The organism is Bradyrhizobium sp. SZCCHNS1050 (genome assembly GCF_032484785.1).
GTDB lineage: Bacteria > Pseudomonadota > Alphaproteobacteria > Rhizobiales > Xanthobacteraceae > Bradyrhizobium.
Window position 1 is genome coordinate 4585464 of the sequence record NZ_JAUETR010000001.1, and the last position, 112942, is coordinate 4698405.

Annotated in this window: 103 protein-coding genes and 2 pseudogenes (2 of these 105 only partly in view); 75 read left to right on the forward strand and 30 right to left on the reverse strand. The window is 66.1% G+C overall.

What is annotated here, in order from left to right:
* Together QX094_RS20705 and QX094_RS20710 are read left to right on the forward strand one after the other, a co-directional pair.
* On the forward strand, nt 1-312 hold the 3' end of the coding sequence (locus tag QX094_RS20705) for an NAD(P)-dependent oxidoreductase (protein WP_316188103.1). The gene continues 660 nt to the left of window position 1, outside the view; only the last 312 of its 972 coding nucleotides appear in the window; the start codon falls outside the window, past its left edge; the stop codon is at nt 310-312.
* Nucleotide 313: 1 nt separating this feature from the next.
* On the forward strand, nt 314-1075 hold the full coding sequence (locus QX094_RS20710; RefSeq protein WP_316171556.1) for an SDR family oxidoreductase: 762 nt from the start codon (nt 314-316) through the stop codon (nt 1073-1075).
* Nucleotide 1076: 1 nt separating this feature from the next.
* Here QX094_RS20710 and QX094_RS20715 read toward each other — a convergent pair whose 3' ends face one another.
* The gene (locus QX094_RS20715; protein ID WP_316167649.1) at nt 1077-1973 is read right to left on the reverse strand and encodes a LysR substrate-binding domain-containing protein; all 897 of its coding nucleotides are present in this window, start codon (nt 1971-1973) and stop codon (nt 1077-1079) included.
* Nucleotides 1974-2183: 210 nt separating this feature from the next.
* On the opposite strand from QX094_RS20715, the gene QX094_RS20720 reads away from it, so the two are divergent.
* From QX094_RS20720 to QX094_RS20745, 6 genes are all read left to right on the forward strand, one after another.
* Complete coding sequence (locus QX094_RS20720) at nt 2184-3599, forward strand: NAD(P)/FAD-dependent oxidoreductase (protein ID WP_316171557.1); 1416 nt, start codon at nt 2184-2186, stop codon at nt 3597-3599.
* A gap of 128 nt (nt 3600-3727) precedes the next feature.
* Nucleotides 3728-5347, forward strand: coding sequence for an ABC transporter substrate-binding protein (locus tag QX094_RS20725; protein WP_316175848.1), 1620 nt, complete (start codon nt 3728-3730; stop codon nt 5345-5347).
* An 18-nt stretch (nt 5348-5365) separates the two neighbouring features.
* Nucleotides 5366-6397, forward strand: a complete 1032-nt coding sequence (locus tag QX094_RS20730) for an ABC transporter permease (protein ID WP_315750318.1) — start codon at nt 5366-5368, stop codon at nt 6395-6397.
* A 5-nt stretch (nt 6398-6402) separates the two neighbouring features.
* Complete coding sequence (locus QX094_RS20735) at nt 6403-7263, forward strand: ABC transporter permease (RefSeq protein ID WP_315827053.1); 861 nt, start codon at nt 6403-6405, stop codon at nt 7261-7263.
* A gap of 46 nt (nt 7264-7309) precedes the next feature.
* On the forward strand, nt 7310-8971 hold the full coding sequence (nikE, locus tag QX094_RS20740; protein WP_315718178.1) for an ABC transporter ATP-binding protein: 1662 nt from the start codon (nt 7310-7312) through the stop codon (nt 8969-8971).
* A 120-nt stretch (nt 8972-9091) separates the two neighbouring features.
* The gene (locus QX094_RS20745) at nt 9092-10507 is read left to right on the forward strand and encodes an FAD-binding oxidoreductase (protein ID WP_315827052.1); all 1416 of its coding nucleotides are present in this window, start codon (nt 9092-9094) and stop codon (nt 10505-10507) included.
* 24 nt (nt 10508-10531) lie between these two features.
* Here QX094_RS20745 and QX094_RS20750 read toward each other — a convergent pair whose 3' ends face one another.
* From QX094_RS20750 to QX094_RS20760, 3 genes are read right to left on the reverse strand one after another with little or no spacing between them, the layout of a single operon-like run.
* Nucleotides 10532-11344, reverse strand: coding sequence for a TonB family protein (locus QX094_RS20750; protein ID WP_315718180.1), 813 nt, complete (start codon nt 11342-11344; stop codon nt 10532-10534).
* Nucleotides 11345-11402: 58 nt separating this feature from the next.
* Nucleotides 11403-12884: a mannitol dehydrogenase family protein gene (locus QX094_RS20755; RefSeq protein WP_315718182.1), complete on the reverse strand. Its 1482-nt coding sequence runs from the start codon at nt 12882-12884 to the stop codon at nt 11403-11405.
* A gap of 14 nt (nt 12885-12898) precedes the next feature.
* On the reverse strand, nt 12899-13909 hold the full coding sequence (locus tag QX094_RS20760; RefSeq protein WP_315827050.1) for a Zn-dependent oxidoreductase: 1011 nt from the start codon (nt 13907-13909) through the stop codon (nt 12899-12901).
* 170 nt (nt 13910-14079) lie between these two features.
* Between QX094_RS20760 and QX094_RS20765 the strand changes: the two genes are divergently transcribed.
* The 21 genes from QX094_RS20765 (at nt 14080) to mmsB (ending at nt 37684) form a co-directional block, all read left to right on the forward strand.
* Nucleotides 14080-15096 (forward strand): TRAP transporter substrate-binding protein, encoded by a 1017-nt coding sequence (locus QX094_RS20765; RefSeq protein ID WP_315750324.1) that lies wholly within the window; start codon nt 14080-14082, stop codon nt 15094-15096.
* Between the two features lie 72 nt (nt 15097-15168).
* Complete coding sequence (locus tag QX094_RS20770; RefSeq protein WP_315718187.1) at nt 15169-17031, forward strand: TRAP transporter large permease subunit; 1863 nt, start codon at nt 15169-15171, stop codon at nt 17029-17031.
* An 18-nt stretch (nt 17032-17049) separates the two neighbouring features.
* Nucleotides 17050-17775, forward strand: a complete 726-nt coding sequence (locus tag QX094_RS20775; protein WP_315718189.1) for a GntR family transcriptional regulator — start codon at nt 17050-17052, stop codon at nt 17773-17775.
* 33 nt (nt 17776-17808) lie between these two features.
* Nucleotides 17809-19005 carry a mannonate dehydratase gene (gene uxuA, locus QX094_RS20780; RefSeq protein WP_316183796.1) on the forward strand — a complete coding sequence of 399 codons (1197 nt, stop codon included), beginning with the start codon at nt 17809-17811 and terminating at the stop codon, nt 19003-19005.
* An 83-nt stretch (nt 19006-19088) separates the two neighbouring features.
* The gene (locus tag QX094_RS20785) at nt 19089-19856 is read left to right on the forward strand and encodes an SDR family oxidoreductase (RefSeq protein WP_316167667.1); all 768 of its coding nucleotides are present in this window, start codon (nt 19089-19091) and stop codon (nt 19854-19856) included.
* A gap of 33 nt (nt 19857-19889) precedes the next feature.
* Nucleotides 19890-20921: an L-idonate 5-dehydrogenase gene (locus QX094_RS20790; RefSeq protein ID WP_315750328.1), complete on the forward strand. Its 1032-nt coding sequence runs from the start codon at nt 19890-19892 to the stop codon at nt 20919-20921.
* Between the two features lie 47 nt (nt 20922-20968).
* Nucleotides 20969-21865, forward strand: coding sequence for a sugar kinase (locus QX094_RS20795; RefSeq protein WP_409977992.1), 897 nt, complete (start codon nt 20969-20971; stop codon nt 21863-21865).
* Complete coding sequence (gene eda / locus QX094_RS20800; protein WP_315718195.1) at nt 21862-22506, forward strand: bifunctional 4-hydroxy-2-oxoglutarate aldolase/2-dehydro-3-deoxy-phosphogluconate aldolase; 645 nt, start codon at nt 21862-21864, stop codon at nt 22504-22506. The genes QX094_RS20795 and eda overlap by 4 nt, the downstream gene beginning before the upstream one ends.
* Before the next feature lie 240 nt (nt 22507-22746).
* On the forward strand, nt 22747-23712 hold the full coding sequence (gene ytfQ, locus QX094_RS20805) for a galactofuranose ABC transporter, galactofuranose-binding protein YtfQ (RefSeq protein WP_316175847.1): 966 nt from the start codon (nt 22747-22749) through the stop codon (nt 23710-23712).
* A gap of 109 nt (nt 23713-23821) precedes the next feature.
* Complete coding sequence (locus tag QX094_RS20810; RefSeq protein WP_316175846.1) at nt 23822-25372, forward strand: sugar ABC transporter ATP-binding protein; 1551 nt, start codon at nt 23822-23824, stop codon at nt 25370-25372.
* Nucleotides 25369-26361, forward strand: a complete 993-nt coding sequence (locus tag QX094_RS20815; RefSeq protein ID WP_315718199.1) for an ABC transporter permease — start codon at nt 25369-25371, stop codon at nt 26359-26361. The genes QX094_RS20810 and QX094_RS20815 overlap by 4 nt, the downstream gene beginning before the upstream one ends.
* Nucleotides 26358-27353, forward strand: a complete 996-nt coding sequence (gene yjfF / locus QX094_RS20820; protein WP_316175845.1) for a galactofuranose ABC transporter, permease protein YjfF — start codon at nt 26358-26360, stop codon at nt 27351-27353. The genes QX094_RS20815 and yjfF overlap by 4 nt, the downstream gene beginning before the upstream one ends.
* The gene (locus tag QX094_RS20825; protein WP_315718201.1) at nt 27350-28093 is read left to right on the forward strand and encodes a FadR/GntR family transcriptional regulator; all 744 of its coding nucleotides are present in this window, start codon (nt 27350-27352) and stop codon (nt 28091-28093) included. The genes yjfF and QX094_RS20825 overlap by 4 nt, the downstream gene beginning before the upstream one ends.
* Nucleotides 28090-29826: an IlvD/Edd family dehydratase gene (locus tag QX094_RS20830; RefSeq protein WP_315718202.1), complete on the forward strand. Its 1737-nt coding sequence runs from the start codon at nt 28090-28092 to the stop codon at nt 29824-29826. Before QX094_RS20825 ends, QX094_RS20830 begins: the two co-directional genes overlap by 4 nt.
* 9 nt (nt 29827-29835) lie before the next feature.
* Nucleotides 29836-30765: a dihydrodipicolinate synthase family protein gene (locus QX094_RS20835; protein ID WP_315827041.1), complete on the forward strand. Its 930-nt coding sequence runs from the start codon at nt 29836-29838 to the stop codon at nt 30763-30765.
* A 2-nt stretch (nt 30766-30767) separates the two neighbouring features.
* Nucleotides 30768-31694, forward strand: a complete 927-nt coding sequence (locus QX094_RS20840; RefSeq protein WP_315827040.1) for a Gfo/Idh/MocA family oxidoreductase — start codon at nt 30768-30770, stop codon at nt 31692-31694.
* Between the two features lie 4 nt (nt 31695-31698).
* Nucleotides 31699-32778, forward strand: a complete 1080-nt coding sequence (locus QX094_RS20845) for an aldose epimerase family protein (RefSeq protein WP_315827039.1) — start codon at nt 31699-31701, stop codon at nt 32776-32778.
* Nucleotides 32778-33659, forward strand: a complete 882-nt coding sequence (locus QX094_RS20850) for an SMP-30/gluconolactonase/LRE family protein (RefSeq protein ID WP_315827137.1) — start codon at nt 32778-32780, stop codon at nt 33657-33659. Before QX094_RS20845 ends, QX094_RS20850 begins: the two co-directional genes overlap by 1 nt.
* 109 nt (nt 33660-33768) lie before the next feature.
* Nucleotides 33769-34839: a multiple monosaccharide ABC transporter substrate-binding protein gene (gene chvE / locus QX094_RS20855; RefSeq protein WP_315827038.1), complete on the forward strand. Its 1071-nt coding sequence runs from the start codon at nt 33769-33771 to the stop codon at nt 34837-34839.
* 82 nt (nt 34840-34921) lie between these two features.
* A complete protein-coding gene (gene mmsA / locus QX094_RS20860; RefSeq protein WP_315750337.1) occupies nt 34922-36472 on the forward strand; it encodes a multiple monosaccharide ABC transporter ATP-binding protein in 1551 nt (516 codons plus the stop codon).
* A gap of 21 nt (nt 36473-36493) precedes the next feature.
* Entirely contained in the window at nt 36494-37684 is a 1191-nt protein-coding gene (gene mmsB, locus QX094_RS20865) for a multiple monosaccharide ABC transporter permease (RefSeq protein ID WP_315750338.1), read from the forward strand.
* Between the two features lie 112 nt (nt 37685-37796).
* Here the strand turns inward: mmsB and QX094_RS20870 are convergent, their stop codons facing one another.
* The 3 genes from QX094_RS20870 to QX094_RS20880 all read right to left on the reverse strand — a co-directional run bounded on the left by QX094_RS20870 (nt 37797) and on the right by QX094_RS20880 (nt 41065).
* Nucleotides 37797-39416, reverse strand: a complete 1620-nt coding sequence (locus tag QX094_RS20870) for a rhodanese-like domain-containing protein (RefSeq protein ID WP_315827037.1) — start codon at nt 39414-39416, stop codon at nt 37797-37799.
* Between the two features lie 449 nt (nt 39417-39865).
* A complete protein-coding gene (locus QX094_RS20875) occupies nt 39866-40384 on the reverse strand; it encodes a hypothetical protein (RefSeq protein ID WP_315718256.1) in 519 nt (172 codons plus the stop codon).
* A 276-nt stretch (nt 40385-40660) separates the two neighbouring features.
* Nucleotides 40661-41065 carry a nuclear transport factor 2 family protein gene (locus tag QX094_RS20880; protein ID WP_315718215.1) on the reverse strand — a complete coding sequence of 135 codons (405 nt, stop codon included), beginning with the start codon at nt 41063-41065 and terminating at the stop codon, nt 40661-40663.
* 136 nt (nt 41066-41201) lie between these two features.
* Here QX094_RS20880 and QX094_RS20885 point away from each other — a divergent pair, with 136 nt between their 5' ends.
* Complete coding sequence (locus QX094_RS20885) at nt 41202-42818, forward strand: flavin monoamine oxidase family protein (protein WP_316171577.1); 1617 nt, start codon at nt 41202-41204, stop codon at nt 42816-42818.
* A gap of 223 nt (nt 42819-43041) precedes the next feature.
* Here the strand turns inward: QX094_RS20885 and QX094_RS20890 are convergent, their stop codons facing one another.
* Nucleotides 43042-44784 (reverse strand): hypothetical protein, encoded by a 1743-nt coding sequence (locus QX094_RS20890; protein ID WP_315827035.1) that lies wholly within the window; start codon nt 44782-44784, stop codon nt 43042-43044.
* Nucleotides 44785-45366: 582 nt separating this feature from the next.
* On the opposite strand from QX094_RS20890, the gene QX094_RS20895 reads away from it, so the two are divergent.
* Nucleotides 45367-46524 (forward strand): PcfJ domain-containing protein, encoded by a 1158-nt coding sequence (locus QX094_RS20895; RefSeq protein WP_315827034.1) that lies wholly within the window; start codon nt 45367-45369, stop codon nt 46522-46524.
* 42 nt (nt 46525-46566) lie between these two features.
* On the opposite strand, the gene QX094_RS20900 is transcribed toward QX094_RS20895, so the two are convergent.
* Nucleotides 46567-47847 carry a gallate dioxygenase gene (locus tag QX094_RS20900; protein ID WP_316188104.1) on the reverse strand — a complete coding sequence of 427 codons (1281 nt, stop codon included), beginning with the start codon at nt 47845-47847 and terminating at the stop codon, nt 46567-46569.
* Between the two features lie 134 nt (nt 47848-47981).
* Between QX094_RS20900 and QX094_RS20905 the strand changes: the two genes are divergently transcribed.
* Nucleotides 47982-48902, forward strand: a complete 921-nt coding sequence (locus QX094_RS20905; RefSeq protein WP_315750345.1) for a LysR family transcriptional regulator — start codon at nt 47982-47984, stop codon at nt 48900-48902.
* A gap of 19 nt (nt 48903-48921) precedes the next feature.
* Here the strand turns inward: QX094_RS20905 and QX094_RS20910 are convergent, their stop codons facing one another.
* From QX094_RS20910 to QX094_RS20925, 4 genes are all read right to left on the reverse strand, one after another.
* Entirely contained in the window at nt 48922-49293 is a 372-nt protein-coding gene (locus tag QX094_RS20910) for a signal transduction histidine kinase (protein WP_315750346.1), read from the reverse strand.
* Nucleotides 49284-50090, reverse strand: a complete 807-nt coding sequence (locus tag QX094_RS20915) for a sensor histidine kinase (protein WP_315718223.1) — start codon at nt 50088-50090, stop codon at nt 49284-49286. The genes QX094_RS20910 and QX094_RS20915 overlap by 10 nt, the downstream gene beginning before the upstream one ends.
* Before the next feature lie 73 nt (nt 50091-50163).
* Complete coding sequence (locus QX094_RS20920; protein WP_315827032.1) at nt 50164-50562, reverse strand: hypothetical protein; 399 nt, start codon at nt 50560-50562, stop codon at nt 50164-50166.
* A gap of 269 nt (nt 50563-50831) precedes the next feature.
* Nucleotides 50832-51140 (reverse strand): hypothetical protein, encoded by a 309-nt coding sequence (locus QX094_RS20925; protein ID WP_315718257.1) that lies wholly within the window; start codon nt 51138-51140, stop codon nt 50832-50834.
* Nucleotides 51141-51407: 267 nt separating this feature from the next.
* Here QX094_RS20925 and QX094_RS20930 point away from each other — a divergent pair, with 267 nt between their 5' ends.
* A complete protein-coding gene (locus QX094_RS20930) occupies nt 51408-52127 on the forward strand; it encodes a class I SAM-dependent methyltransferase (RefSeq protein ID WP_315718225.1) in 720 nt (239 codons plus the stop codon).
* A gap of 39 nt (nt 52128-52166) precedes the next feature.
* Here the strand turns inward: QX094_RS20930 and QX094_RS20935 are convergent, their stop codons facing one another.
* The 4 genes from QX094_RS20935 to QX094_RS20950 form a co-directional block, all read right to left on the reverse strand.
* Nucleotides 52167-52646, reverse strand: a complete 480-nt coding sequence (locus tag QX094_RS20935; protein ID WP_315827031.1) for a VOC family protein — start codon at nt 52644-52646, stop codon at nt 52167-52169.
* 321 nt (nt 52647-52967) lie between these two features.
* Entirely contained in the window at nt 52968-54122 is a 1155-nt protein-coding gene (locus QX094_RS20940; RefSeq protein WP_315718227.1) for a DUF4340 domain-containing protein, read from the reverse strand.
* Entirely contained in the window at nt 54119-57043 is a 2925-nt protein-coding gene (locus QX094_RS20945; RefSeq protein WP_315827030.1) for a Gldg family protein, read from the reverse strand. Before QX094_RS20945 ends, QX094_RS20940 begins: the two co-directional genes overlap by 4 nt.
* A complete protein-coding gene (locus QX094_RS20950; RefSeq protein WP_315827029.1) occupies nt 57036-57989 on the reverse strand; it encodes an ABC transporter ATP-binding protein in 954 nt (317 codons plus the stop codon). The genes QX094_RS20945 and QX094_RS20950 overlap by 8 nt, the downstream gene beginning before the upstream one ends.
* Before the next feature lie 461 nt (nt 57990-58450).
* On the opposite strand from QX094_RS20950, the gene QX094_RS20955 reads away from it, so the two are divergent.
* The 8 genes from QX094_RS20955 to QX094_RS20990 all read left to right on the forward strand — a co-directional run bounded on the left by QX094_RS20955 (nt 58451) and on the right by QX094_RS20990 (nt 63428).
* Nucleotides 58451-58855, forward strand: coding sequence for a hypothetical protein (locus QX094_RS20955; RefSeq protein ID WP_315827028.1), 405 nt, complete (start codon nt 58451-58453; stop codon nt 58853-58855).
* On the forward strand, nt 58852-59448 hold the full coding sequence (locus tag QX094_RS20960) for a TlpA disulfide reductase family protein (protein WP_315827027.1): 597 nt from the start codon (nt 58852-58854) through the stop codon (nt 59446-59448). Before QX094_RS20955 ends, QX094_RS20960 begins: the two co-directional genes overlap by 4 nt.
* A 127-nt stretch (nt 59449-59575) precedes the next feature.
* Nucleotides 59576-59923 carry a DUF2282 domain-containing protein gene (locus QX094_RS20965; RefSeq protein ID WP_315718233.1) on the forward strand — a complete coding sequence of 116 codons (348 nt, stop codon included), beginning with the start codon at nt 59576-59578 and terminating at the stop codon, nt 59921-59923.
* Nucleotides 59924-59978: 55 nt separating this feature from the next.
* Nucleotides 59979-60866, forward strand: a complete 888-nt coding sequence (locus tag QX094_RS20970; RefSeq protein ID WP_315827026.1) for a DUF692 domain-containing protein — start codon at nt 59979-59981, stop codon at nt 60864-60866.
* Nucleotides 60847-61638 (forward strand): DNA-binding domain-containing protein, encoded by a 792-nt coding sequence (locus QX094_RS20975; RefSeq protein WP_315827025.1) that lies wholly within the window; start codon nt 60847-60849, stop codon nt 61636-61638. The genes QX094_RS20970 and QX094_RS20975 overlap by 20 nt, the downstream gene beginning before the upstream one ends.
* Nucleotides 61635-62141, forward strand: coding sequence for a DoxX family protein (locus tag QX094_RS20980; RefSeq protein WP_409999248.1), 507 nt, complete (start codon nt 61635-61637; stop codon nt 62139-62141). The genes QX094_RS20975 and QX094_RS20980 overlap by 4 nt, the downstream gene beginning before the upstream one ends.
* Nucleotides 62131-62763 (forward strand): sigma-70 family RNA polymerase sigma factor, encoded by a 633-nt coding sequence (locus QX094_RS20985; RefSeq protein ID WP_315827024.1) that lies wholly within the window; start codon nt 62131-62133, stop codon nt 62761-62763. Before QX094_RS20980 ends, QX094_RS20985 begins: the two co-directional genes overlap by 11 nt.
* Nucleotides 62760-63428, forward strand: a complete 669-nt coding sequence (locus tag QX094_RS20990) for a DUF1109 domain-containing protein (RefSeq protein ID WP_315718237.1) — start codon at nt 62760-62762, stop codon at nt 63426-63428. Before QX094_RS20985 ends, QX094_RS20990 begins: the two co-directional genes overlap by 4 nt.
* A 573-nt stretch (nt 63429-64001) precedes the next feature.
* Here the strand turns inward: QX094_RS20990 and QX094_RS34595 are convergent.
* Nucleotides 64002-64226 (reverse strand): annotated as a pseudogene (locus tag QX094_RS34595) (DnaJ family domain-containing protein); the annotation flags it as partial.
* 842 nt (nt 64227-65068) lie between these two features.
* Here QX094_RS34595 and QX094_RS20995 point away from each other — a divergent pair.
* The 4 genes from QX094_RS20995 (at nt 65069) to QX094_RS21010 (ending at nt 68781) form a co-directional block, all read left to right on the forward strand.
* On the forward strand, nt 65069-65677 hold the full coding sequence (locus QX094_RS20995) for a nuclear transport factor 2 family protein (RefSeq protein ID WP_315827023.1): 609 nt from the start codon (nt 65069-65071) through the stop codon (nt 65675-65677).
* 307 nt (nt 65678-65984) lie between these two features.
* Nucleotides 65985-67028: an aromatic ring-hydroxylating dioxygenase subunit alpha gene (locus tag QX094_RS21000; RefSeq protein WP_315827022.1), complete on the forward strand. Its 1044-nt coding sequence runs from the start codon at nt 65985-65987 to the stop codon at nt 67026-67028.
* Between the two features lie 6 nt (nt 67029-67034).
* Nucleotides 67035-67790 (forward strand): GntR family transcriptional regulator, encoded by a 756-nt coding sequence (locus QX094_RS21005; RefSeq protein WP_315718241.1) that lies wholly within the window; start codon nt 67035-67037, stop codon nt 67788-67790.
* Between the two features lie 10 nt (nt 67791-67800).
* Nucleotides 67801-68781, forward strand: a complete 981-nt coding sequence (locus QX094_RS21010; protein ID WP_315827021.1) for a PDR/VanB family oxidoreductase — start codon at nt 67801-67803, stop codon at nt 68779-68781.
* A gap of 12 nt (nt 68782-68793) precedes the next feature.
* Here the strand turns inward: QX094_RS21010 and QX094_RS21015 are convergent, their stop codons facing one another.
* Nucleotides 68794-69441: a hypothetical protein gene (locus tag QX094_RS21015; RefSeq protein WP_315827020.1), complete on the reverse strand. Its 648-nt coding sequence runs from the start codon at nt 69439-69441 to the stop codon at nt 68794-68796.
* A gap of 138 nt (nt 69442-69579) precedes the next feature.
* Nucleotides 69580-70614: a cobalamin-independent methionine synthase II family protein gene (locus QX094_RS21020; RefSeq protein WP_315718259.1), complete on the reverse strand. Its 1035-nt coding sequence runs from the start codon at nt 70612-70614 to the stop codon at nt 69580-69582.
* A gap of 173 nt (nt 70615-70787) precedes the next feature.
* Here QX094_RS21020 and QX094_RS21025 point away from each other — a divergent pair, with 173 nt between their 5' ends.
* From QX094_RS21025 to hemC, 3 genes are all read left to right on the forward strand, one after another.
* On the forward strand, nt 70788-71966 hold the full coding sequence (locus tag QX094_RS21025) for an acetate/propionate family kinase (RefSeq protein ID WP_315718246.1): 1179 nt from the start codon (nt 70788-70790) through the stop codon (nt 71964-71966).
* A gap of 97 nt (nt 71967-72063) precedes the next feature.
* The gene (locus QX094_RS21030) at nt 72064-73689 is read left to right on the forward strand and encodes a choline dehydrogenase (RefSeq protein WP_315769937.1); all 1626 of its coding nucleotides are present in this window, start codon (nt 72064-72066) and stop codon (nt 73687-73689) included.
* 15 nt (nt 73690-73704) lie between these two features.
* Nucleotides 73705-74682 carry a hydroxymethylbilane synthase gene (hemC, locus tag QX094_RS21035; protein ID WP_315718248.1) on the forward strand — a complete coding sequence of 326 codons (978 nt, stop codon included), beginning with the start codon at nt 73705-73707 and terminating at the stop codon, nt 74680-74682.
* A 4-nt stretch (nt 74683-74686) separates the two neighbouring features.
* On the opposite strand, the gene hemE is transcribed toward hemC, so the two are convergent.
* Nucleotides 74687-75718: a uroporphyrinogen decarboxylase gene (gene hemE / locus QX094_RS21040; RefSeq protein ID WP_409977991.1), complete on the reverse strand. Its 1032-nt coding sequence runs from the start codon at nt 75716-75718 to the stop codon at nt 74687-74689.
* Nucleotides 75719-75915: 197 nt separating this feature from the next.
* On the opposite strand from hemE, the gene QX094_RS21045 reads away from it, so the two are divergent.
* Nucleotides 75916-76152 (forward strand): hypothetical protein, encoded by a 237-nt coding sequence (locus tag QX094_RS21045; protein WP_315718250.1) that lies wholly within the window; start codon nt 75916-75918, stop codon nt 76150-76152.
* Between the two features lie 170 nt (nt 76153-76322).
* The gene (locus QX094_RS21050; RefSeq protein ID WP_315718251.1) at nt 76323-78233 is read left to right on the forward strand and encodes a diguanylate cyclase; all 1911 of its coding nucleotides are present in this window, start codon (nt 76323-76325) and stop codon (nt 78231-78233) included.
* A 13-nt stretch (nt 78234-78246) separates the two neighbouring features.
* Here QX094_RS21050 and QX094_RS21055 read toward each other — a convergent pair whose 3' ends face one another.
* Both QX094_RS21055 and QX094_RS21060 read right to left on the reverse strand, forming a co-directional pair.
* Nucleotides 78247-78474 carry a SlyX family protein gene (locus tag QX094_RS21055; protein ID WP_315718252.1) on the reverse strand — a complete coding sequence of 76 codons (228 nt, stop codon included), beginning with the start codon at nt 78472-78474 and terminating at the stop codon, nt 78247-78249.
* Complete coding sequence (locus QX094_RS21060; RefSeq protein ID WP_315827019.1) at nt 78461-79240, reverse strand: rhodanese-related sulfurtransferase; 780 nt, start codon at nt 79238-79240, stop codon at nt 78461-78463. The genes QX094_RS21055 and QX094_RS21060 overlap by 14 nt, the downstream gene beginning before the upstream one ends.
* 132 nt (nt 79241-79372) lie before the next feature.
* Here QX094_RS21060 and ggt point away from each other — a divergent pair, with 132 nt between their 5' ends.
* Both ggt and QX094_RS21070 read left to right on the forward strand, forming a co-directional pair.
* A complete protein-coding gene (gene ggt, locus QX094_RS21065; protein WP_315750359.1) occupies nt 79373-80959 on the forward strand; it encodes a gamma-glutamyltransferase in 1587 nt (528 codons plus the stop codon).
* Nucleotides 80960-81846: 887 nt separating this feature from the next.
* A complete protein-coding gene (locus tag QX094_RS21070; RefSeq protein ID WP_409977948.1) occupies nt 81847-82305 on the forward strand; it encodes an FKBP-type peptidyl-prolyl cis-trans isomerase in 459 nt (152 codons plus the stop codon).
* A 262-nt stretch (nt 82306-82567) separates the two neighbouring features.
* On the opposite strand, the gene QX094_RS21075 is transcribed toward QX094_RS21070, so the two are convergent.
* The gene (locus QX094_RS21075) at nt 82568-82783 is read right to left on the reverse strand and encodes a CsbD family protein (RefSeq protein WP_315750360.1); all 216 of its coding nucleotides are present in this window, start codon (nt 82781-82783) and stop codon (nt 82568-82570) included.
* A gap of 148 nt (nt 82784-82931) precedes the next feature.
* Here QX094_RS21075 and QX094_RS21080 point away from each other — a divergent pair, with 148 nt between their 5' ends.
* Nucleotides 82932-83450, forward strand: a complete 519-nt coding sequence (locus QX094_RS21080) for a cupin domain-containing protein (RefSeq protein WP_315717363.1) — start codon at nt 82932-82934, stop codon at nt 83448-83450.
* 173 nt (nt 83451-83623) lie between these two features.
* On the opposite strand, the pseudogene QX094_RS21085 reads toward QX094_RS21080, so the two are convergent.
* From QX094_RS21085 to QX094_RS21100, 4 genes and pseudogenes are all read right to left on the reverse strand, one after another.
* Nucleotides 83624-83725, reverse strand: a pseudogene (locus QX094_RS21085) (GTP-binding protein); the annotation flags it as partial.
* A gap of 434 nt (nt 83726-84159) precedes the next feature.
* Complete coding sequence (locus QX094_RS21090; protein WP_315827018.1) at nt 84160-85389, reverse strand: Tad domain-containing protein; 1230 nt, start codon at nt 85387-85389, stop codon at nt 84160-84162.
* Between the two features lie 465 nt (nt 85390-85854).
* Nucleotides 85855-87021 (reverse strand): hypothetical protein, encoded by a 1167-nt coding sequence (locus QX094_RS21095; protein ID WP_315827017.1) that lies wholly within the window; start codon nt 87019-87021, stop codon nt 85855-85857.
* Entirely contained in the window at nt 87018-87719 is a 702-nt protein-coding gene (locus tag QX094_RS21100; RefSeq protein ID WP_315717360.1) for a FecR domain-containing protein, read from the reverse strand. Before QX094_RS21100 ends, QX094_RS21095 begins: the two co-directional genes overlap by 4 nt.
* Before the next feature lie 139 nt (nt 87720-87858).
* Between QX094_RS21100 and QX094_RS21105 the strand changes: the two genes are divergently transcribed.
* Nucleotides 87859-89187, forward strand: coding sequence for a phospholipid carrier-dependent glycosyltransferase (locus QX094_RS21105; protein ID WP_315827015.1), 1329 nt, complete (start codon nt 87859-87861; stop codon nt 89185-89187).
* Nucleotides 89188-89253: 66 nt separating this feature from the next.
* On the opposite strand, the gene QX094_RS21110 is transcribed toward QX094_RS21105, so the two are convergent.
* A complete protein-coding gene (locus QX094_RS21110; protein WP_315827014.1) occupies nt 89254-89904 on the reverse strand; it encodes an OmpA family protein in 651 nt (216 codons plus the stop codon).
* Nucleotides 89905-90289: 385 nt separating this feature from the next.
* Between QX094_RS21110 and QX094_RS21115 the strand changes: the two genes are divergently transcribed.
* From QX094_RS21115 to QX094_RS21130, 4 genes are all read left to right on the forward strand, one after another.
* A complete protein-coding gene (locus tag QX094_RS21115; RefSeq protein ID WP_315717355.1) occupies nt 90290-90520 on the forward strand; it encodes a hypothetical protein in 231 nt (76 codons plus the stop codon).
* Nucleotides 90521-90594: 74 nt separating this feature from the next.
* Nucleotides 90595-91767, forward strand: a complete 1173-nt coding sequence (locus tag QX094_RS21120; RefSeq protein WP_315750365.1) for a winged helix-turn-helix domain-containing protein — start codon at nt 90595-90597, stop codon at nt 91765-91767.
* A 125-nt stretch (nt 91768-91892) separates the two neighbouring features.
* Nucleotides 91893-92450 carry a TetR/AcrR family transcriptional regulator gene (locus QX094_RS21125; protein WP_315827013.1) on the forward strand — a complete coding sequence of 186 codons (558 nt, stop codon included), beginning with the start codon at nt 91893-91895 and terminating at the stop codon, nt 92448-92450.
* Between the two features lie 48 nt (nt 92451-92498).
* Nucleotides 92499-93461: an alpha/beta hydrolase gene (locus QX094_RS21130; RefSeq protein WP_315827012.1), complete on the forward strand. Its 963-nt coding sequence runs from the start codon at nt 92499-92501 to the stop codon at nt 93459-93461.
* A 36-nt stretch (nt 93462-93497) separates the two neighbouring features.
* Here the strand turns inward: QX094_RS21130 and QX094_RS21135 are convergent, their stop codons facing one another.
* Nucleotides 93498-93932 (reverse strand): DUF2809 domain-containing protein, encoded by a 435-nt coding sequence (locus QX094_RS21135; protein WP_315827011.1) that lies wholly within the window; start codon nt 93930-93932, stop codon nt 93498-93500.
* 128 nt (nt 93933-94060) lie between these two features.
* Between QX094_RS21135 and QX094_RS21140 the strand changes: the two genes are divergently transcribed.
* The 17 genes from QX094_RS21140 to exbB all read left to right on the forward strand — a co-directional run.
* Nucleotides 94061-95392, forward strand: a complete 1332-nt coding sequence (locus QX094_RS21140) for an MFS transporter (protein ID WP_315827010.1) — start codon at nt 94061-94063, stop codon at nt 95390-95392.
* Nucleotides 95393-95617: 225 nt separating this feature from the next.
* Nucleotides 95618-96724: an efflux RND transporter periplasmic adaptor subunit gene (locus QX094_RS21145; RefSeq protein WP_315827009.1), complete on the forward strand. Its 1107-nt coding sequence runs from the start codon at nt 95618-95620 to the stop codon at nt 96722-96724.
* Between the two features lie 266 nt (nt 96725-96990).
* Nucleotides 96991-100131 carry an efflux RND transporter permease subunit gene (locus QX094_RS21150; protein WP_315827008.1) on the forward strand — a complete coding sequence of 1047 codons (3141 nt, stop codon included), beginning with the start codon at nt 96991-96993 and terminating at the stop codon, nt 100129-100131.
* Nucleotides 100132-100152: 21 nt separating this feature from the next.
* Nucleotides 100153-100764: a TetR/AcrR family transcriptional regulator gene (locus QX094_RS21155; protein ID WP_315717347.1), complete on the forward strand. Its 612-nt coding sequence runs from the start codon at nt 100153-100155 to the stop codon at nt 100762-100764.
* Nucleotides 100765-100829: 65 nt separating this feature from the next.
* The gene (locus QX094_RS21160) at nt 100830-101453 is read left to right on the forward strand and encodes a flavin reductase family protein (protein ID WP_315717346.1); all 624 of its coding nucleotides are present in this window, start codon (nt 100830-100832) and stop codon (nt 101451-101453) included.
* 46 nt (nt 101454-101499) lie between these two features.
* Nucleotides 101500-101928, forward strand: a complete 429-nt coding sequence (locus tag QX094_RS21165; RefSeq protein ID WP_315717345.1) for an acyl-CoA thioesterase — start codon at nt 101500-101502, stop codon at nt 101926-101928.
* A 403-nt stretch (nt 101929-102331) separates the two neighbouring features.
* Complete coding sequence (locus tag QX094_RS21170) at nt 102332-102574, forward strand: hypothetical protein (protein WP_315717344.1); 243 nt, start codon at nt 102332-102334, stop codon at nt 102572-102574.
* A 159-nt stretch (nt 102575-102733) separates the two neighbouring features.
* Nucleotides 102734-102925, forward strand: a complete 192-nt coding sequence (locus QX094_RS21175; RefSeq protein ID WP_315717343.1) for a hypothetical protein — start codon at nt 102734-102736, stop codon at nt 102923-102925.
* A gap of 144 nt (nt 102926-103069) precedes the next feature.
* Nucleotides 103070-103903, forward strand: a complete 834-nt coding sequence (locus QX094_RS21180; RefSeq protein ID WP_315717342.1) for a DeoR/GlpR family DNA-binding transcription regulator — start codon at nt 103070-103072, stop codon at nt 103901-103903.
* Nucleotides 103904-104056: 153 nt separating this feature from the next.
* The gene (gene glpD, locus QX094_RS21185) at nt 104057-105610 is read left to right on the forward strand and encodes a glycerol-3-phosphate dehydrogenase (protein ID WP_315717341.1); all 1554 of its coding nucleotides are present in this window, start codon (nt 104057-104059) and stop codon (nt 105608-105610) included.
* The gene (locus QX094_RS21190; RefSeq protein ID WP_315717340.1) at nt 105607-106689 is read left to right on the forward strand and encodes an ABC transporter ATP-binding protein; all 1083 of its coding nucleotides are present in this window, start codon (nt 105607-105609) and stop codon (nt 106687-106689) included. Before glpD ends, QX094_RS21190 begins: the two co-directional genes overlap by 4 nt.
* 12 nt (nt 106690-106701) lie before the next feature.
* Nucleotides 106702-107784, forward strand: a complete 1083-nt coding sequence (locus QX094_RS21195) for an ABC transporter ATP-binding protein (protein ID WP_315717339.1) — start codon at nt 106702-106704, stop codon at nt 107782-107784.
* 3 nt (nt 107785-107787) lie between these two features.
* Nucleotides 107788-108690, forward strand: coding sequence for a sugar ABC transporter permease (locus QX094_RS21200; RefSeq protein WP_315717338.1), 903 nt, complete (start codon nt 107788-107790; stop codon nt 108688-108690).
* On the forward strand, nt 108690-109496 hold the full coding sequence (locus tag QX094_RS21205; protein ID WP_315717337.1) for a carbohydrate ABC transporter permease: 807 nt from the start codon (nt 108690-108692) through the stop codon (nt 109494-109496). Before QX094_RS21200 ends, QX094_RS21205 begins: the two co-directional genes overlap by 1 nt.
* A gap of 187 nt (nt 109497-109683) precedes the next feature.
* Nucleotides 109684-110013 (forward strand): DUF2160 domain-containing protein, encoded by a 330-nt coding sequence (locus QX094_RS21210; RefSeq protein ID WP_315717336.1) that lies wholly within the window; start codon nt 109684-109686, stop codon nt 110011-110013.
* 123 nt (nt 110014-110136) lie between these two features.
* A complete protein-coding gene (locus tag QX094_RS21215; RefSeq protein WP_315717375.1) occupies nt 110137-111879 on the forward strand; it encodes an ABC transporter substrate-binding protein in 1743 nt (580 codons plus the stop codon).
* 336 nt (nt 111880-112215) lie between these two features.
* Nucleotides 112216-112942 carry the 5' portion of a tonB-system energizer ExbB gene (exbB, locus tag QX094_RS21220; protein WP_315717335.1) on the forward strand. It continues 50 nt past the right edge of the window, so 727 of the gene's 777 nt are visible here — the first part of the coding sequence; it begins with the start codon at nt 112216-112218; its stop codon lies off the right edge, out of view.

The window sequence follows — 112942 nt, forward strand, 5'->3', positions numbered from 1 at the left end:
GCGGTCGACGTCGCCGACGCGGTCTGCCGGTTGCTGGAAGCCGAGATGCCGCAGCACACGCTCTACAACATCTCCAGCGTAGCCACGTTTACAGTCGAGGCCTGGGGCCGCGCCTTCGCGCAAGGCCGCCCCGGCTTCGTCTGCCGGCTTGCGGAGCAGGGCGAGACGCCGACGGTGCCGGTGTTCGCGCCGAGCCGCGGCCGGCTGTCGACGACGCGACTGGCCGAGGAGTTCGGCTGGCGCGCGCGCTTCGACTGCGCGGCATCGGCCGAGCATTTCGGCCGCTGGTTCGATCAGTACGGGAGAGACTGAGATGAGGCTCAAGGCGAAGGTCGCGGTCATCACCGGCGGCGGCTCCGGCATCGGCCGCGCCAGCGCCGTCATGTTCGCGCGCGAGGGCGCTTATGTTGCGCTGGTCGACCGCGACGCGGCAGGCGCGGAGGAAACCCTGTTGCTCCTGGCCAAGGCCGGAGGCCAGGGCCGCGTGTATGTCGGCGATGTCGGTGATGCGGATTTTGCAAAGGCGACGGTCGAGAGCGTGGCAGCCGCGCGCGGCCGGCTGGATGTGCTGATGACCGCTGCCGGCTTCTCCTGCGGCGGCACCGTGGTCACGACCGATCCCATGGATTGGGACGCGGTGTTCCGCGCCAATGTCGGCGGCACCTGGCTGTGGGCCAAGGTCGCGGTGCCGATCATGCAGAAGCAGAAGGCCGGGTCGATCATCACCGTGGCATCGCAGCTTGCGGTCGCCGGCGGCAAAGGCAATAGCGCCTATATCGCCGCCAAGGGCGCGATCATCAGCCTGACCCGCACCATGGCGGTCGACTTCGCTACCGACGGCATCCGCGTCAATGCGCTGGCGCCGGGTGCGATCGACACGCCGCTGCTGCGCCGGAGCTTTGCGCGCCACGTCGATCCGGAGCCGGTGCGCGAGGCCTCGCGCCAGCGCCACGCGATGAAGCGCTTTGGCGCGGCCGACGAGGTCGCGGCCGCCGCGCTGTTCCTGGCCAGCGACGAGGCGTCGTTCACGACCGGCATCGTGCTGCCGGTGGATGGCGGCTGGCTCGCGGCGTAGCTCAACGCCTGGCCGTGCCGGACTTCCGATCGCGCCCGCGCAAAATGTCCGCAAGCGCGGCCGCGTTGCGAGACAGCGGCTCGAAGCGAGGCGTCAGGAGATACGCGCGCATCGGAATCTTCGGTGCGAGTGGCCGTGCCGCGAGGTCGGGCCAGGCGCGGCCGCGCAGCACGAATTGGTCGACCACGGCAAGGCCCGCGCCGGCGCGGGCCATGGCGCAGGCGTCGGGCGTGTAGCGCACGATCGTGGTCGGCTCCGGGCCGCCGGCCAGGGCCGACGTGACGATGTGACCATAAGGCGTCTGCGGGCCGAAGCCGACCAGCGGATAGGGCAGCATGTCCTTCGGTCTGATGCTGCGCAGCCTCGTCAGGGCATGGTCGGCCGGCATGATCACGTGCAGCGCGCCCTCCGCGATCGTCTCTACCGCGACTGTCGGCTCGTCGACCGGCAGCACAGTGATGCCGAGGTCGGCGCGGGCTGTGCCGACGCGGCTGACGATCTCCAGCAGGGTCAACGATTCGAACTCGACGCGCAGATCTGGAAAGCGGCCGCGCAGCCGCGCCAGCGCCTCCGGCACCATGCTGTGGGCCGCGCTCGGGCTCGCCACCACGCGGATGGTGCCCGTGCCGCCGGCGCGCAGTTCGTCGGCGAGGTCGTTGATGCGCGCGACGCCGCGATGGACGTGCTCGACCTCGGCGAACAACCGCTTGGCCTCCGGCGTCGGCTGCACCCGGCCGCTGATGCGCTCGAACAGCTTGAGCTTGAGGCCATCCTCGGTATAGGCCAGCAGCCGGCTGATCGCGGGCTGCGACACCGAGAGCAGCCGCGCAGCGCCGCTGATCGAGCCCGTCATCATAATCGCGCGGAACACCTCGATCTGGCGCAGATTGAGCGGCATGCGACCTCTTGTCTCGCTGTGGATGGCTGTCGACTCTAGCCGCCGCTGCCGCCCCATAACAAGCTGTTATGGGCGGCGGACAAATCGGTATGGTCGGTGCCGGACCTGCTTTGCTAAGCTTCGCGTGCCGGGTGACATGACTGATGGAGAGAGCGTGAGCGACAGCGAGCGTTTCGATCGCGATTGCGCGTGTCAATTCCGGTGCCCGGCATGAGCGATGGCCTCGCCGCGCTGACGGCCCAGGTCCGTGGCGATCTTGCCAGGATCGCCCATCCCAGCATGCCATGGCTGACGCCCGTCGTCGGTCCCGATGGCCGGCCTGCGCGCGATGTGCTGATCGTCGGCGGCGGCCAATCGGGTCTTGCCACCGCCTTCGCGCTGCTGCGCTCGCGCGTCAGCAACGTTCTCGTGCTCGACAAGGCCGAGGCAGGCCGCGAAGGACCGTGGCTCAGCTATGCGCGCATGCCGACCCTGCGCAGCCCGAAGGACTTCACCGGACCCGATCTCGACGTCCCCTGTCTGACCTATCAGGCGTGGCACGAGGCGAAGTTTGGCGGCGAGAGCTGGCGCAATCTTGACCTGATCCCGCGCGAATATTGGGCAGACTATCTCGCCTGGTATCGCGAGGTGCTCGACCTTCCAGTGCGCAACGGCTGCGAAGTCGTCGATATCGCACCGGCCGCTGACGGACTGCTGCAGGCGACAGTGCGCAGCAAGGATGGTGAGACGACGATCTATGCCCGCAAGATCGTGCTGGCGACCGGGCAGGAGGGGATGGGCGATTGGAGCATTCCGGAGCCTCTGCGCCATTTGCCCGCAACGCGCTGCGCCCATTCCGGCGCCGAGATCGATTTCGACAGCTTGCGCGGCCGCCGCGTCGCCGTGATCGGGGCCGGTGCCTCGGCGTTCGACAATGCGGCGGCTGCGCTCGAAGCCGGTGCGAACAGCGTCGATCTGCTATGCCGCCGCACGGAAATCCAACTGATCCAACCCTATCGCTGGCTGACGTTCCGTGGTTTCCTGCGGCATTTCTCCGAACTCGACGACGTCTGGCGCTGGCGTTTCATGCGCGCGGTCCTCGAGTTGCGCGAGGGCTTTCCGCAGCACACCTATGATCGCTGCGCCCGTCATGCTGCGTTCCACCTGCATGAGGGCGCGCCTGTGCTGATCGCGTGCGAAACGTCAGAGGGAGTCGTGCTGCGGACACCGCAAGGCGAAGTCACAGTCGATTTCGTGGTCAGCGCGACGGGCATCTCGATGGACTTCGCAAAGCGTCCGGAGCTGCAGCGCTTTGCCGCCAACATCGCGCGTTGGTGCGATCGCTACACGCCCGATGCCGGCGAGCGCAACGACCGGCTTGGCGCCTTTCCCTATCTCGCCGACGACTATGCGCTGTGCGAGCGTGTGGCTGGCCGGACGCCGTGGATCCGCGACGTCCATGTGTTTGCCATTGCCTCGACGATGAGCTTCGGCGCGTCGGGATCTTCCATCAATGCAATGACCACCGCGGTGCCGAAGCTCGTGCATGGGCTGACGCGCGGGCTGTTCAAGGCCGACATCGACAAGCATTGGGCCAACTTCCAGGCCTACGATGTGAAGCAGGCCGAGGTGCGCTGTGGCACGTGATTTGCTGCTGAACTCCCATCTGATGCGCTCCCATCTGATGCACTCCCATCTGATGCGCTTGCGTCGCCGGTGACCGCTGGCAGGCTATTTCAGTCCCGGATTTTGAGACCAATGAGGGAACAAGGGCGATGAGTTTCGAGATGTCCAAACGTTCGTTGTTCGCTGCGACCGCCTTGCTCGCGGTGATGCTGGCTGCGCCATCGGCGCATGCGCAGAGCCGCGCCGAGACTCTGCGCTATGTCACCGGTGCCACCGTCAACACGCTCGATCCGAACATTCCGGGCTCGACGCGCGAGGCCTTCGCGCTGTCGATGTCGAGCTACGACCGGCTGGTGTCGTTCGGTCGCAAGCAGCTCAATGGTAAGTGGGTGTTCGATCTCGACACGATCACCGGCGAGCTCGCTGAATCCTATCAGGTCAGCTCTGACGGTTTGAAGATCACCTTCAAGCTGCGCCCCGACGCCAAGTTCCAGGACGGCTCGCCGGTGACGGCCGAGGACGTCAAATGGTCGCTCGACCGCTGCGTCACCGCGCCAATCCTCGGCAAGGCGCAACTGCTGACGGGCTCGCTGACGTCGGCCGATCAGTTCAAGGTCATTGATCCCCTGACGTTCGAAGTGACCTTGCCGAAGCCGGACAAGCTGGCGCTGCCGAATCTCGCGACCGTCTATCCGATCATCATCAACTCCAAGCTCGCCAAGGCGCATGCGACGGCCGAAGACCCATGGGCGCTGAACTGGACCAAGGAGAACGCGGCCGGCAGCGGTGCCTACATCGTCGAGACCTTCAAGCCCGGCGAGCAGGTGATCGCCAAGCGCAGCGAGGCCTGGAATCGCGGCGCGCCGGACAAGCCGGCGGCGTTCAAGCGCCTGATCATCCAGTCGGTGCCTGAACCGGCGACGCGCGCCAACCTCGTGGAGCGCGGCGACGCCGACCTCGTCATCGACCTGCAGGCGAGCGACGTGCAGTCGCTCGAAGGCAAGGGCAAGCTGAAGGTGATCTCGACGCCGCAATACAACGCGGTGACCTTCATCTCGATGAACAACACCATCCCGCCGTTCGACAACGTCAATGTGCGTCGCGCCATAGCCTACGCGCTGCCCTATGACGACATGTTCAAGGCGGCCTTGTTCGGCCGCGGCGCGCCGCTCTACGGCGCGACGTGGGCCGACGGCAAGCCGCCGAGCGGCGGCTATCCGATCCCGCAGCCGATCAAGCTCGATCTGGAGAAGGCGAGGGCCTATCTGAAGGACGCCGGCATGGCGGACGGCTTCTCCACCACCTTCAGCTTCAATGTCGGCCAGGCGGCGACCGCCGAGCCGATGGCCGCGCTGGTCAAGGAATCGCTCGCCAAGATCGGCATCAAGGTGGACATCCAGAAGCTGCCGGATGCGCAGATGTCGACCGCGATCAACGAGAAGAAGCTGCCGTTCTTCACCGAAGGCATCGTCGCCTGGCTGCCCTCGACCGACTATTTCTATCGCAACTTCTACACGGGCAAGCAGCGCTGGAATTATTCCTCGACTGACAATGCCGAGCTGGAGAAGATCGCGCAGGAGGCGCGCTTTGAGGCCGACAAGGCGAAATATGAGGAGCAGGGCAAGGCGCTCAACGCCATCCATTTCGACCAGATGTTCCAGATCCCGATCTGGCAGGCGGCGCAGGACGCGGTGATGCAGCCGACGGTGGACGGCTACGTCTACCAGTTCACGCGGCAGGTCGATTATCGTAACCTGAGTCGCAAGTAACGGGGACGGCTGATAACCATGGGCACGATCGTCGCAACCTTGGCTCGGGCGGGACGACGCTTCGTCTCGTCGCTGCCGGCGCTGTTCGGGGTCCTGGTCTTCACCTTCCTGCTGATGCGCGTGCTGCCGGGGGATCCGGCCGTGTTCTTTGCCTCCGGCCCCAATGCCGGCCAGGAGGAGATCGAGGTCATCCGCCGGCAGCTCGGGCTCGACAAGCCGCTGCCGAACCAGCTCGCGATCTATCTCTACGACGTCGGCCGCGGCAATCTCGGCCGCTCGATGATGACCGGGCAGGCGGTCGCCAAGGATCTCAAGGAGCGGCTGCCGGCCTCGCTCGAATTGACCCTGACGGCGCTGCTGATCGCGCTGGTGTCGGCGGTGCCGCTCGGCGTGCTGGCTGCGCTGCGGCCGGGCTCGCTGGTCGATCACGGCGTGCGGCTGTTCTGCTCGCTCGGCGTCTGCGTTCCGACCTTCGTCTCCGGTCTGCTGCTGATCTACGTGTTCTATTATCTGCTCGGCCTGGCGCCGGACCCCACGGGCCGCATCGATATCTTCGCCACACTGCCGCCGTCGCGGACCGGCTTCCTGATCATCGACTTCCTGCTCGCCGGCGATGTCGAGGGCTGGTGGGCGGCGGCCCGGCAGCTGATGCTGCCGGCACTGACCATGGCGCTGTTCGTGATCGCGCCGCTGGCGCGCATCACCCGCGCCTCGATGCTGGTGTCGCTCGGCAGCGACTTCGTGCGCACGGCGCGCTCGGTCGGGCTGTCGTGGTGGCGCATCGTCGTGACCTATGCGCTGAGGAACGCGATCCTGCCGGTCATCACCATCGCCGGGATCGTGTTCTCGACCATGCTCGGCGCCAATGTGCTGGTGGAGAAGGTGTTCTCCTGGCCGGGCGTCGCCTCCTACGCGCTCGATGCGCTGCTGGTCTCCGACTACGCGCCGGTGCAGGGCTTCGTGCTGCTGATGGCGACGATCTTCGTGATCGTCAATCTGCTGGTCGATGTGCTCTATGGCATCGCCGATCCCCGGGCGACGGTGGCGTGAGTCACATGAGCATGATCGAGACCTCGTCGACCCTGCGCCACACTGCCTTCGTGCTGCGCGGCAATCCGGTCACCGCTGTCGCGGCTGGCGGTGCGCTGCTGCTGGCGCTGATCGCGATCTTTGCGCCGTGGCTCGCGCCCTATGATCCGGTCGTCTCCGACGTACCGCAGGCGCTGCAGCCGCCGAGCGCGGCGCACTGGTTCGGCACCGACCAGCTCGGTCGCGATGTGCTCAGCCGCCTGATCGTCGCGAGCCGGCTCGACCTCACGATCGCGGTGACGGCGGTTGCTGTGTCCTTCGCGCTCGGCTCGGTGATCGGTGCACTCTGCGGCTATGCCGGCGGCCGGCTCGACAAGGCGGTCGGCCGCTTCGTCGACGTGCTGATGGCGTTCCCGCTGTTCGTGCTGGCGATGGCGATGGTCGCCGCGCTCGGCAATCGGGTCGAGAACATCGTGATCGCGACCGCGATCATCAACCTGCCGTTCTACATCCGCTTCGCCCGCGCCGAGGTGAACATTCGCCGCAACCTCGGCTGGGTCGAGGCCGCGCGGGCCTGCGGCGAGAGCCATGTCGCTGTCGTGCTGCGTTTCCTGCTGCCGAACGTGCTGCCGGCGATGGCGGTGCAGATGTCGCTCAATCTCGGCTGGGCGATCCTCAATGCCGCGGGCCTCTCCTTCATCGGCCTCGGCGTCAAGCCGCCGACGCCGGAATGGGGCATCATGGTCGCCGAGGGCGCCCGCTTCATCTCCACGGGGCGCTGGTGGCTGGTGGCGTTTCCCGGACTTGCGCTGATGAGCGCGGTGCTGTGCTTCAATCTGCTCGGCGACGGCCTGCGCGATATCCTCGATCCCCGGATGCGCACATGACGGGCGAATTGAAGATGATCAGCGTGGCGCATCCGAGGATGAGAACGTGAGCGCACCGCTGCTCGAGGTCGAGAACCTCAAGGTCTCCTTCTCCACCCGCCGTGGTATCGTCGAGGCCGTGCGCGGCGTGTCCCTGTCGCTCGCACCGGGTGAGATGCTTGGCCTCGTCGGCGAGAGCGGCTCCGGCAAATCGGTGACCGGCTTTGCCATCACCCATCTGCTCGACAAGGCCGGCCGCATCACCGGCGGCCGGATCCGCTTCAAGGGCCAGGACATCACCCGCGCCGGCGGCGCCGATCTGCGCAGCCTGCATGGTGCTGCGATGGCGATGATCTTCCAGAACCCGCGCGCGGCCCTCAATCCCATCCGTACCGTCGGCCAGCAGATTGCGGATGCGATCCTCGCGCATAGACGGCTGTCGCGGCAGGAGGCGCAGGCCGAGGCGCTGCAACTCTTGAAGGCCGTGCAGATCCGCGATCCCGAGCGGCGCATGAGCGCCTATCCGCATGAGCTCTCCGGCGGCATGTGCCAGCGGGTGATGATCGCGATCGCGATCTCCTGCAGCCCGCAGCTGCTGATCGCGGACGAGCCGACCACCGGCCTCGACGTCACCACGCAGAAGGTGGTGATGGACCTGCTCGCTCATATCGCCGCCGACCGCGGCATGGCGACGATCCTGATCACGCATGATCTCGGGCTGGCCGCGCGCTACTGCGCGCGCGTCGTGGTGATGGAGCAGGGCAGGCTGGTCGAGGAGGCCGAGCCGCTCACGCTGTTCCATCGGCCGCAGCACCCCTACACCAAACGGCTGGTCGCGGCGTCGCCGACGGCGACCTCGCGCATTGAGGATCTGGTGCCGGACGGCGAGCGCATTCCGTTGGTCGCGGTGACGGAGCTGCCGCCCCCGCCGCACGGCACGCCGCTGCTGCTCGACGTCAGGACTGTCAGCAAGCGTTTCGACGACGGCACCGTGGGCGTCGCGGACTTCTCTATGACCATGCGCGGCGGCGAGAGCGTCGGCCTGGTCGGGGAGAGCGGCTCCGGCAAGAGCACGACGTCGCGCATGATCTGTCGGCTGATCGATGCCAGCGCCGGCGAGATCCTGTTCGACGGCCAGTCGATCGGCCAGATCCCGGCGCGCGACTTCCACCGTTCCGAGCTGCGCAAGGACATCCAGATCGTCTTCCAGGATCCGAACGACAGCCTCAATCCGCGCTACACGGCGTTCGACTGCATCGCCCATCCGCTGCTGCGACTGATGAACATGCGCTCAGGCGACAGACTGCGCCGGCGGGTCGAGGAATGCGCCGAGCGTGTTGGCCTGCCGCGCGAGCTGCTGTCGCGCTTTCCGCATCAGCTCTCTGGCGGGCAGAAGGCGCGCGTCGGAATCGCCCGCGCCATCGCCTGCCGGCCGCGTCTGCTGGTGCTGGACGAGCCGACCGCGGCGCTCGACGTCTCCGTGCAGGCCGTGGTGCTGCAGCTCCTGAACCGGCTTCGGCGCGAGGACAACCTCGCATTTCTGTTCGTCAGCCACGATCTCAATGTCGTGCGCATGATGTGCGACCGCACCATCGTGCTGCGCACAGGCCTCATCATCGAGCAGGGCGAGAGCCGGGCGCTGTTCGCCAATCCGCAGACCGACTACACGCGCGAGCTGGTCGATGCCGTCCCGCATATCGACCCGCCGATGGCGCTGGCACCGGCCTGATCCTCGCCCATAACAATCGATTATGGACGGCGGACAACTTGGTATTGGGGCCGCGATCGGCGGAGCTGTTAGTTTGTGCGCATCGCCATCTCAGGTCATCAAAGGGTTGGATCGCGCGTCATGACGGAGCTGATCGAAAGGCTGCAGAGCGCCGTCGGCGCAGCGCATGTTCTCGTCGCAGCCGAAGATCAGGCGCCATATCTGCGCGACTGGCTGGGCAAGTATCGTGGCGCTGCCATCGCCGTCGTGCGTCCTGCGTCGACGGCAGAGGTCTCCGCGGTCATGGCGGCCTGCGCCGAGGCCCGCGTCGCCGTGGTGCCGCAGGGCGGCCACACGAGCCTGTCCGGCGGCGCGACACCGGATGCGAGCGGCGGGGCGATCGTGCTGTCGCTGGCGCGGATGAACCGCATCCGCGCGCTCGATCCCATCGGCCAGACCATGGTGGTCGATGCCGGCGTCGTGCTGGCGAAGGTGCAGGAGGCCGCCGGCGCGGCCGGCCTGCTGTTTCCACTCAGCCTCGGGTCCGAGGGGAGCTGCACCGTCGGCGGCAATCTCGCGGCCAACGCCGGCGGCGTCGCCGTGCTGCGCTATGGCGTGATGCGCGAGCTCACGCTCGGCCTCGAAGTGGTGCTGCCGGATGGCCGCATCTGGGACGGCCTGCGCGCCTTGCGCAAGGACAACACCGGCTATGCGCTGCGCGATCTCTTCATCGGCTCGGAAGGCACGCTCGGCATCATCACTGGCGCGGTGCTGAAACTGTTTCCGCAGCCGACCGCGCGCGCCACGGCCTTCGTCGCGCTCGCCGATGCGGCCGCCGCGCTGGAGCTGCTGCGGCTGTCACGCGCCCATTGCGGCGATCGCCTGTCGGCGTTCGAGTTCCTGACCGCGGCGACGCTGGAGATGATCCTGCGGCAGATGCCGGACACGCGGCTGCCCTTCGCGGCGCTGCCTGAGGCCGCCGTGCTGATCGAGCTCAGCGACATCGGCGACGAGCGCGCGCTGACCACGCGGTTTGAAACCGCGCTGGGGGAGGCGATGGCGCAGGGCCTCGTCGCCGACGCCGTCGTCGCGCAGGACGGCACGCAGGCGAAGGCATTCTGGCGCGTGCGCGAGAGCGTGTCGGAGGCGCTGGTGCGCGAGGGCAAGGCGTTGAAGCACGACATCGCCGTGCCGGTCGCCGAGATCGCCGATTTCGTCGACGTCATGGACGCGGCGGTCGGCGCGGCGCTGCCCGGCATCCGCCCGATGGTATTCGGCCATCTCGGCGACGGCAATCTGCACTACAATCTGATGCGTCCGCTGGCGATGACCGAGGACGCGTTCTACGCCCACGGCCCGCGCATCACACGCCTCGTGCATGACGAGATCACCCGCCGCCGCGGCTCGATCAGCGCCGAGCACGGCATCGGCCAGCTCCGTACATCCGAGATGCCGCTGTGCAAGCCGCCGCTCGAGCTAGAGCTGATGCAACAGCTCAAGCGCACGCTCGATCCGCATGGGCTGATGAACCCGGGCAAGCTGCTGCCGGGTACGTGAGGCAAACTCTCCACGACGTTCTGGTCAGCAGCCCCGGCAGACGCCGTTGACCTTTCGACGGGTCTCTTCGTCGTTCCAGATTCCCTTGGGAGAGATGACCAGCTCAGCTGTCAGTTTCATCGGCGCCCTGAGCTCTGCCGGGATCTTTGGGAAAGGTTGGACCGACCGGAGCCAAGCGATCGTCTGATCGTCGACGGCTTTCACGCCAAAAGTCTTGGTCATTTTCACGTCGATGAGGTTTCCGTCGCGATCGATCGAAAAGGTGATGATCGAGCGGATCTCGGTGGCGTTCTTGACATCGTCGGACAGGACGAGCGGACCGATCCGCAACTGGTGTTGGACCTCGCTGCGATAGGAGATCTCGGGGCCGGACGTGTCGGAGGTTGGAGGCCATTGCAGCTCTACATGGGCGATGCGCTTCTGCATGCCCAGATTGAACGTCGTCTTGATCTCGAACGGCACGTTCAGGTCGTCCGGGACGGGCGGAAATGGTCGCATGCGCCGCAGCCCTGCGAGAACGTCTGCATCGTCGTCGGCCGAGCCGGAGCTCTGGTCAATCGTCGCGTTCAAGATCTTGCCGTCCCGATCGATCGAAAAGACAACTCCCACGTGAACTGTCTTGGTTCTCAATCGTTCTGGGATCGCCCAGGAATTTGCCATGAGATGCCGGTAGAGCTGACGCTTGAACGCGGCTTCGTCTGCAAGCGCTGCCGCGGATATCGAAATCAGGATCAGGAGACCAAGACCGAAGTATCGCATTGAAGCCCGCTCATTCTTCTGCGGATCAATGTAGCTTGCTCGTTGGTTGGTGTCGTGAGGGATTAAGCGGGCAGACATGGCTCGCTTTCGTCCGTAGATCCTGGTCGACAGTCCGTCTTCGGCGACCAGGTCAGGATCAGCGCGCGGTCCGGCGAGTCTGCGCCACCGTGATCCGAGTTCCTGTCTTCAGCAGGCTTTCCAGCGCGGTTTCCACGGCATCTGTGAAGCGAGGATCGTTCGGCAGCTCGGTGCCGAACACCGATGTGACCGACAACAATGCAGGCGCAAGCCGGCCCGCAACCGGGCCGGCGTCATCCGCCAGGGCCCGCAGTCTGGCCGCCAGCGGGTCGCGCAGCGCGATCGGCTGGCGGTGTTCGTCGGTGCCGTTGACGTAGCGCATCCACCCGGCGACGGCGAGCGCGAGGCGGGTGATCGGCTGGCCGCGGGCGAGCCGGTCGCTGATGGTGCCGAGCAGGCGCTGCGGCAGCTTCTGCGAGCCGTCCATCGCGATCTGCGCTGTCAGATGCTTCAGCGCCGGATTGCGGAAGCGTTGCAGCAGTGCGGCGCGATAGGCTGTCACGTCGAAGCCGCCGAGCGCGGGCAGAGTCGGCGTGACCTCGTCGCACATCATGTCCTCGACGAGCCCGGCGAGGTCGGGCTCGGCCATGGCCGCGGCAACCGTCTCGCAGCCCATGAGATAGCCGAGATAGGCGATGGTGGAGTGCGCGCCGTTGAGCAACCGGAGCTTCATCAGCTCGAACGGCGCGACGTCGCGGACGAACTGGGCGCCGCTCTGGTCCCACGCCGGACGGTCGCCGCCGAAATCGTCCTCGATCACCCATTGACTGAACGGCTCGGTCACGACAGGCCAGGCATCGTCGAGCCCGAGCGCGGCGCCGATCTCAGCGCGGTCGGCATCGGTGGTCGCCGGCACGATGCGGTCGACCATGGTCGAGGGAAAGCGGACCTTGTCCGCGATCCATGCCGCGAGATCGCGGTCGATCAGTTCGGCGAAGGCGATGACGAGGCCGCGCAAGGTATGGCCGTTGGCCGGAAGGTTGTCGCAGGCGAGCACGGCGAAGGGCGGCAGCCCCTGTTGCCGTCGCAGCTGCAAGCCGCCTGTGATGACGCCGAGCGTGCTGCGGGGGTGGCCGACATTGAGGCTGTCGTGACGGATGTCGGGATCGTCGGCGCGCAGCGCGCCGGTCGCCGGATCGTGGCTGTAGCCCTTCTCGGTCACGGTGGTGGAGACGATGCGCACGCGGGGATCGGCGAGGCGCGCGAGCAGGCCCGCGGGATCTTCCGGCGCCACGGCGAGGCCGGTGAGCGCGCCGATGACGCGCCGCTGATGTCCGGCACCGTCGCTCGCCGTCACGCTGTAGAGCCCGCCTTGCGGCGCCAGCGCATCGCGGGTGTCGGGCGAGCGCAGGGAGACGCCGAGGATGCCCCAGCGCGGATCGTCCTTGAGCAACGTGTCGGTATAGAGCGCCTGATGGCCCCGATGAAACGCGCCGAGCCCGAGATGGACGATGCCGGTTGCGACCGCCGCGCGGTCGTAGTCCGGCCTGAGGATGCCGGCGGGCAGGCGGTGGAGCGTTGAGGGGCCGAGGCGGTCCATGGCGTATCGGCTCGTCAGAAGATCAGCTGCACTTTGCAGCATTCGGTCTGGTTGTGCTCGAACGTCTCGAATGCGGCGGCGTAGGCGTCGAGCCCGAAGCGGTGGGTGATCAGACGCTCGGGTTGCAGCGTGCCGCGCGCGAACCAGTCGACGACCTTGGCGAACTTGCCGCTGTTGAGCCTGGAAGCGTGGATCGCGAGCTCCTTGGCGGTCACCTTCTGCTGCACGATGGTCGACGGCTCGGCCGAGAAGCCGAGCAGACCGATGCGTGCCGCAGGCGAGGCGATCTCGATGGCCTCGGCGAGAATGGCGGGATGGCAGGCGGCATCGATGATCAAGGTCGGCGTCACATCGGCCGCGGCGAGGGCCTCGGGCAGGGCGGTGCTGGCGGTGTTGATGACGCGGTCGGCGCCGTTGTGCCGCGCCGCTTCGAGCCGGGCATCGATGCGATCGGTGACGATCAGCTGCTTCACGCCGTAGACGTGCTTGAGCACCTGGATCACGGTCAGGCCGATCGGGCCCGCGCCATAGACCAGCGCCACGTCAGAGGCGAACACGCGGGTGTGGTCGCTGATGTTGGCGGCGATCGAGAACGGCTCGACCAGCGGCGCCTTGTCGTCGTCGACGCTGTCCGGCAGCAGATGCGCGTTGGCCGCCGGCACGCAGGCATATTCGGAAAAGCCGCCGTCGCGGTGGACGCCGAGCACGGCGAGATGGGCGCAGACGTTGGGGCGGCCGACCGAGCAGGGATAGCATTGGCCGCAGGCCACCACGGGATCGACCACCACGCGGGCGCCGAGCCGTGCGCTGACACCGTCGCCGAGCTTGTCGATGCGGCCGAAGAATTCATGGCCGATCACGCGCGGATAGCGCGCGAACGGGTTGCTGCCGTGGAGGATGTGGATGTCGGAGCCGCAGATCCCGGCGCGCTCGACCTTGATGCGGACCTCGCCTGCCGAAGGCTCGGGAACCGGGCGCGTTTCGATCGACAGGCGGCCGGGCCGCTCCACCACGAGGCTCTTCACGCGCTCCTCCATCCTTCTCGCCCATTTCGACCGCGAGCTGCCGTCGTATAGCAATCCCAAGTCTTGGATACAAGTTTTTGATTGAAAGCCTATTTGGTATCCCTTATAGGCTTGGAATACAGGAATGACATACAAAGGCCCCGCAGCGGGCCGGCAGGGGAGGTTTGCCAGTGTCTTTGCCCACATCCATGTCTCGTCGCAGTTTCGTCGGCACCGCGCTCGCGGGAGCCTCGGCCTTGGCGTTCACGCCCGCCCGGGCGCAGTCGGCGAAGTATCGCCTGCGCTACGGCACGGCGTTTCCCGCCACCCATCCCGGCGTCGTCCGGATCATCGAGGCGTCGGAGGTCATCAAGAAGCAGACCAATGGTCTGGTCGACCTGCAGGTCTATCCGAACAGCCAGCTCGGCAGCGAGCCCGACATGTTCTCGCAGGTGCGCAGCGGCGCGCTCGACTTCATGTCGACGTCAGGTGTGAACCAGACGGTGGTGCCGATCGGCGGGATCAATGCGGTGGCGTTCGCGTTCGAGAGTTACGACCAGGTGTGGTCGGCGATGGACGGCGATCTCGGCAACCATGTGCGCGGCGAGTTCGCCAAGGTCGGCCTGCACGTGCTCCCGAAATGCCTCGACAATGGCTATCGCAACATCACCTCCGGCGCCAAGCCGATCGCCTCGCCCGACGATCTCAAGGGCTTCAAGATCCGCGTGCCCGGCAATCCGTTGTGGGTGACGCTGTTCAAGACGCTCGGCGCGGCTCCTACGCCGATCAATTTCGGCGAGCTCTATGCGGCCCTGCAGACCCGCATCGTCGACGGCCAGGAGAATCCGCTGGCGCTGATCCAGAGCGCCAAGCTCTACGAGGTGCAGAAGTACATCGCGCTATCAGGCCATATCTGGGACGGCCACTACATCTTCGCCAATGCAGCGCGCTGGAATGTCATGCCTGCCGACGTCCGCGACGCCATCACCGCGGCGCTGTCGGAGGCCGCCGTCAAGGAGCGCCAGGACATCCAGAGCTTCAACGAGAAGGCGCAGGCGGACATGCAGTCCGCCGGCGTGACCTTCAACAAGGTCGACACCAAGCCGTTCCGCGACGCGCTGCGCACCGCCGGCTTCTACACCGAGTGGAAGACCAAGTTCGGCGCCGAGGCGTGGGGCCTGCTGGAGAAATCGGTCGGCCAGCTCTGAGCGAGCTGCCGTTGCATCCCTGATGCATGTCCGCATGCGCGGACATCAGCAGGATCTTGCGGGGAGGGTGGAATGGCCGTTGACATGACCGCGACGACCTCGGTGCCGTCGCATGGTGCCTTTGCGCGTTTCGATCATCTGCTAGGCCGCGCCGTCGAGGCGCTGGCCGCCGCGATCGTGGTCGCCGAATTGGTCCTGCTCGGTGCGGCCACGGCCGCGCGCTACGTGTTCAATGCTCCGCTGATCTGGTCCGACGAACTCGCCACCGTGCTGTTCGTGTGGCTGGCGATGCTCGGCGCCGTCGTCGCATTGCGACGCGCCGAGCACATGCGGCTCACCGCCTTCGTCCGCAATCTGTCGCCGGCGTGGCGGGCGCGCACCGACGCGCTCGGCCTGATGCTGGTCTGCACCGTGCTGGTCGCGCTGGTGATGCCGTCCTGGCACCACCTCGAAAGCCACCTGATCAGCCAGATGCCCGTGCTCGAGATCAGCGAAGGCTATCGCGAGGCCGCGATGCTGGTCGGCGTGCTGCTGATGCTGCTCACCGCGGTCGACCGGCTGATCCAGCAGGCGAGCCTCATGCAGATCGTCGGCGCTCTGGCCCTGGTGCTCGCCGGTGCAGGGGCGCTCTATGCGGCCGCACCTGTGCTGGAGGATCTCGGCAACTACAATCTGTTCATCTTCTTCTTTGTGCTCGTCGCCAGCGCCATGGTGATCGGCACGCCGATCGCCTTCACCTTCCTGCTCGCCACCGTGGCCTATCTGCATTTCAGCACGACCGTGCCGGTCCTGATCGTTCCTGGCCGGGTCAGCGAGGGCATGTCGCACATGGTGCTGCTGGCGGTGCCGATGTTCGTGCTGCTGGGTGCGCTGATCGAGATCGCCGGGCTGGCGCGGGCGATGATCCTGTTCCTGGTTTCGCTCATCGGCCATCTGCGCGGCGGCCTGCAATATGTGCTGCTCGGCGCGATGTACCTGGTCTCCGGCATCTCCGGCGCCAAGGCGGCCGACATGGCCGCGGTCGCGCCGGCGCTTTTTCCCGAGATGAAGCAGCGCGGCAGCTCGGAAGGCGACCTGGTGTCGCTGCTGTCGGCCTCGGCCGTTATGTCGGAAACGATCCCGCCCTCGATCGTGCTGATCACGGTCGGATCGGTGACGGGCGTGTCGATCGCGGCGCTGTTCACCGGCGGGCTGCTGCCGGCGGTGGTCGGCCTGATCGCACTCTCCGTCGTCGTCTTCCTGCAGACGCGCAAGGAGGACATGAGCGGCGCGCAGCGTTTCGATGCCAAGACGCGGCTGCGGCTGTTTGCGATCTCTATTCCCGGTCTCGGTCTGCCGATCGTGATCCGTTCGGCTGTGGTCGAGGGCGTCGCCACCGCGACCGAGGTCGCGGCGATCGGCGTCATCTACACCGTGCTGGTCGGCATCTTCGTCTATCGCCAGTTCGACTGGAAGCGGGTGTATCCCATCCTGGTCGATACGGCGTCGCTGTCCGGCGCGATCCTGCTGGTGGTGGGGGCTGCGACCGGCATGGCCTGGGCGCTGACCCAGTCCGGCTTCTCGCAGCAGCTCGTGGACCTCATGGTGGCTGTGCCCGGCGGCCGCTGGGGCTTCCTGCTGATTTCGGCGCTCGCCTTCGTCGTGCTCGGCAGCGTGCTCGAGGGCGTGCCGGCGGTGGTGCTGTTCGGGCCGCTGCTGTTCCCGATCGCGCGCATGATGGGCGTGCACGAGGTGCACTACGCCATCATCGCGGTGTTCGCGATGGGTCTCGGCCTGTTCACGCCGCCTTTCGGCGTCGGCTTCTATCTCGCTTGCGCCATCGGCCGCGCCTCGCCGGACGAGGTCATCCGCCACGTCTGGCCGCATCTCGCCGCACTCGTCGTTGCGCTGCTCTTGATCGTGTTCCTGCCATGGATCTCGATCGGCTTCCTGTGAATCGGGTAGACTGCCGTCATGGATGACGATCTGACACCGCTGACACGACTGGACGGCAAGGCCGGCCGGCGGCTCGCCGACCAGGTCTACGAGCGGCTGCTCGAGGACATCGTCTCCGGCGCGCTGCCGCCGGGCACGCCGATGGCCGAACTCGATCTGTGCGAGCGGCTCGGCGTCAGCCGCACGCCGGTGCGCGAGGCGCTGATCAAGCTCGCCGATGTAGACCTCGTGCGCATCTATCCGCAAAGCGGCAGCGTGGTGGCGCCGGTGTCGCGCGAGGCGTTCGGCGAGGCGCAGTTCATCCGCGAGCATCTCGAATGTGCGCTGGTTGCCGAGGCCGTCCGCTACATCGATGCGACGGCGCTGCGCGAGCTGACCGAGCTGATCGACAAGCAGAAGGCGGCGGCGACGCCGGCGGAGTTCTACGTCCATGACGAGGCGTTCCATCAGACGATCGCCCGCACCAGCCGGCATCCCCATGTCTGGCAGGTGATCCGTCAGACCAAGATCCATTTCGACCGCGTCCGCCATCTGACCTTGATCGAGGACGCCGGCCATATTCCGCTCCTGATCGCGCAGCATCAGGAGATCCTGGACGGGCTGGCCGCCTGCAACGAGGCCCAGGCGGTCGCGGCGATGCGCCGGCATCTGCGCGAGGTGTTTCGCCGCGCTGACGGCATCTTTGCCCGGCAGGAGGAGATGTCGCAGGCCGAACCGCGCACGCGGGCACGGCGGCGGCGCTGATCGCGCGCTTGATTCATTCTGGAAGGTGACGACATGGAACAGACGTGGCGCTGGTTCGGACCCGATGATCCCATCACCTTGCCGCAGGTTCGCCAGACCGGCGCGACCGGCATCGTGACGGCGCTGCATCACATTCCCTACGGCGTGGTGTGGAGCACCGATGAGATCATCAGGCGCATCGGCTTGATCGAAGGCGATTCATCGCTGCGGCTGCGCTGGAGCGTGGTCGAGAGCCTGCCGGTCTCCGAGGCCATCAAGCTGGGCGAGGGCGATCTGACGTCCTTGTTCGACAACTACCGCCAGTCGCTGCGCAACCTCGCCGCCTGCGGCGTCACCACCGTCTGCTACAATTTCATGGCGGTGCTGGACTGGACCCGCACCGAGCTCGCCTTCCGCCTGCCGGGCGGCGCCGCCGCGCTCCGCTTCGACATGGATCGCCTGGCGGCGTTCGACTGCTACATCCTGCAGCGGCCCGGCGCCGAGGCGGAATTCTCCTCCGACGTGCTCGACCGCGCCAGGGCCTGGGTGGCGCAGGCCTCCGAAGCCGACAAGGACCGGCTGCTCGCGACCATCATGGCCGGGTTGCCCGGCGCCTATGACCGCTATGACGTGCCCGGCCTGCGCCGCATGCTGGAGAAATATCGCGGCATCGGCCATGCCGAGCTGCGTGCCAACTACGCGCGCTTCCTGCGCGAGGTGGTGCCGGTGGCGGAGGAGTGCGGTGTCAGCCTGTGCGTCCATCCCGACGATCCGCCGCGCGACCTGTTCGGCCTGCCGCGCGTGGTGTCGTCAGCCGAGGATCTGCAGTTCATCGTCGAGGCCGCCCCGTCGAAGGCCAATGGCATCACGTTCTGCACCGGCGCGCTCGGCGCCGGCGGCCACAACAACGTGCCGCGGCTTGCCGAGCGGTTCGCCCCGCACATCCGCTTCGTCCATCTGCGCAACGTCACCAAGATGCTCGACGGCTCGTTCATGGAGGCCGAGCATCTGCGCGGCGATGTCGACATGGTTGCGATCGTGACGACGCTGCTCAAGGAGCAGGCGCGCCGCAAGGCCGAGGGCGATCCGGACTGGCGGATCCCGTTCCGCCCCGATCACGGTCATGAGCTGGTCGACGACATCGGCCGCGGCACGCATCCCGGCTATCCGCTGGTTGGCCGGCTCAAGGGCCTCGCCGAGATCCGCGGGGTGATGACCGCCGTCGCGGCCATTAACCGTCTCCCGGTTTGATCGGCAGGGCCGGATAACGCGCTTGTCAGCGCGCTGTCCGTCAACGAGGATGCCAGCCGGAACGTCGTCCACGAGTTGAACAGATGTCGACCTCGCTCTTCGATCTCTCCGGCAAGACCGCGCTGGTGACCGGCTCCTCCCGCGGCCTCGGCCGCGCTATTGCCGAAGGCCTTGCCAAGGCCGGGGCGCGGCTGGTCATCAACGGCACCGACCCGGCGCGCACGCTGGCGGCGGCGGAAGAATTCCGCGCCGCGGGCCATCAGGCCGAGGCCTGCCCGTTCGACGTGACCGATGAGCAGGCCGTGGTCAGCGCCTTCGCGCGTTTCGATGACCAGGGGATCGCGATCGACATCCTCGTCAACAATGCCGGCATCCAGCACCGCAAGCCGCTGGTCGAGTTCACCACCGACGAGTGGCGCCGCGTCATCGAGACCAACCTCACCAGCGCGTTCGTGATCGGGCGCGAGGCCGCCAAGCGGATGATTCCGCGCAACAGCGGCAAGATCATCAACATCGGCTCGCTCGGCAGCGAGCTGGCAAGGCCGACGATCGGGCCCTACACCACGGCCAAGGGCGGCATCCGCAACCTGACCCGCGCGATGGCCGTCGAATGGGCCGCGCACGGCATCCAGGCCAATGCGATCGGTCCCGGCTACATGCTGACCGACATGAACCAGGCGCTGATGAGCAACCCCGACTTCAACAACTGGCTGATGTCGCGCGTCCCGGCGAAGCGCTGGGGTCGTCCCGACGAACTGGTCGGCACCGCGATCTTCCTGGCCTCCGACGCGTCGACCTATGTCAACGGCCAGACCATCTATGTCGATGGCGGCATGCTGGCGGCGATGTAGGATCGCGGAAGACACGAGACAGGGAGGCCGGCCATGCGTGCGGTCGTCATTCACGCGCCGAAAGATCTGCGCATCGACAGCTTTCCCGATCCGGCGCCGGGACCCGGCGAGGTCCGGGTCAAGATCGAGGCCGGCGGCATCTGCGGCTCGGATCTGCATTACTACCATCATGGCGGCTTCGGCACGGTCCGCATCAAGCAGCCGATGGCGCTGGGTCATGAGATCGCAGGCCACGTCGCCGCGGTCGGTGCCGGCGTGACCGGCCTCGCCGAGGGCACGCGCGTCGCCGTCAATCCGAGCCTGCCGTGCGGCAGATGCGCCTATTGCCGCGAGGGGCGGCGCAACCAGTGCCTGGACATGCGCTTCATGGGCAGCGCGATGCGCGATCCCCACGTGCAGGGCGGCTTCCGCGAGTTCGTCACCGTGGATGCCTCGCAGGCGGTGCCGATCGCGCCGTCGTTGTCGCTGGGAGAGGCCGCGATGGCCGAGCCGCTGTCGGTCTGCCTGCATGCCGCGCACCAGGCCGGTTCGCTGCTCGGCAAGCGCGTGCTGGTGACCGGCTGCGGTCCGATCGGAGCGCTGTCGATCCTGGTCGCGCGTTACGGCGGCGCAGCCGAGATCGTGGCGACCGACGTCGCCGACGCGCCGCTTGCGATGGCGCGCACGCTCGGCGCCAGCCATGCGTTCAATGTCGGGGCGAAGCCGTCGGCGCTCGATCCGTGGCGGAGCGGGAAGGGCACGTTCGACGTGCTGTTCGAGGCCTCCGGCAACCAGGCCGCCCTGCGGGCGGCGCTCGACGTCATGAGGCCCGGCGGCGTGATCGTCCAGCTTGGGCTCGGCGGCGAGATGACCTTGCCGGTCAACACGCTGGTCACGAAGGAGCTGCAATTGCGCGGCACGTTCCGGTTCGACCGCGAATTCGAGCTGGCGCTGCGGCTGATGGGCGAGGGTCTGCTGGACGTCAAGCCGCTGATCTCGGCTGCGCTGCCATTCGAGCAGGCGGTCGCCGCCTTCGAGCTCGCCAGCGATCGAAGCCGGTCGATGAAGGTTCACTTGACGTTTTGATGGATGGATTGACGCCGATGAAAGTCGCTTGCATCGGAGAGTGCATGGTGGAGTTTGCGCAGGAGGACGGCTCGCTGTTCCGGCGCGGCTTCGGCGGCGACACGCTCAACACGGCGCTCTATCTGGCCCGGCTCGGCGTGCCCACCTCCTACGTCACGGCGCTCGGCGATGATCCCTTGAGCGCCATGATGCTGGCGGCCTGGCAGGCCGAGGGCATCGACACCTCGGAGGTGCTGCAGGTCGAGGGCCGCGTGCCCGGCCTGTACATGATCGAGCGCGATGCCCGGGGCGAGCGCAGCTTCCTCTATTGGCGCGACCGCGCGCCGGCGCGCGAGCTGTTCGATCGCGCCGACCGCGACATGCTCGACAGGCTCTCCCGCTTCGACTGGATCTATCTCTCCGGCATCAGCCTCTCGCTCTATGGCGAGACCGGCAAGGCCAAGCTGCGTGAGCTCTTGACGGTGGCGCGCAAGCGCGGCGCGCGTGTGGTCTTCGACGGCAACTACCGGCCGCGCGGCTGGGCCAGCCGCGAGGTGGCGCAGCGCGCGTTCCGCGCGATCCTGCCGCTGGTCGACGTTGCGCTGCCGACGCTCGAGGATGAGCAGATGCTGTTCGGCGATGCCGACGCCTCCGTCAGCCTGCGCCGCTTCAAGGAAGCCGGGGTCGGCGAGGTCGTCGTCAAGCGCGGCGCACGCGGCTGCCTGATCCATGCCGATGGTGTGCTGGTCGACATCGCGCCGCCTGCGGTGCTCAAGCCGATCGACACCACGGCGGCCGGCGATTCCTTCAATGCGGGTTATCTCGCCGCGCGCATCAAGGGCGCGCCGCCCCGCAAGGCGGCGTTGGCCGGCCACCGGCTTGCCGGCGCCGTGATCATGGCGCCGGGAGCCGTGATCCCGGCCACCGCGATGCCGCGGGACATTCTGACGATGAGCGAGGCATGATGAACAATTTGGACAAGCGCACGAAGCTCGATGCGGTGTTCGCTCTGGCGCCGGTGATTCCGGTGATCACGATCGAGGACGCCGCGCATGCCGTGCCGCTTGCGCGCGCGCTCGTTACCGGCGGTCTCCGCGTCATCGAGATCACCTTGCGGACGCAGGCGGGGCTCGATGCCGCACGCGCGATCATTGATGAGGTGCCGGACGCCGTTGTCGGCATCGGCACGGTGCTGACGCCGGCGGACTACGAGCGCGCCGCCGGGCTCGGTGCAGCCTTCGCGATCAGTCCGGGCCTGTCGATCGGCCTGCTCGATGCCGCGAATGCGGGCGAAATGCCGTTCGCGCCGGGCATTCAGACCGCCTCTGATCTCATCGCCTGCGTGACGCGCGGCTATGAGCTGGTGAAGTTCTTTCCTGCGGTGCCGGCCGGTGGGCTCGCCGCGCTGGATGCGCTGGCCGGGCCGTTCCCCAACGTACGGTTCTGCCCGACGGGCGGCATCAATGCCGGCAACGCTGCGCAATGGCTGGCGCATAAGAAGGTCGTTGCGATTGGCGGCTCCTGGGTCGCCCCCGCGGCCGACATCAAGGCCGGGGCCTGGGCTGCGATCGAGCAGCGCGCCCGCGAGGCGACGAAGCTGCGCTGATCTGGCCTGTCCACAACTTAAAATTTTGTTTGTGTCCGACGTTCATCTTCGGCAGCGTAGGCCTCCGTCGGCGCTTGTCATTCTCAAAAAGTATTACAGTCAAATAATATGACTAGTCATCCCGAGTGTTCCGTGGAATAACGGACGTCACCGGCCGTCGAGGCGGGTGAATAGGTGCGTCGGCACCGCTGTTCGCGGCGGCGCATCAAAAAACAGTACCTTTTTGGGAGAGAACGTCTGATGACCCTGAAAGCCCTCTTTGCGGCCTCGGCAACGGCCGCCTTGTTGCTTGCCACGTCTGCTGGCGCCGCTGAGCTGACCGTCGGCTTCTCGCAGATCGGATCGGAGTCCGGTTGGCGCGCCGCCGAGACCTCGGTCTCGAAATCTGAAGCCGCCAAGCGCAAGATCAACCTGAAGATCGCCGACGCCCAGCAGAAGCAGGAGAACCAGATCAAGGCGATCCGCTCCTTCATCGCCCAGGGCGTGGACGCGATCTTCCTCGCGCCGGTCGTGGCCTCCGGCTGGGACGCGGTGCTGAAGGAAGCCAAGGAAGCCAAGATCCCGGTCGTGCTGCTCGACCGCGACATCGATCCCTCCGGCAAGGACCTCTATCTGACCGCCGTCACCTCCGACAGCGTGCACGAGGGCGAGGTGGCAGGCGAGTGGCTCGCCAAGACGGTCGGCGGCAAGGCCTGCAACGTCGTCGAGCTGCAGGGCACGGTCGGCGCCAGCGTCGCCACCAACCGCAAGAAGGGCTTTGACGCCGTCGTCGCCAAGAACGCCAACCTGAAGGTCGTTCGCAGCCAGACCGGCGACTTCACCCGTGCCAAGGGCAAGGAGGTGATGGAAAGCTTCATCAAGGCCGAGAACGGCGGCAAGTCGATCTGCGCGGTCTATGCCCACAACGACGACATGATGGTCGGCGCCATCCAGGCGATGAAGGAAGCCGGGCTCAAGCCGGGCAAGGACATCCTGACCGTCTCGATCGACGCCGTGCCGGACATCTTCAAGGCGATCGCCGCCGGCGAAGCCAACGCCACCGTCGAGCTGACGCCGAACATGGCGGGCCCGGCGTTCGACGCAATCGTGGCCTTCAAGGAGAAGGGCACCGTTCCGCCGAAGTGGATCCAGACGGAATCGAAGCTCTACACCGCGGCTGACGATCCGCAGAAGGTCTACGACAGCAAGAAGGGGCTCGGCTACTGAGCCGAAGATCTCGCCGTCGTCCTGGCTGTTGCCGGGACGACGGAAATCAATCGTGGCGCCCGCATCGCGTGCGGGCGTCGACTTCCCGGTCTTGCCCAAGTAGTTCGTCATGTCTGATCCTTCCGCTCCGCCGGCGATGCGTCCGTCTCTTCTGGAGATCCGCGGCCTCACCAAGAGCTTCGGTGCGCTCAAGGCGCTGCAGGATGTCGACTTCATGCTGGGTGAGGGCGAGATCCACGCACTGCTCGGCGAGAATGGCGCCGGCAAGTCGACGCTGATCAAGGTCGTCACCGGCGTTTTCGCGCGGGACGCCGGCACCGTGCGGCTGGCCGATCGGGAGATCGCGCCGCGCTCGGCCAAGGACGCGGTCGATGCCGGCATCGCCACCGTCTATCAGGAAGTCAATCTGCTGCCGAACCTCTCGGTGGCGCAAAATCTGTATCTCGGCCGGCAGCCGACGCGGTTCGGCGTCGTGCGCGAGGCCGAGATGCGGCGGCGCGCGCATGCGCTGCTGCTGGATTATGGGCTGGACATCGACGTCGGCGCACCGCTTTCGAGCTACTCGGTCGCTGTCCAGCATATCACGGCGATCGCGCGCGCCGTCGATCTGTCGGCGCGCGTCCTCATTCTCGACGAGCCCACGGCGAGCCTCGACCGCCACGAGGTCGAGATCCTGTTCAAGGTGATGCGAAAGCTCGCGGCTGATGGCATCGGCATCATCTTCGTCAGCCACTTCCTCGATCAGGTCTATGAGATCTGCGACCGCGTCACGGTGCTGCGCAACGGCCGGCTGATCGGCACGCGCGAGATTGCCGATCTGCCGCGGCTCGACCTGATCCGCATGATGCTCGGGCGGGAGCTGGCCGAGACCACCCACGAACGCGCAGCGAGCCAGCCGGACAAGGCGCGCGAGGTCTGCATCAGTTTCAAGGGCTATGGCAAGCAGGGCTACCTTGCGCCGTTCGATCTCGAGCTGCGCCGCGGCGAGGTGGTCGGGCTCGCCGGCCTGCTCGGCTCCGGACGCACCGAAACGGCACGGCTCGTGTTCGGCGCCGAGCGCGCCGACAGCGGTGCGGCCACCGTCAACGGTGAGACCGTCCGGCTGAATTCGCCGCGCGATGCCGCCGGGCTCGGCTTCGGCTATTGTCCGGAAGAGCGCAAGACGGAGGGCATCGTTGCCGACCTCACCGTGCGCGAGAACATCGTGCTGGCGCTACAGGCACGGCGCGGCCTGCACCGGCCACTGTCGCGGCGCGAGCAGGACGAGATCGCGATGCGTTACATCCGCATGCTCGACATCCGGCCGCCGGATCCGGAACGTCCGATCGGGCTGCTGTCGGGCGGCAACCAGCAGAAGGCGCTGCTGGCGCGCTGGCTCGCCACGTCGCCGAAGCTCCTCGTTCTGGACGAGCCGACGCGCGGCATCGACGTCGGGGCCCATGCCGAGATCATCCGGCTGGTGCGCGAGCTGTGCGAGCAGGGGCTGGCGCTGCTTGTGATCTCCTCCGAGCTCGACGAGATCGTGACCTATTCGAACCGCGTCATCGTGCTGCGCGACCGCGCCCATGTCGAGGAGCTGAAGGGCGACGCCGTCGAGGTCTCCAGCATTCTTGCGGCGATCGCTGCGGATACCGAGTCCGTGCGCGAGGCCGCATCATGACGCTTCGCATTCCCCGCCGTGGCCTGGCACAAGCGCTCGCACTGATCTTGATCCTGATCATCGATCGCGCGGTGTCGCCGCAGTTCTTCAATCTCCATCTGCAGGACGGCCGGCTGTTCGGCAGCGTCATCGACGTCCTGAACCGCGGCACGCCGGTGGCGCTGCTGTCGCTGGGCATGGTGCTCGTCATCGCGACCGGAGGCATCGACCTTTCGGTCGGTGCCGTGATGGCGATCGCGGGCGCCACCGCGGCGAGCCTCGCCGATACGCATTCGCTGCCGGTGGTCATCGGCTCCGCGCTCGCTGTCGGTCTGGTGTGCGGGCTCTGGAACGGCATCCTCGTTGCCTTCTTGCGTATCCAGCCGATCGTCGCAACGCTCATCCTGATGGTCGCAGGACGCGGCATCGCGCAGCTCATCACCGAGGGGCGCATCGTCACGTTCACGTCGCCCGATCTGGTCTGGATGGGCAACGGCGCCGTGCTCGGCCTGCCGACGCCGGTCGTGATCGCGATCGGCATGCTGCTGGTGACGGGGGCGGTCGTGCGCGGCACCGCGCTCGGGCTCTTGATCGAGGCGACCGGCGGCAACGCGCGCGCCAGCGAGCTGTCGGGCGTCGGCACCCGCGCCATGATCCTGTCGGTCTATGTCTGGTGCGGACTGTGCGCCGCGCTCGCGGGCGTCATTGCGGCCGCCGACATCATGGGGGCGGATGCCAACAATGCCGGGCTGTGGCTCGAGCTCGATGCGATCCTCGCCGTCGTGATCGGCGGCACCTCGCTGTTTGGCGGCCGCTTCAGCCTGGTGCTGGCGGTGGCCGGCGCGCTGATCATCCAGGCCATGAACACCGGCATTTTGCTGTCGGGCTATCCGCCGGAGCTCAATCTGCTGGTCAAGGCCGTCGTCGTACTTGCCGTGCTGCTGGCGCAATCGCCGCGGCTCGGCGATCTCTCGCGCTTCACCGCGCGCTGGCGGAGGACCAAGCCATGAAGGCCTCGACCTCGGTTGCGATCACGGCGTTCGTGCTGGTCACCGGCTTCGCGTTGTGCGCGCTGCAGTTCCCGAACATCGCCTCGACCCGCGTCGTCGCTAATCTGCTCACCGACAACGCCTTCCTCGGCATCGTCGCGGCCGGCATGACCTTCGTCATCATCTCCGGCGGCATCGATCTGTCGGTCGGCTCGGTGATCGGCTTCACGACGGTGTTCGTGGCTCTGGCGGTCGAGCGCTGGGGCATTCCGCCGTTTGCCGCGTTCGCAATGGTGCTCGTGCTGTGCGCGCTGTTCGGCGCCGCGATGGGGGCGGTCATTCACGTATTTGAGCTGCCGCCCTTCATCGTGACGCTCGCGGGCATGTTCCTGGCGCGCGGCGTCAGCTTCCTGCTGTCGACCGAGTCGATTCCGATCACCGCTCCGATCTACAGTGCCGTCTCCGACTTTGCGATCCGGCTGCCAGGCGGCGGACGGCTCACCGCGATCGCGATGGCGATGCTCGTGATCCTGGTGCTCTGCGCGTTGCTGCTGCATTTGACCCGGTTTGGCGCCAACGTCTACGCGCTCGGCGGCAGCCGTGTGGCGACAGCCCTGATGGGCATTCCGGTCGGGCCGATGACGATCCGCATCTATATGCTGTCGAGCGTGCTTGCGGGCCTCGCCGGCATCGTCTTCTCGTTCTACACCGCGGCCGGCTACTCGCTCTCGGCCGTTGGCGTCGAGCTCGATACAATCGCGGCCGTGGTGATCGGCGGAACCTTGTTGACGGGCGGACAGGGCTCGGTCATCGGCACCTTCCTTGGCGTCCTGATCCAGGGCATGATCCAGACCTACATCAACTTCGACGGCACGCTGTCGAGCTGGTGGACCAAGATCGCCACGGGGGTTCTGTTGTTCGTCTTCATTGCGTTGCAACAAGGTCTGATGGCGCTCGCGCGCCGCTCATCCGTCAAGCCCGCAGGGGCCAAGCCGATGGGGGCGCCGACATGACGACGTCGCACATCGTCTCGATTCCGACCCGGCGCGCGCATTCCAACCATGCCGAGGTCGCTCGCAGCATCGGCATCGACATCATCTCCGGCCGACTGGCCGAGGGGGCGCGGCTGCCGGGTGATGCCGAACTGACCGCGACCTTCGGCGTCTCACGGCCGGTGCTGCGCGAGAGCGTGAAGACCCTCGTTGCAAAAGGTCTGCTGTCGACCAAGGCCCGCGTCGGCACCGTGGTGCGCGGACGCTCGGACTGGAACATGTTCGATCCCGACGTGCTCGCCTGGCACCTCGACGCGGGCATCGACAAGCGCTTCCTCGCCGACCTCGCCGAGATCCGGTTGGCGATCGAGCCGCGCGCCGCGGCGCTCGCGGCGGAACGCCGTACGGATGACGACGTCGCGGCGATGCGCAAGGCGATGGCGCAGATGGAGCGCGAGCCATCGACATCGGTCGCTTTCGCCGAGGCTGACCTTGCGCTGCACATCGCGGTCGCCAACGCCTCGGGCAATCCCTTCATGCGCTCGATCGGCGCTGTCATCGAGGCCGCGTTGCGCGCCTCGTTCGTCCTGAGCGCCCCGATCGAGACCGCCGATCGCGACACCGTGCTGGTCTGGCACCAGCGCATCATCGACGCGATCGCGGATGGAGACGCCGACGGCGCCTCCGAGGCCATGATCGAAGTCATCTACAACGGCCGGCGGCGCCATGCCCAGTCGGCTGCACGAACGGACCGGGAATGAGCAACGACAACGAGAAGAAGACGCTGCGGAGCCAGGCGTGGTTCGGCCGCCAGGACAAGATGGGCTTCTATTATCGCTCGTTCCTGAAGAACAGCGGCACGCCGCAGGATCGCTTCGAGGGCCGACCGGTCATCGGCATCTGCAACACCTGGTCGGAGCTGACACCCTGCAACGCGCATTTCCGCGTCATCGCCGAGCATGTCCGCCAGGGCGTGCTCGATGCCGGCGGCTATCCGCTGGAGTTTCCGGTCTCCTCGCTCGGCGAGGTGACGATGCGCCCCACCGCGATGCTGTTCCGTAACCTCGCTTCGATGGATGTCGAGGAGGCGATCCGCGCCCACCCGCTCGACGGCGTCGTGCTGCTGATGGGCTGTGACAAGACCACGCCGGCGCTCTTGATGGGCGCCGCCTCGGCCAACCTGCCTGCGATCGGTGTTTCAGGCGGGCCACAACTGCGCGGCGTCTATCGTGGCCAGATCATCGGCTCCGGTACCAACATCATCTCGATGAGCGAGCAGCTGCGCGCCGGCGAGATCACGCTGAAGGAATTCCACGAGGCCGAGGCCGGCATGAACCGCTCCGCCGGCAGCTGCATGACCATGGGCACGGCCTCGACGATGGCCTCGATGGTCGAGGCGCTCGGCATCGGCTTGCCGGAAAATGCGGCGATTCCGGCTGCGGATGCGCGGCGCAACCTGCTGGCCCGCATGGCCGGACGGCGCATCGTCCAGATGGTCGGCGAGGATCTCAAGCCGTCGGATATCCTGACGCGCCAGGCGTTCGAGAACGCGATCCGCACGCTGGCCGCGATCGGCGGCTCGACCAATGCCGTCGTGCATCTGCTCGCGATCGCCGGCCGTGTCGGCGTCGAGCTGACGCTCGATGATTTCGATCGGCTCTGCCGCGACGTGCATTGCCTGGTCGACCTGATGCCGTCGGGCCGCTTCCTGATGGAGGACTTCTATTACGCCGGCGGCCTGCCGGCGGTGCTGCGTGCGCTCGGCGAGCGCGGCCTGCTGCACAAGGACGCGCGCACCGTCAACGGCAAGACGTTGTGGGACAATGTCGCCGAGGCTCCGAACTGGAACGCCGAGGTCATCACACCGTTCGAGACCCCGTTCAAGACGGAAGCCGGCATCGCCATTCTCACCGGCAATCTCGCCCCCAACGGCGCTGTCATCAAGCCGTCGGCGGCCTCGCCGGAACTGATGAACCATACGGGACGCGCGGTCGTGTTCGAGAGCGTCGAGGAGATGCATGACGCGGTCGACGACGACAATCTCGACATCGATGCGTCCTGCATCATGGTGCTGAAGAACTGCGGGCCGAAGGGCTATCCGGGCATGGCCGAGGTCGGTAACATGCCGCTGCCTGCGAAAGTGCTGCGTCAGGGCGTGCGCGACATGATCCGCATCTCCGATGCGCGCATGTCCGGCACGGCCTACGGCACGGTGGTGCTGCATGTCGCGCCGGAGGCTACCGTCGGCGGACCGCTGGCGCTGGTGAAGAACGGCGACATGATCACGCTCGACGTCGCCGCGCGCCGGCTGCATCTGCATGTCAGCGACGAGGAACTGGCCGCACGCCGCGCCGCCTGGACGCCGCCGAAGCCGCATGCGGCCCGCGGCTATCAGAAGCTCTACATCGATCACGTGCTGCAGGCCGATCGCGGCGTCGATTTCGATTTCCTCGTCGGCCGCACCGGCTCGCCCGTGCCGCGCGACAATCACTGAGAGGTACCCATGACCGCTTCCGCCAGAAAGCTCTACAAGGGAGTCTTCCCGGTGGCGCCGACCGTGTTCGACGCCGACGGTCGTCTCGACCTCGAAGGCCAGAAGCGCGCGATCGACTTCATGATCGATGCGGGCTCGCACGGCATATGCATCCTCGCCAATTTTTCCGAGCAGTTCGTGCTGACCGATGACGAGCGCGATCTGGTGATGACCACGGTGCTGGAGCATGTTGCCGGCCGCGTGCCGATCATCGTCACCACGACGCATTTCTCGACCTTTGTCTGCGCCGAGCGTTCGCGCCGGGCGCAGGAGAAGGGCGCTGCCATGGTCATGGTGATGCCGCCCTATCACGGCGCGACCTTCCGCGTGCCGGACACCTCCATCTATGAATTCTATCGCGGCGTCTCCGACGCGATCTCGATCCCGATCATGGTGCAGGACGCGCCGGTCGCCGGCACGCCGCTATCGGTGCCGTTCTTGGCGCGCATGGCCAAGGAGATCGAGAATCTCGCTTATTTCAAGATCGAAGTGCCGCGTGCGGCCGACAAGTTGCGCGCGCTGATCGAGGCAGGCGGCGCGGCGATCGAAGGTCCGTGGGACGGCGAGGAGGCAATCACCCTGATGGCCGATCTCGACGCGGGCGCCACCGGCGCGATGACCGGCGGCGGCTATCCCGATGGCATTCGCAAGATCATCGATCCGTATTTCGCGGGCGACCGCGAGGCCGCGGCTGCGGCCTATGAGCGTTGGCTGCCGCTGATCAACTACGAGAACCGACAGTGCGGGCTTGCCACCTGCAAGATCCTGATGAAGGCGGGCGGCGTGATCCGCCACGACACGCTGCGAGCGCCGCAGCCGCCAATTCATCCGGCGACCCAGAAGGGACTGATCGAGATCGCGCGCCGGCTCGACCCAGTCGTGCTGCGTTGGGGACGCTAGAGATGAGCGAGCTTCGTGTCGCCATCGTCGGCTTCGGCAAGATCGCCAGGGATCAGCACGTGCCGGCGATCGCCGCCACCGAGGGCGTGACCCTGACGGCGGTGGCGAGCCGCAACGCCTCTCTGCCAGGCCTGCCGCATTTCGGCACCATCGAGGAGCTGCTGCGCGACGGGCCGGAGATCGACGCCGTCTCGCTATGCACGCCGCCGCAGGTGCGCCGCGCGCAGGCGCAGGCTGCGCTCGAGGCCGGCAAGCATGTGATGCTGGAAAAGCCGCCGGGTGCGGCGGTCAGCGAGCTCGATCCATTGATCGCGCTCGCGGCTGCCAAGCAGCGCACGCTGTTCGCGACCTGGCATTCGCGCTATGCGCCGGCCGTCGAGCCGGCGCGCGCGTGGCTGTCGTCGCGTCAGATCCGCAGCGTGCGGATCGACTGGAAGGAGGACGTGCGCGTCTGGCATCCGGGGCAGGGCTGGATCTGGGAGCCGGGCGGGCTCGGCGTGTTCGATCCGGGGATCAACGCGCTGTCGATCCTGACCCGCATCCTGCCCGAGCCGGTGTTCCTGACCGAGGCCGAACTGTCGTTTCCGTCCAACCGCCAGGCGCCGATCGCGGCCAACCTGTCACTGTCGACAGCCAGCGACCTGCCGATCGCGGCCGAGTTCGACTTCCGCCAGACCGGGCCGCAGAGCTGGGACATCCGGATCGAGACCGACGCTGGGCAGTTGAAGCTGTCGCTCGGCGGCGCGCGGATGACCGCGGACGATCAGCCGATGGTCGACGAGAAGGAACGCGAATATCCCGGCCTCTATCGTCGCTTCGTCGAACTGACGAAGACCGGCGCTGGTGACGTCGATCTCGCGCCGCTGCGGCTGGTGGCCGATGCGTTCCTGCTCGGCCGCCGGCAATTCGTCGAGCCGTTCGAGGACTAGAGCGATGGCAGAAGCGCGGATCACCAGGGATGTGTTTGGCAGCCTGCCGGACGGCCGCGAGGTCGAGCGCGTCACCTTGCGTGGGGCTCACGGCTTCGAGGCGCGCATCATCACCTACGGCGCGGCGCTGCAGACGCTGCTGGTGCCGGATGCGCAGGGGCTTGTCGATGACGTGGTGCTCGGTCATGACGACTTGCTGAGCTACGTCAAGCTCCGAAAGTTCTTCGGTGCGACGGTCGGGCGTTACGCCAACCGCATCGCCAAGGCGCGCTTTTCGCTCGACGGTCAGGATCTGCGCCTCGACGCCAACAATGGTGCACATGCATTGCACGGCGGCCCCGACGGCTTCGACCGCAAGCTCTGGCAGATCGTCGCGACCGAAGACGGCGCCCAGCCCTCGGTCACGATGCTCTATGTCAGTCCCGACGGCGAGGCCAATTATCCGGGGCGGCTCGACGTTCGTGTCACCTATCAGTTGACCGGGCCGATGGAGTTGGCTGTCAGCTTCAGCGCCCGGACCACCCGGACGACGGTGGTCAACCTGACCAACCACAGCTTCTTCAATCTCGATGGCCTGGCCGCCGGCAGCGACATCCTTGATCATCGTCTGACCGTCGAAGCCGACCATTATCTCGCGATCGACGAGACCGCGATCCCGCTGGAAGGGCCGCCGCACGCCGTCGCCGGCACGCCGTTCGATTTCCGCGAGCCGCATGCGGTCGGTGCCCGCATCCGCGCTGACGACCCGCAGATCAAATGCGGTCGCGGCTACGATCATAATTTCTGCGTTCGACAGCAGGCGGGGGTGCGCTTGGCCGCCCGGCTGGCGTCCCCGCGCTCGGGGCGCGTCATGGAGTTGCTGACCGATCAGCCCGGCCTGCAGGTCTATTCCGGCAACTATCTTGACGGGACCGTGACCGGCAAGGGGCGTGTCTATCGTCAATCCGACGCGCTCTGCCTGGAGCCGCAGGTCTGGCCGGACAGTCCGAACCGTCCGGATTTTCCCAGCGCGCGTCTTGCGCCCGATGACGTCTACAAGCACGAGACGGTGTATCGCTTCTCGACCGCGGGAGCGTCCGCATGATGGAGCAGGTGCCGACCACGATCCTTTGCGACGAGCGCTGCCATCTCGGCGAGGGGCCGACCTACGATCCCCACACCGACACCGCCTGGTGGTTCGACATTCGTGAAGGCCTGCTGTTCGAGGCCAAGATCGGCAGCGGCGAACTCCGCCGCCATGGCCTCGGCAGGATGGCGAGCGCGCTCGGCCGTATCGATGCCAACAGGCAGTTGATTGTGGCCGAGGACGGGCTCTACATCCGCAGCATCGCCGACGGTGCGCTATCCCTGTATCTGCCGCTCGAAGCCGACAATCGGGCGACGCGGTCGAACGACTCCCGGGTTCATCCCTCCGGGACGTTCTGGATCGGCACCATGGGCCGCAACGCCGAGTGCGGCCTGGGCTCGATCTACGCGCTGCATCGCGGCGAGATCATCCGCCTGTTCCCCAACGTCACCATTCCCAACGCGATCTGCTTCTCGCCGGATGGCGCGATCGGCTATTTCGCCGACACCGACGAGAACGTCCTCTATCGTGTCGCGCTCGACCCGGAGACGGGCCTGCCGCGCGGTGAGCCGGAGGTGCTGCTGTGCCATGCAGGCGTCGGTGGGCTGGATGGCGCGGTCGTCGATGCCGAGGGGCGCATCTGGAACGCACGCTGGGGCGGCGGTTGCGTCGATGTCTACAGCCCGCAGGGCGAGCATCTCCGCAGCATCGCGGTTCCGGCCAGCCAGGCGAGCTGCCCGGCCTTCGTCGGTCCCGGTCTGTCGCGCCTGCTGGTCACGTCGGCCTGGCAGGACATGGACGCGGCGGCCAAGGCGGCCGACCCTGGCCATGGCCAGACTTTCCTTCTCGAGGTCGGCGCTCACGGTCGCGCCGAGCCTGACGTCAAGCTGTCGATCTGAGAGGAGGAACAATCGAGTCGAGCGTCGTTCAGCCTAACAGCCATCTGGTATCAAGATACGCAATCGCGTATTCCTAGTTCAAATCTGAAAATCTTAGAGGGAGTGAAGCATGCTGAATTTCAAGACCATCATGGCCGCCGCGCTGGCCGGCCTCGGCGTCGTGGCCCTGTCCGGCGCTGCAATGGCCCAGAGCAAGCCGACGATCGGCATCGCGATGCCGACCAAGTCGTCGGCGCGCTGGATCGACGACGGCAACAACATGGTCAAGGTGCTGAAGGAGCGCGGCTACAACACCGACCTGCAATATGCCGAGGACGACATCCCGAACCAGCTCTCGCAGGTCGAGAACATGGTCACCAAGGGCGCCAAGGTGCTGGTCATCGCGGCGATCGACGGCACCACGCTGTCCGACGCGCTGAAGCAGGCCAAGGAGAAGGGCGTCACCGTGATCGCCTATGACCGCCTGATCCGCGACACGCCGAATGTCGACTACTACGCGACCTTCGACAATTTCCAGGTCGGCGTGCTGCAGGCGCAGTCGATCGTCGACAAGCTCGGCCTGAAGGACGGCAAGGGCCCGTTCAACATCGAGCTGTTCGGCGGCTCTCCGGACGACAACAACGCCTACTTCTTCTACAACGGCGCGATGTCGGTGCTGCAGCCCTATCTCGACTCCGGCAAGCTCGTGGTGGCGTCCGGTCAGAAGGGCATGGACAAGGTCGCGACCCTGCGCTGGGACGGCGCCACCGCCCAGGCCCGCATGGACAACCTGCTCAGCGCCTATTACGGCAACAAGCGTGTCGACGCGGTGCTGTCGCCCTATGACGGCCTCTCGATCGGCATCATCTCCTCCTTGAAGGGCGTCGGCTATGGCAGCGGCAACCAGCCGATGCCGGTCATCTCCGGCCAGGACGCCGAAGTGCCGTCCGTCAAGGCGATCCTGCGCGGCGATCAGTACTCGACCATCTTCAAGGACACCCGCGACCTCGCCAAGGTGACCGCCGACATGGTCGATGCTGCGCTGAGCGGCAAGCAGGTGCAGGTCAACGACACCAAGACCTACAACAACGGCGTCAAGGTCGTCCCGGCCTATCTGCTCAAGCCGGTCGTCGTCGACAAGAGCAACTGGGAGAAGGTTCTGATCGGCAGCGGCTATTACAAGAAGTCGCAGGTCGAGTGATCTCAACCGGCCGGCGAGCGCGGCCATGCGCTCGCCGGCTACTCTCGTTTAGGGCGGCTCAAGTGTTGCGGGAAACAGGGCGATGACGGCAATCCTCGAGATGCGCGGCGTCAGCAAGAGCTTCGTGGGCGTGCAGGCGCTCCGCGACGTCAGCTTCACGGTCGAGGCGGGCGAGATCCACGCCCTGGTCGGCGAGAATGGCGCCGGCAAGTCGACCTTGATGAAGGTGCTGAGCGGCGTTTATCCCTATGGCCGCTATGAGGGCCAGATCATCTTCGAGGGCGAGGAGCGGCGCTTCCGCGACATCAACGATTCCGAGGCGCTCGGCATCATCATCATCCACCAGGAGCTCGCGCTGATCCCGCTGATGTCGATCGCCGAGAACATCTTCCTGTCGCATGCGCCGCAGCGCTTCGGCGTCATCGATCGCGACGAGGTCTACCGGCGCACCCAGCAACTGCTGGCCCAGGTCGGCCTGAAGGAATCGCCGGATACGCTGATCACCGATCTCGGCGTCGGCAAGCAGCAATTGGTCGAGATCGCCAAGGCGCTGTCCAAGCGCGTCAAGCTCTTGATCCTCGACGAGCCGACCGCGAGCCTGAACGAGGCCGACAGCCAGGCGCTGCTCGACCGCCTCGTCACCTTCCGCGAGCAGGGCATCTCCTCGATCCTGATCACGCACAAGCTGAACGAGGTCGCCCGCGTCGCCGATCGCATCACGGTGCTGCGCGACGGCCGCAGCGTCGACAGCATCGACTGTCGCGCCGAGCCGGTCCTGGAGGACCGCATCATCAAGAGCATGGTCAATCGCGACATGGCGCACCGCTTCCCCGAGCGGCAGCCCAAGATCGGCGAGCCCGTGTTCACGGTCGAGAACTGGTCGGTCTACCACCCGCAGCATTCCGACCGCCAAGTGATCAAGAACGTCAACTTCCAGGTGCGCCGCGGCGAGATCGTCGGCATCGCCGGCCTGATGGGCGCGGGGCGCACCGAATTCGCCATGAGCCTGTTCGGCCGCTCCTGGGGCGTCAACATCACGGGCCGCGCCCGCCTCGAAGGCCATGACGTCAATCTCAACAGCGTACCGGCGGCCATCGATGCTGGCCTCGCCTATGTCACCGAGGACCGCAAGCAGCTCGGCCTGATCCTGGCCGACGACGTGCGCAAGAACATCACCCTGGCGAGCCTATCCCAGGTCGCGCCGAACGGCGTGATCGACGACATCGCCGAGCTCAAGGCGGCGTCCGGCTACCGCGGCCGGATGCGCATCCGCTGCTCCGACGTCTATCAGGAGGCCGGCCAGCTCTCCGGCGGCAACCAGCAGAAGGTCGTGCTGTCGAAATGGCTGATGACCGATCCCAAGGTCTTGATCCTTGACGAGCCGACGCGGGGCATCGACGTTGGCGCAAAGTATGAGATTTACTGTATCATCCAGGAGCTCGCGGATGCCGGCCGGGGTGTTGTCGTGATCTCGTCGGAGATGCCGGAGCTGCTCGGAATCTGCGACCGCATCTGCGTGATGAATGACGGCGCCTTCGTCGGCGAGTTCGCCGGGCCGGAGGCGACGCAGGAAAAGATCATGCGCGCCATCATGCGTAACGAAACCATCAAGAACCAGGAGACGGCCGCGTAAGCGGTCGGGAGGACGCCAGCAATGACCGACAAGACGGTTTCGCTCCCGGAGGAGAAGTCGCATAGCGGCTTCCTGAAGAACAATCTGCGCAGCTACGGCATGCTGCTGTCGCTGTTCGTGATCATGCTGTTCTTCCAGTTCATGACCGACGGCACCCTGCTGCAGCCGCTCAACCTCACCAACCTGGTGCTGCAGAACAGCTATATCGTCATCATGGCGCTGGGCATGCTGCTGGTGATCGTGACCGGGCACATCGATTTGTCGGTCGGCTCGGTCGCGGGCTTCGTCGGCGCGGTCGCCGCCGTGCTGATGGTGCGCTATCACGTCGACTTCCCGCTCGCGATCATCGCCTGCCTGATCGTCGGCGCCGCGATCGGCGCCGCGCAGGGCTATTGGGTGGCCTATTTCGGCATTCCCTCCTTCATCGTCACCTTGGCCGGCATGCTCGTGTTCAAGGGTCTGGCGCTGGCGCTGCTGCAGGGGCAGTCGGTCGGGCCGTTCCCGGGCACGTTCCAGAAGCTGTCGTCCGGCTTCATCCCTGAGTTCATGCCGAGCGCGGCGCACCTTTATCCCACGTCGCTCGCGATCGGCGCGGTGCTGACGCTCATTCTGGTCTATGCCAGCGTCAAGGGCCGCGCGCGCGAAGTGGAGCACGGCATCGAGGTCGAGCCGTTCGGCTTCTTCGCCGCCAAGAACGTCGTGCTGGCCGGCGCATTGATGTATTTTACCTACCTGATCGCCTCGCATCGCGGCCTGCCCAACGTGCTGGTCATCATGACTGCGCTGATCGCGCTGTACGGCTTCATGACGCGCCGCACGGTGATCGGCCGGCAGATCTATGCGGTCGGCGGCAACGCCAAGGCGGCCAAGCTGTCGGGTATCAAGACCGAGCGGCTGGTGTTCATGACCTTCGTCAACATGGGCGTGCTGGCCGCGCTGGCCGGCCTGATCTTCGCCGCCCGGCTCAACACCGCGACGCCGAAGGCCGGCCTCGGCTTCGAGCTCGACGTCATCGCGGCGTGCTTCATCGGCGGCGCCTCGGCCTATGGCGGCGTCGGACGGGTCGGCGGCGCTGTCATCGGCGCCATGATCATGGGCGTGATGAACAACGGCATGTCCATCCTCGGCATCGGCATCGACTATCAGCAGGTCATCAAGGGCCTGGTGCTGCTCGGTGCCGTCTGCATCGACGTCTACAACCAGCGCCGCTGAGCGCTATACGCCGCACATTCTCTGACAGGGCGTCTTAGCCGGGGCTCTTCGGCATCCACCATCGTCATTCCGGCACGCGCCCCGGAATGACGAGGTCGAGTCCGTCGCCGACCTATACCACGTGGAAATTCGACACGCTGTCGTTGGCGAGCTGGGCGACGAGCTGCAGCTCCCAGTCGATATAGGCCTGCATCGCTTCCGCGGCGTTGTCGGTGCCCTCATAGGGACGCTTGTAGACGTCGTCGGCAGGCGAGATCCATGAGGACCGATCGCTCTCCAGCACATGGCCGGCAGCCGTCCAGGCGCGCGTACCGCCGGTGAGCGCGCGGAGCTCACGCGTCGTTGCGGCACGTGCATCCGCAAGCGCAAAGGCCGCCTCGGCGCCGTCGTCACTTGTCAGCACGATCGGACCATCGCCTGGCAGCTTGACGAGATCCGATGAAAAGCGCGACGCCAGCACGAAATGTGCGCCCGGAATGTGTCCGGCCTTGTAGCTCGGACTGCGCGTGAGATCGACGATGGTCCACGCCGCCGCATCGGCCGCGAGTTGCTCGGCGCTGATTGCCGCGTCGCCAAGCTGCGGCAGCGGCGGTCGGCGTGCGGCGCGGATTTCGGTTTCGGTCGTTCCAACGACATCCGGTCCCACGACCGCCACGTCCCAGCCCATCTGCTTCAGCCATGACGCCGTCATGCGCGCGCGCACGCCGTCATCGTCGAACAGCACCAGGCGGGCGCCGCGCACGCCGACCCACTCGTCGGTCGCCTGCACCAGCTGGCCGCCCGGCGCCGACGCGAAGCCAGCCGGATGGCCGGCGGCGTAGTCCTCGGGCGTGCGAACGTCGAGGCAATACAGCGTGCGCGTCCCAGCCTCGGCCTGATAGCGCGCGAAGGTCGCGGCATCGAGCACGCCGACGCCGACGCGCTCGGCCCAGGCCTTGGCATCCGCCAGCGCGGTCGCGTAGCTCGCCTCTGGCCGCTCCAGCATGCGCGCGGTCCTGCCGCGTTCGACCTGATGGCCGGCAAGGGTCCAGCCGATGGTGCCGTTGCGCAACGCATAGATCTTGTTCGGCAGCCCGGCATTGATCAACGACTGCGTGCCGATGATCGAACGCGTGCGTCCGGCGCAGTTGACGATGATCGTGGTGTCGGGCGACGGCGCGAGCTCGCGCGCCCGAAACGCCAGCTCGCCGCCGGGGACGCTGACCCCGCGCGGGATGCTCATGGTGCGATATTCCTCGAAGCGGCGGGCGTCGAGCACGACCAGATTCGACTCGCGCTCGATCAGCGCCTTGGCTTCGTCGGCCGACAGAGACGGCGTGTGCCGGATGGCCTCGACCAATTCGCCGAACGCCTTGCTCGGCACGTTGACGTCCCGGAACACCTCGCCATGGCGCGCATAGCCCGACAGCCCGCCAGCGAGCATCGCGACGTCGGTGTAGCCCAGTGCATGAATGCGCGGCACCGCGCGGGCGGCATAGCCTTCGCCGTCATCATAAACGACGACGGGTACATTCAGACGCGGCACGAGATCGAGGATGCGCAGCTCGATCTGCGACAGTGGCAGCGACACCGCGAAGAACGGGTGCGACAGCGAGTAGGGGCCCTCCTCGCGGACATCGAGCAGCGCCACCTCCTCGCCGGCACGCCAGCGCCGCCGCAGCTCGGTCGGGGTCGTCTGGCGCGGCTGATCGGATGCATTTCGGGGCAGGTGAGAGGGCGTCGGCGATGTCATTCGGGAGTCCGCAGGTGAGGTCCGCCGCGGTCCCCGGCATCGTTCATGCGTCCGTGGAGCAGACCTGCGGCATGGACCCACAATCACGGCGCGCAGCCCGGGCCGGGGCGCATGGAGTGTCGCCCTTGTGTGGCGGCATGACGACCGTTTGTCCAGCCCGCCGCACCCGATTGCGCTCGGCGGCAGCGCCGGTCAGACGTGCGGCCCCAGCATGGCAATGTAGAACAAGTCCTCGCTCGAGAGCTCGGCGGACCGCCTCGGAAGAACGGCCGCGTTTCGTCCCGTCGTCCTCTGCTCCGCCATGCGCTCGGAACGGAAGGTGCCGAGCCAGCCCCCAAACCACGAGACGTAGCGCATGAGATCCTCCGGAGCTGCTGTAGCCACTCGACTATCACGCGGCAGAATTGCGCGGACAAGGTCCGGTCATGCTGTCGCGCGACTTTGGCAAATCATGCTCGCTGCAACGCGTCGTCGGCAAATTCCTTTCCCGCCGCGTCCCGCTCGCACGCATCGGTTTCTCCACCGGATGCGTCAACGTCGCCATTCCGGCCCATCAGGTCGTCATGCCAATGGGTACGGAACGCCATCCAAGAGGCGTGATCCTGAAAGGCGACCTCGGCGAACCACTCGACCGTGACGGCGCCGCTCGGCCAATAGCGTTCCTGGTCATGCCAGCACACCACCGGCCAGCGCGGATTGCGATAGGAGCGGCCGGTCTCGTCATGCAGCGACGGCCGGCCGAGGTGATCGATCAGCCACGCCATCACCTCGGGCAGGAACGTGGCGGCAAACGACACGCCATGGCGGCCGAGCCGCTGCGGCATGCGCATGACGCGCTGATCGATGATGGCGAAGGCCGGCGGCACGGCACCGACGTTGAACTGCCGAATCATCAGCAAGCGGAAGCCGCAGCCGCAGAGCTCGGCGGGAACGGCGTGAATCGCGGTCGGCTGTAGCGGAGCCGTGATGTTCATCCCAGTGCTCCCCGCGCCTGGCCGAGCGTGAGGTCGATGGCGTGCTGCAACGCTGTGCGCGTCGGCACATCGCTGCGTTTTAGATAGGCGGTCAGAACGCGTGCCATCCCTGTCTCCCGTCGGCATCTGCACATTGCTGGTCGCAGCCGTCGCAGATCGCCTTGCGTGGAGACGGACATCCGGTCCGAATCCGACGCGACGAAAATCAACAATCTCCGACATTGCTGCCGGTCAGGGAGGACACATCAAGTTTCGTGCCAGATGCGGCGGTCAGTGGAGGCGATGGCCGTCGGCGTCGTCTTCCGGCGTTGCGAGCTGCGCGATCGGGCTGGATTGGTGGTGGATCATCCGCCAGGCGCCGTCGATGCGCGCGAAGTGATTGGCCGCGGCGAGCGCCGCGCCGTCCACCAGCTCGATGCAGAGCACGTGACCATGATCGCCGTCGACGATCGCGTGCGGATCCGCGCAGACGATGTTCGGCCGACCCGGGTTGGCGAGGATGTCGCGCCAGCTGCCGATCACGGCGGCGCGGCCGACGATCGCCGGCCAGCCGGGATGAATGCAGGAGATGCCGTCGCGATCGGCCCAGAGGGCGACGAGCGCCGCGAAATCACCGTCCGTGAAGGCGGCATAGAAGGCCGCATTGGCGGCCAGGATCTCGCGGTCATCGCTCATTGTGATGGCGTGAGCCAAGCCGGTGCGAAAATCAAGCAATGTTTGGAAACGCACATCCGCGCGCCTGCAAAAACTTGCAAGCTTTTTGCAGGACGCGGTCGAGACGCGATCGCAACGCTTCAGCCGAGGTCCTGCCATGCTCGAAACGGCCATTGTCGGAGGTGGATTGTGCGGAATGGCACTCGCGCGCAGCCTGCAGCAGCGCGGCAGCACGTTCGCTTTGTTCGAAGCCCGACATCGCCTGGGCGGACGGGTGCTGTCGGCCAGGAGCAAGGCGGGGCTTGCGCTTGACCTCGGCCCGACCTGGTTCTGGCCGGACACCCAGCCGCTGCTCGCCGGCCTGGTCGCGGAGCTCGGCCTGTCCGACTTTGCCCAGCACGATGACGGCACGGTTCTCCATCTGGAAGAGGCGGACAAGCCGGCCGAGCAGATCAGCGGGCCGCCGGTCCACCAGGGCGCGCGTCGGCTCTCCGGCGGCATGACGAAATTGATCGAGGCGCTGGCGCGCGATCTGCCGCAGCCCTTCATCCATCTCGGCCATGAGCTGATGCGTATCGTCGATTGCGGCACGCATGTGCGGCTGATCTTCGCCACAGCAACGGAATCGGTCGCGATCGAGGCCAGGCGCGCCGTGCTCGCGCTGCCGCCGCGGCTGCTGATCGACCACGTCGGCTTCTTTCCCGCGTTGGACGACGCGACCTTCGAGGCGATGCGTGGCGCCGAGACCTGGATGGCGGCACAGGCCAAGGTCGTGATCGCCTACGACCAGGCGCATTGGCGCGACCAGGGCCGGTCCGGCAATGCATTCGTCAGCCACGAGCAGGCCGTGATCGGCGAGACCTTCGATGCCTGCGATGCCGGCGGCGACCGCGCAGCGCTCGGCGGCTTCCTTGCGTTCCCGCCCGATCTGCGCGCGACCTTCAGCGTCGGGCTGCCGTTGCTGATGGACAGCCAGATGGTGCAACTGTTCGGCTCCGCGCTGGAAGGCGGTGAGCAGCACTATCAGGACTGGGCGGCCGAGCGCTTCACCTGCAGCGCATTGGATCGCACCACGCCGCGCGGCGAGCACAGCGAGATCGCCAATCCGATGCTGCGGCGGGCGCTATGGGACGGGCGGTTGCATCTCGGTGGCGCCGAAACCGCAAGCCACGCGGCCGGCTATCTCGAAGGTGCCCTGAACGCCGCCAGGCGCATCGAGCGTGCGATGGCCCGGAGCATGGGCGAGATCGCCGGGCGGCGGCCGGCCGTGGCGATCGGCGACGGGCTGTCGGGCAACGCTGCGAGCCTCGCCTGGTTCGGCGCCTGGGTCGCCGCGCAGCGTGATGCCGCGTTCGACGATTATCGGCAGCGGCTCAACCGCAGCCTCGCCACGCAGCAGCGCGAACAACTGACGCAGCTCGCTCTTCTCGGGGCCACCGAGCAGGTGTTCGCTGCGGCGCTGCAGGTGCTGGACGCACTTGCCTTCGACATGCGCGACGTCGCCGTCGAACGCGGTCGCTCCGCCCTGATGCCCGAGATCCAGAAGCCGTTTCGCGATGTCATGCAGTCGCTGCTCGACGACGCCGTCGCGTTCAACCGCACCTCCTGCGCGCTGTCGAACTTTCCGTTCGAGCACAAGCCGTCGAAGGATTATCTGCAGACGATCCTGCGCGACATCGCCGCCGCCTGGCAGGAGTTCTCGCTCGCCGCGAACCGTCTGCTGCTGACGAAGGCGGAAGCGGCGATGCGCCCGCCGACGAGAGTGTCGTCGTGAGTCGGACGGCATCGAGGTGCGAACCATGAAGCTGCAGATCGAACGCACCACCATCGAGACGATGGCGGCGGCCTTTCCGCACCTTGCTCCGCTCATGGAGCAGTTGCGCTTCGGCGACAAGGTCGAGGTCAACCTCGCGCAGCTCGCGGGCGCCGAGCTCGACTTCCTGCGCGACAGCTACCGTGGAGCGGTGACCGATGTCCGGCGCCCGCCGTCGGCTATATCAGCCCCAGATGTGGTGCAATGCGTGGTGGTGATGATCGACGACGGTCGAAGAATGCGCCGCTGCCGTGGTGTGGGCGGGGGTCGAGTTGTGGGCGGCGGCCGTCGTGTTGTTGTGGTGATGGTGCGAAGAGCCTTGAGTGGTCGTCTTGGTGGTCGTCGATGTCGTATTGCCGGTGGCGTTGGTCGCGATCGTCGTCCCGGTCTTGGTCGTGGTTCCGCCGCTCGATGTCGCGGCCGTGGACGTGCTGGTACCGCCGGTGCCGTTTGCGATGTTCGGCGTGGCCGTGACCTTCGTCGTCCCCTGGGCGAGGCCGGCGACCGATGTCGCCTTGGAGACCGTCGTTGCCGATCCGACATAGGTCGCGCCGCCGATCGCGATGTTGTTGCCGCTGACGTCGTTCGCGTCGGCGACGAAGCCTTCGCCGGCAGCCGTCAGCATCGCGAGGTCCGAAGTGAGCGCCGCGCCGGTATCCCCGTTCAGGATGCCCTGCAGTCCTTTGATGGCGGTGGCGGAGTCCGCCTGCAGGGTGCCATTGTTGAGCTCGTTGTCGAAACGGCCCTGGAACACGGCCCCCTGGGCGGCATCGAAGCTGGCGCCGAAATTGTTGTAGTTCTCGATCTGCGTGATCAGCGCCTGGCTGGCCGTACCGCTGCCGTTCACGATCGCCATCAGTTGCGCGTTGATCGTGTTCGCCTCGGCGACGAAGGTGGCCCAGAAATTGGTTTGCGCCTGATTGTCTTGGAACCGCGTGACCGTGCCGGTGAGGCCGCCCGGATCCTCGGCGAAGCCGCCGGTGTGGCCCGGATTGCCGTTACCGCCGGCCGCGACGTTCAAAGCGGCGTCGTTCTGGACGATGTCGATGATGTCGAGCAGATTGTCCGCCGTGCCTCGCAGCGCGGTGGTGTTTCCGGTCGCGGCGGCGGCATCGTATTTCTCGAGCTGCAGTGTGACCTGATTCAGCACCGTCTGGAGGTGAAGCGTCGTGGCGGCTGCCGCGTTGGTGGTTTCTCCGGCTTCGATCTGCGCGAGCAGGGTCGCGTTGGCGAGGATGGCCGTGAGGCCCGATTGCACCGCCGACAGGTCGTTGGTCACTTGGGTCAGATTGGTCGCGTTGATGCCGCCGGAGATGACGCTCACTGCGGCATTGAAGACCTCGCCGACCACCTTCAGGCTGGTGCCCGCCGTCGCGGCCGCGAGCGTGGTCGGATCGTCTGCGCCTGCCGGCAGGTTCTGGAACGCAACGTCGGTCGCGCCGGTATTGGCGGTGAAGGTGACGTTGTTGAGTGCCGCCGACAGATGCGCGTCGTTGTTGATCTCCGACAGGATCTCGGTCTGCAACGCGTGGATGGTCTGCGACGCCGCCGACAATGTCGTCGCATTCGTGGTCTGCGCGGCCGCGGTCAGCAGCGTGCCGAGCTGGGTCTGGACGTTGGTCAGCGCGGCGATGTCTGTGGAGTTCAGCGCAAACGTCTCGCCACCGATCGTCACGTCGTTCGGGTTGGCCAGGATGGCCGCGATATCGTTCTGCACCGCATGGATGTCAGTGGTGTAGTTCGACAGGAAGGTGTTCGAATTGCCGCTGCCTTGACTGCCGGAATAGAGGCCGAGCGAGATGCGAACGGCGTCGTCGAAGACGACGCCGGCTTGAACCAGATCGGTCGACAGATTGAGCGCACTCGCTCGCGTGAGCAGGTTGGACGTGCCGTTGGCGAGCGCAGTCGCATTGAAGTTGGTGGCCATTCGATCGTCTCCTCACACTTTACTGCTGTCGCGGCATGACAATCCTGGTCGGCAATGCATCTGCGTTCGCCTGTATCGCTTCGATGCAGGTCGTCGGGATGGTGCATGTCGTGACGTGAGGAGCTTTGTAGTTACACAATCGGGCCGTCGGCCGCTGCAAAGTCGTCATCGAACGGGCAGCGGGCCGGCTTTCCAGTCTGTTTGTTTCTGTCTGGCGGAGGAGAAATATTCGTTGGGCGCGTGCGACGTTCTGCCGCATGCCTGATTGGGCGCTGCATCCTGCTCGTCGGTGAATAGAATCATTTGCAACTAACAGCGCCGCGCTTCGTGATGATGCGCGGCTGAAAGAATATAGCGTTGGCGTGCCCCGCCGCTGATGCCTCGTGACATGCCTGCGCTGAAGAGTGGCGCGCGACGGCTTGCAATATCTGCAGTTCGGATGTATGAGCGTCGCCCGTTTCAATACCCAAAGCGTTCAACGCGAGAGGCCATCAGCCATGTCAAGTCCACTGTGCGCGACACGATCCGTGCCGACGCCCGCAGTGCGTTCGGCTGACAGTCACTCCATCATGTTGAACGACCATGGCACAGTCATTGATGGCGCGCCGGCGGGAGGCCGAGCGCGCGCGGGTTGAAGCCTATCAGCTGACGCTGCGCCGCGCGGTGCGGCCGACGCGTTCGCCGCCGGATCTGCACAATGCGATCCGCGAGGCGCGGCGCGGCTTCGAGGCTGACATCATTCGCGATCCAGAAGGCTGGAAGCCCCAGTTGAAGACGCGCGACGCCGCGCGGCTGCGGCTGGCGGCTGCGCGTCATCTGTTTGGCCGCTATTCGGTGGCCCAGCACCTGGAGCTGATCTGGATCGATGACGGCGGGCTCGGCCGCGACGAGACGATCCTGCGCAAGCGCTGGTACATCGCGGTCGCCGGCGGCGGCTCGCTGTACAAGGCAGGCGCCTCGGCTTGGCTGTCGCGCAAGGAGGTTCACGCCTTTCTCCATCCGCTCGGGCAGGTCGGCTTCGACGAGGCGATATGGCAGGCGATCGCGCGGTCCTACACGAGCGATCCGGCGATCGTGTTGCGGATCGCCCGGTCCAGGATTGCGCGGACGCCGCGCGGCGAGATCGCGTTCTGGCGCGAGGCGGCGCAGTTCTTCTGCGCACATCCGACGACGGGCGAGGAGATCGACGATCTCTGCGACTACATCGCGCATCGTCGCCGGCGCCAGCGCCAGTTCAGCCTCAAGGGCCGCTCGCTGGCCGCGCTGCGCCGGCTGATGAACGCATGGCATCGTGATCTCGCGGTGATCGCGCGCATCGAGGCGGCGCGCCGGCGGGCCGAGATCGCCCGTGGCCGCATGGCGGCACGGACCGCGGAGCCAGCGCATTGGCCGGGGGCCGCGCTGACGGACTGGTCATGGAGCCCGTCGAAGGGCTCGGCCACGCGCGACGCGTATGTCATCATGCAGTTGCGGACCGCCGAGGATCTCGTCGCGGAGTCCAGGGCGATGCATCACTGTGTCGCGAGCTACGCGGACAAGTGCATTGCCGGCCACGCCTCGATCTGGTCGCTGCGCTATCGTCACGCCGGCAAGACGCAGCGGCTGCTGACGATCGAGCTCAACCCGCGGCACCGCGCGGTTCAGATCCGCGGCTTCGCCAACCGCGTCGCTAACGCGGACGAGCGCAAGGTCCTGGAGCGCTGGGCCAAGGCGCGCGGGATCGAGCTGCCGCAGACATGAGCTGCGTCGCCCCTGCCGGGCGACGCAGCTCGTACGTCGCCATCAATGTCCGTCGATCGCGGCCGCCTTGGCGCCGCCGGCGACGGAGTAGCGCATCGGGACCTTGCGGGTCTTCAAAAAGGCTTCCAGCGTCTCGCCGCGGAAGGCTGCGTAGACCTCCGGGTTGGAGACGCCGATCACCGCCGCCATCTTCTCCAGCACGAAGAAGCTGACCCCCCGCCTGATCATCTCGATCCAGCGGCGGTTGCGGATCAGGTCGCGCTCCTCGTCCGTGAGACCGTGCTCGTCCGCCAGCGCGTCGAATTCCGCAAGGAATCTCGCGCGATGCGCGGGGATCACGAGCCGGTGCAGGAAGTCGTTGATGCGGAAATTGGCCTGGCTGCGGCCATGGGTGAAGGGATAGGTGCCAGCCAGCGTCTCGGCGCCCGCGAGCTCATGTCCGATATGCGCGCGATAGGCCGCGACCTCCCGCGGGTCGGGCGCGCCGCCGAGATCGTCGAACACGAGGGTAGCGATGTTGGTCACCGACGGTGCGTAGGTCTGCCTGTGCACGAGCTTCACGTTCTCGGACAGCGCGCCGCGCATGATCAGCCACATGATCACCTCAGCGCCTTCCATGCCGCCCTTGATCGCATAGTCGGCGATCCGCATCGCAGTGAGCCGCTCCGGGTCCTTTTCCAGCAGATCGAGGAATTCGTTGTCCCAGTCCTCGTTGAGAAAGCCGGCGCGCTCGCCGTGAACCTGGTGCGACAGCCCGCCGGTGGCGAAGATCGCCACTTTCAGGTCTTCCGGATAGCTCTCGATCGCCTTGCGCAGGGTCTTGCCGAGCTTCCACATCCGCTTCGCATTGGGAATCGGCAGCTGCAGCACGCCGACCTGCAGCGGCACCACCATGCCCGGCCACGCGCCGCTGGCATCGCCCATCATCGACAGCGGCGACAGCAGGCCGTGATCGACCGGCTTGCCCTGGAAGAACGACATGTCGAACTCGTCCGCCATCATCGCCATCGCGATGTGCTGCGACAGGCCGAGATGGCCCTTCGCCGGCGGCACGTTGCGCGGTCCGCCGCCTTCGTCGGCGGCGACATAGCGGTCGTCAATGCCGAGCGCGAAGGCGGAGTAGTGATCGAAGAAGAACGAGGTGATGTGATCATTGTAGATCATGAACAGGACGTCGATGTCCTTCTGCTTCACCCAGTCGCGCACGACCGCGAAGCCGTCGAAGATCGGCTTCCAGGCCGGGTCGTTCTGCTTATTGGTGTCGCGTGCGAAGCCGATGGTGGGCGAGTGCGATGCGCCGATGCCGCCGATGATCCGGGCCATGTGTCCCTCCGCGAATGGGCCGCCGCTGACTGTCACTCGCGGCCGCGCCGGGACGGACCATACGAAGTTTCCCCTGCTAGACAATCATGCTAACGTGCACGGATCGTTTCTCTCGATGAACGAGCGGCTCTCGGATGAAATGGCGGATCGAGGACATTCCTGTTTTCCATGCGGTGGTGGCGACCGGCGGCATGACCGGCGCCTCGCGGTCCCTGGGCATGCCGAAATCCTCGGTCAGCAAATCGGTCGCCCGGCTTGAGCAGGATCTCGGCATCCGGCTGTTCGACCGCAACTCGCGGCGCGTCCGGGTGACCCGCGAGGGCGAGCTGTTCTTCCAGCAATGTCAGAAGATCCTGGATCAGGTCTCGGAGGCCGACGCGGTCATGACCGGGCTGGTCGGCGTGCCCAGCGGCCGGCTCTCGGTGGCGCTGCCGCCGGCGTTCTGCGAGGAGATCCTGGCGCCGCAGCTCGCCGAATTCCACCGCCGCTATCCGCGCATCGAGCTCGATGTCGAGGCAACCACGCGCGCGATCGACATGCTGGCCGACCGCTTCGACATCGCGGTCGTGGTCGGCGTGCAGGAGAATTCCGAGCTGGCGCAGAAGGTGCTGATCGGCGGCCGCCTGATCTGGGTGACCAGCCCCGCCTATCTCGCCGCGCACGACATCGGCGAGGACGTCCGCGCGCTGGAGCGCCATCTCATGATCTGCGAGCGGCGCTATGGCGATCGCACCCTGATGATCAAGCAGCACGGCCATCTCGTCCGCTTCGACGTCGGTGCGCATGTCGCCCGCATCAACAATCCGCTGGCGGTGCGCCGGGCCGTCGCCCACGGCGCCGGCATTTCCTTTCTGCCGGAGCACTATTGCGTCGAGTTGCTCGGCGAGGGCCGGCTGGTCGAGATCGGCAGGGGGGTCGCGTTCGACACCCGCGCCGCCCAGCTGACCGCGATCTTTCCGAGCCGCAAGCTGATCTCCTCGCGCGCCCGCGCCTTCCTCGACTTCCTCGAGGAGATCTGCGCCGCGTCCGCGCACACCCTGATCGGTCAGACCTGAGGTGCGCCGTCCGCCTGTCTCACGCAAGCCGATGGAATGACGGCGGCAATGGCTCTCGCACCAGCTCGCTCAGATTGAGCGTTTCACCGCTGTCGGCGATATCCGAGAACAGCACCTCGATGAAGGGATGCTGCCGGTTGGATGCGGCGCCGCGCCGATATTTCCTGCTCACGATCCGCTCGATCGCAGCAAGGTTCAATTGTCCCAGCGCATTGTATTGGACACGAAACAGGCTCTGCCGGCCGCCCGTGTGCTCGATCGACTCGGCCCAGATGTCCATCACCTTGCGGCTGACGAAGGCCTCGACGCCGACGGCGCCATCTTGGGCGAGCAGGCGCAATCCGTCCATCGTATGCGGCTGCTCATCGACGCGAAATTGGCTCAGCGACATCGGAGATCCCTTTCTGTTGCGTGCATCGGCGGTCTCACGGGAGAGTCGAGAACGGCGATCGGCGCATCGAACGTGTAGGAGAGCCCTGACGGCGCATAGGTCAACTGAACCTCGCCGCCGAGCTGCACGCCGAGCGTTTCGATCAGCCGGGTTCCGAAGCTTCGGCTGGCGGGCTGTTGAACGACCGGGCCGTGTCTTTCGGTCCAGGCGAAGCGGACCCGGCGTTGGTCGACGGTCCAAAGCAGATCGACGCGTCCTTCCGGCACGGACAGCGCGCCGAACTTCAGGGCGTTCGTGCATAGCTCGTTGAGCGTCATCGCGAGGGCGATGACGGCATCCGGCGTCACCAGCACGTCGGGTCCGGTGATCGCAAAGCGTGAGTCGTCGGGCGTGTCGAACGCCTGGACGGACGTACGGATCACCGTGCGGAGATCGCCGCTGGACAATTTCGCTTGCAGGAGGAGATCGTGTGCCCGTCCGAGGGCCAGGAGCCGCCCGGAGATGGCATGCTGTGCATCCTTGGTCGCCGGCACGTTGCGGAGGCTCTGGGAGACGATGGCGGTGACGGTCGCGAGCGTATTCTTGATGCGATGGTGCAGCTCCTCGAGAATGAGCTTTTGCAGCCTGCTCGCCGTCTCGCGTTCTCTCGCCTCGATTTCGGCCTGCTCGGACCGGGTCTTGGCATTGCTCTCGGCCTCGGCGAGCAGGCGCTTCAGCCCGATGATTTCCGTCAGCAGAAAGTCGGGATCCACGACCGTGCCGTGAGGAGGCTCTGTAGTGAGGTTGATCTCGAGCATTGGCTGACATGTCCTTGCACCGGATGCCGCCCTCGGCGGGCACGATGGTACGCAGGAGCAGGCCGCCCCAGCGTCACTTCGTTCGCGAACGGACACTTCCGTTGAAATGCCCGAGTATCTCGGCGGCGTTTGCGAGGATGGTCGCCTTCCTGATCGCGGCAGCGCGCTCGCCGCCTTGCTGCATCAGGCCCGCCGTCTCCAGCGCATTCTCCGCCCTGGTGGCGAGCGTCGCGTGCAGCGATGACCGCTCTCGCTTGGCCGGCTCGGAGGGCTTGTCGGGGTGAACTGGCGCAAGCGCCTCGCTGCGAACGGCGGCCACCGGATCAGAATCGCGGCGACGATCGGCAGCCCAAAGAATGGCGGCGCCAGGAGCGGTCGCACCAATTACGCGCGCACTGGACGTGGTGGTGTTCGAAGAGGTGTTCGAAGTTTTCGACATGCTGTCCGCCTTCTGGTCGCGGCGGGAGCGCATGGCTCTCAGTCACCGATGGCAGCCGGGGGACGCGCGGTGATCATCAACATATGGTGTGTGCGCGCGCAATAGCGAGGTCCAGCCGAATTTATTTGTCGTGAGGATCCGGTCGCCGCCATCGCCTGAAGCGAGAGCGAGTCTGGCCCTGCGGCTCATCCGACGTTCGTAGCATCGTTGCATCGACATGCGAACGTCGGACGCTTGGCTCATTTGTAGATCATTTGCAGTCCTGATCACGATGCCTTGGCATGAGTCAGACGTCGGACGTGTTATCGGCCGATTCCGACGCTCACGCCGGGCGCGTGGATGCCGATGCCGCCACGATCTTCATAGTCACGTCCTTCATAGCCGCGCCGCTCGTGCCGGCCATAGCCGTAGGCGCCGCGGTCTTCGCGGATGATGACACGGCGTTCGCGGCCTTGGCGCCAGCAGCGGCCGTTCTCGTTGCAGACCATGCGAACCTGCTGGATGCTGCTCTCCGGGAGGATCGATATTCCGGCCGTGAGCGGGGCAGCGGAGGCGGCTGCGGCCATCAATGTGCTCGCGGCGGCTGCGAGCGTGATCGTAAGAATCTTCATGGTCATGACATGACTCCGGGTGCGGGGATTGCGTCATGGAACCAATCTGCTGGCAATCCCATGGTTCCCCGGCGGTGGCATTTGTTTTGGCGTCGAACGGCTGCCTGTGCGGCGCTGTGGCGACATCGGACAGGACGCTGTTGGTCTCGAGCGGCACACGGACGGGCATGCCCGTCAGGTAACGACCCGCGCCGCTGATGACTTGGGCGAGGAAGCAGTTTAAGAAGCGCGGCTCTTGAATCCGCAGGGTCGGGCGAGGAGGCCGCGATGAATTTGCGCGAGCAGTGGGAAGCAGAGGCCGGCCGGTGGCTCGCCTGGGCGAGAGCGCCGGGTCACGACAGCTTCTGGCGCCACCATCGCGAGCAATTCAGCCGCTTGCTGCCGCCGCCCGGTGCGCTCACGCTCGACATCGGCTGCGGCGAGGGCAGGCTGTCGCGACATCTCGCCTCCGAAGGGCACAGAGTGGTCGGCGTCGATGCATCGCCGTCGTTGATCGCCGCGGCCCGGGCGGCCGATCCCACGATCGGCGTCGTGCGTGCCGACGCGGCCGCGCTGCCGCTGGCCGATGCATGCGCGGATCTCGCGATCGCCTTCATGTCGCTGCAGGACGTTGACGCGATGCCGGCCGCGGTGCGCGAGCTTGCGCGGGTTCTCAGGCGCGGCGGCCGCTTCTGCATGGCGATCGTCCACCCGCTCAACTCGGCCGGGCGGTTCGCGAGCCTGGCATCGGATGCGCCCTTCGTCATCCAGGGCAGCTATCTGGACTCCTACACCTTCAGCGACGCAATCGAGCGCGACGGGCTCAGCATGACCTTCCACAGCGCGCATCGCCCGCTGCAGAGCTATTTCGAAGCGCTGGAAGCGGAGGGATTCCTGATCGAGGCGCTGCGCGAGCCGTCCATTCCCGAAGCAATTATCACCCGCGACAGCAGCCGGCGCTGGCTGCGCGTGCCGCTATTCCTGCATCTGCGGTGCCTGCGCCCGTGACGCCGGAGCGCGGCGATGCTGCGCTCCGGCTGGCGAGGGTCATCCCCGCCGCGCTGCCTCGATGGCGGCGACGTCGATCTTCTTCATCGTCATCATCGCGGCAAACACGCGCTTGGCCTCGGCTCCGCCGGCCGCCATCGCGTCGGTGAGCGCGCGCGGCGTGATCTGCCAGGAGATGCCCCATTTGTCCTTGCACCAGCCGCATTGGCTTTCCTGGCCGTCATTGCCGACAATGGCACTCCAATAGCGGTCCGTCTCCGCTTGATCGTCGGTGGCGATCTGGAACGAGAAGGATTCGTTGTGGGTGAACGCAGGTCCGCCATTGAGGCCGAGACAGGGGATGCCACACACCGTGAATTGCACCGTCAGCACGTCGCCGGCCTTGCCGGAAGGGTAGTCACCCGGCGCGCGATGGACCGCCGTCACTTCGCTGTCCGGAAACAGTTCGGCGTAGAAGCGCGCGGCGGCCTCTGCGTCCTTGTCGAACCACAGACAGATCGTGTTCTTGTGCTTTGCCATGGCAGACGTCCCTTCCTTCCAAGTGCAGGCCGCGTCGTTCGTTCACCGGGCGGTCCATTGGTTACGCTCGAGCCGGGTCGTTGCGATCCGGCTGATCCAAGGACGTTCGTGCATCGCCGGTGCCGACACGACCGGCCGCCGAGCGAGAAAAAAATCTCATCCCCCACGACTGACGATCATCGGTGGCACAGCCAAGGATTGAGGCGCTTGGCTGATCATACCTTTCCTCAGCGGCTGATCGGGGCCGAGCGACAATAGGCTACCCGGCGCGGGATCCGGCTCCAGTCTCGCGGCGAAGCCGGATACGCGCGTCGTGAGGACCTAGCCTCCGGGCGACTTTGGCGGCTCGGCGCCGCCGTGAGAGGCCTGATCGGCGCCATGGGATGACGTCGGAGCAGCCTGCAGTGCTGCAGCCGCCGGCGCCTGATCTGCCTTGGCGCCTGCCGTCTCGGCCTTTGCGGCGTTGTCGTCCGGGCTCTTCGCGCCCGAAACCTTGTCTTCCGAGCTCTTGTCGTTCGAGTTCTTGTTGCCCGAGCTGTTGGCGTTCGGCGCCTTGTCCGGTTTCGGCGGCTCGATCAATGCCGCGCGCGTGGCCAGCACGATCGGCGCAGCGGTGTCGGCGCTCACGTGGAAGAGATAGTCCTCCGCCGAACGCGTGAACAGATAGCCGCCACCGGCGTCCTTCTTGTAGCGATAGATCAGCTGGCTTCCATCGGTCCGCTTCAGCGTGACGGTGATGTCGGGCGCGTCGGTCTGGGTCAGCGCCGCCTTGCCCTTGCCGCGTACGCCATCGAAGAGAGGATGCGCCATCGCGCTGACCAGGGCATCGATCTTGTCGGGCCGCGGCTTCTCGTCCTTGCCGAGCCCCGCCAGCGTGAACTTGCCGTCCTTGCCATCGATGGTGACGTCACCGACGCTCACGCTGGCGATCTTGTCGCGCGGCGTATCCAGCATGCCGTGCTGCATCCAGGCGCTGGGCTCCGCGCCGATGTCGTAGGTCGCCAGCTCGACGGCGTAGACCGGAGAGGCATCGCCGGCCCGGACATGCACCTGGCGATAGGCCGGCGAGGTCCCGACCAGCAACTCGCCGACCCGGCTGCCGCCGCTCGTCAGCACCACGCGGCGCTCATGAACCTTTTCGGTGACCTTGAAGCGCTCGGCTGCGGCATCGGTCTTCGCGATCGGCCAGCCCTTCTTCAGGCCGGCGATGCGGTCGAGCAGGCCATTGACCTTGGTCGTGTCGGCGGGAAAGTCCGACAACGCAGGGATCACCCATTTGCCGTCCTTCCGCGCGAGCGTGACGGTGTGGCCGGCGTCGTCGTCGATCGCGACCTGATCGACCTTGGCCGGCGCGAACGCGACCAGCGGCTCCTTGGCGTCGAACGCGGCATGATCGGAGCGGTTGACCGCGAAGGTGAGAGCCAGCGCGAGCTGGCCACCCAGCAGCGCGGTGAGCAGGATGGGAAGCCCTTTCATGTCCGCGCCTCCGCTATGCCGAGCATGTTGAGATATCTCCGTTGGGCGCCGAGCCGCAGCACGCGGCGCACGATGTAGACGAGTGCGAGCCCTGCGAGCGCGAGCGCATAGTTCAGGTATTCCCAGAACATCTGGCCGCCGCTCTGCATCGGCGCGAGCGTGCGCGAGAACTGGCCGCCGCGGCTGCGCAGCGCCAGCAACCCGCGGTCCTCGAGCGACCAGTCGACCAGGTTCTGGGCGAAGTCGAGCGGTGCCAGATACTGCGTGCGGTCGACGCTGGAGGCGAGCTGCAGCACGTCGTCCGACAGGAACGTGCCCGAGCCGATCACGATCAGCCGCGCGCTCTCGGGCGAGCGGGAGATCACGCCGGTGATGCTGGGCTTGGCGTCGGCAGCCGTTGTCTTCGCGGCATCATCGGGCTTTGCATCGGGTTTGGGCTCAGCAGCGTCCTTGGCGAGCGGCGATGGCTTGCCGGCGAAGAACGACGTGAACTCGCCCTCCATCATGGCCCCGAGCAGCTGGCGCCCCTGCTTCTCGGCCGGAGGGAATCCGGTGTCGGGATGCGCCTTGAAGTCCGGCACGACGTTGGTCGTCTTGGCGGTCCACGAATGCGGCGAACTCTGGATCAGATCGACGATCTTCCGCTTCTTGCCGACCTTGTCGGCGTCGATCGTCAGCGGCGAGGCCCAGGACAGCGTCAGCTGCTGGGTGCCGGCCGAGGGCGCCGCGCCCTGCGCCAGCCCGTCGCTGCGGATGTCGGCGAAGAACGGGTAGTCCATCAGCCGGATCTGCCGCACCTTGATGCCGCCGCCGACGTCGCGCTCCGTCGGGATCGGGAACGAGGCGTTCTGGCGGTCGAGCACCATGCTGTCGCCGACCTTCACGCCCTGGAACGCCAACCAGTCATCGAGGCCTGAGGGCGTCTTGGCCACATCGAGATTGCCGCGCAGCGACGGCTGGTAGGGCGAGGTGGCGACGATCACGGTGCCCCCCTTCATCAGGAACTGATCGATGGCGAACACCTGCTTCTGGTCGAGCTGCTGCGGCGAGGCCACGAACAGGATGTCGGCGCGCTCGGGGACGCGGCCGTCCTTCAGCTGGGTGGCGTCGACGAGCGTGTTCTCCTGCAGCTTCTGCTGCAGCAGATCGAACGACGGCCCGCCGCCGCCGGGGATGCCGAGCTGCGGCATCGGCTGCTGCGCCGGGGGCGTGTACAGCGCGACGGTCCGCAGCGCGCCGGGCGTGAAGCGCTTCAGCTCGGCGTCGATGTTGCGCTTCAGGCCGTCCTTGTCGAGCTGCTCCGGCAGCTGGATCTGCTCGGTCTTGTCGCCGCTCTTCAGGATCAAATGGAACCAGAAGCGCTTCGGATTGAGCAGGCCGACCGAGAGCGGCTCGAGGCCGTAATCGTCCTGCAGGGTCTTGGCGATCTGGCCGCCATCCGCGTCGGGATCGACGATCTTCGCGTCGAGCTTGCCCGGCGTCTTGCTCTGGTCGTCCTTGATCAGCTCCTGCAGCGCGGTCTTCAGCTTGGCAAGCGGCTCGGGCAGGTTCTTGGCCGAGATATAGGCCTCCAGCGTCACCGGGTGCGGCAGGCCGGCCAGCACGTCGCCAGAGCCGCGATAGCCGTTCAGCACCTTCTTGATCGCGCGGGTGATCGTGTATTCCGGATTGCGCAGATTGACGTCGAGCTCGCTGTCGCCGTCACCGCGCTCCTTGACCTCGATGAGGTCGCGGAAGCCGAGCGTCGTATATTCATCGCCATATTTGACGAGAATGTTGAAGTAGGAGTTGGTCACCGACGCCTGATACTTGCTCGACGTCTGGAACGGCACCGGCTGGATGCCGTACTGCTTGTTGGCCTCCGCCTCGAGCGCGGCGTTCTGCATCGGATCGACGAACTCGACCCGGACCTTGCCTTGTCCTGCGATCTCGTACTCCTTCAGCAGATCGCGCAGCCGCGGCACCAGCGGCGCCAGCAGCGGGTGGGTCTGGGCGCTGAAATAGCCGCGGATCAGCAGCGGCTCCTGCAGCTGGCCGAGATAGCTCCGGGTTTCGTCCGAGATCGAATAGATGTGTCCGGCGGTGAGATCGGCCCGCGCGGCGGGGAGCTGGCCGAGCCACAGATTGACGGCGACGAGATTGGCCACCGTCAGCGCGGCCACCATGCGCCAGCGCCGGTGCTGCGGCGCGCGGCCCTGCGACGACCAGCGCAGGCTCTCCAGCACATAGAGGTTGAGCACCAGGAACACGCCGAAGATGCTGAGATAGTAATAGAGATCGCGCAGGTCGATGACGCCGCGGGCGATCGACTCGAAGCGCGAGCCGGCCCCGAGCTGGCGCAACAGCTCGCCGCCTTCGTTGCCGGTGAGCGAGGTCAGCGTGTTGGAGCCGAGCAGGTAGAACGCGCCGCAGATCAGGGTGGAGACGATCAGGCTGATCACCTGGTTGTCGGAGCGGGCGCTGACGAACAGGCCGATCGAGATGTAGGCGGAGGCGAGGGCCAGCGCGGCGAGATAGCCGCCGACCACCGGTCCCCAGTCGAGCCGGCCGATCATGGACACCGTGATCGGGAGCGGCAGTGTCAGCGCCAGCGCGATCGCGACCAAAGCGAGGCAGGCGAGGAACTTGCCGAGCACCAGCTGCAGCGGCGCGACCGGCGAGGTCAGCAAGAACTCCAGCGTGCCGGCGCGCCGCTCCTCGCTCCACATCCGCATCGTGACGGCCGACACGATGAAGATCATCAGCACCGGCATCCATTCGAACAGCGGCCGGACGTCGGCGATGTTGCGGGCGAAGAAGCGGTCGACCCAGAAGAACAGGAACAGGGTGACCGCGAGGAACGCCGCCATGAAGATGAAGGCCGCGGGCGAGGCGAAGAAGACGGCCAGCTCCTTGCGAGCGATACGAAGAACGTTATGCATGCAGGGCCTCACGGGTCGGCGCGCCGGCGCCGGTGATGTCGGCGAACAGGGTTTCGAGATCGCGCTGTTCGGGATGCAGGGCGAACAGATCCAGCTTGTTGTCGGTGATCACGCGGGCGACGGCCGGCGCCACGGTGCTGGCCGCGTGGCCATTGAGATTGAGCGCATAGGCATGGCCGGGCTCGGCGGCCGTCAGCCGCTCCACGCTCTTCACCAGGCCGAGCCCCGTGACCAGCCGCTCGACCAGTTCTGGCGGCCCGCTGGTGACGAGACGCAACCGGCCAGGGCCGCCGAGATCGCTCATCCGGGTGTCGAGCGCCAGCCGGCCGCGGTTGATCAACAGCACGCGCTCGCACACGGCGCGCACCTCCTGCAGGATGTGGGTCGACAGGATCACCGTGGCGGTCTTTGCGAGATCCCTGATCAGTCCACGCATCTGGGCGATCTGCGACGGATCGAGGCCGTTGGTCGGCTCGTCGAGGATCACGATCTTCGGCTTGTGCAGGATCGCCTGCGCGACGCCGGTCCGCTGCCGGTAGCCGCGCGACAGGCTCGCGATCGGCGCGGTGGCTTTTTCCCCAAGGCCGGTGGCGGCGATGGCGTCGCGCAGCGCCTGCGCCCGGGCGCCCGGCGGGATTCCTCTCAGCTCCGCGGCGTAGTCGAGGAATTCGACCACCGTCATCTCCGGATACAGCGGGCAATTCTCCGGCAGGTAGCCGATCAGCGCCTGCGCCTGACGGCGCTGCGTGCCGATGTCATGGCCATGAATGGTCGCCGTGCCGGCGGTCGGCTCGAGATAGCCCGTCAGCATCTTCATGATGGTGGTCTTGCCGGCGCCGTTGTGCCCGAGCAGGCCGACGATCTCGCCGTCGCCGACCTCAAAGGAGACGTCGTCGACGGCGGTGAATGACCCGTATTGGCGGGTCAGGTGTTCGGCGGAGATCATGCGGGGCGTCGCTCCTGAGTTGGCCGTCGCAGCGCCAGGTCCTGATCGACACGCAGGATCGATCACCGGCGGCACGAGCGTCGGATGCAGCTGAAAGGATCTGGCCGACCGAACCGGCGGTCGTCAGCGGGGAAAGCTGAGGTGGTCGGGTGCGCTGAGCGCGGCGGTTCAGAGCGGCCCGGCCTGTGCGATGGGGAGAGTCGTCATCCGGAAGAGCACATCGTACGACGAAGCCTTGTGCAAACCTTGGGAGGTCGTGAAACTGTGTTTCCGCCGTTCTGTTGGTTGCGGCTAACTAATCGGACGCGGTCGAATGAATCAAGCGGGGGCCGCCGCCCTGGATCGATCACGACCGGTCAATTGGATGTGAGCGGGCAACTCGAACGCACGCGCTGCGCTGACCGCGATCCGCGCCGGTGCTCATGACTTCGCCGCGGCTGCGCGTGGCCTGGTAACCTTTCTTGGTCCGCCATCGTACCGTCGAATGGCAGTATCAGGACACGCCGGCGGGAGGTATCCAATTGCATGTGAGGCGCCCGCGCATCGTGCGCATTACCCATCGTCCGAGCGGCGAGGTGATCGCCGAGGGGCCGGTCGGTCTCTGGGACATCACGCCGTTCGAGGGCAACTTCTACATCCGGCGGCGCTGCCTGAGAACGTGCCATCTGCGTCCGAACTGGATCCCCGGACTCTGCATCTACAAGTTCCTGTACGTGTGGCTCGACCTGGAGCTTCCGGACGGCCGGCGCGAGCCGTCGATCGGATGGCTGTACTGGCTGCCCAATCCGCTGTTTTTCTTCATCGCGTTCCGGCCGGCCGTTCCGCAGTCCTCGCCCGCCCTCGCCGTCGAGGAACGGGCGGGATGATTGTTGCGACACGGCGCGAGGTGATCGGCGGTGTGTTGACGGCGCTCATGGCAGGCGCCGGCCCCGCTTCGGCAGCGTCTGCTGACGACGAGGTCCCGGCCTTCGCAGCCGGCCGTCATCAGCTCACGCTGCTGCGGCCGCAGAAGAGCCTGCCGGCGCTGCGGCTGTTTCGCCTCGACGGCGGTACGCTCGATCTGGCCGCGCTGCGCGGCGCGCCAATCGTGCTGAACTTCTGGGCCTCGTGGTGTGCGGCCTGCCGCATCGAGCTGCCGGAGCTCGATCGGCTCGCGCGCAGCGTCGGGCGCGAGCGCCTGCACGTCGTTGCGGTGTCCGAAGACCGCAGCGATCGCGACAGTGTCGGTCGTTTCGTGCGCTCGCTGCGGCTGACGTCGCTGCCAATCTGCCTCGATCCGAACGGGTACGTGGCGCAATCCGGTGACGGTCGCGGCAGGCCTGCGCCGTTCACGCTGTATGGCATGCCGATCACCTATCTGATCTCGGCTTCAGGACTGATCGTCGGATACCTCCCGGGTGCGGCCGACTGGTCGTCGTCGTCGGCGGCCGATCTGCTCGACTATCTCGGGCGCAACTGAATGATGAATCGCGAAGCAGACGACGTAACCTTCCAACGCACTGGAGCGAACCATCGTACAGGCGCGCCGATGGCCGCCAGACACCTGCAATGTCCGCAGGCTGAACCCGGAGAATGGAGGAACACGCATGTCCAATCGCACGCTGTCCGCAATGATCGTCGGTGCATTTGCGGTCGCTGCCGGCGCGCTCGCCGTCACATCCGCCTCGGCGGAGACGATGGCCAAGGGCGACATGGAAAAGATGATGAAGGCCAAGCAGGCCGAGACCATGAAGGCCATGAAGGACGGCAAGATGGAGAAGTGCTTCGGCGTCGCGCTGAAGGGCCAGAACGACTGCTTCGCCGGCGCCGGCACGACCTGCGCGGGCACCAGCATGACCGACTATCAGGGCAATGCGTTCAAGCTCGAGCCGAAGGGCACCTGCACGACGATGCAGACCCCCAAGGGGCCGGGTAGCCTGACGCCGAAGGCCTGAGACATTGCCGGCGGGCTGCTTGCAGCCCGCCATTTCTCTCGATCGGAGTCTTCGGGTGGCACGCGCACAATTCTCGACGGCCGGACGGATCCCCGCGCGGGGCGGCGTCGGCCTCAAGGCCGAGCACTATCGCGGCATCGTCGAAACGTGGCCCGATATCGGCTTCTTCGAGGTTCACGCCGAGAACTACATGGGCGCGGGCGGGCCACCGCACCGCTATCTCACGGCTATTCGCGAGCGCTATCCGCTGTCGCTGCATGGAGTCGGATTGTCGATTGGTGCCGACCGCCCGCTCGACCAGGCCCATCTCGGCCGTCTCAAGCATCTGGTCGACCGCTACGAGCCGGGGCTGTTCTCGGAGCACCTGGCGTGGTCGACGCACGATACCGGTTTCCTCAACGATCTGCTTCCCGTTCCCTATACGGGCGAGACCCTGATCCGCGTCTGCGATCACATCGACGAGGTGCAGAGCGTGCTCGGCCGGCGGATGCTGCTGGAGAATCCATCGACCTATGTCGCGTTCGCCGAGAGCAACTGGTCCGAGCCCGACTTCATCGCCGAGATCGCGCGTCGCACCGGCTGCGGTCTCCTGCTCGACGTCAACAACGTCCATGTCGCTGCGACCAATCAGCAGTGGGATCCGCATGGCTATCTTGCCGCCTTTCCGCTCGCGCAGGTGGTCGAGATCCATCTCGCCGGCCACGCCCGCGAAGCCGACGAGCACGGCAGGCCGCTGTTGATCGACACCCACGACCGGCCGGTCGACGACGTCGTCTGGTCGCTGTGTGCGCATGCGATCCGCGCGACCGGCCCGGTGCCGACATTGATCGAGTGGGACGCCGAGGTGCCGCCATGGCCGGTGCTCGCGGCGGAGGCGCGCCGGGCCGAGGCCATCATGCTCTCGCCGACGATGGAGGTGGCCTGTGACGCCGCCGCTTGCTGAACGTCTTGGCGGCTTTGCGCGCGCACTGCTCGATCCCGCGCAGCCGGTGCCTCCCGGCCTGGTTGGACCGGATGGGACGCCGAGCGGGCGCCGGTTCGGCGTCTATCGCAACAATGTCGTGGCCGGCTTGACGGCGACGCTGAAGGACGCCTATCCGGCGGTTCATCGCATCGTCGGGGAGGAGTTCTTCCAGGCCATGGCGCGCCGCCATCTGCTGTCCGAACTGCCGTGCTCGCCGATCCTGCTCGACTATGGCAGCGGCTTCGCGGCGTTCATTCGCGGCTTCGCACCGGCATCGGCACTGCCTTATCTGGCCGATGTCGCGGCGATCGAGCGCGCCTGGGCGGAGGCCTATCATGCGGCGGAAGCCCAGCCGGTCACACCTGCGGCTTTCGCCGCCCTAGCGCCGGCCGATCTGCCGGCTCTCCGCCTGCGCCTGCATCCATCCCTGCGGCTGGTCTGCTCGGCGTTTCCCGCGCTCACGGTCTGGCAGATGAATGTCGCGGAGGGAATTCCTGGCCCGGTCGATCTCGACGCGGGCGGCGAGGCGGTTCTGATCGTCCGTTCCGAGGCCGACGTCGTGGTTCGCGCGATCCCGTCGGGTAGTTTCGCGTTCGTTCAGGCCTTGTCGGCCGGGCGGTCGATGCTGAGGGCAGTCGAAGATGCGCTGCGCGAGGACGTTGGCTTCGACCTCGCCGGCACCCTCCACGATCTGATCCATGGCGGAGCGGTGATCGGCTTCGAGCGCGCGACGATGGGGGAGGCGTCATGAGCACGATCGCGGGCCGCCGGGCGCTCACCTTGGCCATGTCGGATGCGATCGATCGGTTCGCGCGACTGGCTCTCATCGTGGCGCCGCCGATGCTGCGCATCGCGCTGGCGGTGCCGTTCTTCAAATCCGGACTCACCAAATGGGATGGCTTGCTGTCGCTGTCGCCGTCCGCGGTGTATCTGTTCGAGGACGAATTCAAGCTGCACCTGTTCGGACAGACCTATGACTTTCCCTGGCCCGCAGCCTTCGCTCATCTCGATGGCGTGGCCGAGATCGTGCTGCCGGTGCTCCTGGTGGTCGGGCTGGCGACCAGGGTCAGCGCGCTCGGGCTGTTGGTCATGACCGCCTTCATCCAGCTCGTCGTCCCGGATGGCTGGGCCAATTTTCATCTGCCCTGGGCTGCGATGGCGGTTGCGATCATCGCGCTCGGGCACGGGCCCTTCAGCGTCGATCAACTCGTCGTGCCGCTCGGTCGAAAACTGGAGAGCGCCGATGGGCAGTGACCAGAGCGCTCCTGCGCCGCGGCTGAGGCTCGTCGCGGTGGACGCGCAGAGCGGGGCGGACGTCAAGCCGGGACGCCGCGCGCTCGATTGGGCGATTCTGATGGCGCATGCCCAGGAGGGCGATCGTGTCGCCTATCAGCGGCTGCTGCAGGAGATCTCGCCCTACCTTCGCTCTCTCGCGGCGCGGCACTGCAGGCAGCGTAGCGACATCGAGGACGCGGTGCAGGACGTGCTGTTGACCATTCACTCGATCCGCCACACCTATGATCCGACGCGCCCGTTCGCGCCGTGGCTGGTGACCATCACCAACCGTCGCCTGATCGACCGAGTACGGCGGCAGTCGCGCCAATGGCGGCGCGAGACTGTGCTGTCTCCCGAGCACGAGATCGCAGCCGAGCCCGAGACCGGCGTGGAGGCGGCGCCCGACCGCCGCGAATTGGAGCTGGCGATCGACAATCTCCCGCCAGCGCAGCAGCAGGCCGTGCGGCTGTTGAAGCTCAGGGAGCTGTCGCTCAAGGAGGCCTCGGCGGCAACCGGAATGTCCACGACCTCATTGAAGGTGAACATGCACCGCGCTCTGAAGAGCCTTCAGAAGCTGCTCATTCCGCGGAACGAGCCATGATCAAGACCGACGATCTGATCAACTCTCTTGCGACTGACATGCGGCCCGTGAAGCGGCTGCGGCCCCCGCTGTTGCGCGCCTGCACTTGGCTGATCGGGGCCGGTGCCGTGGTGGCGCTGCTCGCCGTCAACCAGGGGATCCGTCCAGATCTGGTGCAACGTCTGCACGATGCGCCATTCGTGACCAGCCTCGTCGGCTCGATCCTGACCGGCGTGCTGGCCGCGATCGCGGCATTCCTGGTCAGCCTTCCCGACCGCTCGCGGTGGTGGATGCTGCTGCCGCTGCCGGCGCTGGCGCTATGGCTGTCCAACATCGGCTACCAGTGCCTCACCGACTGGGTTGCGGTCGGTCCAGACGGCATGAGCCCCGGCGAGGCGGCCCGCTGCTTCACGACGCTCGCCGTGACGAGCCTGCCGTTGTCGCTGGCCCTGCTGGTGATGCTGCGCTACGCGGCGCGGCTGCGGCCGACCATCGTCGCCTTGACCGGCGGCGTCGCCGTATCTGCGATCACGTCGACGGCGCTCGCGCTGTTTCATACGATCGACGCCTCGGTGATGATCCTGATGTGGAACGTCGGAACGGCTGTCCTGCTGATCGGGGCGGGCGGCCTGTTCGGCCGTCGCATGTTCGGCTGGGTCGCGCCGCGTGTCTTCGCGCACGACTGAGCTCGCCGTTCGTCGACCGACGCGGACCGGTAACCTTCGTCGTGCCTGGAGCGAACAGTCCGCGGGCTCGGGCGCAGATAGCCCTGTCGCGACGCGCATCGCGCGTCGATGTTCACGGACGCGAGGAGAATGAGACCATGCAACGATCGAAACCCCTAGCCGGGTAGACAAGTGCGGCGCTGATGTTGGCGGCGCTCGCGCCGGCCGGGCCGCCGATGCGACCCATCTGTCGTTCGTCACGCACGCGGCGTTCCTCTCGGCGGAGACGAAGCAGCCGAAGCCGCTCGATCCCCATGCCTTCGTCGCCGACGCGCCGGCCGCTGTCGGTCCGCAGAACGTCTCCCACGTCGCGGGGGTCCGGCCGGCCTTGATCGAACAGGATGCGAAGACCGCCGTTGTCGCCAACGCGAAGGGTGAGCCGGAACGACGAATGATTTTGTGGCCGGAGCGAACGGCAAAGCGAAGCTGACGATCGTCGCGCCACAGCCGCTGACCATGACAACGCCGTGCTGCTGGTCTATCACAGCGACGGACCGCCGCTTCGTCCGGCAGCGTCTCGATGGTCGCCAATACCTTCTCGACGTTGCGCAGCAGTTCGAGCGACGGCGGCAGCATCGAGATCTGCTCGCGCCTGACGAGCTGCTTCACCCACCAGAGCGGGTCATGCGCCCGATCGAGATCCGCCAGCGGCTTGCCGACGCCGGCAGATTGTCGAATGCGCCATGGTCCTGGGCAGATGCGGATCTGCACCTCGACCCAGGACTCGCAGCTCGCGGTCAGTGGCTTACGCTCCGTCATGCCCGGCCGGACCTTTTTTGTCGCATCGACGGCACGAGGCCATCACCGGCCGAGATCGGCGGCAAAAATAGTGGTTGCTGTTTTTCAGAAATTATGCTTATATCCGGTATCCCGCCTCGAGCAGAGGGACGTACGCGTCGTCACGAACGTGGAGGCGGGCTGCGATGGACGTGACGGCTGCGCCTGACGAGCGCGGGCGTTACGGACGGCGAAGTCGTGTGGTCCTGGCCTCTCGACGCTGAGGTCAAGTCCGGGGTCGTTGCTGTGACGGCACGCGCGGGCGATGGGGGCAAGAACGCCGATCCCCAGGGAGAGCACGAAGGACACCGTTAAAACCGATCGCGCGGGGAAGGCCGGGTCTGTCCGGCTGTACCTGTGGTACCTGCCGCCTGCATTCTTTTGAGCAGGCGGGCCACGGGCCTCAGCCGAGGTCCGGCCTTCCTCGCGCCCTCTCGTTGTTCAGAGGGACACGAATGCTGCATCACCCGGGCACGACGTGCCGCGGGATGAAAGATGCTTATCAGTTCGCCTCCGTGATGAGGCCGAAGGTGTCGACATCTACTCAACTGTCGTCCCGGACAAGCGCGCAACGCGCGCGCCGATCCGGGATCCATAACCCCAGGGAGATGTGCGAGGCACGATGGTCGACCATTCTCGCCCAGCCACATCCGCCGCGGCGTATGGATCCAGGGTCGGCGTCGGCCAACGCTCCGCGTTGTCGGACTTGCCCGGGACGACATCGAATGCTTGGCGCGTTTTGGACTTCATCACCAGCAATGTGAGTTTTGCAGCGCTGCTCCGATCCATGTATTCAGCAGCCGCGCAACACGGAGGAAATGCACATGACCAAGACCGCCACCGAGATCGAGGACGACCGTCAGATCCGCGAACTGTTGCAGAACTGGGCGATCTGGCGCGATGCCGGTGATTGGGAGCGTTTCCGCACGGTGTGGCATCCGGATGGGCGGATGATGGCGACGTGGACGCAGGGCACCGGTGACGAGTTCATCGAGATCAGCAAGGCGGCCTGGGCCAAGGGTGTCAACATCCTGCACTTTCTCGGCGGCATCTCGGTCGATCTCGCCGGCCATCGCGCGATCTCCCAGACCAAGATGACGATCTCACAGCGGGCCGAGGTCGAAGGCGTCGTGTGCGACGTGCTCTGCACCGGCCGCTTCTACGACTTCCTCGAGAAGCGCGCGGGCAAATGGGGCATCGTGCTGCGCCAGCCGATCTACGAGAAGGATCGCATGGACCCGGTGACGCCGGGCGCGGTGCCGGCGCTGGATTGCGCGCTGCTGGAGCAGTTTCCCGTGGGGTATCGGCATCTCGCCTATCTGCAGACGCGCATCGGCTACACGGTGAAGCGCGACATGCCCGGGCTGAAGGGGCCGGAGGTCGAAGCGCTCTATGCGTGCGGCGCCGCGTGGCTGCGGGGCGAGGGGCTGTGATCATCGGCCCCTGCGTCGCCGGTGCCGCGCTCCGAACGGAACAGCTCTCGCCGAGGGGGCTGATCCGGCGGATCTCTGGGGCCGTTACCGAGCGGGTGAGTCTTTTTCGGAGTGCCTAGCGGAATCAGCGCAAGTGCTTGAATCAGAAGGGATTGTCTGTCAGCCTTGTTCCTTGAAGCGGAACCGCCGTGCGGCTATTGTATACAGGATTGGCAGTTTTCCGCCGGGAGAAGGCGGAACTTGCGCCTCCTCCCCCGTTTGCTGTATACAATGACCAGCTAGAAGTATACCGCCACGAGGACACGCCATGGCCGCTTCTTTTCCGATGAATGCCTGGTACGCCGCGGCCTGGGACGCCGAGGTCAAGCAGGCCCTGCTGCCGCGGACGATCTGCGGCAAGCACGTCGTGATGTTCCGCAAGGCCGACGGCACCATCGCCGCGCTCGAAGATGCCTGCTGGCACCGGCTGGTGCCGCTGTCCAAGGGCCGGCTGGAAGGCGACACCGTCGTTTGCGGCTATCACGGCTTGAAATTCAGCCCGCAGGGCCGCTGCACGTTCATGCCGTCGCAGGAGACCATCAACCCCTCGGCCTGCGTGCGGGCCTATCCGGCGGTCGAGCGGCATCGGTTCATCTGGCTGTGGATGGGCGATCCGGCGCTGGCCGATCCGGCTGCCATTCCCGACATGCACTGGAATCACGATCCGGCCTGGGCCGGCGATGGCAAGACCATCCACGTCAAATGCGACTACCGGCTGGTGGTCGACAATCTGATGGACCTCACGCACGAGACCTTCGTGCACGGCTCGTCGATCGGCAACGACGCGGTGGCGGAAGCGCCGTTCGACGTCACCCATGGCGAGCGCACCGCGACCGTGACGCGCTGGATGCGCGGCATCGAGCCGCCGCCGTTCTGGGCCAGGCAGCTCGGCAAGCCGGGCCTGGTCGACCGCTGGCAGATCATCCGCTTCGAAGCGCCGTGCACGGTGACGATCGACGTCGGCGTCGCACCGGCCGGCACGGGCGCGCCGGAGGGCGACCGCTCGCAGGGCGTCAACGGCATGGTGCTCAACACCATCACGCCAGAGACCGACAAGACCTGCCACTATTTCTGGGCGTTCGCCCGCAACTACCAGCTCTCCGAGCAGCGGCTGACGACGGAGATCCGCGAGGGCGTGTCGGGCATCTTCCGCGAAGACGAGCTGATCCTGGAAGCGCAGCAGCGCGCGATGGACGAGAATCCGGGACGCGTGTTCTACAACCTCAACATCGATGCAGGCGCAATGTGGGCACGGCGGATCATCGATCGGATGATCGCGCGCGAAACGCCGCTGCGTGAAGCCGCGGAGTAGAATGGAATGGCCGAGCGTGACAGCGAGCGTTCGATCTCGCAGACCGTACGTGCGCAGCTCACCTTGCGCGACCTGATCCTCACCGGCGGCTTGCGCCCCGGCGAGCGCATCTCCGAGCTGCAGGCGGTGGAGGCCGCCGGCGTCTCGCGCACGCCGGTGCGCATGGCGTTGGTGCGGCTCGAGGAGGAGGGGCTGCTGGAGGCCATTCCGTCCGGCGGCTTCATGGTGAAATCGTTCTCCGAGCGCGACGTGCTCGACTCCATCGAGGTGCGCGGCACGATGGAAGGACTGGCAGCGCGGCTTGCCGCCGAGCGCGGCGTGTCCGTGCGCGACACCGAGCCGATGCGCGAGTGCCTCGCCCAGATCGACGAGCTGATCGCGCCGGCCGAGCTCTCGTTCGACGCGTTCTCGGCCTATGTGGCGCTGAACGCGCGCTTTCATGCCCTGCTGGCCGAACTGTCGCGCAGCCCGCCGGTGATCCGCCAGGTCGACCGCGCCAGCGCGCTGCCGTTCGCCTCGCCGAGCGGCTTCGTGATGGCGCAATCGGCGCTGCCGGAGGCGCGTCACATCCTGGTGGTCGCGCAGGAGCATCACCGCATCGTCATCGATGCGATCGAGAACCGCGAGGGCGCCCGCGCCGAGAGCATCATGCGCGAGCATGCGCGGCTGGCGGCCCGCAACCTGCGGCTCGCCGTGAAGGCGCGTGGTCCGATGGACCTGGTGCCCGCGGCGGTGCTGATCAAGACGCAGATCAACGGCTGAGGAGGCGATCATGCGTTTCCAGGACAATTGGTCGCCTGCGACCCTGGTCTCGACACGCGACCTTGCGCCGGGCATCCGCGAATTCATCCTGCGGCCCGACGGCTATGTCTGCGCGCCCTATGCGGTCGGCAGCCACATCAAGGTCGGCGTCCTCGCCGCCGGCCAGCCCGATGTCCGCTCCTATTCGCTGGTCGGCGAGGCGGACCCGCGTGGCTACCGGATCGCCGTGCGCTTCGCCGAGGATTCCCGCGGCGGGTCGCGCTATCTGTGGTCGCTGCAGCCCGGTGCCCGGCTGGATGTGGCGAGCCCGACCTCGCTGCTGCAGGTCGATTGGCAACGTCCGCATTATTGTCTGGTCGCCGGCGGCATCGGCATCACGCCGCTGGTCGGAGCAGCGCACGCGCTGCTGCGCAAGACGCCGAACGTCTCGCTGCGCTATGCGGTGCGATCGCGCGGTGATGCGGCCTATGTCGATGAGCTCGCGGCGCTGCTCGGCGACCGTCTCACGGTGTATGCCGCGGACCAGTCGCAGCGGCTGGACCTGTCCGATCTTTTTTCGAGTCTGCCGTCCGGAGCAGCCGTGCTGTTCTGCGGACCGATGCGGATGCTGGATGCCGCGCGCAGCGCGTGGGCGGCGTGCGGCCGCGTGCCGGCCGATCTCAGCTATGAAACGTTCGGATCGAGCGGCCGGCTGTCGACCGAGCCGTTCAAGGTCCGGCTGCGCGACAGCGGCGAGGAGATCGTTGTGCCGCGCGACCGCTCGATGCTCGACGTGCTGAATGCCGCCGGCCACGAGGTCATGGCGGATTGCCGGCGCGGCGAGTGCGGCGTCTGCGCGGTCGACGTGGTCGAAGTCGAGGGCGAGATCGATCATCGCGACGTGTTCTTCAGCGCCGAGCAGAAGCACGACAGCCGCAAGCTCTGCGCCTGCGTTTCCCGCGCCCACGGCGTGGTCACGATCGACACGCTGGAGCGGGCCGACGCGCTGTGAGTGCGCCGCCGGCTACTTGTCGGCGAGGCTGACCGGCATCGTCGACGGCGGCTTGCCTGAGGACTTCCGGCCGCTCTGCTGCGCTGCGACGGCGGCGCGTGCGGCCTTCAGACGTGCATCGGTCTCCTTGTCGGCCAACAGCGCGTCGGTGAGGTTCGCTTCGGCGGTGTACGCCGCCTCGGCCGCGGCCTTGGCCGCCGCGATGTTGGCTGCGGTGGGATTGGCCTTCGCCAGCGCCTCCGCCACGTCGCGGTCGGAAATGGCCTTCTCGTTGGCCGCCAGCGCGGCATCGAGATTGGCGTCGGCGACCGTCTCGGCAGCATCGGCAGCCGCCAACGTCGCCGCGGCGGGACTGAGCGGCGGCCGGGGGCGCAATGGTTTCGCTACCGCCTGCGGCTTGACGGCCTGAGCCTGGGGCGGGAGCGCGGGCCGAGAGGATGGTGGCAGTGCCGTTGGCTGCTGGATGGGAGGCGGCTGGAGCGATGGCATGGTCGGTACGAGCCCGATCGGCACCATCCGCGCAAACGAGCTGCGCGCGTCGCGCATCAGGCCGCCCATGATGTCGTCGAGCGGGTCGGCCATCGCGGTCCCGCTCGCCGCTGCGCCGGCAAGCATGCCGATCGCGGCGGCGACGTTCCTCGACGTGATGCAGACGGCCATCGGAGCCTCCCTCGCGACGAAATCGGGCCAGCCGACCTCCGGCGCTCACCGCCTGCCTTATTCCGGAAATGGGTTTGCAGGGTGGCGCCATCGTGGAGCGTTGCGCCCGACATGCGCCGCATCTGCCACATTGGGCTTTCAGGCGAGCTCCTCGCGCACCCGCGCCGCCGCCGCACACATCGCCTTCAATTTCCCGAAAGCGGTCGCACGCGGCAGATATTTCATGCCACAGTCCGGCGCCACGACCAGCCGCTCCGGCGCCACCACTTTGAGGCCGTTGCGGATGCGCTCGGCGACGACCGCGACCGGCTCGACCTCGGGATTGCCGAGATCGAGGACGCCGAGCACGATGGTCTTGGTCGAGAGATCTCCGAGAACGCCGAGGTCGAGCCGCGGCTGCGCCGCCTCGATAGCGATCTGCGCGGCGTGGCAATCGGCAAGCTCGGCCAGGAACGCATATCCGCTCGGCTTGCTGGAGCCCGGCACGATGGCGGCATAACCGAAGCAGACGTGAACGATGGTGGGCACCGTAATATGATCCAGAGCCCGGTTGATCGCCTTGACGGCATAGCGCCGCGCCGCCTGCGGATTGTTGCGGACCCAGGGCTCGTCGAGCTGGATGACGTCGGCGCCGGCGCGTTGCAGGTCGCGGGCCTCGGCATTGACGACCTCGGCGAAAGCCATCGCGAGCGCCTCGTCGTCGCCGTAGAAATCGTCCTGGGCCTGCTGGCTCAATGTGAACGGCCCGGGCAGGGTGATCTTGGCGGCACGCTTGGTGTTACGGCGGAGGAACTCCATGTCGCGCAGCTCGACCGGGTGCGTCCGCCGGATCGGACCGGCGACGCGCGGCACTGGCGTCTTGATCCCGGACGGCGAGATGATGATGGCGGGATTGTCGGCATCGACGCCGTCGAGCGCGGTCGCGAACCGGTTGGAGTAGCTTTCGCGCCGGATCTCGCCATCCGATACGATGTCGATCCCCGCCTGTTCCATGTCGTGGATCGCGACGATGGTCGCATCGTCCTGAGCGTCGTCGAGCAGCGGCCGGGGAATGCGCCACATGCCCTGCATGCGAATGCGGGGAACGGACTTCGAGAGCATTGCGCGATCAACCAGCCAATCCGGCTGCGGGTAGCTTCCGACCACGGTGGTCGGCAGGAGATGTCGAGGCATATTCACGCAGTGGCCCTCCCGCGGGTCCGACTCCAACCCCTGATATGGCGGCAGACGGTCATCTCGGCGCCAGAATACAACCTAGCGTTTTGTTCATCTTCGGATCGTCATGGAAATCGTTCGTATTTTCTGCAGTTTATCAGTTCATCATTCGTCACGAGGCGGCATCACCGATGCAACACATCCTGATCCTCAACTCCGGCTCATCCTCGATCAAGTTCGCCTTGTTCGAGGAAGATGCCGACCTTGTGGAGACCGTGCATGGCCAGATCGAAGGGCTTGGCAGTGCCGCGCCGCATCTCGAAGCGAAGCTGAGGGGCGCTCCGCTGGCCGATGAACGCCTCGATGCAGCGAGCGCCACCGATCACGAGGCAGCTCTCGGCGTCGTGCTCGAGGTACTGCAGCGCGCCATCGGGCGCACCGAAGTCAACGCCGTCGGTCATCGCGTCGTCCATGGCGGGCTCGCTTTCACGCAGCCGATCGTCGTCAATGACGATGTTCTGAATGATCTGCAGAAGCTCATTCCGCTGGCGCCGTTGCACCAGCCTCACAATCTCTCCGGTATCCGCGCCGCCCGTCGCGCCTTTCCTAGCGCCGTGCAGGTCGCATGTTTCGACACGGCGTTCCATCGTTCGCACCCCTGGGTCAATGATACCTATGCCTTGCCGCGTGAGTTCTACGACCAAGGCATCCGCCGCTACGGCTTTCACGGCCTATCCTATGAATACGTCGTTTCGCGATTGAAGGAGATCGCTCCGCTCGACGAGAAGGGCCGGGTGGTCGTGATGCATCTCGGCAACGGTGCCTCGATGTGTGCGATCCGGGATGGGCAGAGCATCGGTTCGTCGATGGGCTTCACGGCACTCGACGGCCTGCCGATGGGCACGCGCTGCGGTCAGCTCGACCCTGGCGTCGTTCTCTATCTGCTTCAGGAGAAGCGCATGACGGCTGAAGCGGTCACCGATCTCCTCTACAATCATTCGGGCCTGAAGGGATTGTCGGGATTGTCGCAGGACATGCGCGAATTGGAGGCCGCCGGCACGCCGGAGGCGCGGCAGGCGATCGACTACTTCGTCGACCGCATCAGGCGCGAGCTCGGCGCCATGACCGCCGTCCTCTCGGGCATCGACGCGGTCGTGTTCTGCGGCGGTATCGGCGAGCACGCATGGCACATTCGCCAGCGCGTCTGCCAAGGCTTCGAATGGCTCGGGATCGCGCTGGACGAGGACCGCAATCGTGCGAACCATTCCTTGATATCTTCGGATCGATCGCGGGTGCGCGTGCGCGTGGTCCACACCAATGAGGAAATGATGATCGCGCGGCACGCCGCGCGCCTGCTGAGGCCGCAATGACTGAGATGGCCGACCAGACCTGCTGATTTGCCGCTTGCATGTCCTTGCTTTTTGGTATCATCGAGAATGAAAGAACAACAAGGCTGGTGGGGAAGCGATGGAAGGCAGCGTGGTGTTGCGTGAGGCGGACAGTGAGTTCGACTACGTCGTGGTCGGTGCCGGCTCGGCCGGCTGCGTTCTCGCCAACAGGCTCAGCAGCGACGGCAAGCACACGGTGCTGCTGCTCGAGGCGGGTCCAAAGGACACCAACATCTGGATCCACGTCCCGCTCGGCTACGGCAAGCTGTTCAAGGAAAAGACCGTCAACTGGATGTACCAGACCGAGCCGGAGCCCGGACTCGACGGCCGCTCCGTGTTCCAGCCGCGCGGCAAGGTGCTCGGTGGCTCCAGCTCGATCAACGGCCTGCTCTACGTGCGCGGCCAGCACGAGGATTACGACCGCTGGCGCCAGCGCGGCAATGTCGGCTGGGGCTATGACGACGTGCTGCCCTATTTCAAGCGGGCGGAAAATCAGTCCCGCGGCGCCGACGTCTACCACGGCGTCGACGGCCCGCTGCCGGTGTCCGACTGGCGGCACGAGGACCCGTTGTCTGAAGCCTTCGTGAAAGCGGCGGTCGAGGCCGGGTTGCCCTTCAATGGTGACTTCAATGGTGCGAGCCAGGAGGGGGCGGGGTTCTTCCAGACGACGACCCGTCGCGGCCGCCGCGCCAGCAGCGCGGCCTCCTACCTGCGGCCGGCGCTCGGCCGCAGCAACCTCCACGTCGAGACCGACGCGCTAGCCCAGCGGATTTTGTTCGAGGGGCGCCGGGCCCGCGGCGTCACGTTCAGCCAGCGCGGCCGAATGCGGACGGCCCGCGCTCGCAAGGAGATTCTGGTGTCGAGCGGCGCCTACAACTCGCCGCAACTGCTGCAGCTGTCCGGGGTCGGTCCGGCCGAGCTGTTGAAGCAGCACGGCCTCGACGTGGTCCTCGATGCGCCCGGTGTCGGAAGTGACCTGCAGGACCATCTGCAGGTGCGCATCGTGATGCGCTGCAGCCAGCGCATCACACTGAACGACATCGTCAACAATCCGGTGCGCAAGGTGCTGGCTGGCGTACGCTATGCGGCCTTCCGCAACGGTCCGCTGACGATCGCTGCGGGTACGGCCGGCGCGTTCTTCAAGACCGATCCGCGGCTTGCGAGCCCTGACATCCAGATCCACTTCATCCCGTTCTCGACCGACAAGATGGGCGAAAAGCTGCACACCTTCTCCGGCTTCACCGTCTCGGTCTGCCAGCTCAGGCCCGAAAGCCGCGGTTCGCTGCGGATCAGGAGCGCGGATCCAACGGTGCCGCCGGAAATCCGCATCAATTATCTCGCCAGTGAAACCGACCGGCGGGCCAACATCGAGGGCCTCCGGATCCTGCGGAAAATCCTGGCGGCACCGGCGCTGAAGCCGTATGTCTCGGATGAAGCCTATCCCGGGTCCAAGATCGTGAGCGATGACGACATCCTGGCCTATTGCCGGCAGACCGGCAGCACGATCTACCATCCGACCTCGACCTGCCGGATGGGGACCGATGCTGCCGCCGTGGTCGATCAACGCCTGCGGGTGCGCGGCGTCGACGGCCTGCGCGTGGTCGATGCCTCGATCATGCCGGATCTGGTTTCGGGCAACACCAACGCGCCGGTCATCATGATCGCGGAGAAGGCCTCCGACATGATCTTGCAGGACGCGCGCTGACGCAGGAATGAGTTCGTGACACGTTTCCGGATCGGCACCCGCAAGAGCACGATGGCCTTGGCGCAGACGGAGGAGATCGCCCGTCGGCTGCAGGCGGCGATTCCGTCGCTCGACATCGAGATCGTCAAGTTCGAGACGACGGGCGATTCCGACCAGACCAGCAAGCTGCTCACCCACGGCGGCAAGGGTGGCGCGTTCGTGGCCGAGATCCGCCGTGCCATGCTGGACGGCCGGCTGCATGCAGCGATGCACTCGCTGAAGGACATGCCGGGCAATGAGGAGACGCCCGGTCTGGTGGTTGCCGCGCTGCTGTCGCGCGATCCGCCGGGCGACGTGCTGGTGCTGCGGCGCGGGCTGTCGCTGGACCAATTCCGCAACGATGGCGGCCGGGGCTTCAAGATCGGCACCAATGCCGTGCGCCGGGCCGCCTATGCGCGGCGGCTGTTTCCGCACGCCGAGCTGATCCATTTCCGCGGCGCGGCCGACACCCGCATCCGCAAGCTCGACAATGGCGAGCTGCAGCGGCTGCCGGATGGCGGCGCCGTGGGACCGGCCGATGCGCTGATCATGGCGCGCTCCGGGCTGGAGCGGGTCGGTCTTTCTGATCGCGCCTCGTACGACTTCCCGGTCGCCGACATGCTGCCGGCGGTCGGGCAGGGCATCGTCGCCGTCGAGTGCCCTGCCTCCGATTGGGAGACGCGGCGCATCCTGGCGACGATCGACGATGCAGCGGCGCGGACCTGCGCCGACGCCGAGCGCGAGGTGCTGTGGGTGCTCAACGGCCACTGCAACTCGCCGATCGCAGGATTTTCGACCATCGACGGCGGACAGCTGACGCTGACCGCCTCGGTGCTCGACGAGGACGGCGGCCGCTTCATTGAAGCACAGCGCTCGGCGCCGGCGGATCGCCCGCGCGAGCTCGGCCGGGCGGTCGGGCTCGAGCTGCTCGCCAACGGCGCGGCCGAGCTGATCGAGCGCAGCCGGCCGCGCTAGCAAGTCATCCCTTGTAGGCGCGCACCCGCGCCAGCATCTGCTCCACATGGGCGATCGGCGTCTCCGGCAGGATGCCGTGGCCGAGGTTGAAGATGTGCCGTCCACCGGAATAGCTCGCCAGCACGTCATCGACCGCCTGGTCGAGCGCCGCGCCCCCAGTGAGCAGCGCCAGCGGATCGAGATTGCCCTGCACCGCGACCTTGCTCTGCACCCGCTCGCGCACGAGGCCCGGCTCCGCCGTCCAGTCGATGCTGACGGCATCGATTCCGGTCTCGGCGACGTAGCCCGGCAGCAATGCACCGGCGCCGCGCGGAAAGCCGATGATCTTCGCATCCGGCCGCGCCTTGCGCACGCCCTCGACGATGCGTCGCGTCGGCGCGACGGACCAGCGCGCGAACTCGCGCGGCGACAGCACCCCGGCCCAGGTGTCGAAGATCTGCAGCGCGTCGGCTCCGGCCTCCAGCTGCTTCAAGAGATAGCCGATCGAGCTGTCGACCAGCGCGTCGATGATCGTGCCGAACGCCTCGGGATGGCGATAGGCCAGCAGCCGCGCCGGTGCTTGGTCGGGCGTGCCTTGGCCCGCGACCATGTAGGTCGCGACCGTCCACGGGGCGCCGCAAAAGCCGATCAGGGCGGTGCTCGGTGGCAGCTCGGCCCGCACCCGGCGCAGCGCCTCGAACACCGCTTGCAGCTTCGACAAATCTGCCTTCGCCGACAGCGTCGCGATCTTGTCCGGCGCATCGAGCGGGTCGAGCCGCGGGCCCTCGCCGACCTCGAAGCGGACGCCGCGGCCGAGCGCATGCGGGATCACCAGAATGTCGGAAAAGATGATCGCCGCATCGAAGCCGAAGCGCCGGATCGGCTGCAGCGTCACTTCAGCCGCGAGCTCGGGATTGAAGCAGAGGTCGAGAAAGCCGCCGGCCTTGGCGCGGACCTCGCGGTACTCCGGCAAATAGCGGCCGGCCTGCCGCATCATCCACACCGGAGGCAGGCTCTGGCGCCGACCGGCCAGCACGTCGATGAAAGGCTTGTTCACGGCAGTCTCACTCACGCTCGGGCTCCGCAACCTTCGGGAACAGTTTACCGTCCGTGATACATGCCCACGCGGTTCCGGCCAAGGTCATATCGGCTCGGGAGTCGCCGGAGATGCGATCGTCCCCACAGTTGCGGGACGTCACATCGAGGGGAACACGTCCGTCGCCCCTGCGTTGTCGTTCCACAGGGAGATCGATCATGGCTGAGAAATTCAATCCCGCGCCGCACGACAAGCACGCGGTTGATCCGCGCGAAGCTGCGCGTCTCGACCGTGCGACTGCAACGCAGCTCGACAAGGGACTGATGGACACGTTTCCGGCATCGGATCCGGTGAGCCTGCAGCAGCCCTCGACGACCCGCGTGAAGGGCGATGACGTTGACCTGGACCATTCGCCATCGCTTTGGGAAAAGGTGCGATCGGTGTTCGTTCGCTGAACTAACAGGCTAAACGCCCGCCTCGAGCGTGGCGCCGCCGTTGTTTGTCCGTAGTAGTACGGGAGCGGCCGTAGTCTTACGGGTCGGTGCGGACGCCCTCGGACCAATCGCATTTCAGAGTTAAATAAGATGTCCATGGGACTCTCGCGGCGTCCGGAGAGTCCCGCGGAATGGACATTGGTGCGACCAGAGTTGATCGAAGCCGCCTGCCAATGTGGGCGGCTGGCGTGCTTGCGCTCGTGTCGGTCACGATTCTCGCTTACAGCGTATGGGGCGAATGGACTTCCCGACAGGCGGAGGTACGCAATGCCGAAACCGATCTCGGCAACCTCGCTCACTCGCTCACCCAGCACGTTGAGGATACCTTCGAGCTTGCGGATTCGCTGTTGCGCGGCGTCGTCGCCGCGCTCGAGACCGATGACGGCAAGCCCGGTGCGATCGCCCGACTGCAGACGATTCTGAAGACGAGGAAGGCCAATCTCGGCCGCATCCGGGGCATCTTCGCCTATGGCGAAAACGGCGACTGGCTTGCCACCACCGAGGACGTCACGCTCACCAACTACAACAATGCCGATCGCGACTACTTCGCACACCACAGGATTTCGGCCGATCGCTCGCTGCTGATCGGTCGTCCGGTGCAGAGCAGGGCCGGCGGTCAATGGGTCATCACCCTGTCGCGGCGCTGGAATCACGCGGATGGCCGGTTCGGCGGCGTCGTGCTGGCAACCATCGACGTTGCCTATTTTGCTCAGTTCTACCGTCAGTTTGCCGTCGGTCGTCAGGGCACGATCAGCCTGATGAGCCGTGACGGAGCCGTCCTCGCCGACAATGCGGAGCCGGACCCGCAGACGCTTGGGCGCCCCATACCTGAAGCGATACCCTATCATCCGGCGTCGGGGCCGTTGCATTTCCGGCGGCTCGGCGAACCGTCCGAACGCATCGGGTTCTATCAGCACGCGCAGCGCTATCCGTTCCTCATTCTCGTGACGCGCACCGAGGCGGAGGTCCTGGCGGAATGGACGCGTGACGCGCTGGTCCGGCTGACGGTGCTGGTCTGTCTGGTTGCGCTGGTCATCGCGATCGGCATCTTCCTCGCGAAGCAGTTGCTGCAGCGGCAGCAGCTCGCCGCGGCGCTGGCGGCAAAGGAGGAGAACTTCAGGTTGCTCGCCGAAGGCTCCAGCGACATCGTGACGCGGATCGAGCTGGACGACTGCATCGGCTACGTTTCGCCGTCGACCATGCGCGTGCTGGGCTGGCACCCGTCGCAGCTCCTGGGCAAGCGCGCGCTGTCCGGTGTGCATCCGCTCGATCGCCCGCAACTGCAGGAGATCCTCGATCAGCTCAGGAGGGGCGCCGTCGACGAGGCGCGCGCCACCTATCGCATGCGTCGCCGCGACAAATCTGAGATCTGGGTCGAGACCACGATCCGCGCCACCCGTCAGCCGGATGGCGCGCTCGACGGCTTCGTCGCCGTCACCCGCGACGTGACGCAGCAGAAGACGCTGCAGGGCCGGCTCGAGACGCTGGCCATCGAGGACGGCCTCACCGGGCTCGCCAACCGCCGCCGGTTCGACGAGCGGCTGCTGGAGGAGTGGGGCAGGGCCTACCGCGACAAGACTTCGCTGGCGCTGCTGATGATCGACATCGACCACTTCAAGGCCTTCAACGACGCCTATGGCCACCCGGCCGGCGACGAATGCCTGCACACCGTGGCCGGCATTCTGGCCGACGAGGCGCAGCGCAGCTCGGATCTGGCGGCCCGCTACGGCGGCGAGGAGTTCGCCGTCCTGCTGCCGAACACCGATGCCGGGGGCTGCGCCAGGCTCGGCGAGCGGATCAGGCGGGCACTGCACGAGGCCCGCATCGTCCACGATCACAACCCGGTGGGCATCGTCACCGCGAGCATCGGCGGCGCGGTGTGCCGGCCGGGCTTCGAGCGCTCCGCCGGCCCGGCCTCGCTGATCGAGGCGGCCGACCGCGCGCTCTATGCCGCCAAGGACGCCGGCCGCGACCGCCTGATCATGGCCGGCGAGGTGATCGATCTGCCCGCCGGCAAGGCGCCGGCGACCGTCCCGGCCTGAGATCGCCGCCCGCTCAGTAGTGCGGCGGAGGCTCATTGCGCGGCCCCTCGGCGTTGCCTTGCGCGTCCTCGAGCCGCTCGACCAGCAGGGCGATCCGCCGTTTCAGCGCGTCGATCTCGCGCCACTGCGCAGTGATGGTCTGGTTCAGCGTCTCGATCGTGTCGTCCTGGAAGGTGAGGCGCATCTCCAGCGTGTCGATCCGCTCGCCGAGCTCCGCGTTGGATGGCTCAGAACTGCTCATCGCGTGCGCCCTCCGGAGCGGCCTTGATGGTGGCCTCGCTGTGCTCCCGCAGCCCGTGACCGAGCGCCACCCGTTCGTCGAACACGAAACAGCCGCCGCGCCAGCGGCTCTCGGATTCCGGGATCTCCTCGAGATACTTCAGGATGCCCCCCTTGAGGTGGTAGACCTCGGAAAAGCCGCGCGCCAGCAGCAGCGCGCTCGCCTTCTCGCAGCGGATGCCGCCGGTGCAGAACATCGCGATCCGCTTGTGCCTGGCAGGATCGAGTGCGCGTTCTGCAAAATCCTTGAACTGCCCGAAGCTCTGCAGGCCTGGATCGACCGCGCCTTCGAACGTCCCCATCGCCACCTCGAACGCATTCCGGGTGTCGAGCACGACGGTATCCGGCGCGGTGATCAGCGCGTTCCAATCGGCGGGACTGACATAGGTCCCGACCTGCCGGGTCGGATCGGCGGCGGGATCGCCGAGCGTCACGATCTCCCGCTTCAGCCGCACCTTGAGGCGCCGGAACGGCATGGCCGTGGCGCGCGAGTATTTCAGCTCCAGATTGTCCAGCCGGCCGTCGAACAGCGTTCCGTCGCGAAACGCGCCTACCAGGGCGGCAATTGCCGGCTCGGTCCCGGCCACGGTGCCGTTGATGCCCTCCTCGGCCAGCAGGACGCTGCCCCTGATGCCGCGCTCGGCGCAAAAGGCGTGGAGCGGCGCGCGCAGGTCGCGAAAATCCGGCAGGGCGACGAACTGATAGAAGGCGGCGACGGCGAGGGGCATGCGGCCGTTTACCAGCAGAGCTGACCATAGAAAAGCTGGTATCCCCGGGCATTGCCGAGCCTGGAAGGAATGTGCGATGTAGCCGGCCAGCACTGGTATTCCAACCACCACACGATCACGCAGCGAGCAACGATGAGAAGCTTCCACTTCCCAGGCAGGTCGACGGTCCACGCCCAGAACGGAATGATCGCGACATCGCACCCGCAGGCGGCGCTGGCCGGGATCGAGGTGCTGCGGGCCGGGGGCACTGCGGCCGACGCCGCGGTGGCAGCCTGCGCCCTGCTCGGCGTGATCGAGCCTCAATCGACCGGCATCGGCGGCGACTGCTTCGCCTTGGTACAGCCCAGGGGCGAAAGCCGGATCATGGCCTATAACGGCTCGGGTCGGGCGCCCGCCGCCGCGACCGTGGACTGGTACCTCGAGCGCAAGATCCATTCGGTCCCCCTGACCTCGGCCCATGCGGTGTCCGTCCCCGGCGCGATCGATGCCTGGGACCGCATCCTGCGCGACCACGGCCGGCTCGGGCTCGACCGGCTGCTGCAGCCCGCGATCCGCGCCGCGGAGGACGGCTATGTGGTGGCGCCGCGTGTCGCGTTCGACTGGAACAACCAGTTCGAGAAGCTCAAGAACGGCACCAACACCGCGCGCTACTTTCTGCCGCATGGCAAGGCGGCAGCGGTCGGTGACGTGATCCGCCAGCCGGAGCTGGCGCAGACCCTGCGCGTCATCGCCAAGGAGGGGGCGAAGGGCTTCTACACCGGCGCCGTCGCCGAGGACATGGTGCAGACCCTGCGCGGCATCGGCGGCCTGCACACCTTGGAGGATTTCGCCAACCACCAGACCGAGGTGACCTCGCCGATCGGCACCACCTACAAGGATTACGACGTCTGGCAGTGTCCGCCCAACGGTCCGGGCATCACCATGCTGGTGATGCTCAACATCCTCTCGCGCTTCGACCTCACGCGCATCGATCCGCTCAGCGTCGAGCGCTTCCACCTCGAGGCCGAGGCCGCCCGTATCGCCTACATGATGCGCGAGCAGCACATCGGCGATCCCGCGCACATGACGACCGAGGTCGCGAGCATCCTCGCCAAGGAGTTCGCCGACGAGTACATCTCGCAGATCAGCCTCGACAAGCTGCTCGACCTGCCGAACGTCGCGCCGCCGATGAATCCGGAGACCGTCTACATCACGGTCGTCGACCGCGACCGCAACGTCTGCTCCTTCATCAACTCGATCGCGCATTCGTTCGGCTCGGCGATCGTCTCCAACGAGACCGGCGTGCTGCTGCAGAACCGCGCCGGCGGCTTCCGCATCCAGCCGGGCCATCCGAACTGCATCGGTCCGGGCAAGCGTCCGCTGCACACGATCATTCCGGCGCTCGCCACCAAGGCGGGCCGCGCCCAGATGTCGTTCGGCGTCATGGGCGGCCAGTATCAGCCGGTCGGCCAGACCCACGTTCTGACCAACATCCTCGACTACGGCTGCGACGTGCAGGAAGCGATCGATATGGCCAGGGGTCTGCATTACGAGGGCGTCTATCAGCTCGAGGACGGCGTGCCGGCCGAGGTGATCGAGGGCTTGCAGAAGATCGGCCACAAGACCACCAAGGTGGTGTCGCCGCTCGGCGGCGGTCAGGCGATCTGGATCGACTGGGACAAGGGCACGCTCACCGGCGGCTCCGACCCGCGCAAGGACGGCTGCGCGCTGGGGTATTGAGGCGGCGCCATTCGTCATCGCGAGCGCAGCGACGCGATCCAGAGCCGTGGCTGTCACTCTGGATTGCTTCGTCGCTTCGCTCCTCGCAATTTGCGATGGTGGCTACGCAAGCTGCATCCACACACGCCGCTGTCGTCCGGCCTTGCGCCGGGACCCATGACCCCAGGCAGTGGTTTGAGGCAGGCCAGCCGTTAGTTCTTCGCACGTCACGTCCGCCGCGGCGTATGGGTCCGGATCGGCGCCGCGACACGCGGCGCGCGTCACGGCTTGTCCGGGACGACGGCGGTGGACGGGGGCGGATACACGGCTCAAACAACGATCGACACATGGTCTCGTTCTCGCGGCACGGACGCCCGAGGTCTGCGATCAGTTCGTCCCTCTCGAAAGGCAGAGGGCGCAGGGAATGCCGGGTGAAGGCCTCACCCATGGCCCGCCTGCGAAAAAATGCAGGCGGCAGGTACCACAGGCAAAGCCGATTCAACCGGCATTCCCTGCGCGACGGTCTTCACGCTTATACGCAGTCTCCCTGGTGCGCCGGGCTTGTTGGCCACCATTGCGACAATGCGCTTGCGCGCACTGCGCGTGATACCAGCATCGGGGTATCAGGACGCTGCGACTTCACGTCCGCGAGCTGCCGTTCGTCCGCGCATCCGAAAATGCGCTGCGGCATGATCGCGGCCATCGCTCCCCGCCTCGCGTGTCGTGACGATCGCGCGCAACGCCCCTCCGCAATGAGGCGGGATGCGCGGAGATAATCATGATTTCCGATTATTGGCAAGAGGATTATTTTTTTCGGAAATCGATGCCGGGCTGGTCAGCCGCTCCCGCATGAGCTAAACCGCGGCTCCCGTGAACGAGCAGAGGCGGTCTGGAGCATGCGGCGTCCGATGAACAGAAGAGTTGCGCTGATGGCGGCGGCATCGGCCGCGACCGGTGTCGTGCTGGGCTCCCGCGCGGTCTCGGCACAGACCAGTTCCGCCAAACCCACAGGAAAGACCATGACCACTCCCTCCGGACTGCAGATCATCGACACCAAGGAAGGCACCGGCGCCACGCCGACGCGCGGTCAGACCTGCGTGATGCATTATACGGGCTGGCTCTATGAGAACGGCCAGAAGGGCAAGAAGTTCGACTCGTCGGTGGATCGCAACGAGCCGTTCGAATTCCCGATCGGCATGAAGCGCGTGATCGCCGGCTGGGACGAGGGCGTCGCCACCATGAAGGTCGGCGGCAAGAGGACCCTGATCATTCCGCCTGAGCTGGGCTACGGCGCCCGCGGCGCCGGCGGCGTGATTCCGCCGAACGCGACGCTGATGTTCGACGTCGAACTGCTCGGTGTGAAGTAGAGACCCTGCCTTCGCCGCTCTCATCACGAGCCGAGTTGATGCAAAGGCTCTCACCGCCGTCATTGCGAGGAGCCGCAGGCGACGAAGCAATCCAGTGTCCGGTCGGGACTCTGGATCGCGTCGCTTCGCTCGCGATGACGGACGTAAGCATGAGCTATTTCTCGGACGCGATATAAAACGAAGGGATCGGCCCACGAGGAGCCGATCCTTTTAGTTTCTATTGAGCTTCATCGCGCGACCTCAGCGGTCGCGCCGATCCTGCTCAGAGGTTCTTGTTGGCGGCGCCGGCGGCAGTGTTCACCGCGTCCTTGGTCGCCTGCTTGGCATCGCCCAGCGCCTGCTGGCCCTTGCCCTTGATCTCCTGCACGGCACCCTCGCCCTGCAGGCGCTCGGAGCCGGTGGCTTCGCCGATGCCCTGCTTGGCCTTGCCGATCGTCTCGTTGGCGACGCCCTTGATCTTGTCGGTGGTGGCACCCATGATTTCGTCCTCCGTTGTTCGTGTGAACTCCACCGACCCAACGCATGCAATGCAGAAAGGTTCGCGCGGAACTGCGAATAGCTTCGCTGCGGCATTTCGGCTAAGAACGGTTGGTTCCCTCGAACCGACGAAATCCCGAGAAGAAATCATGTCAGGCTCTCACGATCACGCGCACGGCCATTCCCACGATCACGGCGACGAGCGCTGGAAGCACGACGGCGTCCGCGTCATTCCGGGCAATCAGCTCGATTCCAACGTGCCGTCGACGCCGGGCATGGACCGCAAGGCGGCGATCAACTTCGCGCGCGTCGGAGCGCAGAAATTGTGGGCGGGCACGGTCACGATCAGGCCTGACGCCAAGACCGGGGCGCATCATCACGGTCATCTCGAGAGCGTGATCTACGTCGTGAAAGGCAAGGCGCGGATGCGCTGGGGCGATCGGCTGCAGTTCACCGCGGAGGCCGGTCCCGGCGATTTCATCTTCGTGCCGCCCTATGTGCCGCACCAGGAGATCAATGCGAGCCCGGACGAAGTGCTCGAATGCGTGCTGGTGCGCAGCGACGGCGAGGCGGTCGCGATCAACATCGACATCGAGCCGGTCGAGAAGCCCGAGACGGTGCTGTGGATCGACCCGGTGCACCGCGATCCTGCCGAATCGAAGTCGTAGCCATCAAGGAAATGGCGGAGCCGTCTCGCGACGGCTCCGCCGGGCAGGGAGCGGCTATACCGCCTTCCCTCTCACACGCGAAGCAGGGGCGACTGTCGCGCGTGTGTCTCGCTGGTCGTTGCACCCGAGCCGTTGTTCGGATGAATGCTGATCAGGCCGCCTCGTTGGCGCGGCGCCAGCTTCCGAGCCTGGCGGTTGTTCAGGATGTGGCTGACCAAAGTGGTCTTCCCAGCCCCGAGGAAGCCGGACAAGACCGTGACGGGGAGTTTGCGCATCGAGATCGAACAGCCTCTTCAGGGGAAAGGGTCGGTGCCGGCGGGCGGGCATGCGGCCTCTTTATGAAATGTTATAACGTAACATCATCTGAAACGGGAGAGGGTGTCAAGGGGAGAGAGTGGCGACGAAGGCGTGAGTGGGCGGGCTCGCGGCCGCTTGGGGAGTCGGCAGAGGCGGCGGCCGAGACGCAGGGCGCGAGCGGCTCTGGTGAGCTGGTGAAGCCCTTGCAGTGCTGAAACGACGCTGCAGCCGCCAGCGACACCGCGTTCCCTCTGCCGTGAAGAACGCGGAGAGGGAAGCAGTATCGGTGGCGGGATGCAGCTCCGTTTCATCTCCTAAAAGAGGAGCTGATATCTTTTCGTGTAGCCGGGTCGTCAGTCCCTGCGACAAGCTACTGAAACAGCACTCACGAGAATTGGCTCAGCCATGGCAACTACCTCGACAGGAACGCCGTGCCGGCCGGACCACTGGCCGCCGACATCGACAGTGCGCCGGGCGCGATCGCCCAGTTGGTCTGGTTCAGGATCAGCGTGTTGAACACCATCGTGACGCTGTTGCTGCTCATGGTCGAGACCGAGTTGATGGTGACGTTGCGGCTCGGCAGATACATCAGGCCGGTGTAGGACGAGCTGCTGGTGCCGTTGATCGGCAGGTTCGTCGTCGACAGGCCGCTCGGCTCGTACATCAGGATATTGGCGTAGGTGCCGCTGGTCGGCGCCGACAGCGTCGCATTGACGTTGCCGTTGAAGGTGAGCGTCGCGTTCTGGTCGACGAGGTAGAAGGTGACGCCGCTGCCGGTGACCGTCCACCCCGAGTTGAAGGTCATCGCGCCGCCCTTGATGATGTAGAGGCCCGGATTGAGCGTCAGCGTGCCGGAGCCGTTGAAATTGGTCGCGCCGCAATAGACGCCGGGATTGAGGGTGACCGAGCCGGGATCATAGACTTTGTTGTTGGTGGTGCACGCGCCCACCGTGACGGCGGGCAGCTTGCCGGCAAATGGGTCGGAGATCGCCGCGCAGCCAGTCTCGGCCGGCGGAGTGACGCCGCCGTTCTTGGTGATGTTGGTGCCCTTGATGCAGATGCGCTTGACGTTGAGCGTGGCGTTGAACATCGCGGCCGGGCTCTGCGTCGACAGCACGTGGATCTCGCAGCTCGGCGCATTGAGCTGGGCCCCGGAATTCACCAGCAATGATTGCGCGTTGATGGTGCTGACCAGCAGGATGCAGACGGGCGACGTGGTCTGCGCGCCGGCCTTGGCCGTTGCGGACGCCGTCACGCCGAGCGACGTCGTGCCCATCACGTTGAGGAACGAGGTCTTCACCGAGGTCGTCGCAGTGCCCGACAGCGAGCCGTCGCTGTTGGGCGTGAAGGTCGCCGTTGTGCCGGTGCCGAACCGGCCTCTGAAGCTGCCCGAGAACACCGCGCTCGCGGTCGACACCTGCTGCGCGCTCGCCTGGGTCACGCCGGCGAGGACCGCAGCGTCGACCGACTTCTGCAACTGCGCCCTGGTGTCGCTCGACTTGGCGAAATCGACCGCGGCGCCGACCGACACCAGGATCGGGATGATGGTGATGGCGAAGATCATGCTGATCTGGCCGTCCTTCGCGCGGCCAAATCTCCATGCCAGATCGCGAAGAGTCTTCGACGAAATCGATGCGGTCATGTGCGACGCTTCCTGCTGATGGCTGTCCGCGGCTCGATGCCGGCGGATGCGAGCCCCTGCTGCAAAGGAAGTGGCGGTCAGACATTACCGCATGCTGAATCCGGTTCCGTAAAGGAAACCGGCAGCAGAGCAGCGGAAGCGGAAGGTTAGCAGCCCGTTTGCCGGATCATCGACAGGTGCCCGTTCGTACCACTCATTGGTAGCAGCCGCGCGAATTGCCTGTATTCGGCGGTGACGGCTTGTGAGTTGCAAGCGGTCGGATTGCGCCCGCCGGTGGATGTCGCGCTAACGAGGCGAGCGCCAGATCCGGGCGAGAGAACGCGGCTGCACACCAATGCGTAGAGCGCGGTCACCAGGATGACGGTGAGATTGACCATGACCGCGTTGAGCGCGGTCGGCGCCCGACTCGCAGGATGTCGGCGAACAGCCGGCCCTGGTGCACCCGCCAGGGGCCAGCGCCAGCCGCTAATAATGGACGCGCAGGCCGATGCCGCCGTGGATGGTGTTGCCGACCGGCTGCGGGCCGAGCGTGCCGTTGACGAACAGATCGGCGATCCAGCCTTGCGGCAGGCGGAAGCCGAGCCGGCCGCCATATTCGAACCAGCCCTGGTTGCCCATGGTCGGCGTCACCGTGCCGTTGCCGGTGACGGTGGCGACGATGCCGGAGCTGGTCGCGAACGACTGGACGTAGCCGCCATTGATGTTGGCCTCGATGCTCGTGCCGAACAGGTGGGTCCACTGGCCGCCGACCTTGACCAGGCTGGTGCGGTCGGTGCCGCCGGCGATCGTCGCATCGAACGGGTTGAAGGCCACCGCGGGATCGCGATAGCCGGCGACGTGCTGCCACAACTGCCACAGCTCGACCGATGCCGCGAGCTCGTCGCGCGGCGAGAGCCGGCTGATCCAGCCGGCGCGGCCGTAGACCGCGTAGTTCGATGCCGTGGTGGTGCCGTCCACCGTGACGTTGCCGAGGCTCGTTGCATAGCTCCGGCCGTAGCGCACGCGCTCATAGGGCGTCAGGATCGTGCCGACGTCGAAGAACGGCCGCGACGAGCCCCAGTCGACGAAGTCGTAGCGCAGTGCGAAGGCGCCGATCGGCGCCGACGTCACGTGGTAGCCGTTCTCGTCGTAGTGCGTGTAGGCGAGGCCCGCGAGCAGCGCCAGATTGTTTGTGAGCTGCTTGCGGCCATGGATGCCGGCCGAGAACGAGCCGGCCGAGCCGAATGCGCTGATGCAGTCGTTGCAGTTGACCTGCTCGTTGACGCCGAGCAGCACCAGCCCGAGCACGCGGTTGGTGATCATCTGGTTGAAGCGCTGGTCGGCGAGGCCGTTGATCGCGTTCGCGCTGTTTCCCGCGCCGGTGGGCGACGGCGACGGGGTCGGCGAGATCGAGGGAGAGGGCGTCGGTGTCGGACTTGAGGTCGATGTCGGCGTGGCCGACGGCGTCGGCGTCGCGGTGGGCGAGGAGGTCGGCGACGGCGACGGGGTGGGGCACGGCGCCGCCGCGAAATTGTCCACCCCGCAACTGCTCTGCGCGGCGGCCGGCGCGGCTTGCAGCGCAAGCGCGAGCAGCCCGCCGGCGATGGCGGTCATCAGGAGAGCAAGCTGACCGCGGTGCGTTCTCATCGTCATCGCCCGCACAGGATGCCGGTGAAGTCCTGCGGCGGCGCATTGCTGGCGAGATCGGTGACCGTGCAAAGGCCGGATGTCGACGCGCAGGTCGCGGCAAAACTCCAGGACGGATTGCTGGTCTTCTTGATCGCGCTTCGGCCGTTGCCGGTCGCGGTGATGATCGCGGTGTCGCCCGGCTGCGTTAGCTCGAGGCATTGGAAGGTGAGGGTGCAGACCCGCGAAGCGCCTTCCTGCAGCACGACCATGGTCTGGCCGCGCTGCGAGCGGATGTCGAGGATGGTGCCGCGCACGCCGATGGTCGCGAGCGGCGTGTTGATCTTGTAGGCGGTTTTCTCGGAATGGCCGGTGACGAAGCGGAACGCGCCGGTGCCGAGCCGGATCGCGATATCGCGATAGCTGGTCTCGTCGTTGAAGACGGTGCGGTCGAGCGTCAGGGTGGCGTTGGCGCCGAGCGAGAGATTGGTGCTGTCGATCATGACGAGCCGCGCGGCGCTGTCATTGCCGGTGCGCACCGTCTCGTTGCGCACGACGCCGTCGCCGACATTGATCGGACTGCTCGACGCGCCTGCCACGCGCAGCACGTCCTTCTGCACCAGCACGGCCTCGCCGATGCGGCCGTCGGCGCTTGCCCCGCCCGCCAAGCCCAGCAGGGCGGCGGCCGAGATTGCAGCGACACAGGCTCGGCGACGCTGATTCATATCCACACCGAAGATTGTTCCTTGCCCAATCTAGCCGAAGACGGCGCGCGGGGTTGTTGTAAAATAGGCACAAGTTTGCCTCGATGACCGTTCGGTGGTTAGTTGCCGCCACCGTGAGATCAGTTCAACGCGGAGGCCCATGAAGGTATCTGCTGCTCGCCGCGATGACGACGAAGAGGACGGCGAGGTTGCGCAGGATGGCGCTCTGTCGGTCCGCCGCTGTGTGATGACGGCATTGCTGATCTTCGCGATCGCGCACGTCGTGCTGATGATCGGGCTCGCCTCGCCGCCGAAATTCGTCTTCGACGAGGTGCATTACGTGCCGGCGGCGCGGCAGATGCTGGGACTGGCGCCGGCGACGCCGCAGCTCAACCCGATGCATCCGCCGCTCGCCAAGGAGCTGATTGCGCTGTCGATCAGGACGTTCGGCGATAACGCCTTCGCATGGCGCTATCCCGGTACCGTGCTCGGCGGGCTCGCCGTGGCCGCGATCTATCTATGCGGCCTGGCGCTGTTCGCGGCGCAATGGCCTGCCATTGCGGCGGCGCTGCTCGCGGCCTTCAACCAGATGCTGTTCGTGCAGGCGCGCATCGCGATGCTCGACATCGGCGCGCTCGCCTTCAGCCTGCTCGGGATCGCGGCCTTTCTGTTTTCGTTCCGGCAGCGCCGGCCGCAGGTCGTGTTCGCGCTGGCGGGCGCGCTGTTCGGCCTTGCGATCGCCTGCAAATGGAGCGGGCTGTTTCCGCTGCTGACGGCGCTTCTCATCGTCGGTCTCATCAAGCTGTTGCAGCATTGGCAGACCTCGTTCGGTGATGGCGAGCCGACCGACTGGTATCGGCCCGAGCAATGGCCGCAACTGAGCTGGCCGCAGATCGTGCTGTGCCTCGTCGCGATGCCCACCGTCTGCTATCTCGCGACCTTCGTCCCGCTGCACGGCCTGTCCGTCGTGGGCATCTTCGAGGCGCAGCGGCGCATCTTTGACGACAGCGTCACCACGGCGATCGCCGGCCACACCTATATGAGCGCGTGGCCGACCTGGCCGTTGCTGGTCCGTCCGGTCTGGTTCTTGTTCGACAAGACGAGCGACACCGACATCGCCGCGGTGGTGCTGCTCGGCAATCCGCTGGTGCTGTGGCCGGCGCTTGCGGCGATCGCGATCTGCGTCCGGGATTTCATCGCGACGCGCAGCGCGACGGCGTTCCTGATCCTGGCGTTCTATCTCGGCTGCTATCTGCCCTGGGCGCTGCTGCCGCGCGCGCTGAGCTTCATCTACTACTACCTGCCGTCGGCGACGCTGGCGAGCCTCGCGCTCGTCCATGTGCTGACCCGCTGGCCGCGCTGGGTGCTGTTGAGCTATGTCGCCGTCGCGATCCTGGGCTTCGTCGCGATGCTGCCGGTCAGCGCCGCCTTCATCGGCACGACGATGCAGACCTTCACCCGGTTGATGCTGTTCCAGAGCTGGATCTGAAACCGGACAAAAAGCGCCCCGCCCGCCAGGGACCGTGGGCAGGCGGGGCGATGCGCGGCGGAGCGCTCACTTCGCCGCGGTTTTGGTGTCCATGTTGACGACCTGGACCCGCCGGTTGAGCGGATCGGCCGGGTTGGCCGCGTCCTTGAGCTTGGTCTTGCCATAGCCGACCGTGACGAGGTCCTGGCCGGGGAGGGCGAACTTCTCGACCAGATAGCGCTTGATGGTGTCGGCACGGCGCTCGGAGAGATCCTGGTTGAAGCCGTCGCTGCCGATGCCGTCGGTATGGCCGGCGACCACGAAGGTCGAGCCCTTCAGGTTCGGATCGGACAGCGCCTTGCCGAGCTCCTGCACGGCCGGCATCGAGGCCTTGCTGATCTCGGCCGAGTTGTAGTCGAACTGGATCTCGAGATCGATCTTGGGCTTGGTGGCCGCGATCTCGGCAATCTGCTCGCGCTCGCCGAGCGACAGCGAGCGGGTCTTGCGGTTGCGCATGCTGTCAATGAAGGCCGCTTGCTTCGCCTGCGCTGCCGCGTCGGCCTGCGGGGTCGCCTGCGGTCCGACCGAAATGCCGCGCGTCACGGCCTTCGGCTTCAGCGCGTTGAGGATCTTGTCGGCCGACACGGTCTCGCCGGCGAGCGCGGTGCCTGCGCCGATCGCCAGCATGGCGGAGAACGCCGCCGCCTGAACTGCAAAGCGTCCAAAATATGGGGTCATCGTCGTTATCCTCGGGTCGTCATGCCCTATGGCCATTGGATGCGTGAACGATAGAACGGGTTCAAAGCATCAAATGTGATCGACGTCACGTTGCCGGACCGGGCGGCCCTTGAGGGGCGAAGCGAGTGGTCCGCGGGATGCGCCGCGCGCTGCCGCAAAGCGATCGGCAGGTGGCCGGTCCGCGAACAACAAATCGGCCAGATGCGGTTCTACCGGATAGCGCTCGCCGGGAAAAAATCGCAAACCTGAGGGACGCGAACGGCGAGTGGATTCGTAGTCAAAGAAACGCGAACAGAAAAGCAAAGCCGTGTTCAACCCATCGCACAGGCGCGACTATCAGTCCCATCGGGCAAGCGGTCAGGATCAGACGGGATCAGTGGGTTCCATGTCGACGCTGATCGGAGCTGGCATCATAGCGGCATCGATCCTGCTGTCGACGCTGATCACTGCGGTCGGCAACCGCTATGTCGGCCTGGAAAGTCCCTCCGAGGATACGGCCTGGCTGGTCGACCGCCTGACCGGCCGCATCTACAAGTGCCGTGCGCCGGATCCCGGCCGCGCCAGCTGCAAGGCCGAGATCGCCACCGGCAGCATTCCGGACAAGTCCAAGCCTTGAGGTTCCGCTAGGGGATCTCGCCGGCCTGATTTGCCGTTGCGGGAGCGGGGGCGAATCTCGCACCATTGCGCGGCATGCCCGCCGTTTCCACGCCCATCCCGCTCCCCAAGCCGCAGGCGCGCCGCATCTGGCTGCGCGCGCAGCGGCTCGATGCCGAGGCGCCGTTCGGCGCGGGCCCCGAGGCGGTCGCCGCCGCCATTGCCCATCTCGGCTATGTGCAGATCGACACCATCAACGTCATCGAGCGCTGCCATCACCACATCCTGTTCAGCCGCATTCCCGCCTATCGCCGCGCCGATCTCAGGCAGGCGCAGAGCACCGACAAGACCGTCTTCGAATATTGGACCCACGCGCTGTCCTATATTCCGGTGCAGGACTTCCGCTACTTCGTTCCGGCGATGCGCCGCCACCGCCGCGAGGGCCATCGCTGGCTCACGACCGTGAAGCCTGAGGATACGCGCAAGGTCATGCGGCTGATCCGCCAAGGCGGCGCGCTGACGATCCGCGACATCGACGACGACGTTCTGCGCGAGAAGGACCACGCCTGGGCCAGCCGCAAGCCGTCGAAGCGCGCGCTGCAGCTCGGCTTCTACGAGGGCGTGCTGACGGTGTCGGGCCGCGACGGCATGCTCAAGACCTACGACCTCACCACCCGGCATTTCGGCTGGGAACGGCTGCCGAAGGGCGCCAATGATCGCGAGATCGCAACCTATCTGCTCGACCGCGGCTTGCGCGCCCAAGGCGTCGTCAGCCTCGATTCGCTCTGCCATCTCAATGCGCCAAGCAAGGCCGCGGTGCGCCGGGTCATCGATGCCAGGGTCCGGCGCGGCGAGCTGCTGCCGGTGACGGCGGAGGGCGCCGGCAAGCAGGAGCACTGGATCACGCCTGCTGCATTGGCAGCGCCGATCGAGATCGATCCGGCGCGCGTGCACATTCTGTCGCCGTTCGATCCGCTGATCATCCAGCGCAAGCGGACGCAGGCGATCTTCGACTACGATCATCGCTTCGAGGCCTATGTCCCGAAGGACAAGCGCCTGTTCGGCTATTTCGCGCTGCCCGTCCTGGTCGGCGACGAGATCGTCGCCGCGCTCGACCTCAAGACCGACCGCCAGAACGGCAAGCTCCTGATGCAGAAATGGAGCTGGGTCGGCCAGGGCAAGGCCGCGCGTGGCGAGCGGCGCAAGGCGCTGAAGCGGGTGATCGAGGATGAGCTGCACCGGTTCCAGAAGTTTCAGCTTGGAGATTGAGGCCGGGAGCAACGGGTCCGTTTTCGCTTGAATTGGGAATGATTGTTTCCTATTATCCGGCCATGATGAAGTCTCCGAAGGATGCCGTCGAGCGCCGTGGGCCTGGCCGGCCGCGCGAGTTTGACATGGATACCGCCTTGAGCAGGGCGCTGGTGGTCTTCAGCGAGCGCGGCTACCACGCGGCATCGCTGGCCGAGCTACGCGTCGCGATGAAGCTCGCGACGGGAAGTCTCTACAAGGCGTTCCAGGACAAGCGCGCGATCTTCCTCGCGACACTCGATTACTACATCGCGCGGCGTGACCGACAGGTGCGCGAACGTCTCGATGCGCAGCACAGCGGCCGCGACAAGCTGCGGGCCTTGCTGCAGTTCTATGCCGAGTCCGCCAGTGACAGCGAGGGCCGGCGCGGTTGCATGGTCGTCACCAGCGCGGCGGAGCTCGCCACCTTGGATGCGGAGGCCGCCGCCAAGGTCCGCGGGGCGATGCGCCGGGTTGAGAGCCTGGTGTGCGATCTGATCAAGCTCGGACAATCCGACGGATCGATCCGGCCGAATCTCGACGCGGAAGCCGTGGCTGGCGCTCTTTTCTGTGTAATCCAGGGGCTGCGGGTGGTCGGCAAGACGGGGCGTGCCAAGAGCGAGATGATGAGCGTCGCAAATCAAGCCGCGACCTTGTTCGCGTGACATCGTGCCAAATTAGGAAACATTTGTTCTATAATAAGGAGAATGATCGTGCCCGAGTTGATGAACGCCATCTCTGCCCAAAGTCCGTCGCGCCTGGTCGCGGCTGAGCCGTTCTGTCGCGCCGAGCCCTCGTTGCCGGGATTCACCCACCGCTTCGAGACAGTCGAGGGTGTCAGGCTGCACTATGTCAGCGGTGGCCCGCCGGATGGCGAGGTGGTGGTGCTGCTCGCAGGCTTCCCCGAAAGCTGGTTTGCCTGGCGCAAGGTCATGCCGCTGCTCGGGTCGCGCTATCGGGTCATCGCGCCGGATCTCCCGGGGCAGGGCGACTCGGACCGGCCAGCGGAAGGCTACGACACGCAGGCCCTGGCCACGGCGGTGCATCGCCTGCTGCAGCAGCTCGGCGTCACCAGCTATCATCTGGTGGCCCATGATATCGGCGCGTGGGTGGCCTATCCCTATGCGGCCCTGTTCGAAGCCGAGGTGCGCAGTCTGGCCCTGCTCGATGCAGGAATTCCGGGCGTCACCTTGCCCGAGGCGCTGCCGTTCGCGCCCGACCGCGCGTGGCGCACCTGGCACTTCGCGTTCCACGCCGTCGCGGATCTCCCGGAGATGCTGATCCATGGCCGCGAACGCGACTATCTCGCGTGGTTCCTGCGCCGCAAAGGGGCCGATCCCCAGGCGTTCTCCGAAAGCGATCTCGACGAATACGCCCGCGTGCTGACCAAGGCCGGCGGCTTGCGCGCCGGGCTCGCTTATTATCGTGCCGCCGCACTGTCCGCGCTTCAGAACCGCGAGCTGAAACAAAGGGGCAAGCTGAAGCCGCCGGTGCTGGCCGTCGGTGCCGACCAGGGATCGATCGTGGACATGGCCGCGCCGCTCAGGGAGGTCGCCGATCACGTCGAGGGCATCATCATCTCCGGGTGCGGTCACTACATTCCGGAAGAACAGCCTGCCATCCTGGCGGAGGAGCTGAAGGCCTTCTTCGGCCTCGCCGGCGCGGGGCCGATCTGAGCTGTCGGTTGATATCGCGGCCTGCCGTGGACAGGCCTATGCCGCAGCAGGCCGCGTCGCGCATCGGTCGATCCAGATGCCGATGACGACGCCGACGACATAGGCCGCGATGTTCCACAGCGAGAAGATCCGTCCGAGCAGCAGCGCGCCGGCCAAGGTCAAGCGGAAGCTGTCGAGCCAGGGCGTGTGGATCAGCCTGGAGGCTTCGACGATCACGGTGACGGCGAGCGCCAGCCCGCCGATCTGCCACGGTGACATCCGCGGCAGCAGCGCGACGAGCAGCATGTAAACCATCGTCGCCCAGAGGAGGGAGCCGCCATACTTGACGATGAAGGCGGGCGCTCCGAGGCCGAGACCGGCGAAGCGCAGTGCGAGCCCGAGCGCGATCATGATCAGTGCCGTCGCAAACGCCATCGCGGCGCGGCGGCGCTTGCCGGCGCGCGGCGGCCGCCAGGAGGATAGCGTCGTCATGCGCGCGCCGCGCCCCCGCGATGCGCCGACGGGCTGTGGGATGTCAGGTTTTCCGATTGACTTGCCACGACCGATGCTCAACACCGCCTTCAACTATCAATGTCCAGAAAGCTCCCGGGAGGAGATCGATGAGTCCGTCCGCCACCACTCCGGCCGCACCTGACCGCTCCGACATCGAGGCCGCGACCATCCGCGCGATCTCCTGGCGGCTGATTCCCTTTCTGGTGCTCGCCTATTTCTTCTCCTATCTGGATCGCGTCAATCTCGGCTTCGCCGCGCTGACCATGAACGCGGAGCTGAAATTCTCGCCGCTGGTGTTCGCCTGGGGCGCGGGCATCTTCTTCATCGGCTATTTCATCTTCGAGGTGCCGAGCAATCTCGCGCTGGAGAAGTTCGGCGCCAGCCGCTGGATCGCCCGCATCATGGTGACCTGGGGGATCATCTCGGCGCTGATGGCCGTGGTCTCGGGCCCCTGGAGCTTCTACACGCTGCGCTTCCTGCTCGGCGTCGCCGAGGCCGGATTCTTTCCCGGCATCATCCTCTATCTCACTTACTGGTATCCCGCGCAGTATCGTGCGCGCTTCCTCGCCGCCTTCGCGGTTGCCGTGCCGATTTCGACCGTGATCGGCGCGCCCGTCTCCGGCCTGCTGCTCGGCATGCACGGCCTGATGGGGCTGCAGGGCTGGCAGTGGCTGTTCATCATCGAGGGAATTCCGTCCATCATCCTCGGCGTCGTCACCTGGTTCTATTTGACCGACCGGCCGGAGCACGCGGCCTGGCTGTCGGCGGAGCAGAAGGCCTGGCTCGCGGCAAGGCTCGAGGCCGAAACGGCGGCGAAGCAGGCCGCCGGACACATGACGCTCGGTGAGGCGCTGTCGTCGCCCAAGGTGATCGTGCTCAGCCTGATCTATTTCGGCTTCGTCGGCGCGCTCTACGGCATGCAGTTCTGGCTGCCGCAGATCGTCAAGGCGTTCGGACTGAGCAATGTGCAGACCGGCTTCGTCACCGCGATCCCCTATGCGTTCGGCACCGTCGCGATGATCCTGTGGGCGCGGCATTCCGATGCGACGCGCGAGCGCGTGATCCATGTCGGCGCGCCGCTGATCCTGATCGCTGTCGCGCTGGCCGCCTCGAGCGTGATCGGCGATCCCACGCTCACCATGGTCGCGCTGACGGTCGCCGCGATCGGCGTGTTCTGTGTCTTCGGCGTGTTCTGGACCTTGCCGACGGCGTGGCTGTCGGGCACGGCAGCGGCCGGCGCCATCGCGCTGATCAACTCGATCGGCAATCTCGCCGGCTTCGGCGGCCCCTATCTGGTGGGCTGGATCAAGGACACCACCGGCTCCACCACCCACGGCCTGCTCGCGTTGTCGGTGTTGCCGCTGATCGCCGGGCTGCTCGTGTTCTTCGGCGGCCATGAGAGCAGGGTCGAATTCGCGGACCAGGCGCCGGCGGAGTGAGTCCCACGTGCATGCTGTGATCGGCATTCGGCTTTCGACCGTTGTCCGGCACGGCCCCGAAAGGACGGCGGGGGTGGGCATTGACGCAGTTCAGAGCCTGCCAGCCGCGCCAATGAGCACCTGCGGCAACATGTCCAGATGTTCACGAAGTCATGATCACTGACGAATATTGACAATCGTCACTCAACATTCGACACTTCCTCGCAACTGCAGCGAGGGTGCCCCATGTTGATCCGCCTGATTTTCGCGAGCTATTCCAAGCTGTTGACTGGTCTTGCGCTGGCCGCCATGGCCGTCGCCCTGGCCGGGTGCAATGAAACCGTCGCCCAGAAAGCCGAGCCGATCCGGCCGGTGCTGGTCGCCCCCGTGCATTACGAGGCCGAGACGCCTGAACGCAGCTTCGTCGGCACCATCAGGCCGCGCATCGAGGCCGATATCGGCTTCCGCGTCGCCGGCAAGGTCGCCAAGCGCCTGGTCGAGGTCGGCCAGACCGTCGATGTCGGCCAGCCGCTCGCCACGCTCGACGAGGTCGACCTGAAGCTCCAGGCCGAGCAGGCCGAAGCCGAATTCCGCGCCGCCACCGGCGTGCTTGCGCAGGCGTCCGCCGCCGAGACCCGAGCCAAGGAGCTGCGGGCCAAGGGCTGGACCACCGATGCTCAGATGGACCAGGCCAGGGCGTCCGCCGACGAGGCGAGGGCACGGCTCAACCGTGCCGAACGCTCGGTCGAGCTGACCCGCAACTCGCTGTCCTACGCGACGCTGGTTGCGGACGCGCGCGGTGTCGTCACCGCGAGCATGATCGAGCCAGGCGTGGTCGTTGCCGCCGGCCAGGCGGCGATCCGTGTCGCGCGTTTCGCCGAGAAGGAGGCGGTGGTCGCGATCCCGGAGACCCTGCTCGAACGCGCCAAGACCGGCAGCGCCTACGTCACGCTGTGGTCGGAAGCCGACAAGAAATATGCGGCGAAGCTGCGCGAGATCGCGCCCACCGCCGATTCCGCGACGCGCACCTATCTCGCCAAGTTCTCGCTGCCGGACGCCGGCGAAGCCGTCTCGCTCGGTATGACCGCGACCTTGACGCTCGCCGATCCCGCCACCACGCGCGTCGCGCGGCTGCCGCTGTCGGCGCTGTTCAGCGAGGGCCGCGATCCGTCGCTCTATGTCGTCAACGACAAGGGCGAGGTGACGCTGAAGCCGGTGAAGGTGAAGGCCTATGACAGCAAGGATGTGCTGGTCACGTCAGGCGTCGACGAGGGCGACAAGGTCGTGGCGCTCGGCGTGCAGAAGATCGATCCCAGCCAGAGGGTGCGCGTCGTGTCGGCGCTGACGTTCTAGTTCTCCTGTCGTTCCGGGCGCACGCAGTGCGAACCCGGAACCTCGAGATTCCGGGTTCGATGCTTCGCATCGCCCCGGAATGACGAAAGTAATGGTTGTCATTGCGAGGAGCGAAGCGACGAAGCAATCCAGACTGTTTCCACGGAAGGATTCCTGGATTGCTTCCACCGTCGCCCTTCGGGCTATGGCGGACAAGTCGCTTCGCTCGCAATGACGATCACTGAGAATGGCCTGGAATAGCGATATCGGATCATCGGAGAGCACCCATGAAGCGGTTCAACCTGTCGGCCTGGGCGGTCAATCATCCGCCGCTGGTGCTGTTCCTGATCATCGCGCTCGGCGTCGCCGGCTTCTTCTCCTATCAGAAGCTCGGCCGTGCCGAAGATCCGTTCTTCACCGTCAAGGTCGTCAACGTCTCGGTGATGTGGCCGGGCGCGACGGCGGCCGAGATGCAGAGCCAGGTCGCCGACCCCATCGAGAAGAAGCTGCAGGAGCTGCCTTACTTCGAGAAGGTGCAGACCTATTCGAAGCCGGCCTTCACCGCGATGCAGGTGACCTTCCGCGATTCGACGCCGCCGGCAGAGGTGCCGCATCTGTTCTACCTGATCCGCAAGAAGCTCGACGACGTGCAGTCGTCGCTGCCGTCGGGCATCGTCGGGCCGTTCGTCAATGACGAGTTCTCCGACGTCGATTCCATCTTGTTCATGATGACCGGCGACGGCGCCGATTATGCGCAATTGAAGAAGACCGCCGAAGGCCTGCGCCAGCGCCTGCTCAAGGTCACCGGCGTCACCAAGGTCAATCTCTACGGCACCCAGGACGAGCGCATCTATGTCGAGTTCAGCCATGCCAAGCTCGCCACGCTCGGCATCACACCGCAGGCCCTGTTCGATTCGTTGGCCAAGCAGAACAATGTGACCCCGGCCGGCACGGTCGAGACCTCGTCGCAGCGCGTGCCGCTGCGCGTCACCGGCGCGCTCGACGGCGCCAAGGCGGTGGCGGAGACGCCGGTCGAAAGCAACGGACGCGTGTTCCGGCTCGGCGACATCGCGACCGTCACCCACGGCTACGTCGATCCGCCGAGCTTCAAGGTGCGGCAGGAGGGCAAGCCCGCGCTCGGCATCGGCGTGGTCACGGCCAAGGAGGCCAACATCCTGGAGCTCGGCAAGGAGGTGCACGCCGCCGCCGCCGATTTCATGAAGGCCGTGCCGCAGGGCATCGAGATCGAGCAGATCGCAGACCAGCCCAAGGTGGTCGAGCACGCCGTCAGCGAGTTCGTGCACTCGTTCGTCGAGGCGCTGGTGATCGTGCTGTTCGTGTCGTTCCTGGCGCTGGGATGGCGCACCGGCATCGTGGTGGCGCTGTCGGTGCCGCTGGTGCTCGGACTCGTCTTCATCGTCATGAACATCATGGGGCTCAACCTGCACCGCATCTCGCTCGGCGCCCTCATCATCGCGCTCGGCCTGCTGGTCGACGATGCCATCATCGCGGTCGAGATGATGGTGGTGAAGATGGAGCAGGGCTGGGACCGGATGCGCGCCGCGTCGTTTGCCTGGGAATCCACCGCATTCCCGATGCTGACCGGCACCCTGGTCACGGCCGCCGGCTTCCTGCCGATCGGCTTTGCCAATTCGGCGGTCGGCGAATATGCCGGCAGCATCTTCTGGATCGTCGCCATCGCGCTGGTCGCGTCGTGGTTCGTCGCGGTGATCTTCACGCCCTATATCGGCGTCAAGCTGCTGCCCGACATCAAGGTTCATCACGACCATGATGAGCACGCGATCTACGATACGCGCATGTATCGCGGCCTGCGCCGCGTGATCCGCTGGTGCGTCGATCACCGCATCACCACAGTCGCTGCGACGGTCGGCGTGTTCGCGGCATCGATCGTGGCCTTCGGCCACGTCCAGCAGCAGTTCTTCCCGCTGTCGGAACGCCCCGAGCTGTTCCTGCAGTTGCGGCTGCCGGAGGGCACCGCATTCGGTGTCACCGAGAAGGCTGCCAAATCAGCAGAGAAGCTGCTCAAGGACGACAAGGACATCGAGACCTACACCGCCTATGTCGGGCAGGGCTCGCCGCGGTTCTGGCTCGGCCTCAACCCGCAACTTCCGAACGAGGCCTTCGCCGAGATCGTGATCGTCGCCAAGGACGTGGCCGCGCGCGAGCGCATCAAGGCCAAGATCGAGACCGCGGCTGCGAATGGCGAGCTGAACGAAGCGCGCGTCCGCGTCGATCGCTTCAATTTCGGTCCGCCGGTCGGCTTCCCCGTCCAGTTCCGCGTCATTGGCCCGGATGCGGCGAAGGTGCGCGAGATCGCCCATCAGGTGCGCGACGTCATGCGCCAGAATCCGAATGTCAGGGATCCGCAGCTCGACTGGAACGAGCAGTCGCCCTACCTCAAGCTGGTCGTCGACCAGGATCGTGCCCGCGCGCTCGGCCTGACCCCGCAGGACGTGTCGCAGTCGCTGGCGATGCTGATCTCCGGCGTGCAGGTCACGACCATCCGCGACGGCATCGAGAAGGTCGGCGTCGTCGCGCGTGCCGCGCCGTCCGAACGGCTGGATCTCGCCCATGTCGGCGACCTCACCATCACCTCGAAGAACGGCGTGGCCGTGCCGCTGCAGCAGATCGCCAAGATCGAGTATTCCCACGAGGAGCCGATCCTGTGGCGTCGCAACCGCGACATGGCGATCACGGTGCGCGCCGACGTGGCGGATGGCGTCCAGGCGCCGGATGTCACCAACCAGATCTCGCCGAAGCTGCAGGATATCCGCAACCACCTCGCGCCCGCCTACCGGATCGAGGCAGGCGGCGCGTTCGAGGAATCCGCCAAGGGCAATGCCTCGATCTTCGTGCTGTTTCCGCTGATGGTCATCGTGATGCTGACCCTGCTGATGATCCAGCTGCAGAGCTTCTCACGGCTGATCCTGGTGTTCCTGACCGCGCCGCTCGGCATCGTCGGCGCCTCGCTCGGGCTCAATGTCGCCAACGCGCCGTTCGGCTTCGTGGCGCTGCTCGGCCTGATCGCGCTCGCCGGCATGATCATGCGCAACGCGGTGATCCTGGTCGATCAGATCGAGACCGACGTTGCCCATGGCCTGACCCGCAAGGAGGCGATCATCGAGGCCACGGTGCGCCGTGCCCGCCCCGTGGTGCTGACCGCGCTCGCCGCGATCCTCGCCATGATCCCGCTGTCGCGCTCGGCGTTCTGGGGCCCGATGGCGATCACCATCATGGGCGGGTTGTTCGTTGCAACCTTCCTGACGCTGCTGTACTTGCCTGGATTGTATGCCCTATGGTTCCGCAAGAGTCTGGACGAGCGCGGAGCGAAAGACGCGGATCATTCCGCAGCGCAGCACACTGACGTGCCGAGGCCCGCGCTTCCTCTGGCCGAGGCCGCCGAATGAAGGACCAACAAGATCGCAGGCATGATGACCCTGGTTTCCGACCATATCGAATCCGATACGCACGAGCGCATTCTCGTCGTTGCTGAGCGCCTGTTTCGACAGATCGGCTACCAGAAGACGACCGTCGCCGACATCGCCAAGGAGCTCCGTATGAGCCCGGCGAATGTCTACCGGTTCTTCGACTCCAAGAAGGCGATCCACCGGGGGGTCGCCCACACGCTGATGGCCCAGGTCGAGGCGGCCGCCATCATGATCGCGGAGCGGCCCGGCCCGGCGGCGCCGCGGCTGCGCGAGCTGCTCGGCACGATCCATCGCATGAACACCGAGCGCTATGTCGGCGACAGCAAGCTGCACGAGATGGTCGCGGTGGCGATGGAGGAGAGCTGGGACGTCTGCGAGGCGCACATGCTGCTGATCACCGAGATCATCGGCCGGGTGATCGGGCAGGGCGCGGCGTCCGGCGAATTCGCGGTCACCGATCTGCCGCTGGCGGCAAAATGTGCGACGACCGCGATGATGCGCTTCTTCCATCCGCAGATGATCGCGCAATGCGCGACCAAGCCGGGCCCGACGATCGACGAGATGATCGATTTCGTGCTGTCAGGCCTTGGTTCCAGGCGCGCTGCAAGCTAAGTTCGCCGTCATTCGAGCGAAGCTTCGTCGCTTGCGCTCCCCGCAATGACGGAAGGGACGACGGCGTGACCGAACGGGATCTGCATTTCTACGAACCGAAGAACGGCCACGGCCTGCGCCACGATCCCTTCAACGCCATCGTCGCGCCGCGTCCGATCGGCTGGATCTCGTCGCGTGATCCGGACGGTCACGTCAACCTTGCGCCGTACAGCTTTTTCAACGCCTTCAACTACACGCCGCCGATCATCGGCTTCTCCTCGACGCAGTGGAAGGACTCGGTCGCCAACATCCAGGACACCGGCGAGTTCGTCTGGAACCTGGTGACGCGCGGCCTGGCGACGCAGATGAATGCGACCGCCGCGCATGTCGCGCGCGAGGTCGACGAGTTCAAGCTTGCGGGCGTGACGCCGGTAGCTTGCAAGTTCGTCAACGTGCCGCGCGTCGGCGAAAGCCCTGTCGCGTTCGAGTGCAAGGTGACGCAGATCATCCAGCTGCAGGGCGCCGACGGTGCCAAGGCGCAGGCCTGGCTGACGCTCGGCGAGGTGGTCGGCGTGCATATCGACAAGACGCTGATCAAGGATGGCGTCTACCAGACGGCGCTGGCGCATCCGATCGTCCGTGCCGGGCGTCGCGGCGACTATTTCGAGATCATGCAGGAGGCGATGTTCGAAATGGCGAGGCCGGACTGACGGACTTGCGCCTCTTGAACGCTGCTGCAATTGGAGACCACCCGACGTGACCGAAGCGACCGTCCATGCCGCGCTGTCCGCGCCGACCGAGCCCCGCGGCGATCTCTGCATACGCACCCTGGCGATGCCGGCCGACACCAATGCCAATGGCGACATCTTCGGCGGCTGGCTGCTCAGCCAGATGGACGTCGGCGGCGGCGTGTACGCCGCCAAGGTCGCGAAGTCGCGCACGGTGACGGTCGCGATCGAGGCGATGAACTTCCGCAAGGCGGTGTATGTCGGCGATCTCGTTTCGGTCTATGCGCATCTCGTCCGCGTCGGCCGCACCTCGATGACGGTGCGTCTCGAAGCCTGGGTGCTGCGCCGGAAGGAGGAGCAGCCGATCCTCGTCACCGACGGCAACTTCACCTACGTGTCGATCGACGACGATGGCCGGCCGCAGCCGATCCGGCGCGACGGCTCCGTCACAGCCTGATCACATTCGCGGTCTGTCGGCGCAAGTAACCTCTGTTAATCCGCCGCATATGTCGCTCGCTCGGCATAAGGAACCGCGATCCGGCGATACGCGTTTGTTTGGGTCGGGCGGGACGGAGACGCGAAGGCCGAGCATGCGCGCTCGGCGTCTGCCGCGATCACTCTCGCGCGAGATGCGCCTTGTCCACAGGGCGAGCGTCTTTACGATAATTGCAAGTTCTGGTTGCTTGGCTGCGCGTTGCCGCGTCTCTGCCGTATTGCGTGCTTCGAGTGACACATTCGGACGAGCAGCGCTGACGGCAGTTCGTTTTCGATCCACAAGGCAAAAAATGCCAGCCGGAAAAAATTGCCGGCACAGAGGAAACGGCGGGGGCGTGTTGCGCGAACAGGGTGGGAGGAAGTCCATGTCGGACGTTGACGAGAAACTGACCTTGCAGGTCCTGAAGAAGCTGCAGCAGCGGCTTCTCCACGCCGAGCGCAGGATTTGCGTCTACGAGAATCAGCTCAGCGCGTTTCGTGAACATCACGTCGAGGTGTTGAGGGATCTGCGTACGATCTATCAGTTGCTCGGTCAGCATCAACACCGTCTCGGCGGAGCCGATGCGTCGCTGCGCAAGGTGACGCTCGTGCCGGATGATCCGCACTGATTCGACATGGGTCACGGCGTGAGTGCGTGCAGCGCAGCCAACATAACATCCACACAATTTCCTGTTGGCATTCACATCGGAATGGCCGGTGGCTCCCTGCACGGAACATTCGTCATGGAGCTCGGTTATACGCCCCGGAATGAACGACGGGATTGCGCAATGTCCGACACCTACATCATCGAGGTCAGCTCCCAGGCGGCGGGGATCGTCGTCCGTGATCGCGGCGGCTTCCGCTTCTTCGCGGCGTCCCATCGCTTCAATGCCCTCGAGGGCCAGGTGTTTCGCAATGCCCGCGAAGCCGAACGCGCCGCGATTCGGCTCGTGACCGGCGAGCTGAGCGCAGCCGCCTGAGCAGACGGGCGCACGCGGTGGACGTCGGCCGGACCAGACCGCGCGCGACGTTTCAGGCGATTGCTGCGATGCGCCCAGTGCTTGCCGATTGACGCTTGACTCGATCAGCATCACCATGGTGCAGCTTGTCCCCGAAAGCTTGCCATGGCCGTCCTCTCTCAACGCCAGACCGACATCCTCAACATCGCGCGCGCCTCCGGCCGCGTCATGGTGGAGGATCTCGCGCGCCGCTTCGAAGTCTCGGCCCAGACCATCCGCAAGGACCTCAACGATCTGTGCGAGCAGCGCGCGCTGACGCGCATCCATGGCGGGGCCATCATCGCCTCCGGGGTCGAGAATCTCGCCTACGAGGCGCGGCGCTTCGTCGCTGCCGAGGAGAAGAAGGCGATCGGTGCGGTCGCAGCCGCGCGGATTCCGAACGGCTCCTCGCTGTTCATCAATATCGGCACCACGACGGAGGAGGTGGCGAGCGCGCTGTCGTCGCACCAGGACCTGCTCGTCATCACCAACAATCTCAACGTCGCGATGCTGCTCTATCCGCATCCGCGCATCGAGGTGATCGTGGCCGGCGGCACGGTGCGGCGCTCAGACGGCGGCGTGATCGGATCGACCGCGACGCAGCTGATCGGCCAGTTCAAGGTCGACTATGCGATCATCGGCGCATCCGCGATCGACGAGGAAGGCGCGCTGCTCGACTTCGACTATCGCGAGGTCCAGGTGGCGCAGGCGATCATCGCCAATGCCCGCAGCGTGATGCTGGTGGCCGATTCCACCAAGCTCCACCGCAGCGCGCCGGTGCGCATCGCCCATCTCAGCCAGATCCAGACCTTCGTCACCGACCGGCCGCTGCCGGACGGACTGGCCAGCCTCTGCCATAGCCGCGGCATCGAGGTGGTCTCGGCGATGTCCGCCGACGAGGCCGACGACGCCGTAGAGGCAACCGAAACGGCGGGGTCCGCCGTGCTCCGCCGCGCCTGACTTTCCGCCACTCTTGCAGGCTCCTTGATCCCGGTTTGGGCAGGTTTTGCCCAACCGCGGCCCAACATGCGAATTTCGATTTGCTTTCACTTTCGTTTGTGTTTAACTCGAAACTGAAAGTGAAATCGCCGCAGTCAAGGCGATTGCCGGGGGATGCGTCTGTTGGAGCGGATCTACGACCTCGCCATTATCGGAGGCGGCGTGAACGGTTGCGGCATCGCGCGCGATGCCGCCGGACGCGGAAATTCCGTTTTCCTTTGTGAAATGAATGATCTGGCGAGCGGAACCTCGTCCTGGTCGACCAAGCTCGTGCATGGCGGCCTGCGCTATCTCGAATATTACGAGTTCCGGCTGGTCCGCGAGGCGCTGATCGAGCGCGAAGTCCTGTGGCAGATCGCGCCCCACATCATCCGTCCGCTGCGCTTCGTGCTGCCGCATCATTCGGGGCTGCGCCCGGCCTGGCTGCTGCGCCTCGGCCTGTTCCTCTATGACCATCTCGGCGGCCGCAAGCTGCTGCCGCCGACGCGGTCGGTGAACCTGCGCAGCGACGAGGTCGGCCGCCCCTTGATCCCCGGGCGCTACAGCAAGGGCTTCGAATATTCCGACTGCTTCGTCGACGATGCGCGTCTGGTCGTGCTGACCGCGCGGGATGCTGCCGATCGCGGCGCCGTCATCCGCACCCGCACGCGTGCGACCGAGATCCGTCAGGATGGCGGCCATTGGCTGGTCACGACCGATAACACGCAGACCGGCGAGCGCGAGACCATCAAGGCGCGCGCGCTGGTCAATGCCGCCGGTCCCTGGGTCGAGCAGGTGCTGGCGACCGGCGCCGGCGTCAATGCCAAGGCCAAGGTGCGGCTGGTGCAGGGCTCGCACATCGTGGTGCGCAAGCTCTACGATCACGATCGCGCCTACATCTTCCAGAACGCCGACGGCCGTATCATCTTCGCCATTCCCTATCAGCAGGATTTCACGCTGATCGGCACCACCGATCGCGACTATCAGGGTGATCCGGCCAAGGTGAAGGCGACCGACGAGGAGATCGCCTATCTCTGCGCCGCGCTCGGGGAATATCTCGCCAAGCCGGTGACGCCGGCCGACGTTGTGTGGAGCTATTCCGGCGTGCGGCCACTCTATGACGACGGCGCCAGCGAGGCCAAGGCGGCGACCCGCGACTACGTGTTCGAGCTCGATACGCCCGGCGGCTTGCCGCTGCTGTCGATCTATGGCGGCAAGATCACCACCTACCGGCGCCTGTCGGAAGAGGCGCTGGAGCGTCTCGCGCCCTATGTGAAAGGGGGCAAGGCGGAGGAGGGATGGACCGGCAAGGCGTCGCTGCCCGGCGGCGACATGAAGGTTTCGGCCGTTGCGCCGTTGATTGCGGATCTCCGCAAGACCTATCCGTTCCTGTCGGATGCACATGCGAAGCGGATCGCTCATGCCTATGGCACGCGGGCTGCGGCCATGCTCGCCGGTGCGACATCTTTGGCCGATCTCGGCCAGGATTTCGGTGGCACCTTGACGGAGCGTGAAGTCAGGTACCTGATGACGAACGAGTGGGCGTTGACGGCCGAGGACATCGTGTGGCGGCGATCGAAGCTGGGGTTGCGGATGTCGGCGGCTGAGATCGCCGCGCTCGATGCGTGGATCACAGCCAATCGCGAGCGCTCCGCCGTGCCGGCGCGTGAGGCGGGAGGGCGCGCATGAGCGTGACGCTCGATCACGTCTCCCGAATTGTCGACGGCGTGACCACCATTCGCGACGTCTCGCTGACGTTGCAGCGCGGTACGCTGAGCGTGCTGCTCGGGCCGACGCTGTCCGGCAAGACCTCGATCATGCGGCTGCTCGCCGGCCTCGACCGGCCGACCACGGGGCGGGTGCTGGTCGACGGCAAGGACGTCACCGGCGCCGACGTGCGGCAGCGCTCGGTCGCGATGGTCTATCAGCAGTTCATCAACTATCCCTCGCTCTCGGTCTATGAGAACATCGCTTCGCCGTTGCGCGTGCAAGGCAAGTCGCGCCAGGAGATCGAGAAGCGCGTGGCGGAAGCAGCCCGGCTGCTCCGGCTCGAGCCCTATCTGAAGCGTACGCCGCTGCAGCTCTCCGGCGGCCAGCAGCAGCGCACCGCGATCGCGCGCGCCCTGGTGAAGGGTGCGGACCTCGTGCTGCTGGACGAGCCGCTCGCCAATCTCGACTACAAGCTGCGCGAGGAGCTGCGCACCGAGCTGCCGCGCATCTTCGAGGCATCCGGCGCAATCTTCGTCTACGCCACCACCGAGCCGTCGGAGGCGCTGCTGCTCGGCGGCCGCACCATCTGCATGTGGGAAGGGCAGGCGCTGCAGGCCGGCGATACTGCGGCCGTGTATCGCCGACCCGACACCTTGCGTGTCGGCCAGGTGTTCTCGGACCCGCCGATGAATACGGTCGAGATCCAGAAGCGCGGCGAGAGCGTGGAGTACGCCGGCGGGGTCAAGGCGCCGGCGGTAGGCCTCTATGCTGATCTGCCCGATGGCGCCTACCGCGTCGGCTTCCGCCCGCATCAGCTCGGGCTTGGCAAAGGCGACGGCAGCCACGGCCGCCATGCCTTTCCTGCGATCGTCTCGGTCACCGAGATCACGGGATCGGAGAGCTTCGTGCATCTGACGCGCGACGGCATGAACTGGGTCTCCGTGCTGCACGGCGTCCATGAATACGAGCCCGGCGAGATCCTCGACGCGGTGCTCGATCCGTCCAATGTGTTCGTGTTCGACGCCGGCGACCGCCTGGTCGCCGCGCCGGCGATCTGAGGGAGATGCCGCATGGCCCGCATTGACCTCGTCGATCTCGCCCACGCCTACAACGGCAACAGCGGCGATATCGAGAGCTACGCGCTGAAGCCGGTGACGATGACCTGGCGCCAGGGCGGCGCCTATGCGCTGCTCGGCCCGTCCGGCTGCGGCAAGACCACGCTGCTCAACCTGATCTCCGGCATTCTGACGCCCTCGCACGGCAAGATCCTGTTCGACGGCACCGACATCACCAAAGCCTCGACCCGCGAGCGCAACATCGCGCAGGTGTTCCAGTTTCCGGTGATCTACGACACGATGACGGTCGGCGAGAACCTCGCCTTTCCGCTCAAGAACCGCGGCGTGCCGAAAGCGGAGATCGACAAGCGCGTCGCCGAGATCGCGCGGCTCTTGGACCTGACGCCGGACCTCCATCGCAAGGCGACGCGGCTCACCGCCGACGCCAAGCAGAAGATCTCGCTCGGCCGCGGCCTGGTGCGCTCCGACGTCGCCGCCGTGTTGTTCGACGAGCCGCTGACCGTGATCGATCCCGAGCTGAAATGGCAGCTGCGCTCCAAGCTGAAGGCGCTGCATCGCGAGCTCGACCTGACGATGATCTACGTCACCCACGACCAGACCGAGGCGCTGACCTTCGCCGACACCGTCGTCGTCATGCATGACGGCCGCGTGGTGCAGAGCGGCACGCCCGCGGAATTGTTCGACAAGCCGGCGCATACCTTCGTCGGCTACTTCATCGGCTCGCCCGGCATGAACATCCTCTCCGCCGAGGTGAAGGGACGCGAGGCCCGCATCGATGGCCACACCCTGACGCTGTCGCGCAGCTACGACGCGCTGCCGGCCGGCGCCAAGATCGAGATCGGCGTCCGCCCGGAATTCGTCGATGTCGCTCAACCCGGACCGGGCCTGCTCGACGCCAATATCGAACGCGTCGACGATCTCGGCCGCATCCGTTTCGCCCGCGTTCGCGTCGGCGACGTCAAGTTCGCCGCGCGCCTGCCGGCCGGCTTCTCGCCGCAGGGCTCGGCGATCGGGCTGAAGTTCGATCCAGCCTATGTCCACGTCTATGCCGACAGCCGTCTCGTCGAGGGAGCCTGAGTGATGGACAAGACCATCAACAACAAGGCCTGGTTCCTGGTGCTGCCGGTGTTCCTGCTGGTGGCGTTCTCCGCTGTCCTGCCGCTGATGACGGTGGTGAACTATTCGATGCAGGACACGTTCGGCAACAACCAGTTCTTCTGGAATGGCGTCGGCTGGTTCAAGGAGCTGCTCGATCCCTCGACCGATCTCGGCGGCCGCTTCCTCGCCTCGCTCGGGCGCAACCTGATCTTCTCGCTCGCGATCCTGGCCATCGAGGTTCCGCTCGGAATCGTCGTGGCGCTGTCGATGCCGCGGGGCGGATGGACCGTGGCGTTCTGCCTCGTCGTGCTGGCGCTGCCGCTTCTGATTCCGTGGAACGTGGTCGGCACGATCTGGCAGATCTTCGGCCGCTCCGACATCGGCCTGCTCGGCTACACGCTCAACGCCATCGGCCTGGACTACAATTACGTCTCGAACGACGCCGACGCCTGGTTCACGGTCATCTTGATGGACGTCTGGCACTGGACCAGCCTGGTAGCGCTGCTGTGCTATGCCGGCCTGAAGTCGATCCCCGACGCCTATTACCAGGCTGCGCAGATCGACGGCGCCTCGCGCTGGGCGGTGTTCACCGCGATCCAGCTGCCCAAGATGCATCGCGTGCTGCTGATCGCCGTGCTGCTGCGCTTCATGGACAGCTTCATGATCTACACCGAGCCGTTCGTCGTCACAGGCGGCGGGCCGGGCAATTCGACGACCTTCATCTCGATCGAGCTCGTCAAGATCGCGCTCGGCCAGTTCGATCTCGGCAAGGCGGCTGCCCTGTCGCTGGTCTACAATCTGATCATCCTGATCGTCTGCTGGGTGTTCTACACCATCATGACCAATGCCGGCGCCGAGCGGCGGCCGGTGAAAGGGGGCGCGTGATGAACACCATTCCGGGCCGTCGGATCATCATCTCGCTGTTCCTGGTCTTCCTGCTGTTGCCGATCTACTGGCTCGTCAACATGAGCTTCAAGACCAACAACGAGATCGTCACCACGATGAACTTGTGGCCGCATCAGCCGACGCTGGCCAACTACATGCGCATCTTCACCGACGAGAGCTGGTATTCCGGCTACATCAACTCGCTGAAATACGTGATCATCAACACGGTGATCTCGATTCTCGTGGCGCTGCCGGCGGCCTATGCATTCTCGCGGTACCGCTTCCTTGGCGACAAGCACCTGTTCTTCTGGCTGCTGTCGAACCGCATGGCGCCGGCTGCGGTCTACGCGCTGCCGTTCTTCAATCTGTATTCGGCGATCGGCCTGTTCGATACGCCCTGGGCGGTGGCGCTGGCGCATTGCATCTTCAATATCCCGCTCGCGGTCTGGATCCTCGAAGGCTTCGTGTCGTCGGTGCCGCGCGAGATCGACGAGACGGCGTTCCTCGACGGCTACTCGTTTCCGCGCTTCTTCGTGAAGATCCTGGTGCCGCTGATCGCGAGCGGCATCGGCGTCGCCGCCTTCTTCTGCTTCATGTTCTCCTGGGTCGAACTGCTGCTCGCGCGCACGCTGACCTCCGTCGACGCCAAGCCGATCTCGGCGGTGATGACGCGCACGGTCTCGGCGTCCGGCATGGATTGGGGTCTGCTCGCGGCTGCCGGCGTGCTCACGATCATCCCCGGCGCGCTCGTCATCTGGTTCGTCCGCAACTACATCGCGCGCGGCTTCGCGCTGGGACGGGTGTGATGACGCACGCTTGTTGCCACGGCCTCCGTTCCGCCTCCTCCGCTTGCGGGGGAGGCCGTATCGCATCGTCAGATGCGATACGGGTGGGGGCATCTCTCCTCTCGGGCGCTCCGACGCGCGGCGCCCCCACCCCAACCCTCCCCCGCAAGCGGGGGAGGGGGCCCATTACCGCCTGGAGCCGATAGCCATGAACAGCATCGCATGGATGGCATGGACCTTGCCGACCGCGATCTTCTTTGCTGCGCTCGCATGCACGCTCGGCGTCATGATCGTGCTCGCCGCGCGCTACCCGGAGGCCGAGCGGGTCGGCGTGCTGCGCATCCCGACCACGCGCGGCGACCGGCTGTTCATCTCGCTGATCTCGGCCGCCGTCATTCATCTCGTATGGATCGGTCTGGTCGGCACCGACACGATTGCGACCTTGCCGATCGGCGAGGAAGGGTTTGAGGTTTCGAGCCTGTGGCTCGCGACCGCAATTTCGCTTGCATCAGCCGTTGCGATCTTCCGCACCGTCTGACGCAGGTGAAAAGGGGCAGATCCGGGGACAACCCGGACCTGGATACGTCTGTCGCTCAAGGAGGAAAGCATGCGACACTTGAAACCTAGGAAGCATCACCTGACCAAGGCGAGCTATCTCGCGATGACCAGCGCTGCTGCGCTGTTCGCCGCCACTATGACGCTGTCCGTGCCGGCACGTGCGGACGACGCCACGATCCAGAAGTGGATCGACAGCGAATTCCAGCCTTCGACGCTGTCGAAGGAAGAGCAGAAGAAGGAGCTCGAGTGGTTCGCGAAGGCCGCCGAGCCCTTCAAGGGCATGGAGATCAACGTCGTCTCAGAGACCATCACGACTCACGAATACGAGTCGAAGACTCTCGCCAAGGCGTTCAGCGAAATCACCGGCATCAAGCTCAAGCACGACATCATCCAGGAAGGTGACGTCGTCGAGAAGCTGCAGACCCAGATGCAGTCCGGCAAGAACGTCTATGACGGCTGGATCAACGACTCCGACCTGATCGGCACCCACTTCCGCTACGGCCAGACGATCGCGCTGTCGGACTACATGAAGGGCGAGGGCAAGGACGTCACCGATCCGATGCTCGACGTCAACGACTTCATCGGCAAGTCGTTCACGACCGCTCCGGACGGCAAGCTCTACCAGCTGCCCGACCAGCAGTTCGCGAACCTGTATTGGTTCCGCTACGACTGGTTCACCAATCCGGACTACAAGGCCAAGTTCAAGGCCAAGTATGGCTACGACCTCGGCGTGCCCGTGAACTGGTCGGCCTATGAGGACATCGCCGAGTTCTTCACCAACGACATCAAGGAGATCAACGGCGTCAAGGTCTATGGCCACATGGACTATGGCAAGAAGGATCCCTCGCTCGGCTGGCGCTTCACCGACGCTTGGCTGTCGATGGCCGGCAACGGCGACAAGGGCATCCCGAACGGCCTGCCGGTCGACGAATGGGGCATCCGCATGGAAGGTTGCCGTCCGGTCGGCTCGTCGATCGAGCGCGGCGGTGACACCAACGGCCCGGCGGCCGTCTACTCGATCGCGAAGTATCTCGACTGGATGAAGAAGTATGCGCCGCCGCAGGCGCAGGGCATGACCTTCTCCGAGGCCGGTCCGGTCCCGGCGCAGGGCAACGTCGCTCAGCAGATCTTCTGGTACACCGCCTTCACCGCCGACATGGTGAAGCCCGGCCTGCCGGTCGTGAATGCGGACGGCACGCCGAAGTGGCGCATGGCCCCGTCGCCGCATGGCGCGTACTGGAAGGAGGGCATGAAGCTCGGCTACCAGGACGCCGGTTCTGCGACGCTCTTGAAGTCGACCCCGCCGGATCGCCGCAAGGCCGCCTGGCTGTACCTGCAGTTCATCGTCTCCAAGACGGTGTCGCTGAAGAAGAGCCATGTCGGCCTCACCTTCATCCGTGAATCCGACATCTGGGACAAGTCGTTCACCGAGCGTGCGCCGAAGCTCGGCGGCCTGATCGAGTTCTACCGCTCGCCCGCGCGCGTGCAGTGGACCCCGACCGGCAACAACGTGCCCGACTATCCGAAGCTGGCGCAGCTGTGGTGGCAGAACATCGGCGATGCGTCGTCCGGTGCGAAGACCCCGCAGCAGGCGATGGACGCGCTCGCGGCCGCTCAGGACTCCGTCCTCGAGCGTCTGGAGAAGTCCAAGGTCCAGGGCGAGTGCGGTCCGAAGCTGAATAAAAAGGAATCGGCCGAGTTCTGGTTCAACAAGTCGGCCAAGGACGGCAACATCGCTCCGCAGCGCAAGCTCGCGAACGAGAAGCCGAAGGGCGAGACGATCGACTACGACACCCTGATCAAGTCGTGGCCGGCCACCCCGCCGAAGCGCGCCGAGGCGAAGTGAGCCAACGCTCTGAAGTCATCGCCCGGCTCGACCGGGCGATCCCATCACGAAGGCCGGGAGCAATCCCGGCCTTTTCTTTTGGCCCAGAGGTGAGGGGCTTCCCGTTCCATTCGGGAATTATTCCCGTGTCGCCGGGGACAACTTCCACGCAGCAAGTGCCTTGAAGCCGGTGGGGACAGGCGGCACTCTTTGACGATCGGGATTGTCGCGATCTTCGCCGTGACTTTGCCCCAACGACACGAAACAACAAGGCCTCGACACGATCCGGCATGGCCTCATGCGATCCACGCCGGGATCGTGATCGCCAACCCACGGGGCCACCTAGGGAGTACGGCCATGGATCAGGCGCACATCGCCAATATCGCGAGCACGCTGCCGGAGGCGTTGTCGCCCTGGACCATGTTCATGCAGGCCGACATCGTCGTGAAGTCGGTGATGATCGGGCTGGCGCTGGCTTCAGTCGCAACCTGGACCGTTCTGGTGGTGAAGACGATCCAGCTCCGCGCGGCACTGCGCACCTCGCGCAGCGCGCTCGGCATCGCGCTGGCCGCGCGCGCGCTGTCGGATGCGACGGGACGCATTTCCGCCGACGACGGTGTGGTCGGACGGCTGCTGGCCGTCGCCGATGACGAAATCGACAAGTCGCGTGGCCTCCCCGCCGATGGCATCAAGGAGCGTGTCTCCTGGCAGTTCGAGCGGATCGAGGCGGCGGCGGTGGCGCGCATCGGCCGCGGCATCGGCATTCTCGCCACGGTCGGCGCGGTCGGGCCGTTCGTCGGCCTGTTCGGCACGGTCTGGGGCATCATGAACAGCTTCATCGGCATCTCGCATGCGCATACGACCAACCTCGCGGTGGTGGCGCCGGGCATCGCGGAGGCGCTGCTCGCCACCGCCTTCGGCCTCGCCGCGGCGATTCCCGCGGTCGTGATCTACAACCTGTTCGCGCGTGCCACCGGCGGCTATCGCGCCGTCATCGCCGATGCATCGGTGGCGGTCATGCGCCTGCTCAGCCGTGATCTCGACCGGCAGCACGCGGGGCCCACAGAGGTGCGGCGCAGCGCCA

What these genes read in the sequence shown, in the direction of transcription:
- QX094_RS20720 (WP_316171557.1), top strand. Translation starts at nt 2,184, where the DNA reads ATGAGCGATGGCCTCGCCGCGCTGACGGCCCAGGTCCGTGGCGATCTT.
- QX094_RS20755 (WP_315718182.1), bottom strand. Translation starts at nt 12,884, where the DNA reads ATGGACCGCCTCGGCCCCTCAACGCTCCACCGCCTGCCCGCCGGCATC.
- QX094_RS21180 (WP_315717342.1), top strand. Translation starts at nt 103,070, where the DNA reads ATGGCCGTCCTCTCTCAACGCCAGACCGACATCCTCAACATCGCGCGC.
- QX094_RS21005 (WP_315718241.1), top strand. Translation starts at nt 67,035, where the DNA reads ATGGCCGAGCGTGACAGCGAGCGTTCGATCTCGCAGACCGTACGTGCG.
- QX094_RS21050 (WP_315718251.1), top strand. Translation starts at nt 76,323, where the DNA reads ATGGACATTGGTGCGACCAGAGTTGATCGAAGCCGCCTGCCAATGTGG.
- QX094_RS21205 (WP_315717337.1), top strand. Translation starts at nt 108,690, where the DNA reads ATGAACACCATTCCGGGCCGTCGGATCATCATCTCGCTGTTCCTGGTC.
- QX094_RS20905 (WP_315750345.1), top strand. Translation starts at nt 47,982, where the DNA reads ATGAAATGGCGGATCGAGGACATTCCTGTTTTCCATGCGGTGGTGGCG.
- QX094_RS20790 (WP_315750328.1), top strand. Translation starts at nt 19,890, where the DNA reads ATGCGTGCGGTCGTCATTCACGCGCCGAAAGATCTGCGCATCGACAGC.
- QX094_RS21080 (WP_315717363.1), top strand. Translation starts at nt 82,932, where the DNA reads ATGTCAGGCTCTCACGATCACGCGCACGGCCATTCCCACGATCACGGC.
- QX094_RS20995 (WP_315827023.1), top strand. Translation starts at nt 65,069, where the DNA reads ATGACCAAGACCGCCACCGAGATCGAGGACGACCGTCAGATCCGCGAA.
- ytfQ (WP_316175847.1), top strand. Translation starts at nt 22,747, where the DNA reads ATGACCCTGAAAGCCCTCTTTGCGGCCTCGGCAACGGCCGCCTTGTTG.
- QX094_RS20770 (WP_315718187.1), top strand. Translation starts at nt 15,169, where the DNA reads ATGGCCGTTGACATGACCGCGACGACCTCGGTGCCGTCGCATGGTGCC.
- QX094_RS20845 (WP_315827039.1), top strand. Translation starts at nt 31,699, where the DNA reads ATGGCAGAAGCGCGGATCACCAGGGATGTGTTTGGCAGCCTGCCGGAC.
- QX094_RS20895 (WP_315827034.1), top strand. Translation starts at nt 45,367, where the DNA reads ATGGCACAGTCATTGATGGCGCGCCGGCGGGAGGCCGAGCGCGCGCGG.
- QX094_RS21020 (WP_315718259.1), bottom strand. Translation starts at nt 70,614, where the DNA reads ATGCCTCGACATCTCCTGCCGACCACCGTGGTCGGAAGCTACCCGCAG.
- QX094_RS20745 (WP_315827052.1), top strand. Translation starts at nt 9,092, where the DNA reads ATGACGGAGCTGATCGAAAGGCTGCAGAGCGCCGTCGGCGCAGCGCAT.
- QX094_RS21115 (WP_315717355.1), top strand. Translation starts at nt 90,290, where the DNA reads ATGTCGACGCTGATCGGAGCTGGCATCATAGCGGCATCGATCCTGCTG.
- QX094_RS20980 (WP_409999248.1), top strand. Translation starts at nt 61,635, where the DNA reads ATGAGCACGATCGCGGGCCGCCGGGCGCTCACCTTGGCCATGTCGGAT.
- QX094_RS20915 (WP_315718223.1), bottom strand. Translation starts at nt 50,090, where the DNA reads ATGCTCGAGATCAACCTCACTACAGAGCCTCCTCACGGCACGGTCGTG.
- QX094_RS20715 (WP_316167649.1), bottom strand. Translation starts at nt 1,973, where the DNA reads ATGCCGCTCAATCTGCGCCAGATCGAGGTGTTCCGCGCGATTATGATG.
- QX094_RS21090 (WP_315827018.1), bottom strand. Translation starts at nt 85,389, where the DNA reads ATGACCGCATCGATTTCGTCGAAGACTCTTCGCGATCTGGCATGGAGA.
- QX094_RS21175 (WP_315717343.1), top strand. Translation starts at nt 102,734, where the DNA reads ATGTCCGACACCTACATCATCGAGGTCAGCTCCCAGGCGGCGGGGATC.
- QX094_RS21125 (WP_315827013.1), top strand. Translation starts at nt 91,893, where the DNA reads ATGGATACCGCCTTGAGCAGGGCGCTGGTGGTCTTCAGCGAGCGCGGC.
- QX094_RS21045 (WP_315718250.1), top strand. Translation starts at nt 75,916, where the DNA reads ATGGCTGAGAAATTCAATCCCGCGCCGCACGACAAGCACGCGGTTGAT.
- QX094_RS21030 (WP_315769937.1), top strand. Translation starts at nt 72,064, where the DNA reads ATGGAAGGCAGCGTGGTGTTGCGTGAGGCGGACAGTGAGTTCGACTAC.
- QX094_RS20710 (WP_316171556.1), top strand. Translation starts at nt 314, where the DNA reads ATGAGGCTCAAGGCGAAGGTCGCGGTCATCACCGGCGGCGGCTCCGGC.
- QX094_RS20835 (WP_315827041.1), top strand. Translation starts at nt 29,836, where the DNA reads ATGACCGCTTCCGCCAGAAAGCTCTACAAGGGAGTCTTCCCGGTGGCG.
- glpD (WP_315717341.1), top strand. Translation starts at nt 104,057, where the DNA reads ATGCGTCTGTTGGAGCGGATCTACGACCTCGCCATTATCGGAGGCGGC.
- QX094_RS21070 (WP_409977948.1), top strand. Translation starts at nt 81,847, where the DNA reads ATGAACAGAAGAGTTGCGCTGATGGCGGCGGCATCGGCCGCGACCGGT.
- QX094_RS20725 (WP_316175848.1), top strand. Translation starts at nt 3,728, where the DNA reads ATGAGTTTCGAGATGTCCAAACGTTCGTTGTTCGCTGCGACCGCCTTG.
- QX094_RS21025 (WP_315718246.1), top strand. Translation starts at nt 70,788, where the DNA reads ATGCAACACATCCTGATCCTCAACTCCGGCTCATCCTCGATCAAGTTC.
- QX094_RS21120 (WP_315750365.1), top strand. Translation starts at nt 90,595, where the DNA reads ATGCCCGCCGTTTCCACGCCCATCCCGCTCCCCAAGCCGCAGGCGCGC.
- QX094_RS21095 (WP_315827017.1), bottom strand. Translation starts at nt 87,021, where the DNA reads ATGACGATGAGAACGCACCGCGGTCAGCTTGCTCTCCTGATGACCGCC.
- QX094_RS21170 (WP_315717344.1), top strand. Translation starts at nt 102,332, where the DNA reads ATGTCGGACGTTGACGAGAAACTGACCTTGCAGGTCCTGAAGAAGCTG.
- QX094_RS21060 (WP_315827019.1), bottom strand. Translation starts at nt 79,240, where the DNA reads ATGCCCCTCGCCGTCGCCGCCTTCTATCAGTTCGTCGCCCTGCCGGAT.
- QX094_RS20985 (WP_315827024.1), top strand. Translation starts at nt 62,131, where the DNA reads ATGGGCAGTGACCAGAGCGCTCCTGCGCCGCGGCTGAGGCTCGTCGCG.
- QX094_RS20925 (WP_315718257.1), bottom strand. Translation starts at nt 51,140, where the DNA reads ATGAAGATTCTTACGATCACGCTCGCAGCCGCCGCGAGCACATTGATG.
- mmsB (WP_315750338.1), top strand. Translation starts at nt 36,494, where the DNA reads ATGACCGACAAGACGGTTTCGCTCCCGGAGGAGAAGTCGCATAGCGGC.
- QX094_RS21150 (WP_315827008.1), top strand. Translation starts at nt 96,991, where the DNA reads ATGAAGCGGTTCAACCTGTCGGCCTGGGCGGTCAATCATCCGCCGCTG.
- QX094_RS20810 (WP_316175846.1), top strand. Translation starts at nt 23,822, where the DNA reads ATGTCTGATCCTTCCGCTCCGCCGGCGATGCGTCCGTCTCTTCTGGAG.
- QX094_RS20910 (WP_315750346.1), bottom strand. Translation starts at nt 49,293, where the DNA reads ATGTCGCTGAGCCAATTTCGCGTCGATGAGCAGCCGCATACGATGGAC.
- QX094_RS21135 (WP_315827011.1), bottom strand. Translation starts at nt 93,932, where the DNA reads ATGACGACGCTATCCTCCTGGCGGCCGCCGCGCGCCGGCAAGCGCCGC.
- QX094_RS20920 (WP_315827032.1), bottom strand. Translation starts at nt 50,562, where the DNA reads ATGCGCTCCCGCCGCGACCAGAAGGCGGACAGCATGTCGAAAACTTCG.
- QX094_RS20990 (WP_315718237.1), top strand. Translation starts at nt 62,760, where the DNA reads ATGATCAAGACCGACGATCTGATCAACTCTCTTGCGACTGACATGCGG.
- QX094_RS21145 (WP_315827009.1), top strand. Translation starts at nt 95,618, where the DNA reads ATGTTGATCCGCCTGATTTTCGCGAGCTATTCCAAGCTGTTGACTGGT.
- QX094_RS21140 (WP_315827010.1), top strand. Translation starts at nt 94,061, where the DNA reads ATGAGTCCGTCCGCCACCACTCCGGCCGCACCTGACCGCTCCGACATC.
- QX094_RS21110 (WP_315827014.1), bottom strand. Translation starts at nt 89,904, where the DNA reads ATGACCCCATATTTTGGACGCTTTGCAGTTCAGGCGGCGGCGTTCTCC.
- QX094_RS21215 (WP_315717375.1), top strand. Translation starts at nt 110,137, where the DNA reads ATGACCAGCGCTGCTGCGCTGTTCGCCGCCACTATGACGCTGTCCGTG.
- chvE (WP_315827038.1), top strand. Translation starts at nt 33,769, where the DNA reads ATGCTGAATTTCAAGACCATCATGGCCGCCGCGCTGGCCGGCCTCGGC.
- QX094_RS20885 (WP_316171577.1), top strand. Translation starts at nt 41,202, where the DNA reads ATGCTCGAAACGGCCATTGTCGGAGGTGGATTGTGCGGAATGGCACTC.
- QX094_RS20880 (WP_315718215.1), bottom strand. Translation starts at nt 41,065, where the DNA reads ATGAGCGATGACCGCGAGATCCTGGCCGCCAATGCGGCCTTCTATGCC.
- ggt (WP_315750359.1), top strand. Translation starts at nt 79,373, where the DNA reads ATGAGAAGCTTCCACTTCCCAGGCAGGTCGACGGTCCACGCCCAGAAC.
- QX094_RS20850 (WP_315827137.1), top strand. Translation starts at nt 32,778, where the DNA reads ATGGAGCAGGTGCCGACCACGATCCTTTGCGACGAGCGCTGCCATCTC.
- QX094_RS20840 (WP_315827040.1), top strand. Translation starts at nt 30,768, where the DNA reads ATGAGCGAGCTTCGTGTCGCCATCGTCGGCTTCGGCAAGATCGCCAGG.
- QX094_RS21155 (WP_315717347.1), top strand. Translation starts at nt 100,153, where the DNA reads ATGATGACCCTGGTTTCCGACCATATCGAATCCGATACGCACGAGCGC.
- QX094_RS21210 (WP_315717336.1), top strand. Translation starts at nt 109,684, where the DNA reads ATGAACAGCATCGCATGGATGGCATGGACCTTGCCGACCGCGATCTTC.
- QX094_RS21010 (WP_315827021.1), top strand. Translation starts at nt 67,801, where the DNA reads ATGCGTTTCCAGGACAATTGGTCGCCTGCGACCCTGGTCTCGACACGC.
- QX094_RS20815 (WP_315718199.1), top strand. Translation starts at nt 25,369, where the DNA reads ATGACGCTTCGCATTCCCCGCCGTGGCCTGGCACAAGCGCTCGCACTG.
- uxuA (WP_316183796.1), top strand. Translation starts at nt 17,809, where the DNA reads ATGGAACAGACGTGGCGCTGGTTCGGACCCGATGATCCCATCACCTTG.
- QX094_RS21105 (WP_315827015.1), top strand. Translation starts at nt 87,859, where the DNA reads ATGAAGGTATCTGCTGCTCGCCGCGATGACGACGAAGAGGACGGCGAG.
- QX094_RS21055 (WP_315718252.1), bottom strand. Translation starts at nt 78,474, where the DNA reads ATGAGCAGTTCTGAGCCATCCAACGCGGAGCTCGGCGAGCGGATCGAC.
- QX094_RS20825 (WP_315718201.1), top strand. Translation starts at nt 27,350, where the DNA reads ATGACGACGTCGCACATCGTCTCGATTCCGACCCGGCGCGCGCATTCC.
- QX094_RS20960 (WP_315827027.1), top strand. Translation starts at nt 58,852, where the DNA reads ATGATTGTTGCGACACGGCGCGAGGTGATCGGCGGTGTGTTGACGGCG.
- QX094_RS20940 (WP_315718227.1), bottom strand. Translation starts at nt 54,122, where the DNA reads ATGAAAGGGCTTCCCATCCTGCTCACCGCGCTGCTGGGTGGCCAGCTC.
- QX094_RS20930 (WP_315718225.1), top strand. Translation starts at nt 51,408, where the DNA reads ATGAATTTGCGCGAGCAGTGGGAAGCAGAGGCCGGCCGGTGGCTCGCC.
- yjfF (WP_316175845.1), top strand. Translation starts at nt 26,358, where the DNA reads ATGAAGGCCTCGACCTCGGTTGCGATCACGGCGTTCGTGCTGGTCACC.
- QX094_RS21015 (WP_315827020.1), bottom strand. Translation starts at nt 69,441, where the DNA reads ATGGCCGTCTGCATCACGTCGAGGAACGTCGCCGCCGCGATCGGCATG.
- QX094_RS21195 (WP_315717339.1), top strand. Translation starts at nt 106,702, where the DNA reads ATGGCCCGCATTGACCTCGTCGATCTCGCCCACGCCTACAACGGCAAC.
- QX094_RS20750 (WP_315718180.1), bottom strand. Translation starts at nt 11,344, where the DNA reads ATGTCTGCCCGCTTAATCCCTCACGACACCAACCAACGAGCAAGCTAC.
- QX094_RS20900 (WP_316188104.1), bottom strand. Translation starts at nt 47,847, where the DNA reads ATGGCCCGGATCATCGGCGGCATCGGCGCATCGCACTCGCCCACCATC.
- mmsA (WP_315750337.1), top strand. Translation starts at nt 34,922, where the DNA reads ATGACGGCAATCCTCGAGATGCGCGGCGTCAGCAAGAGCTTCGTGGGC.
- eda (WP_315718195.1), top strand. Translation starts at nt 21,862, where the DNA reads ATGATGAACAATTTGGACAAGCGCACGAAGCTCGATGCGGTGTTCGCT.
- QX094_RS21000 (WP_315827022.1), top strand. Translation starts at nt 65,985, where the DNA reads ATGGCCGCTTCTTTTCCGATGAATGCCTGGTACGCCGCGGCCTGGGAC.
- QX094_RS20870 (WP_315827037.1), bottom strand. Translation starts at nt 39,416, where the DNA reads ATGACATCGCCGACGCCCTCTCACCTGCCCCGAAATGCATCCGATCAG.
- QX094_RS20730 (WP_315750318.1), top strand. Translation starts at nt 5,366, where the DNA reads ATGGGCACGATCGTCGCAACCTTGGCTCGGGCGGGACGACGCTTCGTC.
- QX094_RS20785 (WP_316167667.1), top strand. Translation starts at nt 19,089, where the DNA reads ATGTCGACCTCGCTCTTCGATCTCTCCGGCAAGACCGCGCTGGTGACC.
- QX094_RS20775 (WP_315718189.1), top strand. Translation starts at nt 17,050, where the DNA reads ATGGATGACGATCTGACACCGCTGACACGACTGGACGGCAAGGCCGGC.
- QX094_RS20890 (WP_315827035.1), bottom strand. Translation starts at nt 44,784, where the DNA reads ATGGCCACCAACTTCAATGCGACTGCGCTCGCCAACGGCACGTCCAAC.
- QX094_RS20735 (WP_315827053.1), top strand. Translation starts at nt 6,403, where the DNA reads ATGAGCATGATCGAGACCTCGTCGACCCTGCGCCACACTGCCTTCGTG.
- QX094_RS20935 (WP_315827031.1), bottom strand. Translation starts at nt 52,646, where the DNA reads ATGGCAAAGCACAAGAACACGATCTGTCTGTGGTTCGACAAGGACGCA.
- QX094_RS20945 (WP_315827030.1), bottom strand. Translation starts at nt 57,043, where the DNA reads ATGCATAACGTTCTTCGTATCGCTCGCAAGGAGCTGGCCGTCTTCTTC.
- QX094_RS21190 (WP_315717340.1), top strand. Translation starts at nt 105,607, where the DNA reads ATGAGCGTGACGCTCGATCACGTCTCCCGAATTGTCGACGGCGTGACC.
- QX094_RS21075 (WP_315750360.1), bottom strand. Translation starts at nt 82,783, where the DNA reads ATGGGTGCCACCACCGACAAGATCAAGGGCGTCGCCAACGAGACGATC.
- QX094_RS21100 (WP_315717360.1), bottom strand. Translation starts at nt 87,719, where the DNA reads ATGAATCAGCGTCGCCGAGCCTGTGTCGCTGCAATCTCGGCCGCCGCC.
- QX094_RS20830 (WP_315718202.1), top strand. Translation starts at nt 28,090, where the DNA reads ATGAGCAACGACAACGAGAAGAAGACGCTGCGGAGCCAGGCGTGGTTC.
- QX094_RS20950 (WP_315827029.1), bottom strand. Translation starts at nt 57,989, where the DNA reads ATGATCTCCGCCGAACACCTGACCCGCCAATACGGGTCATTCACCGCC.
- QX094_RS20965 (WP_315718233.1), top strand. Translation starts at nt 59,576, where the DNA reads ATGTCCAATCGCACGCTGTCCGCAATGATCGTCGGTGCATTTGCGGTC.
- QX094_RS21200 (WP_315717338.1), top strand. Translation starts at nt 107,788, where the DNA reads ATGGACAAGACCATCAACAACAAGGCCTGGTTCCTGGTGCTGCCGGTG.